This is a genomic window from Chitinophagaceae bacterium (assembly GCA_016710165.1).
Classification (GTDB): Bacteria; Bacteroidota; Bacteroidia; order Chitinophagales; family Chitinophagaceae; genus Ferruginibacter.
Map to the genome: position 1 here is coordinate 57672 of JADJLJ010000001.1, position 115343 is coordinate 173014.

Genomic DNA, 115343 nt, shown 5'->3' on the forward strand with positions numbered 1-115343 from the left:
TTATCTTTTTGGGAACCTGTGAAACAAGATCGGGTAATATTAACAAATACAAAGCAGCAAATAAAAATAAAACAGGCACTTTGTTCCTTGGCATACGCATGCTGTTAAACGGGGTTAGTATAAAACAATATTCACAAATTCAACGGGTCACTATCGGGACTTAATAGCTATTTTTGTCCATCTTTACTATGAACCAACTAAACAAAGGTAAGGCAAAATACATATCGGTATTGGTATCTGCACTGCTGTTATTAACGATAACGCTTTACTTTAGTGCCGCTGGTTACAATGCACAACACTTTCACAGTTTTTTAACTGCGGATACGGTTCCGGTAAGAGCGGGAAAGATAATTGACAGCATAAAGAACAAAGCGGCAACAAACCCAACTATTTCGGAAGAACCCCTGGCGCTAAAGAAGGTCCCCGATACCGGCATCGTGATAAAAAAGGACACGATCGGTTTTAAGTCTTCCAAAGATTCACTGGATGCGCCCGTTACCTACCATGCTGATGATTCGATGGTGATGGATATCCCTGCACGAAAGATCATCCTGTACGGTAAGGAGACAAGGGTCAAATACACGGATAACGAGATCATTGCCCCGCATATAAGTTTTGATCAGCGGGCAAACCTGATCACCGCATACCTGGTAAGGGACAGCAACGGCAACGTGATAAAATTTCCGACATTCATACAGGGCGATCTGAAAACAGTAAGTGATACACTTGGATTCAATCCCAAAACGGGCAAGGGCATTACAAAAAGCACTTATACCCAGCAGGGAGAAATTTACGGACATGCAGAAATCATAAAAAAAGTTGACCCGGATGTTTTTTACGCTTTTCGGGGAAAGTTCACCACCTGCAACCTGGATACACCGCATTTTGCCTTTGTGAGCAAAAAGGTAAAATTCATCAATAAGAAAATGGCCATCACCGGACCCGTGCATCCCGAGTTTGAAGACGTGCCTGTGCCGATCGTCTTACCCTTCGGGATCTATCCGTTGAAACAGGGACGGCATTCGGGCATACTGGCGCCTACCTTTAATGCCAACGAACAACTTGGCCTGGCGCTGGAAGGGTTGGGATATTACAAAGTACTCAGCGACCAGTGGGATGTGGTGATACGGGGTACCCTTTATTCGTATGGCGGGTGGACCGCCAACCTGAGCCCCCGGTATTACAAACGGTACCGGTACCAGGGAAACCTGTCGCTGGACATACAACACCTGCGGGACCTTGATAAATCGGGGGCAAGGAATTTCAACATTCGCTGGAGCCACAGTACCGACAGCAAGGCAAGGCCGGGTGTAAGTTTCAACGCAAGCCTGAATGCAGGCAGCAGCGGGTTCAATTCATCGGTGCCCAACAGTCCGCAGCGTAATTTCCAGAACATACTCAACTCGTCCATTACGTATTCAAAAATATGGAAGGACAAACCCTTTAACCTCAACATAAGCGGTAATCACAACCAGAATACAAACAGCAAGCAGTTCAATATCAACCTTCCCGACATCGGGTTCAATGTAAACACCTTGTATCCCTTCCGCCGCAAGGAAGTGATCGGGCAGTACAGGTGGTATGAGAATATCGGCCTGGCGCTTAATACCAACATCCGCAGTCTTTCTTCTTTTTACGATACTTCCGGCAGCTTCTTAAAAGAATTTACCGAAAAATACCAATGGGGCGCCACCCACAATGTACCGCTTACTTTATCGTTGCCACAGGTTGGTAATTTCCAGTTCTCACCCAGTATAAGCTACGTGGAAAGATGGTACCAGGAAAAATTCATACGCAGCTGGGATGCTGCAAACAGGAAGCTGGATACAACCATCAATAAAGGATTTTATACAGCAAGGGAAATGAATTTTGGCATGGGCGTTTCCACCCGGATATTCGGATTGTTTACTTTCCGCAAAAAAAGCCCGGTTCAGGCCATACGGCATGAGATACGCCCGGTATTATCTGCCAGTTACAAACCCGACATGAACCGGAAATTCTGGTATACCACCCAGGTGGATACGTTTGGGAATTTCAGGCGGTTCTCCGTGCATGAACGCGGGGTATTTGGTGCATTTGGCGAAGGCAAATTCGGCGGACTGAGTTTTGGTATTGACAACAACCTGCAGATGAAAGTGCGTAACCGGAAAGACAGCAGCGCCGATGCCGTTAAAAAGGTCACCCTCCTCGACGGTTTCAGCATCACCAGCAGTTACAACTTTCTGGAAGATTCATTCCAGCTGAAGCCCTTCAATATAAATATGCGGACCAACCTGTTTGATAAGATAAGCATTTCCGCAAGCGCCATAGTGGTCCCTTATTTAACCGACAGCAGGGGTGAGTTCATCGATAAACTGGTATGGAATAAGAAGATCCTTGCATTGGGTAAAATGACGAGCGGAAATATTGCCGTGCAAAGCCAGTTCAGGGGTGGAGATAAAAAAGAACAACTTCCCAATACCAACCCGGCGCTGAACCAGGTGAACCCCATTACCGGGATGCCGCTGGATGAATACCAGCAGGAAGCCGCTTATATAAGTAATAACCCGGGAGAGTTTGCCAATTTTAATATCCCGTGGAGCATCAGTTTTCAATATTCATTGAATTACAGCCGCATCCCAAATGGTTTTGGCACCGGGTATAAAGGTTCTGTTTCGCAGAATATAAGCGGGTCAGGTTCCCTTAACCTGACTTCCCGGTGGCAGATCGGGGCAAACGGGTCGTATAATATTACTACCAAAGAGCTGGGTTATGTAAGCATGTACCTTACGAGGGAGATGCACTGCTGGCAGATGGCGATCAACGTCTCACCCGTTGGCAAGTACCGTTCCTTTAATATCAGCATCAGTCCCAAATCCGGGTTATTAAGGGACCTGAAAATAAACCGTACAAGGTATTTCTACGATCTGTAGGTTGCGGGTCATTTTTTTCTTCGCGGGTATATTCCTTCAGCATGTTGTTGAATACTTTTTCTTTCAGTTCGGTCACTGTTGTGTTGGAAGAGGATACCGGGGGTAAGAACTGCATACTGAGCCGGGTAGGCAGCATAAAGAATTTTTTGTTGATGGGCATTGCCTTTTTTGTTCCTTTTATTACGCAGGGCATAACGTCTTTCCGGGCGGCAACGGCCAGCCTGAAAGCGCCATCGTAAAATGGTTTGATGGGTTCATTGCTGCGGTTACGGGTACCTTCGGGGTAAATGCACATGTGCATGCCGGCCGCCAGCACTTTTTTCATGGCGTCAAAACTTTTGCTCCTGCTTTTGTCATCTTTGCGGTCTACCAGCACGGAACCTTTGCTGTAAAACAAACCAAAGATGGGGATCTTTGCAAAAGAGGTCTTTGCAATTGTTTTATTCGGCCCGGGTACATAGGGGGCGGATAAGGGTACGTCTAAAAAAGCATTGTGATTAAATACCACCACATACGTGGTATCCTTTTTGAAATTTTCTTTTCCCCTTACTTTTACCGGGCATCCCACCAAAAAAAGCCACACATTCATCCAAACCCTTGCGATCCGTATAAAATAATACTGGCCCCTGGGTTCTTTAACAAGGTGGGTGAGCATGGAAGGAATGAAAATGATCAGAAACGTAACCAGGAACGTGATCAGTGCCCAAAGTGCCCAGATATGGCCAAAAATAGTTGTCCCGGTCCCCGTAGGGGCTTTGGCTTTTTGGTTAGTTGATATTTCTTCCATTTTTAAGTTCATCAATATGCTATGGGGTTAATAATTTCCAGTCGATAGGGGCGGCTCCCTGTTTTACCAGCAGTTCATTTGTTTTTGAAAAGTGTTTGCAGCCAAAAAAACCTTTGTCGGCCGAGAATGGGGAAGGGTGTGCTGCTTTTAAAACAAAATGCCTGGTCTCATCGATCAGCAGTTGCTTATCCTGTGCAAATCTTCCCCAGAGCAGGAACACGATCCCTTTTTTTTCATCGGATATCTTTTGAATGACGGCATCGGTAAATTCGGCCCAGCCGCATTTTGCATGGCTGAAGGGTTCATTGGCCCTCACCGTAAGTGCGGCATTCAGTAAAAGGATACCCTGTTCTGCCCAGCGGGTGAGGTTGCCATACGACGAAGGCATGGCCGTGCCGGTATCACTTTCAATTTCTTTAAAGATATTTACCAGGGATGGGGGAGGCTTAACGCCATTGGGGACCGAAAAACTCAGGCCATGTGCCTGCCCGGCTCCGTGGTAGGGGTCCTGGCCCAGGATCACCACTTTTAATTTTGAAAAAGGGGTTTGATTGAAGGCATTAAAAATGAGGGCGCCCGGCGGGTATATGATCTTTCCGGCTGCTTTCTCTGTTTTTAAAAAAGTGACGATCTGCTGAAAATAGGGTTTGGTGAATTCATTTTTCAGGACTTCCTTCCACGATGGTTCTATTTTTACATCCATTGCAACAGAGATTAGATGCAATGTAAAAATTTCTTAGCTTTGCGGCTGCAAAAAATTGGTCCGGTAGCTCAGTTGGATAGAGCATCAGCCTTCTAAGCTGAGGGTCATTGGTTCGAATCCAATCCGGATCACAGTTAATTTTACAACGTTACGAATATGAAGCCCTGATCTCACTTAAAGGACCCTGCCTCCGGGCATTGAAAAAGAACATGGTTCTTTCTTTAAGTCTTTCTCCTATATGCAACTTCCCTGCGGGGATATTTTTTCCTATTTTTAATTTTTATCAATAATGACTGAATCAGTAACTCAGCATACCAAAACATCTTTTTTCACATTGCTCAAACAGGCTTTACGGGGCGATGTAAAGGATTTTACCACCGGCAGCATTGACCGGGCCATTTTTTTACTTGCCGTACCGATGGTGATGGAGATGGTGCTTGAATCATCTTTTGCACTGGTGGATATTTATTTTGTGAACATGGTAAGCCCTGCTGCGGCTGCCACGGTAGGACTTACAGAGTCCTCGCTTACCATCCTGTATTCCCTTGCCTGGGGATTGGCGATGGGTGCAACAGCGTTAATAGCCCGCCGGGCCGGGGAAAAGGATTTTAAAACGGCTGGATCAGTTGCAGCACAGGTGATACTGATCGCTACAGCTTTTTCTGTACTGGTAAGCATTTTCGGGATCCTTTTCCCAAAAGAGATACTGCGTTTCATGGGGGCAGATGCATCGCTGGTGGAAGAACATTACGGGTTTACCCAACTGATGCTGGGCAGCAATATCGTGATCATGCTGCTGTTTGTAAATAACGGGATATTCCGGGGAGCCGGCGATGCTTCTATAGCCATGAAGGCCCTGATCTTTTCCAATATCATTAACATCATTCTTGATCCGTTGCTGATAATGGGTTACGGGCCTTTCCCCAAAATGGGATTGATGGGTGCGGCAGTGGCCACCACGATCGGAAGGGGTTGCGGGGTGATCTACCAGTTTTATCACCTGTTCGGGGGGAATGACCTGGTAAAACTTTCCATAAAGCAGTTCAAAGCGGATATGGCGATGATCAGGAGCCTGCTCAGCACTTCATCCGGTGCCATGTTCCAGTTCCTGATCGGCAGTTGCAGCTGGATATTCCTGGCAAAGCTTATTGCCGAATCGGGTGTGGAAGCCACATCCGGCTATTTCACGGCGATCCGGATCTGTATTTTCACCATTCTTCCAGCCTGGGGTATTGCGAATGCGGCTGCTACCCTTACAGGACAAAACCTGGGTGCAGGTCACCCGGAAAGAGCAGAAAGATCGGTCTGGAGGAGTGCTTTTCTTACCCTTTGTTTCTTTGCCCTGGTAGGCCTTTTGTTTTTCTTTTTCGGCGAAACATTCATGCGGTTTTTCACCAGCAATGAACTGGCGGTAAAGGAAGGCACCCGGTGCCTGCACGTACTGGCCATTGGTTACATCTTCTTTGCCTATGGCATGGTGCTTACCCAGGCATTCAACGGGGCAGGAGATACAAAGACCCCGACCTATATTAACCTGTTTATTTACTGGTTGTTCCAGATACCGCTGGCCTACCTGCTTGCAAAATATCTTAATATGGGTTCGATGGGTGTTTACATGGCCATAAATATTGCAGAAACCGCACTGGCAATTGTGAGCATTATCATCTTCCGAAAAGGGAAGTGGAAGTTGGTAAAGGTCTGATTTTGACTATTTTTAGGTAAATAATAAATTTGCATTCAAATTTTGCCTTTCCATTAATTTAACATTATATTTGCACATAACTCAGACAAAAATTTTAATAAAATTGAAGTTTATGAAACAAAAACTAACGCTAATTCTGGCATTAACTCTTTTAGCCACAAGTGGTTTTTCCCAGAAAAAAATGAGTAATGGCAGCAAGAAAGGAACCCTTCTCGGTCTGCATTACAACATGGCTGATTTTAATGCTCCCATTGGTATCAAAGACCCGAGCACCGGAAAGACGTACAGTAAGATGAGAGATATGGACAAAGGCTTTTCAGTTTCTTACTGGAGAGGACTTAAATCCAAGATCGATTTCTCTGTGAAACTTTCTGGAATGTTTGGTGATTACGCTGCCAGGAATTCCGGCCAGACCCAAAAGACAGAAATTGGTATCGAACTGGAACCAAGCCTGAATTTCCGTCCATTTGATGACGGCGCGTTAATGAACCCGTTCCTTACCGTTGGTATCGGCGGTGGATATTACACTGATAAATTTGCCGGTTATGTTCCCGCAGGTCTTGGTCTCCAGGTTAAACTGAATAATAATACTTATATTATGCTCCACGGTCAATACCGCTGGACACTGGATAAAAAAACTTTGGGTGATCACCTGTTCTACTCAGTTGGTTTAGCTCAGAACATCGGTAAAGAAAAAGTAAAAGTTGTTCCTCCTCCTCCGCCACCAGTTGTTGAGCCTCCTAAAGACAGGGATGGTGATGGTGTGCTGGATGTGGATGACAAATGTCCTGATGTTAAAGGTCTTGCTTCTTTGCAGGGTTGCCCAGACAGGGATGGCGACGGTATTGCTGACGGAGATGATAAATGTCCTGATGTTGCCGGTTTAGCCCGTTACCAGGGTTGCCCGATCCCTGATACTGATAAAGATGGTATCAACGACGAACAGGACAAATGTCCTACCGTTCCAGGTGTTGCCCGTTACCAGGGTTGCCCGATCCCGGATACAGATGGTGATGGTGTAAATGACGAAGAAGATAAGTGTATCAACGAAAAAGGACCCGCTTCAAATTATGGTTGCCCTGTAATAGACGAGAAAATAGTTGAACGTGTGAACAAAGCCGCTCAAAACGTATTCTTCGCTACAGGCAGCGCCAAATTACTGGCTAAGTCTTTCCCTAAACTGAATGATGTGGTTACCATTTTGAAAGAAAATCCTTCTTACAAAGTAAACATCGATGGCCACACCGATGATGTTGGTAAAGACGAGAACAACCAGACCTTGTCTGAGAACAGGGCTGCTTCCGTAAAAGCTTACCTGGCTGGCAAAGGCATTGAAGAAAGCCGTCTTACTTCAACCGGTTATGGCGAAACCAAACCAGTTGCTGACAACAAAACTGCTGCCGGCCGTGCTAAGAACAGGAGAGTGGAAATGACAGTAAGTAATTACTAATCTGAAAACGGATTACAAATGATAAAAGGTCCCCGGTTATGCCGGGGATCTTTGTTTATATGAAGAAGTAAGATTTATCGTAAGGGGGAATAGTTTGTGACCGGTCAGGCCATTCTTTCTTCCAGTTCCATCAGCTTTTCAAATGCGGATTCGTATTCAGTGGTAACTTTCGCCAATTCGGAGATACTGGCTTTATAAGCGGACTCTGTTTCCTGGAAACGGTTCTTGTCATTGTAAACTGCCGGGGAAGCCAGGTCAGCTTCCAGTTGTGTCTTCTGCCTGTTCAGCCGGGCAAGTTTTTCTTCCAGCTGGTTGAAGAGGTTCTTTTGTTTTTGCAATTCTTTCTTCAGGTCCTTGTCGATCTGATTCCGTTGCACCGCTTTTTCAGGCTCCTTTATTTTTTTTTCAGGCTGCATTACCGCCACCGGTTGTTTTGCAGTTTTGGCCTCTTTGTTCTTCTCTGCTTCCCTGCGGGCTTTCCAGTCTTCCCATTCCTGGTAAGTTCCTTTAAACTCCCGGATCTTATGGTCTTCAATTTCCCATATCTTATTGGCAATGCGGCTGATGAAATACCGGTCGTGACTTACCAGTACAATGCTTCCTTCGTATTTATTCAGGGCTTCTATCAGCAGTTCTACTGAATGCAGGTCAAGGTGATTGGTAGGCTCATCCAGCAACAGGAAGTTTGCCTTGCTCACCATTGTTTTTGCCAGGGCCACCCGTGCTTTTTCGCCGCCACTCAGCACTTTTACTTTCTTTTCAACATCATCGCCGCTGAATAAAAAACATCCCAGTAAACTCCGCAGTTCCAGGTCCGTTTTTCCGCTGCGGCTGCTTTGCATTTCCTCCAGTACCGTATTGTTGATGTTCAATGCTTCCAGTTGGTGCTGTGCATAAAAAGAATCATCTACATTATGTCCCCAGATGCGTTCGCCCTGGAATGGTTCTGTGCCTGCTATGATACGGAGCAGGGTTGATTTTCCTTTTCCGTTGGCACCGATCAGGGCCACTTTATCTCCCCGGTCGATCTCGGCACCGGTATCTTCAATGATCTTAAGATCACCAAAACTTTTTGATACATGCTTCAGCGTACACAATATTCTTCCCGGCTGTTTATCAACCGAAAAATTGATGCGGATGTTTGGCCTTTCTATTTCCACATCTTCGATCCGGTCCAGTTTATCCAACCGCTTTACAATGCTCTGGGCCTGGGCAGCCTTGCTTGCCTTTGCCTTAAAGCGTTCCACAAAACGTTCCTGCTGCCGGATATAATCCTGCTGGTTTTCGTATGCCTTTTTCTGGATGTCTACCCGCAGGGCTTTTTCCGATTCGTAAAATGAATAATTGCCTGAATAGAAATGTAATTGCTGCTGGTACAGCTCAACGATCTTGGTTACCATGCGGTCTAAAAAATACCTGTCGTGACTTACGATCACTACGGCGCCGGGATAATGCTGCAGGTATTTTTCAAGCCATTCAATACTGGGCAGGTCAAGGTGGTTGGTAGGTTCATCAAGCAGCAGTACATCCGGGTGCATCAGTATCATCTTCGCCAGCAGTACCCGCATGCGCCAGCCTCCGCTGAATTGTTTGTACGGTTTTTTCAGGTCGGCATTGGCAAATCCCAATCCCTGTAAGATCTCTTCGGTTTTGTGATGGATATTATATCCGTCCAGTACTTCCATTTCATGAAGCCGGTCGGCATAATCATGGGCCAGGCTTTCATCACCCGTTTGCTCCAGTTTCTTCCCGATCCCTTCAATTTCTTTTTCCAGTTCCTTCACCCGCTCAAAGGCCCCCATCGCCACTTCAAGGATGGAGTCTTCGGTATCAAAACTCAGCAGGTCCTGGTGCAAAAAGCCAATGGTTGTTTCCCTGCCTTTCTCCACGGTTCCTTTGGAAGGGCTGTATTGCCCGGTCAGCACTTTTAAGAGGGTGGATTTACCGGTTCCGTTATAGCCGATCAGCCCGATGCGTTCATTGGGCTGGATATGCCAGGTGGCATCTTCAACAATGGTTCTTGCCCCAAATTCAAAGGTCACATTTTGTAGTCCTAATAACATAATAAGCTATAACTGTTTTACAGGCCGCAAAAATAGCAATTATCGAACCTTAAACCGTAAATCGTGTTATAATATCAAAAAATCTTTCCATAACGCTATCAACGTATGTTAGGAGGGGTTAGATTTGTACAAAAATAAACGGATATGAAAAAGATATTTTTGGTGTTGCTGGTGATCATTCTTGCGGTAGCAGGTTTTTACTGGTATAAGTTCAGTAATTCAGGCAAAGGAGACAGTGGGCAGAAACAGCAACCACTGGCATTAAAGAAGCATTCGGATGGCTTTAACCGGTCTGTAGCCACGGCCATGCAGGCATATTTCAGCATGAAAGATGCTTTTGTGGATGCCGATACGGCAAAGGCAAAAGAAGGATGCCGGAAATTCATTCAAATGCTTGACAGCATCCCCCTGGCTGAATTAAAGACAGACACCCTCACTATCTATGACGCAGCAGTGAGTGACCACTCGAATATCAAAGCCAATGCACAGTCGCTTTTACAGCAGTCCGATATCACGGAAATGAGGAAAGATTTCAGCATGGTCTCTGAGAACCTGTATCCTTTCTTCCGCACCATCAATTATGAAGGAGAGAATATGTACTGGCAAAACTGCCCGATGGCATTTGGCGAAGACAAAGGGGCCAACTGGATAAGCAGCACGAAGGACATAGTGAATCCATATTTGGGAAAAAATCACCCGGAATATAAAGGCAGCATGCTCCATTGCGGTGAAGTGAAGGATACCATAAAAACACGGTAAGGCACTATCCCTTTCCCTGGTGCAGAATGCATTTCAGAATAAACAGCTATGAAAATTATTTCGTTCACCTTCCTTTTGCTACTGTGTTCTTTTGCTTCGTTCGCACAAACCAAATATACCATCAGCGGTTACATAAAGGATTCGCTGAATGGTGAAACACTCATTGGCGCCACCATTACCGTAAAGGGACAGTCAAAGGGCATCAGCAGCAACCAGTACGGTTTTTATTCCATCACATTGAATGAAGGCAATTACACACTTGTCTGCAGCTACATCGGTTACCGGGAGAAAGTGATAGACCTTACACTGGATAAAGATCAGCGGTTGAATTTCGTGGTATTACCCAAGGCATACCAGTTTGAAGAAGTGGTTGTGAGTTCGAAAAAAAGGGATGCCAATGTGAAGAATGCACAGATGGGAAAGTTCACCCTTCCCATGGAACAGATAAAATCCATCCCGGCATTTTTGGGAGAAGTGGACCTGTTAAAGACCGTACAGTTCCTGCCCGGGGTACGAAATGCCGGCGAGGGCAGTGCCGGTATTTATGTAAGGGGTGGGGGGCCAGACCAGAACCTGATCTTACTGGATGATGCCCCGGTTTACAATACCGGCCACCTGTTTGGTTTTTTCTCCATTTTTAATGCCGATGCCATAAAGAATGTTTCCCTCATCAAAGGTGGCATGCCTGCACAATACGGGGGCCGATTATCGAGTGTGCTGGATGTTTCCATGAAAGAAGGCAATAACCAGAAACTACAGGTGGATGCCGGGCTGGGGGTGATCGCTTCCCGGTTGTCTATACAGGGCCCGCTCAAAAAGAACAGGTCATCTTTCATCCTGTCTGGCAGGCGGACATATATTGATGCGTTGGTAAAACCCTTTGTAAAAAAGACAAGCCAGTTTCATGGTTCCGGCTATTACTTCTACGACCTGAATGCCAAAGTGAATTATATTTTTTCTGAAAAGGACCGCCTGTACCTGAGTGGTTATTTTGGCCGCGATGTTTTTGATTTCGAGAACAGCAAACAAAGCCTGAAGATAAATATACCCTGGGGAAATGCCACCGGCACCCTGCGCTGGAACCATGTTTATAACCAAAAGCTTTTTGGCAATGCGACCCTGGTCTATAACGACTATAACTTCACGTTCAATGCTGCCCAGAACAGTTTTGAGTTCAAGCTGGCATCGGGTATCCGGGATATCAGCCTGAAACAGGATTTTGATCTTTATACCTATACGGGACATAAATTGAAATTCGGGGGTATCTACACATACCATAAATTCACCCCTTCGGTAGTAAGTGGTAAACAGGATTCAACGGTCTTCAAACCGAATAATGCCCAGGTAAAATATGGCCACGAAGCGGCTGTTTACCTGCAGGATGACTGGGAAGTGAATGAGCGGATAAAAGTGAATGCCGGGATACGATACAGCTGGTTTCAGCAGACAGGGCCTTATAAAATCTATACAACAGATGATAACGGGAACCGAACCGACAGTACCGTTTTTGGAAGGGGAAAAGGAGTGAAGACCTATGGCGGACTAGAGCCCAGGCTGACCATTCGTTATGCACTGAATGACGAGACATCGGTCAAGGCTTCTGTAACACGGAATCTTCAGTACATTCACCTGGTAAGCAATGCAGGCACTACATTGCCAACGGATATATGGGTGCCCAGTACTTATAGAGTAAAACCACAGATAAGCTGGTTGTATGCTGCCGGCCTGTTTAAGAACTTTAAGGACAATATGTATGAAACATCGGTTGAACTGTATTACAAACAAATGCAGAACCAGATCGAGTACGAGGAAGGGTATACGCCCAATTCGATCGATGATACAGAGAATTCTTTCACATTCGGCAAGGGCTGGAGTTACGGGGCCGAGTTTTTTGTCAATAAAACAAAAGGACGCCTTACGGGGTGGGTTGGTTATACACTCAGCTGGACATGGCGCAAATTTCCCAACCTCAACTTTGGCAATAAATACCCCGCCAAGTACGACCGGCGCAATGATATGAGCATTGTAGCCATCTATGAGATCAGTAAAAAGTGGAGACTGTCGGCTTCCTTTGTTTTTGGCAGCGGCAATGCGGCCACCCTGCCCGAACGCTTTTATATAGTAGACGGGATACTTACCCAGGAATACAGCAAGATCAATGAATACCGGTTGCCTTCTTATCACCGTCTTGATATTGCCGCGATCATGACACCAAAGAAAAATGCAAGACGCAAATGGAAAACGGAATGGGTGTTTGGTGTTTACAATGCATACAGCCGCAAAAACCCATACTTCATCTATTTTGACCAGACGGGGAGTCCCTTTAACGGAACCCTGGACATACAGGCCAAACAGGTCTCCCTGTTCCCCCTCATTCCTTCCATTACCTGGAATGTGCGGTTCTGAAAATAAAAATGCCCGGCATAGCGGGCATTTTTAATATTTTGAAACAGATCGTTAGCGTACAAAGGTCTGGTATCTCTCCACTATTGTACCGGGATAGGCCGGGTCGGTTCCGGTACTCACTACGGTGAATAATACGTTGGTCAGTGTCAGCATTTTCCAGCGGTAGTTCTGAGGGATCGAGTTTGAAACAACCGAATCTGAACCAACAAACTGGTAGGTTCCCTGATCCGGGCTTGTTGTATTGAACTGGTATTTAAAACCGCCATTCGCTTCAAATTCTACATAATTTTTTGGCTTGGGTGTTTGTTTGATAATGGTATCTTTTAAGAAAACACCGCTTGCCGAGTAAATTCTCAACTGGATCCTGTTTATCCACCACGAACCTACCACCTGCTGTTCTTTGGGAAGATCGGCGCTGTGATCCGGCTTGGCACACGAATTTGTAAATAAAATGATTGAAATTAGGCCTGCGATTGCAAAAAAGGCGCTGAAATAGGTTTTCATCTCACTGGTAGATATTGGTTATGCTTTATAACGCAATATTTACCCCTTTATTGCCCTTTTTTAGGCTTGTGGATAAACCGGATAACACCGCTTTTTTTCAGGTCGGAAGATATGCGTACCTCATACCGGTTATCCCCGTCATTTACCACCATCAGGGCGGTATTTGGAGGAATGGTTCCCAGGTTCTCGGCATACATCACCAGTTCATTCAGATCCCTGCTCTCATCCACGTTTAACTTCAGGCTGAGGGCCTTGTCGCTTAACCGCTTGTGGGATATTATCAGTTTGTCATTAAAGAAAAGTGAGATACTGTCGCCGTCTATTTCCCCATTGTCGTAGAGGTTAACGGTAAAGGTCTTATTGTCAATCTCTATGGTCTTTAATACATCGCTGTTCCTTTTTTCAAACCTGCCCTCAAGCGGTTTTTTATCTTCGGTATCCGGGCGGTTGTTTTTCAGGCGCTCGGTATCAGGTTTGCCATTGTCGTTCTTGCTGATGTCTTTACTTTCTGTAACCGGGGGATTCTTGACGGGGGGATTATTTTTAACGACCGGCGGGGTTATTGCCGGCTTTGGTTTGGGCTTTACAGCCGGGGCCGTGCTGGTTTTAGGTTTATCTGTCCGGGCAGTCGTGTTATTGTTCTTCTTGTTATAAAAGGCCGAATTTTTCTGCAGCATCCGCCGGGTAAGAACAGTGCTGCCATACCCGCAATCACCGGCCTGGTTGGGGGCCGGAACCCAGGTTCCTTCCAGGGTCTGATCATCGCCCTGCTGAAAAAAAGTAAGCTTGTGTATCTGGAAACAGTTGCGGATATTGACAGGAACGTTTGTCTTGGTCCGTTCAAACTCCGTTACCTCGATGTACTTGCTGGCTTTATCCAGGGTGCCTTTCAGTTTGCAGATGGTATAGTAACGTTTGCCTCCATCAGAAAAATAGGTGTAGGAATAACCCGTCACATTTTTACCCTTGCACTCTATTTCCAGTACATAGTCGCAGCGGTCGCCGCCCCAGCCCGAAAAAGTGGTGCTCTTATCAACGAACTGGCCTTTCCACTGACCGGTAAAATCCTGGGCCGAAATATTTGTTGTGAGAAAAAAAATAAAGAAAAGTGGTATAATTATTTTCATGGTCACTTGCTGGATGGTTCCTGGTCCCTTTCCTTAACTGTTTTTGTTTTCAATACGTTACATCGGGTCACAAAGATATTTTAGATAAATTTTTAAGTCGCTAATACTTCGTTAAATTTGCAGCCTGGAAGCCTGTAAAAGACTGGCTTATAAAGATATGATAAAGATAACACTACCGGATGGTGCAGTAAGGGAATACGAAAAAGGTACATCTGCTTATAGCATTGCCAGATCGATCAGCGAGGGCTTGGCAAAGAAAGTACTGGCTGCCAGTATTAACGGGCAGGTTTGGGATGCCACAAGACCCATAAATGAAGATGCTTCACTTAAATTACTGACCTGGGATGATGCCGATGGAAAATCAACCTTCTGGCATTCGTCTGCTCACCTGATGGCAGAAGCAGTGGAGAGCCTTTTTCCAGGCGTGAAATTCTGGGTAGGCCCTGCCATTGAAAAAAGGTTTTTATTATGATATGGACCTGGGCGACCGCAAGATGACAGAAGAAGACCTGGCGGTACTGGAGAAAAAAATGAATGAACTGGCCAGGCAGAATAACAATTACCAGCGGAGCGAAAGATCCAAGGCCGAAGCAATAAAATATTTTGCCGATAAAGGGGATGAATATAAACTCGACCTCTTGCAAAACCTGGAAGACGGATCCATCACTTTTTATACACAGGGTAATTTTACCGATCTCTGCCGGGGCCCTCATATCCCTTCCACGGGTGCCATTAAGGCCATTAAGCTGACAAGCGTGGCCGGTGCATACTGGAAAGGAGATGAAAAGAACAAACAACTCACCCGGGTTTATGGTGTTACATTCCCCAATCAAAAAGAACTGGATGAATACCTTGCCATGCTGGAAGAAGCAAAAAAAAGGGATCATCGCAAGCTGGGGAAGGAACTGGGTATTTATACCATGGATGACCAGGTTGGCCCCGGGCTGATTTTATGGATGCCAAATGGCACCTTGATCATTGAAGAGCTGGAGAAACTGGCAAAAGAAACGGAGAATGCTGCCGGTTATAAAAGAGTGGTAACCCCGCATATTGCAAAAGAAAGCATGTATCTCACCAGCGGCCATTTGCCTTATTATGCAGACAGTATGTTCCCGCCCATGGAAATGGATGGAGAACGGTATTACCTGAAGGCGATGAACTGCCCGCACCACCACAAAATATTTGATGCCGAACAGAAGAGTTATAAGGACCTTCCTTACCGCATTGCGGAATACGGAACCTGTTACCGGTATGAACAAAGTGGTGAATTATTCGGCCTGATGCGGGTGCGCTGCCTGCACATGAACGATGCCCATATCTACTGCAGCAAAGACCAGTTTGCACAGGAGTTCAAGGCGGTGAATGACATGTACCTGAAGTACTTTAAAATATTCGGTATTGATAAATATGTGATGCGCCTTTCTTTACATGACCCTGAAAAGCTGGGGCAGAAATATGTAAATGAACCAGAACTTTGGCTGGAGACAGAAGAACTGGTAAGAAAAGTATTGATCGAGACCGGGGTTCCCTTCGTTGAAGTAAAGGGTGAGGGGGCTTTTTATGGTCCAAAGATCGACGTGCAGATATGGAGTGCGATCGGCCGTGAATTTACCCTGGCAACCAACCAGGTTGATTTTGCACAGTCCCGCAGTTTCAAACTGTCATTTACCAACCAGAATAACCAGCCGGAAGTTCCCCTGATCATTCACCGGGCCCCATTGGGCACCCACGAACGGTTCATTGGCTTTTTGCTGGAGCATTATGCCGGCAAATTCCCTACCTGGCTGGCCCCCCTGCAGGTGAAGATCCTGCCCATCAGCGACAAATTCATGGATTATGCAAATACTATTTTGCAAACGCTGAAAAAAGCAGATATTCGTGCAGAGATTGATGACCGGAATGAAAAGATCGGAAAGAAGATCCGGGACACAGAAATAGCCCGGGTGCCTTATATGCTGGTGATCGGCGAAAAGGAAATGAATGAAGGAAAAGCATCGATCCGCCGGCAGGGTAAGGGCGATCTTGGGGCAAAAGATGTGAAGGAATTTGTGGGAGAGATCGTTTCTGAAATAAAAGAAAGAAGAGAAGAATAAATAAAATTTTGCTAAGAGAATAAATGAGAAAAAGAGTTAAATAGAATTATTTCTCTTTTGCTTCTTTCCTTTTTCTATCTCTTAGCCACTAAACAAAATTGTAAACTAAAAATTTTAAATGGCATTTCCACCAAGACCCAGGGGGGCATTCAATCCCCGTTTTAGAAAAGAACAACAACAGGAACACCGTACCAACCACATGATAAAAGTCCCCGAGGTACGGTTGGTAGGGGAAAATGTAGAAGTAGGTGTCTACTCCACCCAGGACGCATTAAAGATCGCACAATCCCAGGAACTGGACCTGGTGGAAATCTCCCCGGGCGCCAATCCGCCGGTGTGCAAGATCATTGACTATAATAAGTTTTTGTACGAGGAGAAGAAGAAGAAGAAGGAGATGAAGGCGAAATCAAAGACCAGTGAGGTTAAAGAGATACGGTTCACGCCCAATACCGATGACCATGACTTTGAGTTCAAGGTAAAGCATGCCGAAAAATTCCTGACGGATGGGGATAAAGTAAAAGCACATGTGCAGTTCAAGGGCCGTGCCATCATGTTCAAGGAAAGAGGGGAATTGTTATTGTTAAAATTTGCCGACCGTCTTAAAGATGTTGGTGCTCTGGAAGGGTTGCCAAAAATGGAAGGAAAAAGAATGCTGGTGATGTTTGCACCCAAGGCGCAGCAAAAGAGAAGGACCTCAGAACTCGGCAAACTGGTTTCCTCCGAAAAGCTTGAGCCAAAAGAACCGAAATAATAAAAGATCACCATTTCATATAAAAGGCTTTAAAAAGCCTTTTTTTATTTTTGACAATACCGGATACCAGCAATGGACACCAGCCTCAATAAATATATCAGCGAATCAGGTTTCTGCTCCCGCCGGGAAGCGGATAAGTATATTGAACAGTTGCGGGTAACCATCAATGGCGTGGAAGCGCTGAAAGGAAACCGGGTAAAGGAAGGCGATATTGTGCTGGTGGATGGCGAACCCATCCGCAAAAAGAAGGAAACCGTTTACCTGGCGCTTAATAAGCCCAAAGGCGTTACCTGTACCACCGACCTGAAGGATAAGACCAACATCATTGACTATGTAAATTTCAAGACCCGGATTTTTCCCATTGGCCGGCTGGATAAGCGTAGTGAGGGATTGATATTTTTGACCAATGACGGGGATATTGTCAATAAGATACTCCGTGCAGGCAACCGGCATGAAAAGGAATACATTGTCACTGTGGATAGGCCCATCAGCCCGGATTTTATCCAGAAAATGCGGGGCGGGGTCCGGATACTTGGAACAGTGACCCAAAAATGCTTTGTTAAGCAGGAGGGGTCCAACCGGTTCAGGATCATCCTCACCCAGGGACTGAACCGGCAGATCCGCCGCATGTGTGAGGTGCTGGGCTATAATGTAGAAACCCTCAAACGTACCCGTATCATGAGCATGACCCTGGGTGGATTACCACCCGGTAAATGGCGTTATTTTACCGCGGCTGAGATCGGAACCATCAATGAAATGCTTAAGAACTCCAGTAAAACGGCAGAGGGGAGTGAGGGGATGGATGAGTAAAATGATGATGATTATCATCTGGTAATAAAAGTAATATCAGCATTGTTTTTTCTGCAGGGAATTATAATTGTATCGCTTTAATTACATGGCAATGCAATATGGATTCTTCAATTTAAGGAACTTACTTTTTTTATTCTTTTTTCAGGCAGCATCCTTTTTATCCCTGAACGGGCAAACGCTCACGCTGTATACGTTTCCCCCGCCCCGTCCGTATAAATGGAAAAACCCACACAGTTTGCTCGTAAGTACGGTCCGTAATTATTATTCAAAGACCCGGTTACATCAAAGGAGAATATTGGGTCATATGGTTATTGAGTTAAGAAAAGACAGTACCGTATTTTTGACCGGTATGGCATTGGATGACATGGGGGGCTTTAGAAAATCGATCTTCAATGACAAAATCGGACTGGGGGTGTTGTTTAAGCTGGCTCCCGGGCACCTGGAAGAAACGCACCAGGTAAAAAATGAACTCACCGCCCGTATTGAATCTTCGGATGCAGCCTTCATTACTTTTAAATTAACTGATTCGGCCTACAACTACCTCATTTCATATATCGATTCATTTAAATTAATGGGGTACGACAGACTCTATAACGGGTTAAATATGCCAAGGGCCGGTAAGGGCAGCGGGTGTACAGCGTTTGGTATCAGTTTCCTGGAGTTGATAAATGCCCTGTTACCGGAATTCCGGGATCACTGGGCGGTTAGCGTAAATATTCCTGAGAGGCTCATAGGCGACAGCGCATCTGCTAAAAAAGTAAGCTTTTGGCGTATATTATTTTCATTCAGGTGGGCCCGGGATGGCCGGCCACATCGTAAATTGATCCTGTATGAACCCTATTTGATCTACAAATGGATCAATGAGGTTTGGGAAAAGGGCCAGGATAAACCCAATTCCGGATACCGTTTTTACAAGTAGGCGGTATCCGGGGGGTAGAGGTTGATTGCAGGCATCAATTCGTCATTTCTCCTATGTTTGTAAAGTAAAGGGCTGTAACAAAAAACTTCCGTCAATAGCCCGGATTCTCCATATTTCCCCTTATCTTTGCGGCCCGAAAAAGAAAAGCTCTTTTTCCAGACATTTCCCACAAGGCTCAAAAAGTTCCCATCCGTTTGGGGCGCCAGCAGGGAGTAACTAAAAACAGTTATGTAATGCCAAAGGTTAAAACCAACAGCAGCGCCAAGAAGCGCTTTAAAGTTACCGGTACCGGTAAGATCACTTTCCAGAAAGCTTTTAAACGTCACATCCTCACCAAAAAATCAACCAAGCGCAAGCGTGCTATGCGTAAAGACGGTGTGGTCAGCGACGCCAACATGCATTTTGTAAGAAGGTTACTCGGACTTAAATAAACCGTGATTTCGGACTTATAACTTATAACTTTCAACTTTTAACTAATTAAGATATGCCACGTTCAGTAAATGCAGTAGCCAGCAGGGCCCGCCGCAAAAGAATATTAAAAGCTGCCAAAGGATTCTATGGCAAGCGTAAAAATGTATACACCGTTGCCAAAAACGTAATGGAAAAGGGCTTAACATACAGCTATGTTGGCCGTAAATTAAAAAAGCGTGAATACCGTACGTTGTGGATCGCACGTATCAACGCAGCCGTAAGGGAGCAGGGAATGACGTACAGCGAATTCATCAACAAATTGAACACTAAAAAGATCGATCTGAACCGCAAGGTACTGGCAGACCTGGCCATGAATGAGCCGGAAACATTTAAAAAACTGGTAGAGTCCGTAAAGTAAGACAGCTCGTAAATTTATACCAGCCGGGTGTGATGATCTCATGCCCGGTTTTTTTATGCCCAACCTCACCCCCTCCCGATAGCTATCGGGACTCTCCCGGGGAGAGGGGAGTACAGGCCCTGCTGTTTTTGAAAGTATTTTAAAGAAAGAAATTTACCCTGAAAAAAAGTGATTCTGTTACATTTGTAAAAATATTAGTCACCTTAATCAAGCAGTACAGTAAATGGATAATACCTATACCGACCTGGTGCACCAGACCTTTAATTTTCCGCAGGAAGACTTTAAAGTAAAAAACGATTACCTGCAGTATAACGACCTTGACATAAAAGCCCTGATCGACAAGTATGGCACTCCATTGAAACTCACCTACCTGCCGAAAATAGGTAACCAGATAAACAAGGCCAAGCGGATGTTTGCGGCCGCATTCAAGAAGTATAAATATGAAGGGGAATACAATTACTGTTACTGCACCAAAAGTTCGCACTTCTCTTTCATTGTGGAAGAGGCGCTGAAAAATGATATTCACCTGGAAACATCCTTTGCCTATGATATCGAGATCATCAAGAAGCTGTATGCAAAAAGAAAGATCAACAAGGATATCTATATCATCTGCAACGGGTACAAGCAAAAGTCATACACCAGCCGGATCGCCGGTTTGCTGAACAGCGGGTTCAAAAACGTGATCCCCATACTGGATAACGTGGATGAGTTAAGGGCCTATATCAAATCCGTGAAGGTTCCCTTCAACCTGGGTATCCGGGTGGCGGCGGAAGAAGAACCGAGTTTCCCTTTTTATACGTCCCGTTTGGGTATCCGTGCCAAAGACATCCTGGAGTTTTATGTTGATAAGATCGAAGGAAATGAACACCGTTTCCAGTTGAAGATGCTGCATATATTTTTGAACAAAGGCATCAAGGATGATATCTATTACTGGAGTGAACTCAATAAAGTGATCAACCTCTATTGCCAGTTGAAGAAGATCTGCCCTGAACTGGACTCCATAAATATCGGTGGCGGCTTCCCCATCAAGCACTCATTGGGTTTTGACTACAACTACCAGTTCATGATCAATGAGATCGTCCGGAACATAAAAGTGGCCTGCAAAAAAAGCAAAGTGCCCATGCCGAATATTTTTACGGAATTCGGAAGTTACACTGTGGGAGAGAGCATGGCACATATCTACAGTGTGATCGGCCAGAAAATGCAGAACGACCGGGAAACCTGGTACATGATCGATTCTTCCTTCATTACTACCTTGCCCGATACATGGGGTATTGGTGAGAAGTTCCTGATGCTGCCGATAAACAAATGGGACAATGAATATCACCGGGTGGTATTGGGGGGCATCACCTGCGACAGCCATGATTATTACGACAGTGAAGAACACATCAATGAGGTATTCCTGCCAAAGATCAGTAACGGGGAGCCGCTATACGTCGGCTTCTTCCATACAGGCGCGTACCAGGACCAGATAAGCGGGTATGGCGGCATCAAGCATTGCCTGATCCCTTCACCCAAGCATATCATTGTGGGGTATGATAAGAACGGGAAACTGACGGATTGGGTTTATGCAAAGGAACAGACTGCCCAGAGTATGATGAAAATACTGGGATATAAATAAGTAAATTATAAGCCATGAAATATTATGTTGTTTTTTTTCTATCCTTTTTCTTATCTCTTACTGTAACGGCCCAGACGGCAGAAGATTCTGTTAAGGCGGTGGTCAACGATCTTTTTACTGCCATGAAGAATGCAGATCCCGTTTTGCTGAAGTCTGTCTTTGCCGACAGCGCCATTCTTCAAACCATTACACGAAACAAAGAGGGTAAAACGGAGGTGAAGACCGATGAAGTTTCCGGGTTCATTGATTTTGTCGGTAAGCAGGCAAAAGATGCCGCAGATGAGCGCATCAGTTTTGATGTGATACGGATAGATGGACCGCTTGCCATTGTATGGACGCCCTATAAATTCTATTTCAACGGGAAATTCAGCCATTGCGGGGTGAATTCTTTCCAGTTGGTACGGTTCAATGGCAACTGGAAGATCCAGTACCTGATCGATACCAGGCGAAGGGCTGGTTGTGAGCAGTAAAATAAAAGCCTTCCCACGACTGGGAAGGCTTTCCCGGTATAACCGGGAACAAACCAACTGTATGCTCATTTATGAAAACTACTGCTTTTACTGGATCGTTATTTCTTTGCTGCCATTCTTTACTTCTTCTTTCTTGGGCAGTTCCAGGGTAAGAATACCGTTTTCGTACTTAGCCGAAATATTGGCGGTATCAATTCTTTCGTCAATGGTAAAGCTGCGTTTGAAAGCTTTCTGACCGAATTCCCTGCGGATCATCTTATCCGTTTCTGTGCTGTTCTCTGTTTTCTTCTCCGCGCTGATGGTCAGGATCCTCTCATCCAGTTTTACATTGAAATCTGTTTTGTCCATTCCCGGAACGGCCAGTTCAACCTGGTAGAGGTCTTTTTTTTCAACGATGTTTGCCGGGGGAAAATGAAGCACATCTTCCCTCAGTGCCTTACCAAAGGTCAATGGCAGGTCGTTGAATAATTCGTTCATTAATCCGTCGAAGGATTTGTTGATGGGGTTGTTAACTTTTACGAGTGTCATAGCTATTATTTTTTTGTTTTTGAATTGTTGTTCGGGAGTAATTCTTCAAATGCCGTTCCACGGGTTTTTTCAAGACAAAATTTCTAATTCCGTATTTTTTAAAAGTCATAATGGCTGCGGAAGCCGGTTGCCGGTGTCATAATTTCCGGTTCCGGCAATTTCGATATTGGGAAATCTGTGCCCGGGATCAGGAGTAATTGAGGAGAACTGCCTAATTTTGTATCATCATTAAAATAAAAGGAAAAATATGTACCCGGAAGAAATAGTAATACCGATGAAAGAAGAGCTGACGGAGAATGGCTTTTCTGAATTATTGACGGCCGACGCGGTAGAAAAGGCCCTTGCCGAAAAAGGAACAACCCTGGTTATGATCAATTCTGTATGCGGCTGCAGTGCCGGTACGGCCAGGCCCGGGGTTTTAATGGCTGTAAGCAATACCGCAAAAAAGCCAGACCAGATCACAACCACTTTTGCCGGCTTTGATATTGAGGCGGTAAAAAAATTAAGAGAGCACCTGTTGCCTTATCCCCCGTCATCACCTGCTATTGCCCTTTTCAAAGACGGGCAACTGGTACATTTCATCGAGCGGCATAATATAGAAGGCCGCAGTGCCCGGATGATCGCTGATAACCTGATCGGTGCTTTTGATCAATATTGCAATTAAGTATGTACATATAAGAGATCCCACCAGGCCTCCCGTTGACCGGGAGGTTTTTTTATGATTGTAAAAGTGGCCGGTGAGAACACCGGCCACGGCGGTCAACCGCAAACCGGTAAACGAAATTTTCATTTCTATGCAGCTTTTAAGAGATCTCACCACGGCCTCCTGTTTAACAGGAGGTTTTGTTTTTCCCCTGCGTTAAATAAATGAATATATTGCATTCCTATTTTTAAAACATATCAACTAAGCCGATGTATCCCAATTTATATTATGCATTTAAAGACTGGTTTGGAGTGGAGTGGAAAGCCCTGTATTTTTTAAATACATTCGGGCTGATGGTTGCCATGGGCTTTGTGGCTGCCGCGATCGTTTTGAGCAAGGAATTACAGCGAAGGGAAAAACTGGGCCTGTTGCATCCCCGGCAGGAGATGATCATGGTGGGTAAGCCGGCATCCGTAAGCGACCTGCTGATAAATGCGCTGGTGGGATTTGTTTTTGGTTACAAACTGATCGGCCTGTTCTTCAGCAAACCCGATGATGTAAATCCGCAGGACTATATTTTTTCAGGCGACGGAAGTGTTATCGGCGGCTTACTGGTTGCCATTATATTGACCGGGCTGAAGTGGTGGGACAAGAACAAGCAAAGGCTGAAAGAACCGGAGAACCGCAATGTACGCATCTGGCCGCACGACAGGGTGGGAGATATAATAATACTCGGGTTGGTATTTGGCATAATCGGTGCAAAGCTTTTTGACAACCTGGAGAACTGGGATGACTTTATCAAGGATCCTGTTGGGCGCATGCTTTCAGCCAGCGGGCTTACTTTTTATGGTGGCCTGATCCTGGCAGCGATCGCCATTTGCTGGTATGCGGTTAAAAAGGGGATAAAGGTTGTACACCTTGTAGACTCGGCAGCATTGGCCCTGTTGATTGCTTACGCAGTTGGCCGTATTGGCTGCCAGGTGGCAGGTGATGGTGATTGGGGTGTTTATAACAGCGCTTATGTTACAAATGAAGCCGGTACTGTGGTGGAAGCAGGACCAGGTGATTTTGAAAAAGGACTTCAGAAGCATTCGACCTATTTTCTGAATGGAGTGGCGGTGGAGAAGAATTCCCTTGGACAGGATAGTTCGGTGTTTGTGACCGACCGGAAATACGGGGATATCAGCCATGTTCCTCACCGGTCTTTTAAAGCTCCTTCCTTCTTACCCGTATGGATGGTTGCTTATACCTATCCCAACAATGTGAATAAGGACGGGGTAAAGATCGCCGGTTGTGAGGGTGAACATTGCCGGGCCTTGCCCATGCCTGTTTTTCCAACTCCGTTTTACGAGACCATACTATGTACACTCCTCTTTATTATTTTATGGAGCATTCGGAAAAAGATAAAAGTACCTGGTGTAATGTTTGGTATATATCTCATTTTGAATGGATTAGAAAGATTCTCTATCGAATTGATACGTGTTAATAACACATACAGCTTATTTGGCTTTCACCCTACCCAGGCCGAGATCATATCCATTTGCCTCGTATTGGCGGGTATCGTTTTGATCCTGTTTGCCAGGCAGCGGGCAGCAAAAGAGGCTTCCTGAGTTCAAATTTTCTTTCCCCGGCCTTGTAACCATTCTTTTATTTCTACGTATATAGGGATATTGCCAATTATCCCTGAAAATTACCGCCCAATACAAAACAATGTACTATGTTAAACCAAGTACCTACTTTTGTGAAGTAGTTATCAAAGTATATAACTACATTCATTAATAGCCAAAAACAAAAAGTAAAGCCATGAAACAATTTTTCAGCCTGCTGGCTGCTATGAGCATCGCCGTATGCAGTTATGCACAATCCGGTGGTAAAGTAACCGGAAGTATCAAAGACGGGGGTAATCAGAAAATAATTGATGCCGCCTCTGTATCTCTCTTAAATACAAAAGATTCCAGTTTGGTAAAAACTGCCGTTGCCGACAAGAACGGGAATTTCACTTTCGAAAACTTAAAAGATGGTAATTACCTGGTCATGGCCACATCACTGGGTCATTCCAGGAGTTACAGCAGATCTTTCAGCATTTCTTCCGGCCAGGAAACCGTGGCCCTGGAAGTTTTGCAATTGCTGCCGGTAAGTAAGAACCTGCAGGAGGTTTCAGTAAGCTCTAAAAAGCCGCTGATCGAAAGAAAACTTGACCGTACCATTGTTAACGTAGATGCATCCATTACCAATGCGGGCAATACGGCGCTTGAAGTGCTGGAAAAATCTCCGGGCATTACCGTTGATAAAGATGGCAATATCAGCCTGAAAGGTAAATCGGGCGTGGTAATTTATCTTGACGGACGTCCGAGCTACCTGAGTGGTCCCGACCTGGCCAATATGCTGCGTAACATGACTGCCAGCCAGCTGGAGCAGATCGAGATCATGACCAATCCTCCTGCAAAATATGATGCAGCAGGTAATGCAGGTGTCATCAATATCAAAACAAAAAAGAATAAGCAGTTTGGATATAACGGCAGCATCACCAGCGGTTACACACAGGGCAGGTATGCCAGGTTCAATGAGTCGGTAAGTTTCAATTACCGCAACCAGAAGGTGAACTTCTATTCAACCCTGAATTATAACCGTAACCATAGGTCAGAGGAACTTTACATAACAAGGAACTTCCGTGAAAGTGCTACCAAGGAGATCAAATCCATCTTTGACCAGAAAACAAGCATGGAGAACCAGCGGCATTATTACAATGCCAAGATCGGTGCGGATTTCTTTGTTTCTAAAAAAACAACGCTGGGCGTGGGTGTTAACGGGTTTTACAATCCAAGTACCTGGGAAAGTGTATCCAGCACGGATATCTTCGATCCGAATCATGTGCTTACCAGTAAAACCGGTGCAACTACCCGTAATGATGAGAAATGGAAGAACTTCAGCGGCAACGTAAACTTCCGCACCGTGCTGGATTCTGCCGGACAGGAGATCACCGCCGATGTGGATTATGTACAATACAGTGCAACAAGCAGTCAGCCCCTTACCAGTTATTATTATGATGCGATGGGCAACCTTACCCAGGCACCCGATCTTTTGCTGGGAACCCTTCCAACCGATATCAGGATCTACAGCGGCAAGATCGATTACAGCCTGCCCCTAAAGAAGGGAGCAAAGTTTGAAGCCGGGATCAAATCAAGCTATGTGAAGACAGATAATGATGCCCGCTACGACAGTGTGAAAACAAATTATATGGTACTGGACAGTGGCCGCAGCAATCATTTTGTGTATGATGAGAATATCAATGCTGCCTATGTGAACTACAGCAGGCCCCTTGGTAAAAAATGGAGTGCACAACTTGGTTTGCGCCTGGAGAACACCAATGCAAACGGTGTTTCAAAAGGGTATGCTTTCAATACCCCGGAAAACAGGTTTGTGTATACCGAAACAAAATTCAAAAGGTCGTACTCGCAGCTTTTCCCAACGGTTTACCTGCAGTACACTGCCAGTGAAAAGAACCAGTTTGTCATCAACTACGGAAGAAGGATCCAGCGACCTGATTATGAGGACATGAACCCGTTCGTTCACTTCATCGACCGGTATACCTTTGAGCAGGGAAACCCGAACCTGAGCCCCCAGTTTGCGCATAACATTGAGTTGAGCCATACCTACAAAGGGTTTCTGACCACTACGGTTAACTATACCAACACCACCAATATCATGCAGCAGGTGCTGGAGCAGAACGAGGTGAGCAATGAGACCTTTATTAAAAAGGCCAACATTGCCAACAGCAAGCAACTGGGCCTGGCTGTGTCAGCCAATAAATCAATAACCAAATGGTGGAGCGCCAATGTGTATACAAATGTTTACAACAACCATTTTAAAGGGGTGGTTAATAACGACCCCATTTCAATAGGCGTTACCACATTCCTGGCCCAGATGCAGCACCAGTTCAAATTCAAAAAGGGATGGGCAGCTGAGTTAAGCGGATTCTACCGTTCCAAAGGCCTGGAAGGTGTTATCTACATCAAGCCGATCGCACAGGTGAATGCAGGCTTCAGCAAACAGGTGCTCAAGAACAAGGGCAGCATCCGCCTGAATGTACGGGATATCTTTGCCGGGGGCGTATTCAAAGGCTACAGCAAATACAGCAACGTGGATGCCCAGTTCAGAAATGTGAACGACAGCCGTGCGGTATCTGTAAGCTTTACGTACAGGTTCAGTAAGGGTAAACTGAAAGCAGGGAGCAGTAAGAAAAATGGCGGCGCCAGTGATGAGCAGAACAGGGTAAAAAGCGGTAACTAAGAAGATATTCAAGAACTGGCCCTTTTTGTAAAAACCTGTCGTCTTTGTGCGACAGGTTTTTTACTTTTGAAAAAAAATACCACTATGCCATCATTTGACCTTGTAAGCAAAGTTGACCTGCAGACGCTTGACAACGCTATAAATGTTACGACCAAGGAAATAACCAACCGCTTTGATTTTAAAGGCTCGCATGTAGTGATCGACCTTGATAAAAAGGCGTTCAAAGTAAACCTGGAGGCCGACAGTGAAATGAAGATAAACCAGATCACCGATGTGATGATCAGCCGGAGTATGAAGCAGGGCCTGGCGGGAGAGATCTATGACCTGAGCAAGGAACCCCACCAGAGTGGAAAAGTGGTGAAAAAAGAGGTCCCGGTAAGAAACGGTATAAAACAGGAAGATGCCAAGAAGATCGTAAAACTGATAAAAGACAGCGGGTTAAAGGTACAGGCTGCTATTATGGACGATATCATACGGGTAACCGGCAAAAAGATCGATGACCTGCAGGACGTTATCCAGGCTTCCAAAGGCTGGGGGCTGGGTATCCCATTACAATATATTAATATGAAGAGCTAAAGAGGCAATTTTTTGATGTTTCAACGGTAAAAATCCAATATTTTGCCCTATCTTTGCCGCTTTAATAATCAGTACGGCAAAATCCGTACATAAACCATAACAAATTATGAAACAAGGCATTCACCCCGGAAATTACAGGCTGGTCGTTTTTAAGGACATGAGCAACGGGACCCAGTTTTTAAGCCGGTCTACAGCTCCTTCAAAAGAAACGGTTGTTTATGAAGACGGAAAAGAATACCCGGTGATCAAACTGGAGATCTCAAATACTTCTCATCCTTTCTATACCGGTAAGAACGTACTGGTGGATACAGCAGGACGTATTGATAAATTCAACAAGCGGTACGAAAAAAAAGCAAAATAATTTAATTCAGATCACTATCTTTATTTAAAGTTTGTTTTTCATGGCTATACTTTAAGTCCCTTCGGTTCTCCGGGGGGATTTTTATTTTTAGTAGTTTTACCACATGCAAAAGATCATTTTTACAGAAGAATACTGTAAACCGGAGAACCTCCATCCCTTTACCTATACCCGCCACATCCAGGATATCCGTATTGGTATCCTGACCATACGGGAAAAATGGGAGCGTTACCTGAAGATATTATCGGCAAACAAATGGGAAGATCATTACCTCGACAACGAACAATCCATCAAGATAGAAAAGGGCATTGGCAGGGATGATTACCTGCTGGTACATGCCAATGTTCTGCCAACGGCTGCGGTGATCAGCAAAATAAAAAAATTAAAGAATGGCGAATTCCTTTTTTCCGGAACAGAAGGAGGAGTGGCGTATAAATTCTCGAATAAAGAGGTGTTGGGACTGCATAAAATAAAAGTTAGTTATTCTGTAGAATACCGGGGCGACCTGAAAGCCATCCATTATCCCTGGCAGATCTTTCAACTGAACGACTGGGCACTCCGGGAAGATTTTTCCCTGATCACCGGTAAAAGAAGATCGAAAGCAATATCCGGAACAAACAAAACCGTTAAGCCTTCTCAGATCTTCCTGGAGCCAGGTGTGAAAATGGAGCATTGCTTTTTGAACGCAGAAGACGGGCCAATCTATATTGGCAAGAATGCCACCATCATGGAAGGTGCCAGCATCAGGGGGCCGGTGGCCATTTGCGAAGGCGCCGTGATTAAAATGGGAACTAAAATATACGGGGCAACCACCATCGGCCCGTTTTGTACGGTTGGCGGGGAAATAAAGAACTCTGTTTTATTTGCTTACAGCAATAAGGCCCATGATGGCTACCTGGGCGACAGCGTATTGGGAGAGTGGTGTAACCTGGGAGCCGGCACAACCAACAGCAATGTAAAAAATAATGCCGGGGAAGTTAAATACTGGCTTGATGCAGATAAAAAGGAAATGGCGGCAGGTAATAAGGGAGGCTTGCTGATGGGGGATTATTCAAAAGCAGCGATCAATACTTCTTTTAATACCGGCACCGTGGTGGGTGTTTGCTGCAATGTGGTCTCACCCGGCCTTACCCCCAAGCTGATCCCAAACTTCTCCTGGGGAGTGGATGGGATCACAAAATACAAACTGAACAAAGCACTGGTGGATATTGATAACTGGAAAAAAATGAAAGGGACCAGCATCACCGGCCGGGAAAAGCAGGTATTGACAGATATTTACAAACTATACTAAAACTCAACTGACCATGCGTAAACAAATTGCTGCGGCAAACTGGAAAATGAACCTGACCCTGCAACAGGCAGAAAAATTAATGGATGAACTGACCTCGATCCCGCATAACCTGAACGAAAACCAGGAGGCCGTTTTTGGGGTCCCGTTCCCGTACCTGGTCAGCATAAAAAACAAACTGGCAGGGAAAAAAAATGCCTTTGTTGCTGCACAGAACTGTTACGATAAAAAAAGCGGTGCCTATACCGGCGAAGTAAGTGCCGAAATGCTTAAAAGCATCAACGTGGATTACGTGATACTCGGCCACAGCGAACGCCGGGAATATTTCAATGAAAGCCACGCCATGCTGGCTGCCAAAGTGAATATCTGCCTGGAGAACGGGTTAAAACCCATTTTTTGTTGCGGAGAGCCTTTATCAGTGCGGGAAGCCGGTAATGAGAATTCATATGTTGAAACGCAATTGAAAGAAAGCCTTTTTCACCTGACTGCTGAGCAGCTGACCGGTTTTGTGATAGCGTATGAACCCATCTGGGCCATTGGTACCGGCAAAACAGCCAGCAATGAACAGGCACAGCAAATGCATGCACACATACGCAGTGTAATGGCAAAACAATATGGTGAAGCGGTTGCAGACAGCATCTCCATTCTTTATGGCGGAAGCGTGAAAGCGAACAATGCAAAAGAGATATTTGGTCAACCGGATGTGGACGGTGGATTGGTGGGAGGGGCCAGCCTTGTTGCTGCAGACTTTGCAACCATCATCAACAGCCTTAAGTGACCAGGTTAAACAAGGGCGTATAATTTTTACCGCTATATCCTTCCAGGTAAGTTGTATAAACAACTACATCTTCAATAATTATGCAGGCAGGCAGAACCTTATTTCAGAGTATCGTGTGGAGGGGCCTGTACTATGTGGCGGCATTCATAATAAATATCCTGATCGCCCGTCATTTCCAGGCATCCGTAAGCGGCGTCGTTTATTATATCAGCAGTATTTATGCCCTGGTCCTTCTTTTCTTAAGCCTGGGTCTTGAATCAGGCATCATATATTTCGCTGCCAGGAACGGGATACCTCTGGCCAGGCTCTTCAGCTTTTCAATTGCCTGGTCATTACTGGCAGGGTTATCAGTTTTCTTTGTTGTTTATTTTTTCTTCCCCGGTGAGCATGTCCGGATCCCGGGACCTTTGTTACTTTTTTCTTCGGTGTGCTTTATTTCAGGCAACCTGCTTACCAGCTATTGTTCCGGTTTTTATTATGCCCGCAATGATTTTATCCTTCCCAATGCGGTCAATATAACCTGCACCATCATCCTGGTAATCGTGCTGCCTTATGGGGGCAGGTCTGTGATACCCGGCATCAGCAACGAAAATTATTTTTATGTTTACTTCGGTTCATTTTTGGTGCAGGGCATTTGGGTGGCTGCAGCAACGAAGATAAAATACATAAAGAGCGGGTTTCAGCAATTATTGTCCCTTGCAGAATTCCGGCTTTTATTCCGCTATTGTGCAATGGCCTTTGCAGGAAATCTTATTTATTTTCTTTTATACCGGGTGGATTACTGGTTTGTTGAAAACTACTGCACACCCGAACAACTGGGTAATTATATCCAGGTTTCAAAACTGGGGCATCTTTTTTAATAGTACCTACGATCCTTGCCAGTGCTGTTTTCCCGATCACGGCCGGAGGTAAAAAAGAGAACCTGGCGCAATTACTGACCCTGCTGTCAAGAAGCATATTCTTTGTTTACCTTTTTGTATGTGTTGTATTGATCCTGACCGGGCAATGGCTTTTTCCCTTTGTATTCGGTGAAAGCTTCTCCGGGATGTACATGCCGTTCTTATTTCTTATACCGGGTATATTGTCCCTGTCGGGATTGTTTACCCTCACCGCTTATTTTGCCGGGAACAACCAGGTGAAAAAAAATATGCTTGGGGCCCTTTATGCGCTTGCCCTTGTTTTAGCAGGGAATATGCTCTTCATCCCGAAGTACGGGATCAACGCTGCAGCATTGATCAGCAGCCTGGGTTACATGGTCTATCACGTTTATATACTCGGGTCATTCAGCAGGGAACATAAGATCCCGTTCAGCGACTTTTATATTTTCCGGTACGGCGATTGGGTAAAGATCCGTAAGGGCCTTTTGAATATTTTTACAAAGAGCGATATTGCCGATCATGCATGATGACGAATAGCCAACATACCATACTTGCACTGCCTTCCTGGTATCCCTCTGAACTGGATGCTTTTAACGGCGACTTTATTCAACGGCATATACAGGCGATCGCCCTGCATTGCCGGCAGTATGTTATTTATGTTGTAAAGGATGAGAAGGGATCGGTCACAAAGGATATAAGTACGGTGGTAAATGAAAGAGAGAATTATACGGAAAAGATCATTTACTATCATTCCCCTGCCTCGGGAATAGGTTTCATTGACCGGTTCTTATCTCATCAAACGTATAAACGGATACTGAAAAGATCCATAGCCCAATACGTGTCTCAACAGGGCAAACCCACCCTGGTGCATGTTCATGTGGCCATGAAAGCCGGCATCGGGGCGCTTTGGGCAAAACACAAATACGGGGTCCCGTATATCATTACCGAAAACTGGACGGGTTATTACCGGCAAAGCGTACCCAATATTCACGGCCAGAATATCTTTTTAAAAAGGGCACTGGCCTCGGTAATAAAAGAAGCAAAACGGGTCGTGCCCGTCAGTAATGATCTTGCTGGAAGAATAAAAGAGAACTTTGGTGAAATAAAATACCAGGTAATACCCAACGTGGTGAACAGAGATATTTTTTTTTATGACCCAAAGGATGTCCCCCGGTTCCGGTTCATACATCCATCCTATCTTTCTTACCAAAAGAATCCCGATGGAATGCTGGAGGCATGTAAGATATTGAAGCAGCGGGGGTACAGTTTTGAACTGCTGTTTTTAGGCAGTACCGATCAGCGGTTGACGGAAAAAGCCAGGTTGATGGGATTGCTGGATGAGACCGTTTTCTTTAAACCACTGCTCCCTTATACGGAAGTGGCAAAGCAAATGCAGGATTCTTCTGCCTTACTGATGTTCAGCCGTTTTGAGAATTTACCCTGTGTCATTTTAGAAGCTTTGTGTTGCGGCCTGCCGGTCATAAGCAGCCGGGTAGGCGGTATTGCGGAAGTGATAGATGAACGCAACGGCATCCTGGTGGAAAGTGAAAATGTTGACCAGTTGGCGGATGCTATGCAACAACTGGTGGACAACCATTCTTTATATAACGGACAAACCATATCATCGGATGCAATTGCCCGGTTCAACTATGATACGGTAGGAGCTCAATATCGTTCACTATATAAGGAGATCAGCAGCTGATGTGGAGGAAATGATTACCTGGTATCCATGATTCGTTTTTTCCCGATCACCAGAAAATCACAGGAAACATATTTACTGTTCAGGTTCTCAAAATTTATCCAGAAGAAGACCGCTTTTATGACCCTTACCAGCCGTAGTACCTGTAGCCCGAAAAAATGCTGCATTTTGCCCTGGTCGCCATCCAGCCAGAAATGCAGGCCACCGCAATAGCCGGCAAACAATATGTCAAAACCATTTTTTTCCAATTGCTCTTTCCAGGCAGGCAGGTCCATGGCAGCCAGCACATGCTTTTTCGAACCCCGGCTGTTGAACAACCGGTAGAACAGGTTTGAAATGCCGTTCTTCAGGTTGGGAGCGCCAATAACGATAAAACCATCCGTGTTCACGTGCAGGCAATGTTTATCTATGATCTCTTTATAGTTTTCGAAATGCTCTATAAAACCAAAGGAAGCAACCACCCCATATTTCTTTTCTTCGGGCATTGCCAGGAAATCCTCCAGGAGTATCTCCCCAACCCGGTACCCGTACTTTTCCAGGTTATGTTTTGTTTCGGGGGTGCGGGTGGTCAGGTCGATGCCATGCAGGGTATACCCCAGGTCGCCAAAAATGGAAAGGTACCTTCCCGGGTAACAGCCGATCTCTATTACGCTGTTGCCGGCTGTAACGGGAATATGTTTATTGATGAGCAGTCTTGTATAATCTTTTGCAGATGGTCTTTCAAAATCAAAGGAAGCATTGGTATCATCCCAAAAGCTTTGAGGGGCCTTGTTCATGTTTATACGGGTCTTCAATTTTATGCCAATGTAGCATTTTTTATTTTTGGTAATTCTGAAAGCCAACCCTTACATTCGCAATAAATAAACGGTAAAACAAACTTACATGAGCGAACCAACACTTTCACACGGCGAGATACATACGAACAAGGGGGTAATGAAATTTGAATTGTACGACGATGATGCCCCCATTGCAGTGGCTAATTTCAAGAAACTGGCTGGCCAGGGATTTTACAACGGACTTGCTTTTCACCGGGTGATCCCGGACTTTATGATCCAGGGTGGTTGCCCCAACGGAAACGGCACCGGTGGTCCCGGTTACAGCATCAATTGTGAACTGACCGGTGTAAAACAGATCCACGACCGGGGAGTGATGTCGATGGCGCACCGGGGCCGCAACACGGGTGGGTCACAGTTTTTTATATGCCATAACCGCAGCAATACAAAACACCTCGACGGGGTTCATACCTGCTTTGGAAAAGTGACTGAGGGACTGGATGTGGTGGATGATATCCGGGGAGGAGATGTGATCGAAAAAATAATACTTACCTGACCAGTTATGATACCGGCCGGTCCGGGCAACAAAATTCCCCATGCAGGTATGTTGCCTGTATGAGGAATTAATTTTTCCTTCTACATGGTTTGTTTTACCAGGCGAGGTAAGCGATCAGTGCCATGATAGCATAATAGCCGGCAATAATTCCAATGGCAGTAAATACGTCGCTGATCTCAGGTGAATAGAACTTTTTCATAACCTACGATTAAAAATTAAAAAATTTAATTGAAGGTTTTCGTAAAATACAGGATTGCGTAGTAAAAAGTTAAATCCTGGGGGAACGGCTGGTCAGAGGGTGTCGGATCGGGTGCAAGATAATACCAAAAAAAATTCCATGCAAGCGTTTTTTAAATTATCTCCTGCCTTTCTGTATGGTTACCGGGAAACTGCATCCGGGGGCAAAAACCCTCCTGAAGGGGTATCATTTTGCTCATTTTTACTATATATTTTATTATTCTCCGGGTGGCATTGTTTGTCACATTTTTTTCACAATGAATCAATTACATAATCAGCAGATATGTTTTTTAGTAATTTTAAACAAATTTTACTAACCAGTCATGAATAATACCTTCAGGTGCGTTTCCCTAACTGCATCACTGATACTGTTTAACTTCCTCATTGCCCCTGCCCAGAATACCTATGTTGCCAAATATGAAAATTCCGGTGTTTTTGCCGGCATCGAAGTAGGGTCTAAGGGCGTTAAGATGAGCCTGCTTGAAATAGATAAGAATGCCAGGCAGACCGGTTCATTCAGCATCATCAAGGACACTACGATCAATACCGATTTCATTTCATTCACCCAGTCAACCTACCTGTCTACCGTGGGAGCATTGAATACCCTGTATGATGTGGCCGTAAAGGACTATAAGATCCCTACCGGTAATATTTTTACTGCGATAAGCAGCGGGGTGAACATCCAGGCCGAAAAGGAGAATAAGCTGAACTGGATCGACCAGTTGATCAATGCATTCCGGTTTAATTTTAATGAGCCCGAACGGAAGGTCACCGTTATCGATGTAAAAGAAGAAGCCCGGTTATCGCACCTGGGCATTGTACCCGATTCCAGGCGTTACAACACGTTCCTGATCGATATCGGAAGCGGAAATACCAAGGGCGGTTATTTTCCGAACGGCAATACAAAGGATTTTAAGCTTTTCCAGCTGAGCTGGGGCACCAAGAGTGTGTCCAATACCGCAGAGAAAAAAATGGAATCAGATAACAGCATGGATAATTACAACCGTCAACTGGCGCGGGTGTTGTCCGGTGCAGAGAATACGGAGATCATCTATGCCGTGAATGAAAGTGGTTCATTTCCCATGAGTGATAATGTTGCTTTCAGCGGGGGTATTGCCTGGTCGCTGGCCACGCTGATGTTCCCCGAACTGATCGAGAATTCGGTTGTGCCGGTAACCTATGAAGAGGTCCTTGGCTTCAGCGAAAAGCTGGCACATAATTATTCAACAATGTCAGACTATTACCTGATCAAGGCCATGGGGGATAAAAGTCTCGACATGAACGTTATTAACCGGGAAACAAAAAGGGTGAAACAGGTGTTCGACCAACGATCGCTGATGGCAGGCACCGGTCTTTTGCTCAAGATCATGCGTCAGTTTGAAAGCATCAATGAACGAAAGAATTTTTACCTGGTCAAAAATGGTTCTGTTGGCTGGATATCGGCCTATGTAAATCAAAATACGCTCAAATAAACCTCTTTAAAAATTCCCGCATACCCAGAGATGAAATTTATATTTTGAACCAATGAAAGATGCTAAATCACTATTGTTGCTGTTGGTATCCTTGTTATTGGTGTTGGTGTCGTTTGTGCTGATCTGGACCTGGGGATACCGGTATTACACGGGCAGGGATGAGTATAAAGTAAATGCCAAGATCGTACTGACCGATTCCAGTTCACTGGCAAGCCGCATCCGTGACTCCCTCCAGAAAGTATATGACGAAACCATCAATAAGCTGGATGCCCGGCTGGACTCCTCACTCCTGAATTCCGACTCCCTTAAAGCAGAACTGGAAATGAAACTGAGTGAATTTTTCAGGTTGAGTAATGAGATCAGGGTGCTGCTGAGTAACCGTAGCCCCAATAATAATTTTGCGGTGGCTAAGCAAAAGCTGGGAGAATTACAGACCAAGGTGGATGACCTGGAAGATAAGAATAAGGTGGTGGAGACCGAGAATAATACACTTGGGAACATCCTGGAGCAACTGAATAAACCGGATAAAACAGCCGAAAAGAACCCAAAGCCGGTAAGCCCCGGGAACAACATAGCTGCCGGGAACGGGAACCCCGTGTATGCGGTTTTTAATGCCACCGACCTCAGACTTGCCGCAATCAACATGAATAATGATAATGAGGCGGAAACATCACTGGCCGACCAGGCAAACAAGCTGGTGGGCACGTTTACCGTTACCAATAACATCAGCCAGTTGAGTAATGTGGAAATGATGGTGGTGGTGCTGCAACCCGATGGCCGGGTATTAAAGAACTCGGAATGGGATTCCGGTTCATTCAATACTCCCGACGGGAAGAAGATCTATTCCTACAAGCTCAGTTTCAATTATGCAAAGGGCGAACAAAAGCAGCTGCTCTTTTCGTTAAAGGCAGATAAATACCAGAAAGGAAATTATACCATGCAGGTGTACTACAACGGTATTATGATCGGCCGGGTCTCTAAAACACTCTCCTGAACAGCCCGGTAGCCCGTTCACCCGTAACATTTTTCATGTAGAATATGTGCTACATAAAAAAATAAAGCAGGTCTACATTCAGCTCCCTTTGTTTTAAGCAATTTTACATCCTGATCGTTTAGCCCCCCGTTTAAACATCTGAACCTATGAAACAGATCCTGTTCAAGCATGAGGATCACTATGAAAGACCTTCTTATTGAAGGTTTTTTTATTTACGGCATAACTTCCTTTTTCATATTTCACCGGCCCGGCAGGATTGCTGTTTCAAATCTGCCTATTTTAGCAAAATGAAAGCGGCTTCCATTCATGAATTAAAAGCGGAGCTCAGCAATGCCCCGCACGACCAGCTGGTGGACCTCTGTGTGCGCCTGGCCCGGTTCAAAAAAGAGAACAAGGAACTGGTCACCTACCTGCTGTTTGAATCGGTGGATGAAAATGCCTACATCGAAAACATCAAAAAGGAGATGCAGGAACAGTTTGATGAAATGAATACATCCAATGTATATTTTGTAAAAAAGACGCTGCGGAAGATACTCCGGGTTACCGGTAAATATATCCGCTATACCGGCTCGGCTGAGGCAGAAGTGCGTTTATTGCTGGCATTCTGCACCCTGCTTAAAGCATCCGGCATATCCACGGAGACGAACCCCGTGATCAGGAACCTGTACCAGAACCAGTTGAAAAAGATATCGAAGGGCATTGCAACCATGCACGAGGACCTGCAGTACGATTACCTGAAGGAGTTAAAACTTCTTGCGTAACTTTGATGCCGCTTGCAGGATTCATTTACGTTCAAAATAAAAAATATGCCACGGTCAAAGAAAAGAAAACACCATCATGATTTCCATCCGCACGCCGGCGTGGAGAAATCGAAGAAGAACAAAAGCGCTGTTTTGCTTGCCGTAATTGTATGCGGTATCATCGGGTTGGGCATCGCATTTTTTGTTTCCGATTCAGACCCGCTGTGGCTGGTCTCCGGTGCAGTACTGGGTGCCGGGCTCGGTTATTTTGCCGGCAAACAATTCGATAATACCTTCTCAAAGGGTTAACGGCATCTCACAGGTACATATACCCGCCCCCGGGTTACTAACAATTTCCTGCCCATTTGTGGAAAGGATTGCTGCGGTGATACTTGCATTTTGCTGAACTAAACTGTATTTTGGTGGACATAACCTTAAACGCTCACCAAAAACTAAACTTATGGACATTAAAAAATGGGTCATCGGCGGGATCACCGGGGGTATCCTTTACTTCCTGCTGGGTTGGTTGATTTATGGAATGCTGTTGATGGATTTTATGAACAACCATTCCGGCACGGCAGGTAATGTAAGCAGAACGGAGCCCGATATGCTTTACCTGGCCATTGGTAACCTGGCCATGGGATTCATGCTGGCCTATGTTTTTGTAAAAGGCAATATCAGTTCGCTTGCTGCCGGATTCGTTGCCGGGGGTATCGTTGGATTGCTGATCGCTGTTGGCTATGATTGCATGATCTATGCAACCACAACCGTTATAAGCAAGACAGCCATGGCTGCAGATGTGGCCGCTTCCACCGTAATGTCGGCCGTAGTAGGTGCGGTTATAGCCATGGTGATGGGCATGGGCAAGAGAGCTGCCTAGTTTATTTCTTCTTTCATCACAAGTACCCTTTTACCTGACATCAGAATAACTTGTGATGAGGGCATGCCTTTGCACGTATTCCCGCTTTATATCCAATTTACTTGTGCTATAGCCCTAAAAGATCATTTTTAAGTATTATTAGTTACTCTTAATAATAAAGCGTAGCTTTGACGCGTACATTAATGCTGTGAGCACACAGTCAAGATAGATTCAATTTTTACAACCTTCTCCGCGTAACAGTTCTCCGTCTTTAAAGTCTGCTTTCTTATTTACTGCACAGGTATTTTATTTATTTTATTATTAATTTATTTTATGAACATTTACGTTTCAAATCTGAGTTTCAATACCAGCGATGCTGAATTGAACGATCTTTTTTCAACTTTTGGCCAGGTAACTTCTGCCAAAGTAATCACCGACAGGGAAACCGGAAGGTCACGTGGTTTTGGTTTTGTGGAAATGCCTTCGGATGAAGAAGGAAAAGACGCCATGCTTGGACTCAACAACAAAGAAGTGGAAGGAAGGGCAATGTCTGTTTCTGTTGCAAAAGAGAAAACAGAAAGAAGCAACGGCGGCGGAAGCCGTGGTGGCTATTCCAACAACCGCAGCAGCGGTGGTGGAAGATGGTAATCACTCAATAACTCATTTTCGATAGAGGCTCAGCAATGAGCCTTTTTTTATGCACCTGGTTTATAAAATTTACCTTTACATTGCAAACGTAAAAAAAAGTTCAGGGAATGAAGAAAATTATGCTCACCACCGTCATCCTGTTCCTCGCCGCGGCTGTTTTTGCCCAGGGCAAGGATGCAAAATTTACTGATTCCATGAAACAGGAGATGTGCAGTAAGGTAAAAGAGGCTGCATCGCACGCCTGGAAAGGATATAAGGATCATGCCTGGGGGGCCGATGACCTGAAACCGCTGACGAAGCAACCGAAGAACTGGTATAAAACATCCATGCTGATGACCCCGGTGGATGCATTTGATACCTTTACCTTGATGGGATTAACTGCCGAAGCGAAAGAAGCAAAGGATCTTATCCTGGGCAAACTTGATTTTAATATCGACAACGATGTACAGGTCTTTGAAATAACCATCCGCCTGCTGGGCGGATTGATAACGGCTTATGAACTGGATGGCAATAAAAAATTCCTGGCCCTTGCTCACGACCTGGGCAACAGGCTGATGCCCGCCTTCCATACGCCAACGGGAATGCCTTACCGCTATGTGCATCTGCAAACAGGCAAAACAAGGGATGGCATCAACAACCCGGCGGAGATCGGTACGCTGATGATGGAATTTGGCAAATTGTCGAAACTCACCGGCGACAGTAAATATTACGATGCCGCCAAGAAAGCCATCCTGGCTGTTTATAAGAACAGGAGCCCGCTCGGCCTGGTGGGAGAGCAGATCGATGTGCAGACAGGAAAATGGGTGACCACCAAAAGCCATATCGGCGCTTACATTGATTCGTACTACGAATATTTATACAAAAACTGGCTGTTGTTTGGCGACCTTGATTTTAAGACCGCTTTTGATACGCATAATAAAGCCATCAAGGAACACCTCATCAGCAAAACAGGCAAGGGCTGGTTCATGCACCAGGTGGACATGAACAGCGGGAAGGTCATTGGCACTACCTATGGCGCACTGGAAGCTTTTTATGCCGGGCTTTGCGCCTTTGCAGGCGATGTGGAAACGGGCAGGCAGATTCAGGAGGCCAACTACTACATGTGGACCCGGTTCAACCTTGAACCCGAAGAGTTCAACTTCATAGCCGATACCATCACCAGCGCCTATTATATCCTCCGGCCAGAAAACCTGGAAAGCGCATTTTATATGTACCGGCTCACGGGCGAGCTGAAATACCTCTGGCAGGGCAAAGTGATGGTAGAAAGCATCCTTACCCATTGCAGGAACGACGTGGGATTCGCCTCCTTAAAAAATGTACAGACCATTGAAAAGACGAATTCGATGGAAAGTTTCTTTTTTGGGGAAACACTGAAGTATGCGTACCTCATCTTTGCACCCGTATCAGCACTGGATCTGAAAAAAGTGGTACTTACCACCGAGGCCCATCCTTTTAAAACAGAGAACAGGAAGACAGGAATCAGTAATTAAAGAAAGCATTTTACCAATGGCTTCAAAACGTAACGCAGCGGTCGGGTTCATTTTTATAACGCTGCTGATCGACATTATCGGGTTTGGCATCATCATCCCGGTAATACCATCCCTGATCGCTCATTTAAAGAATGTAGACATCAGTACCGCCTCCAAATACGGCAGCCTGCTGATGTTTTCGTATGCTGTTGTACAATTCATTTGTGCACCCATACTGGGTAACCTCAGTGATAAATACGGCCGGCGGCCGGTATTATTATTCTCCTTATTTGGTTTTGGCATCAATTATTTATTCATGGCACTGGCGCCCACCTATGGCTGGTTATTCCTGGGAAGGATCATTGCAGGCATAACCGGGGCAAGCATGACAACAGGAGCTGCCTATATTGCCGATATCAGCACAGCGGAGAACCGGGCAAAGAATTTTGGTATGATCGGCGCTGCTTTCGGACTGGGCTTTATCATCGGGCCGGTGATCGGCGGGTTGCTGGGTGGTTTCGGTACCCGTGTCCCGTTCTATGCAGCGGCCGTACTGGCTTTATTGAACTGGACCTACGGCTATTTTGTATTACCCGAATCGTTGCAAAAAGAACACCGCCGCTCCTTTGAGTGGAAGCGTGCCAACCCGGTTGGTTCCTTACTGCATTTAAAAAAATACCCGGCCATCAGCGGATTGGCATTGGCCATTTTATTCGTTTATATCGCAGCGCACGCCATCCAGAGCAACTGGAACTATTTTACCATGTACCGCTTTAACTGGAACGAACGGATGGTGGGCCTATCCCTGGGGGTGGTTGGCATCATGGTGGCTACCGTTCAGGGCGGACTGATTCGGGTGATCAATCCCTGGCTGGGTAATGAAAAGAGCATTTATACCGGGCTTGGAATTTATGCGATCGGCATGTTGCTGTTTGGACTGGCAACCCAAAGCTGGATGATGTTCGTTTTCCTGGTCCCATATTGCTTCGGGGGAATTTCCCAGCCGGCATTACAGGCAGTAATGAGCGAACACGTGCCGCCCAACGTACAGGGTGAACTGCAGGGCGCCATTACCAGCCTCATGAGCCTCGCTGCCATCATCGGGCCATTGGTGATGAATAATTTATTCTATTACTTTACACACAGCGAAGCACCCATGCATTTGCCGGGGGCGCCGTTCTTACTGGCTGCTGTTTTAATGGCTGCCAGTGCCGTCATTGCTTTCAGAACTTTACACCCGAATAAAAGGATCACCTGATATGATCAAAGGAATAAATGATTTTAAGAATGTCTTTTTCATAGGCGTGGCCGGTGTGGGCATGAGCGCCATTGCCCAGTACCTCCAGGGCATTGGTAAGAACGTAAGCGGCAGCGACCGCTATTTCAAGGAAGCTGAATTCAACGAAACAAAAGAGAAACTGGAGGCAGAAGGAATAAAATGTTTCCTGCAGAACGGCGATGGCATCAGCACCGGAACGGACCTGGTTGTGGTTTCCACTGCCATAGAAGATACTGTGTTTGAAGTACAGAAAGCAAAACAACTGAACATCCCCATCATCAAACGGTCGGAACTGCTGGCACTGATCGCCCGGAGCAAGAGGACCATTGCAGTGGGCGGAACATCCGGTAAAAGCACCACCAGCGCCATGCTGTTCGATATATTGGAAAAGGCCGGTTTAAAACCCAGCATCATCAGCGGCGCCGGGCTCGTGAGCATCATCCGGGAAGGAAAGATCGGCAATGCAAAAGTGGGGGCAGGAGCGTGGCTGGTAATTGAAGCAGATGAAAGTGATGGAAGCATTGTGCATTATCACCCGGAGATCGGCCTCTTACTGAATGTAGATAAAGACCACCAGGAACTGGATGAGCTGATGAATATCTTCACCACATTCAGGAACAACAGTAATAAATTCATCGTCAACCAATCCAACCCACTGGCGCAACAGCTTTCCCAGGATATACAGCAGGATTTTTCGGCGGATGAAGATTACGATGCCGGGTATATCGCCCGGGATTATCAACAGGATGGCTTCCACATTGAATTCAGGATCCAAAACCTGCCGGCCGGCATGAAAGCCACCATATTCAACATAAACAGTTTCGGCCGGCATAATATGGAAAATGCCCTTGCTGCCGTTGCTGTTGCCAACCAGGTTGGTGTTGACCTGGAAACCTGTGCAGCTGCATTGCAGCACTACGAAGGCATTTACCGCCGCAACCAGGTGCTGGGAAATAAGAACGGTGTTTGGGTGATCGATGATTATGCCCACAACCCGGTGAAATGTGCAGCCGCCATCCGGGCATGCCAGCCAGTGGCAGAAAAAGTGGTGGCCTGGTTCCAGCCGCATGGTTACGGGCCAACCCGTTTTTTACGGGATGATTTTGTAAAGGAAATTTCCGGAGCCCTCCGGCCGCAGGATGAGATATGGATGAGCGAGATATTCTATGCAGGCGGAACGGCCGTGAAGGATATCAGCGCCGGTGATCTCATCCGGGATATCAAAGCGTTGGGAAAAAATGCTTTTTTTGTAGATGACCGCAACGAATTTGTTGGAAAAGTACGTCCTCATTTATCCGGCAATTCTGTCTTACTTTTAATGGGGGCAAGGGATCCCGGCCTGGAAGCATTCAGCAGGTCAGTATATGAGTCATTGTAACTAAACGGTCATGAGAAGTATTTTCAGCATATTGGTTTTCTTTTTTTTCACTGCTGTTCAGGCACAGGACAACCGGGCACTGGTATTTAACAAAGAACTGAAACTGCTTGCGGGCAATTGGGCCGGGCCAATGGTATATACAGACCCTGCTAAGAATAATGCGCAGGCCACCCTGCAGTCAAAACTGGAGATCACAGACCTCGGTGATTCAATGGCATTGAAGTACAGTTACACAGATACGGATGGTAAAGAAATCATTGAAAAAAGCTACCTGCGTATCTTAGATAAGGAAGATAAGCTCAGCATCGACGGCGAACTCTATGATATCGTATTTACAGGCAGGAAGGGTCCCCGGTTGACGGTGATAGCTGAAAAACAGGGATTCGATAACAAGCTGGTCGCCGACCTGAAACAAACCCTCGTCTTCGGCCCGGCAAACCTGAGTATCGTAAAGGAAGCGAGGTATATGGAGAATGAATTTTATTTTATCCGCCGCAGGGCAACATTTACAAAAACTAAATAAGGTTTGGTCTGACGCCCCGACTGACCATTGAACAAAATGACAACCTTAGTAACCAACATAAAGCAATTAGTAAATACCCGGGAGCAGGATCCATTGCTTCGCGGCAAGGCATTGGCTGAACTGCCGGTAATTGAAGATGCATTCTTACTGATCGAAGACGGTATCATTGCCCAATACGGCGCCATGTACGAACTGGCATTGAAAGTACCGCAGTTACCTAAAGCGATCATTGATGCTGACGGGCAGTTTGTTTTACCCGCCTGGTGCGACAGCCATACCCACATCGTTTTTGCAAGAACACGGGAAGAAGAGTTCATCGACAAGATAAAAGGAATGAGTTATGCAGAAATAGCAGCCAAAGGCGGCGGTATCTTAAACTCAGCCAACAAATTAAATGCAGCCAGCGAAGATGAACTCTTCAACAGCGCATGGCAACGACTGGAAGAGATAAGCAGACTGGGTACCGGGGCCGTGGAAATAAAAAGCGGCTATGGGTTAACAGTAGAAGGGGAGCTGAAGATGCTGCGGGTGATCAAAAAATTAAAAGAGCGGTCATCGCTTTCTGTCCGGTCAACATTTTTGGGTGCACATACGTACCCGGTTGCGTACAAAGAGGACCACGCCGGTTATATCAACAGCATCATCAACGAAATGCTGCCGGTAATAGCACAGGAAAAACTGGCAGACTATATTGACGTGTTCTGTGAGACCGGTTTCTTTTCCCCGCAGGAAATGGAAACCATCTGCAAGGCAGGAATGAACTATGGCCTGAAGCCCAAACTCCACGTCAACCAGTTGACCAGCATCGGCGGTGTTGAAACGGCCATTAAGTTAAATGCCTTATCTGTTGATCACCTGGAAACGATGACAGATGCTGATGTAAGATCACTAAGCGCTTCCGGTACCATCGGCACTTTATTGCCTACTGCTGCGTTCTTCCTGCACATGCAGTACCAGCCTGCCCGGCAGTTGATAGATGCCGGCACGGCCATTGCCCTGGCCTCCGATTACAACCCCGGCTCATCGCCCAGCGGGAATATGAATTTTGTGATCGCTTTAAGCTGCATCCAGATGAAAATGCTGCCGCAGGAAGCCATCAACGCCGCTACCCTCAACGGGGCCTATGCTATGGAACTGGAAAAAGAACTGGGAAGCATAACGGTTGGCAAGAAAGCAAACCTCATTTTTACAAAACCCATTCCTTCACTGGCATACCTGCCTTATTCATTCGGAACGGATCTGATCGATAAAGTGATGATCAACGGGGAGTTTATATAGCCGGTAAGCCGGGAAGGCGTGTATGATTTTTTTGGTATTTACGTCTTATCGTCTTCCCGGCAAAAATCTTAAGATATTGGTTATGAGATTGACCATTTTCATTTTCTCCTTAATTATCCTTTCCGGTAACCTGTATTCTCAGGAAAACAACTGCGCCCAGTATCATAAGGGTAAATTCACCTACACCGATTCAGCCAACAATGTGATCATGGTAAAACGGAAAAAGAATTTCCAGGTGGAGACCAACCAGGCCACGGGTGTATGGGTCAACTTCCGCATCACCTGGAAAAGCGACTGCGAGTACCAATTGGAGCAGGTAGGCACCAACAGCAAGGCCATGAGAAAATACAATCATACGGTCAGCAGCACCATCATCTCAAAAGCGTATGATAAGATAGGGTATGAATATACCTGTGCCTGTAAGGAGCCAGGTATGCCCAGGACCACCGGTTTAATGAAGAAAGTATTTGAGTAATTTTTACCGCGAAGACGCCAAGGCGCTGAATTTTCTTTGCGCCTCCGCGTCTTTGCGGTTATTTAATCTTTAATAAAAACCTTAAACCGCTCAAAACAATACTTCATCAGCATCTCCCGGTCATCGGGGTGGGCAATATCGATAAGCAGTTTTGCCCGCTGCCGGAGGTTCTTTCCAAACAAAAACGCGACGCCGTATTCGGTGACCACGTAATGCACATGGCCCCGGGTAGTAACCACGCCGGCGCCTTCCTTTAAACAGGGAACGATACGTGGCACGCCTTTATTTGTGCGGCTGTTGAGTGCAATGATGGGTTTACCACCCACGCTCAATGCAGCGCCCCGCATGAAATCAAGCTGCCCGCCGATGCCGCTGTACTGCAGCTCGCCGATGCTGTCTGCACATACCTGGCCGGTAAGGTCCACTTCAATGGCGCTGTTGATGGCGATCACTTTCTGGTTCTGCCGTATCACATGCGGGTTGTTCACGTATTCAATATCCAGGAAGTTGAAAGAGGAATTATCGTTTACATAGTCATACAGTTTGCGGCTGCCGATGGCAAAGGAAGTGATGGTCTTATTGGGATGTTTGTATTTGCACTTGTTGTTGATCACGTCTTTTTCCACCAGGTCGATGATTCCGTCGCTGAGCATTTCGGTATGCACGCCCAGGTTTTTGTGGTTGTCTAAAAAACTCAGCACCGCATCGGGTATGGTGCCGATGCCCATCTGCAGGGTACTGCCGTCGTCGATCATATCGGCAATATGTTTACCGATCAGCATTTCGTTCTTGCCCACTTTGCTGCTGTAATTCTCTTCGGGCAAGGGCGAATCGTGAAATACCATTTTGGTGAACCGGTCGGTATGGATCATGCCGTCGCCATGCGTACGGGGCATGGAGGGATTTACCAGGGCGATGGTTTGTTTGGCATTGTCAACCGCAGCACGGGCAATATCCACGGAAACGCCCAGGGAGCAGTAGCCATGCCTGTCGGGCGGCGATACCTGCACGATGGCGGTATCCAGTTCCAGGGTCTTGCTCTTGAAGAGGTAGGGGATATCACTTAAAAAAACGGGAATAAAATCGGCCCGGCCTTCTGCAACTGCATTGCGGATGGGGGCCGACACAAAAAGGGAATTTATGTGAAAACTATCCGTGTATTCCGGCTTGTCGATCTCAATATCTCCTTTCAGGGTAATGGAGACCAGCTCCACGTTCCGCAGCCTGTCTTTTTCTTTGGCCAGTGCCTGCAGGAGGTAGATGGGGGTACAAACGCTGCCGTGGATGAACACACGGCTATTGCTTTCAATAATGGACAGGGCTTCCTGTGGGGTAACGTAATTGTAGGGATGAATCATTGGTTGTTATATTAGTACTGCAAAAATGCGGTTTATTAAAATATTTGCAGCAGATTTTTATCATGCCGGGATATGATTTGGATGGCAGTGGCTTTTAACCGCAAAGAACGCAGAGAAAGAACGCAAGGTCCGCAAAGAAAACTTAGTGTCCTTTGCGCCTATCTTTGCGTTCTTTGCGGATAAATTTCTTTAATTTTAAAATAAAAAAATGCAGCTAATAGAGTGTGTCCCCAATTTCTCCGAAGGAAATGACCTCAACATCATCAAACAGGTAACCAACGAAATTGAATCGGTTGAAGGTGTACGCTTACTGAATGTTGACCCCGGTAAAGCCACCAACCGCACCGTTGTTACCATGGTAGGCCAGCCCGCTGCTGTTATTGAAGCCGCTTACCGTGCCATCAAAAAAGCAGGGGAGCTCATCGATATGAGCAAGCACAAGGGCGAGCATCCCCGCATGGGGGCTACGGATGTTTGTCCGCTGATACCCATTGCCAACATCAGCATGGAAGAAACGGCGAAGTTTGCACAGCAGCTTGCCAAAAGGGTGGGAGAAGAGCTGAACATTCCTGTTTATTTATACGAAGCCGCACAGCCCAACAAGGAACGCAACAACTTATCGGTGATACGTGCCGGCGAATACGAAGGCTTTTTCAAAAAAATAAAACAGCCGGAGTGGAAACCCGATTTTGGTCCAGCGGAGTTTGATCCCGCCAGAGGCGGGACGGTCATCGGCGCCCGGGATTTTCTGGTAGCGTATAATATCAACCTCAATACAACTTCCACCCGCCGGGCAAATGCCATTGCCTTTGACGTACGGGAAGCCGGACGGAATATTGAAGTGGATGGAAAGAAAATAAACCAGCCAGGAACCTTGAAATCAGTAAAAGCGATCGGCTGGTATATTGAAGAATATGGCGTGGCGCAGATCTCCATGAACCTCACCAATATCAACATCACGCCCGTGCATCTGGCGTTTGATGAAGTATGCAGCAAGGCAACTACCAGGGGCATCCGGGTCACGGGCAGCGAACTGGTGGGACTCATCCCTTTAAAGGCCATGCTGGATGCCGGTAAATATTTTTTGCAGAAACAGAAACGCAGCACCGGTGTGAGTGAAAAGGAACTGATAAAGATCGCCATCAAAAGTATGGGACTGGATGAGCTGGGGCCTTTTAAGCCCGAAGAAAGAATCATTGAATATATGCTCAACGATAAAAAAAGTAACCGCCTGGTAAGCATGACGCTTACCGATTTTGCCAACGAAACAGCGAGTGAAAGCCCGGCTCCGGGTGGTGGATCCATCTCTGCTTACGTGGGTGCATTGGGTATTTCCCTGGGTACCATGGTAGCCAATTTAAGCAGCCACAAGAAGGGATGGGATGATCGCTGGAAGGAATTCAGTGACTGGGCCGAAAAAGGGGAGTACTATAAGAATGAACTGGTGAAACTGGTGGATGCCGATACCGCCGCCTTCAATAAGATCATGCAGGCCTTTGCTTTACCAAAAGCAACCCCCGAAGAAAAAGCCGCCCGCAAACAGGCCATACAGGAGGCCACGAAGTATGCCATTGAGATACCTTTTAGAGTGATGCAAACAGCTTACGAGAGCATGGAAGTCATTAAGGCAATGGTCATTGAGGGCAATCCCAATTCTGTTACAGATGCCGGTGTGGGCGCCCTTTGTGCCCGAAGCGCTGTAATAGGCGCTTATATGAACGTGCGTATTAATGCTACTGGGTATGATGATAAGGCTTTTGTAACTGATATCATTGCCAAAGGAAAGGAGATTGAGAGCAGGGCGATTGCGCTGGAGGCGGAGATCATTAAACTGGTGAATGAGAAGATCGGGATCTAGTGCTCTGTCATGCTGAGGTACGAAGCATCCCACACAACGGAGCAAAACCCGAAGCGAATTGATAGAACACAGATAACACCGATTCCTGCACAGATGAACACGGATCAGGAGAATGCTGAATATTGCTGTCATCCCGACACAGGAGGGATCTGCTGAAGATCTGCAGAATGATGAGTAGGGTGCCAGCGGTAGGTTTACATGGCGGCATCGTTGTGTCACTCACTTATACGGCATACCTATGGGCAACTTTTATTGAAGCCAAGATTGTGAAACAATGGTTCGTGGAGACAGGTAACTATATACCTGTTAGACCATGAATAACTTTACTACGATAGTAATAGTTACGATTGTCACTTCTTCCATCGTATCCGTCGCCACAATATTGCTATTGCCCCGGCAACGGCTAAAGAAAGAAGAATTTGAAGAAAAATTATCCTCCACCACCAAACCGATTGAAACCATTCATAATTCCAATATAAATCAGCTCCCGCTAACAATGCTGGAAAAACAGTCCCCAGAGTTAAAACGACAGTTAAAACAATCATCCACTTTTGGTTCACCCTTTGCTCGTTTTCTATCTTTTCCAACCTCGTATTTTCGGCGTAAGCCTTTCTGATTTTGGCTTCATATCCACCCTCTAAATGATGAATTACGCCATCGTATCGTATTTGGTAATTACCCTGATTCATATTTTCCTCAAAGTTATTCTTGCCAGGATCTAACCTTCTTATAAATCTGTCATCATGTAATTTACTTAAAGCCCTTTGTGTTTCTTCATCATCAACCATCCCAGACCTATTTTGTAAGTCGCCATACATTAAGGCTTGTGCTTGGTACAAAGCAGTTAGAATTTTATCAATATTCTTTATGGGAGTTGGTATTATTAGTTTATCCATCCTTCTAAAATAATACCCTTACTTAATAAAAGCAACAGCTAAATAAAGTCTTTTAGCGTAATTTTGCACTATGGCAAAAACAGTAAAAAAGAAGACAGCCAAAGACGCTTCCAGTATCTTCCACAACATTATGGGGGCTTCTGTTGCGGGGAATCCTAAGCCTAAGAAGAAAGCAGCAAAGAAAAAGTAATATGCCCAATCCAAATCCTTCCCCTACGATGGTTATTATTTTTCTTGTATTAATAATCATATGTGCCGCTGCTGTTATTTTATTGAATTGGTTAGTTTAAATTGAGTTGATCTCCGCCGCTGTTGGTGTTACGTAAACCATCCGCAAGCCAACTGGCGCAACCGCACACGCGGCCGTCTGTTCCGTGCCGCCGGCTGGTATTATCACCACCGGCGATGAGCCATAAAAAGAGAAAATTATTTATAAAAGTTTAAACTTCAGTCGTCGGTGATAGTTAATCCTCTCCAGTTAAATGGATTTGGTATCCTCTTTTCGAGATCGGCCTTTTTATACTAACTTTTATCCTTTAAAAGAGTTTAACTGTAATTTAAAGAATACCGGAAATCATCTATGAAAGCATTACAAATACTAACTAACGCTTTCTTTTTCAGTGTTATCTTGTTTTGGGGCTGTAGTAAAAATCCACAAGAAAATACTGTTGTTCAGTCCCTCGGAATTGATCGAACCAATATACCCCTCCCCCCAGGAGCCTCGGTTGATTCTGCGAATATTACTTCTAGTACCAGCTGGACATTGAGTGGTGCATCCTCATGGTTAACTGTAACACCATCATCCGGCACAGGCAACACAAAAGTATATTTTTCTGCCACTGCAAATACAACTACTAACTCACGTACTTCATCCCTGGTACTGAATACTTCACCGGCAGGTGCCAATCCTGTTATGGTAACCGTATTGCAGGAGCAACCCAATGTTGTAATTAATTTTTTTACATCGCATGCGCCGGGTGATTCCCTGATAACAATAAATGGTTCAGGATTTTCCGGATTAATTTCCGAAAATATAGTAAAGATCAATGGTGCGCTGGCTACGGTAGTTACTGCTTCAACTACCATGCTTACTGTCAGAGTTCCTGCTAAAGCAGGGTCTGGTTTTATTGAGGTAAAAGTGAATACAAAGTCTGCAACGTCTGCTATTGAGTTTATCTACGATTGGATAGGCGTTGTAACAGTTGTGGCCGGGGGAACAGCCGGTAATGCGGATGGAGTTGGCACTTCAGCCCAATTCTGGCATCCGGCCGGAATTGAGTTTGATGCTTCTGACAATCTGTTTATTGCAGACTATGCCAATAACAGAGTACGCAGGATGACTGCTTCGCTGGTGGTAACAACACTGCCTGGCAGAATTCCTGCAGTGCCCGGGGGCCCCAATACTGATTTTGGTTTACCGCAGGATGTTGTAGCTGATGCTTCAGGAAACGTTTATGTAGTGGAGTTTAATAGTAGTGTGATAAGCAAAATTACTCCTGCAGGGGTAGTATCAGTTTTTGCAGGTGATCCAACAACGCATGGATACCAGGATGGGACAGGAACAGGAGCCAGGTTTTATCAACCTGCAGGAATAGATATTGATGCTTCAGGAAACCTGATTGTTGCCGATACCAAGAATCACCGGATAAGAAAAATTACCCCGGGTGCAGTTGTTACAACCATTGCAGGCAGTGTTCAGTCTTATGCTGATGGTACCGGGCCTAACGCTTATTTCAATACACCTTCTGGTATCAATGTAGACCAGGCAGGAAATTACCTTGTTACCGATTATTATAATAACCGTATAAGAAAAGTTACACCTGCAGGAGTGGTCACTTCTTATGCGGGGAATGGTTCACACGGCAGTGCAGATGGAACCTTGTTAACAGCCAATATTTATCAGCCAATTGCCATTACATCTGATAACAATGGCAATATATACTTAAGTGATGGGAATGGTAAACTTCGCTGGATATCCCCTTCAGGCAGGGTAAGTACAATTATTCCAACTATTACATTCAGTTCAATTGAGTATTGTTTTTTGCCGACTATTTTAACAACAGGATATGTAAAATCACAATCAAGTGATCATTATGCCTTGGTTTGTTTCTCACTAATTTCTCCTCCGATGTTGGTGTTACAGAAACCATCCAAAAGCCAACTCTTGCCGCTGTTGGTGTTTCGCTTTGGTCTCCGCCGCCGTTTGGTCTTATGACCAACGGCGTAGAGCCATAAAAGAGCTTAAGATAAACTCACAGCAACCCAAACTTCTTCGCCACCGTGGGTGTTCCCCATTCGCACATGCCCCCCTCTGGTCTCCGACCAACGGGCAGCATGATCCCAATATATAAAATTTAAGGCATCTTCATCAAAAACGCCGTTGGTCAAAGACCAGACGGCGGCAGCGAGCCATAAAAGAGCTTAAGATAAACTCAGGCAACCCAAACTTCAGTCGTGGGAGATAACACCGGACGACGGCCCCCAACTGGCGCAGATAGGCGGCTTAGCAAGGCAACGTACTGTAGCTGAGCCCACTAATACGGGTACAATATAATACCTGCCATTTGCTTACCTTTACAGCCATCTGCCGAAAACAGCAGCGCTTTTTCTCCAGGTACAGCATCGTCATTTATCATCACATAACCAGGCAGTAGTACTATGGCAGAAACATGGAATAAAAAGGAAAGGGAAAAGAAAAAAAAGCAAAAGAAGAAAGAGAAAGCAGAGAAAAAGCAGGAACAAAGGGAAAATACAAACAAGGGGGATAACCCGGCAAGCATGATCGCTTACGTGGATGAGTACGGCAACCTGTCGGATACGCCTCCCGATCCCCGGAAAAGGATCAGCATCAAAGCAGAAGATATTGAGATCGGCGTACCCAGGTACGATCCGGCCAATGACGCAGCAACCAGCAGGACCGGTATCATTAGTTTTTTCAATCACGATAAAGGTTTTGGTTTTATAAAGGACCAGCAAACACAGGAAAGTGTATTTGTACATATCAATGCGTTAACGGAATCGGTCGTAGAAAATAATAAAGTGATTTTTGAAATTGAAATGGGGCCACGTGGATCCAATGCAATTAATGTGAAACTCGTGAAGTAAAAAAAATTGCCGGCACTGACAAGTTGCTCCATCTCTTCACTGTTGTGGGTGTTCCCACTCAGCATGCGCCCCCGTCTGGTCTCCGACCAACGGGCAGCATGATCCCGGCATATAAAATTAAAGGCATTTCATCAAAACGCCGTTGGTCAAAGACGGAATTCCTGGGCATAGGGATTTCGGATAGAGTGTATTTTGGAAAATAAAAATTTGCTTGCGAAAACCCCGCGGAGTAAAAGAACCAGGCTAAGGTAGAACTAAGGTCCCGTTTTTAGTAGTTGCGCCGTCAGAGAATGCCATAATGAACCCAATTTATTTCTTCCTCCTTTAATGATCAGAATCATAAATTGGTAATAAGAATATCCTTGTTTGAATCTGCTAAAAACCTTAACTTGATATTTAGGCAAGAATCCTGCGTATTAAAAAAAAGTGTGTGTGAATAGATTTCGGTAGCGTTCTTTTAAAAGTAATATTCCTGTAATGCACATCCTGATTATCAGCTCAGCATAGAGGAAGACGGGATTAAAATTGCTTATATGAAACAGGCATCCTTAGTATTGCTGATTTTAATTGCTGCATTTTGATTAACTGATCAGCAAGGCGCAGTTCTATCAACTAAAAAAGGTCAGCATTGTCTGTTTTATAAAAGGGGAAGGAAAAAAAGACTAATTCCGGCTTGTATTAGTTACGAAATAAATATGCAGATAAGAAGTTCAAGAAATTCCTTTTACTTATTTTATTGGTTACCACATAAAATAATGCACGATGAAACGATTTACTGCCTTCTCCTTCTTCCTATTATTTTCAATAGCGGCACACTCACAGGTAATCTATTTAAAAGCTGAACTGGATGGCAGCCAGGAAGTGCCATCAAATGCTTCTACCGCAAACGGCATAGCCATTGTCATTTACGACCCGTCAACCCGCTTGCTTAAATTAATTGGCGATTACCAGAACCTTTCGGCCATTGCAACAGCTTCGCACATTCACTCTCCGGCAGCTCCGGGTTCAAATGCCCCGGTACTCATTACACTGACGAACACCGGTGGTATCAGCGGCACGATATCCGGTTCAGGAACTTTGACTGTAGCACAGGAAACCGATCTGTTGGGTGGTAATATGTATGTGAATGTACTAAGCAGTATTTTCCCGGGTGGTGAAATAAGGGGGCAGCTTACCACTACTACCACTGGCCAAACAGATCATTTAACAGCCAGGATACAAGGTGCCCAGGAAGTGCCACCGACTGCATCCGTGGCCATAGGAAACGCAACCCTGCTGATAGACAAAACAACCGGCATGGTTTATTTAACCGGTAGTTTTAGCGGGCTAATTTCCAATATATCTTCTGCTCATATTTATGCAGCGGCTCCCAATGAAACCGGCCCAGTTATCATTCCGTTAGTTTTTACATCCGGCACAAGTGGAACGATTCATGTTGCATCTGCGATAACACCCGGAAATCAAGCGCAGATGCTGGCTGGTAACACATATGTAAATATTCACAGTTCTGCCTACCCGGGTGGTGAAATCAGGGGACAATTGATTGCTGAATCACAACTGGTTTACCTGAAAGCTATTTTACAGGGTAGTCAGGAGGTACCTCCCAATGCTTCTTTAGCAAAAGGCACGGTGATAGTGAAGTATAATAAAACTTTAAAATCGCTGGAGTTAAAAGGCGATTATCAAAACTTATCAAGCCCTATTACAGGTTCCCATATTCATTCGCCTGCTCCTCCAGGTACAAATGCAGGCGTGTTATTTACTTTGTCCAATACGGGCAGCACTTTAGGTACTCTGAGTACCAATGTAACTTTAACGACCGGGCAGGAAGCAGATCTTTTAGCGGGCTTGATGTATGTAAATGTACACAGCGCTACATTTCCTGCTGGTGAAATAAGGGGCCAGCTTACCAGTACATCGGCGAACCAGACTTATTATTTAGCCGGTAAGTTTTCAGGTTCACAGGAGAGTCCTCCAAACTCTTCTAGAGCAGCGGGTAGTGTAATCGCCCTGCTGGACAGGTCCTCGCGAGAGGTATTCCTTACAGGGAATTTTAGCGGCTTTGCAACATCGCCCACCGCATCACATATTCACCGAGGCTCAGCCGGAGAAAATGGACCGGTGGTACTTAGCCTGTCGATGGTGACCGGGGTCACAGCCGGCGTTATTTCAGGGAATGGGGTGGTGTCGGCTTCTGTTGCTGATTCAATGATACTTGGATTTACTTATACAAATATCCACAGTACAACTTTCCCGAGTGGTGAAATAAGGGCACAGTTTGGCAACCAGGTATTGCCTGTAAAACTGGCATACTTCAGTGGTTACAAACAGAACAATGAGGTGATCCTGATATGGGAAAGTGAACAGGAATTAAACCTTCGGCATTATGAAATTGAACAGCAAAGTATTGAAACCGGCGGGTGGATCAGTAAGGGAATCGTTGCAGCCAAAAAGATAAATACGACTGCCAAATATAGTTTTGCAGATATTCCCTTGGTGAGTAATACTGCTTTTGTTCTTTACCGGCTCAAAATGGTGGATATGGATGGTCAGCAATCTTACTCCAATACAATCCGGTTAAATTTTATAAAATCCTCCCCGGCCTTAGCAATTTCTACCAACCCGGTATTCAATGATATGCTTCAATTTGTAATAACCGGATTACCAACGAATAAAAAAGCGATTGTATCAATTATTGATTACAGTGGTAAGGTGGTTATGAAAACCACGGCATCTACCTTAATGATAAATGTTATCAGTATTGGTAATTTAGCCGCTGGAATGTACAGCCTCGTAGTGCATATTGATGGAATTGTTTTACAAAAGGGCTTTATTAAATAGTCTCCATCGCCGTGGGCGTTACGGCCGATGTTGATGTTACTTGCCGCCGCCTGGTTATCCGACCAACGGCACCGGGCCTTACCTTCATCACAAACAATAAAACAGTTCAATTAAAATCGTCGCTGGTCACAGGCCAAGCAAAGGCGGCTCAGTGCAATAAAGTAAACCCAGCTTAGTTTTTACTGCGGTAACTGCATTCATCATATTTCTTTAAGATCGCAAGAATGGCGGGTAATGTTTTAGAATAATTAAGTTCCTCTTTATTCATAATAGCCTGGATAAGATTTTTTCTGTTCGGTGATTGCTTTATTTGCTCAGCCAGTGATCGTAACTCCGGGCAGGTGCTGAACAACTCAGCCATTTTTGTTTTTGTTGCAAGGCCTCTGGGTGTTAGGTCGGCAGCCCATACTTTACGGGGAGTTTCACCGGGGAAATGAAAGTAAAAGGTATAGTCACCGGGTTTAATCATATCCCAGGCAATGTCGGCTAAAACATCACCAAAATCCAGTGTTTCTCCATGGGTACGTGGGTAAAAAGCAAGGTATAGCTGTATGCCTGAACTATCGGGAGTAACCCGGGGCAGGTAAAATACCAGTGAACTTTTCCATGGGCTGTCAGTACCATTAATATCTGCCACATGTATAACTGATTCATACGTTTTACCTCTTACTGTGTATGTGTTTATTTCTTCCGGAGTAAAACGTTTATACCAGGTTGAAACCGGGTAATAATCGCCTTCCCTTCCATTCTCTTTCCCGGTTCTGTTTATATTACTGTCGTTATTTTCATGGATCTGGTAAAACATCTTGTACACCAATGTGAAGCGTCCCCGGATGGTATCGCCACGAAACAGGATCAGGGTTGCCGGGTAATTAACAAACCCGTTCTCCGAACGAAAATCTTCTTTGCGGGAATTGGCAATATCTCCTTCCCGGAGTACCCTGCAACTGCTGAAGAATAATAACATCAATAATAGATAAACTAATGTGTTCATTCTCACTGCTAACTTATTAATAGGACATTAAAATTAAGGCAGGGTGGAACTGGAAACCATGACATCTGTCAGAATGTTCAATAATGGTGGTTGGCAAAAACATTGCGGTGATAAAACAGCATCTCTTGTGCCGTTAACGGATGCGCTGCTTTTATGATCAAAATCAATGTTTTGATTGACGGTCATCCTTCTTTTCGGGCAGGGGAATGTATTAAATTACATCGTGACAAAAATTAAAGAAAACCAATAAAAAGGAGGCGACTTATGGAAGCAAAAACATGAATACGAACAGGTGACTAAATGCCATCTGTTGTTGGAAATTTTATCACCTTAAAAACCAAATAAAATGAAAACGATAACATCAAATATGGGAGGATTTTACTTTTTAATCTATTATTATTTACCGGGTTGCTTATATCCGGCTGCAGCAAAAAAGATGATATTAAGTTAATTTCATCGGCAACAAATACAGGAAATGTGGTCCCGACAAAATTCACCAACACCCTGCCGCTCATTAACCACGAACTGAAGGTTTCTTATGCCATGGATGATGGTACTAATATAACTGCTTCCTTTAACGACTTAACTTTCTTTTTTTCTCTTGAAGGAACAAATACGGTTGACGGAACAGCAAATGTATGGAATGATCTCTTTAACATTCGTGGTAAATGGGAATTCAGGCCGATCCAAAATGCAAACACACAGTATATACTGTTTATTTTACCAACACAGGTACATAACCAACTGGCTTTTATGAACAGGGAATGGCAGATCAACTCAGTGGGATCAGAAATGATACTGATTTCAGTAAACGGTGCGCCGGCTGAATTACGCTATACAACAGTGGTTAAGTAGAAATATGCTTGCCAAAAAAGGATGCCGGTCAATACCGGCATTTTTTTATGGCAGCGGGATTTACCCGGTACAAGAGTTTCCACAACGCCGCGGTTCGTGGCTCACCGAACCGGAATAAACATAAAAAATTGTCCGTGAGGACACGAACCATGGCTCCGTGAGGACACGAACCATGGCTGCGTTGGTAATGGTCCGTGAAGACAAGAACCTGGATACGGGTTCCTGGGTCACTGAGGATGGGGAGCCAACTATCGGATTCGAACCGACGACCCTTTCATTACGAATGAAATGCTCTGCCAGCTGAGCTAAGTTGGCTTTTCCGGTATAAAAATATAAACAGCAGTTGAATTGGCAATGCATTATCTCCGGGAACGGATCTTTAGAATATCTGCCTGCAGCAGATATGTGAAACGGCCCGTTGTATAAAAAATGGCCCGTTCGGATACGGGCCATTTTTAATTCTTAATTTTTAATTCTTAATTCCCGCCATCCCTCACTTTTCATACAATATAACTTCCACCCGCCTGTTCTTCCACTGTACCGAAGGATCTCTCAGGTCGGCGGCCGGGGCCTTGTTCGAATAGGCGGCTACTATCAACCGGGTCCGTTCGATAAAGAAACTGGCCACATAATCGGCACATACCGATGCCCGGCTGAATGCCCGTATGCTGTTGGCTTCCACGCTGCCATGCGTATCGGTATGCCCGTTGAACTGTGCCATTAACCTGGGGTTCGCTTTCATCAGTTTTACTACCTCCGATAACGTATTAAAGCCATTCGTTTTCAGCTCTGATTTCGCCTGCTCAAAATAAATGGTAAAGCGCATGGTGTCTTTCGAAACAGGAACCTCGGGTTCTTTGAATTCGGGACAGCCGTAATTGGTAACCGGGCCCTCCACCAACGGACATTTATCTGCATCGTCATTCACGCCATCACCGTCGCTGTCCGGTACCGGGCAGCCGCCGTATTTGGCAGATCCTTTATGGCCGGGACATTTATCGTTCACATCTGTTATTCCGTCGCCGTCGGTATCGGCCAACGAATCTATTTTTACCGGCTCGGGCTTTACCGTTCTTTCTTTCTTTTCTTTTACTTCCTTCACTTTCTTTTCTTTCTTCTCTCTTTCCGGCTGCTTACCGGTAAACAGGGCATATCCCACACTCACACCAAATGTCTTCATGCTGTGCTGTAATTTTTTCCTTGCATCCAGGTAATAATAATCCAGGGGAATATTGTAATTCACCCGCAGGGAAATCCGTTTGTACTCAAATCCCGCCAGCAGGCTGATGCCGGGAAAGATCCTTTTGTAGTCACCGGCCGAAGTGCCGGTCTGCAATTTTGTTTTTGTTGTTTTGGTTGAAGGCAGACTATTGCCAAAATAACTCATCGTGGTCTCTTCTTTTCCGGAGATGAAAACACTCATCACCGGCCCGGCGCCGATAAATAAACCGGCATTCTCATCCAGTGAAAATTTCTTGAGCAGGAGCAGGTTAACGTCAACGTAATTCAGGTCCTGAATAAAACCTGAATCTTTAAGGGTATTGTTGGCGCCCACCGAATTTTGTAAACCATAGTCGTACCCCTTTTTATTGTAGATGGCCTCTGCAGAAATGCTGAATCCATTTTCCCCGATCGGAAAGCCGGCGGTAAAGCCACCCGAAAAAAAGGTCCGGGGTGAATACCGTTTTGAATCTTCTATCGAACCCGGGATCTTACTGATCGATGACCTGCCGCCTCCGGCTATTATGCCAAACCGCCCCTGGGCTTTACCATCAACGGTCTGGGAAAATATAAGGGATAGTAAAAAGATCTTTTTTACTATCGTTTTGTAATAAGATAGTTTGGACATATTGCATCATGGGTTAGTTTCCGGGTAAAATTACATCATTGTATGACATATAGTGAGTAAACCATATAAAAAAATGCGCACATGCGGTGGGTAACCACCGGGGTTTGCAGTCCTGCATACTGTACTGAAGACCCGGCAGGTTTGGCACCGCAATAATAAGTTTCATTACATTTGCGGCTATAACAAAACCGGTTATCTGCATTGGAGCTGCGTTGATGGACGAGCTGTTTCATGCAAGGGAACAAATGCCGATGCACTACCACGAATGATCATAAATGATAAATGCTGTTGTGGAAAACTATTTTAAAATTCAGGTCAGTATGCATACGAAACAGGGTTGGTTTTCTGTTTTGAGGCATAGTATTTGCCCATTTAAGAACCGGTATCCAATCCGCAACCTATGAAGAAACCAAACCTTACCCCCCTGGTATATTTATTCCTCCTGCTGATCGTTATCAATACGGCCGGCTGCAACGGGATAAGTAAAGCCAATATCATGAGTGTTGATGCGGCGGCCAATTCAGCCGATACAATAAATACTCCCGCAGGAGCAGGAGGAACTTCCTCAAAACTTCCGGCAAGATCCTTTGATACGGCCGCATACAATAAGAAAATGCTGGAGCTGAGCAATCATGATTCAACCGGTAAATGGCCGGTGAGTTCTGCCTATCCATTGCCCGGAGCCATTTTCCCGGATAACCGGGTCATTGCCTATTACGGCAACCTGTATTCAACGCGGATGGGAATATTAGGCGAGATACCGAAGGATTCTATGTTTAAAAAATTACAGCAGGAAGTGGCCGAATGGCAGGCAGCAGATCCTTCCACAAAAACACTGCCCGCCCTGCATTATATAGCCACCACGGCCCAGGGCTCGGCTGGCAGGGATGGCAAATACCGGCTGCGGATGCCTTTTCACCAGATCGATACCATTATGAATTGGGCCAGCCAGATCAATGCCCTGGTGTTTGTGGATATCCAGGTAGGGCACAGCACCGTAAAGGACGAAGTGCCCTTGCTTGAGAAATATTTACGGCAGCCCAATGTTCACCTGGGCATCGATCCCGAATTTTCGATGAAGAACGGCGAAAGGCCCGGGTCTAAAATAGGTACGTTCACTTCAGACGATATCAATGATGCCATTGATTTCCTGGCTGAAGTGGTCCGCAAGAATGATCTCAGCCCCAAAGTATTGGTGGTGCACCGTTTCACCCAGGGCATGGTAACGGGGTACGATAAAATAAAAAAGGTTCCCGAAGTACAGGTGGTGATCGACATGGATGGCTTTGGCGATAAGATCCTGAAAAGGTCTACCTACCTGCGGTATATATATAAAGAGCCGGTACAGTTCACCGGGTTTAAACTGTTTTATAAGAACGATACGAAAAATACATCGGGCATTTATACCCCCGGGGAGTTATTGAAATTTACACCAAAGCCGGTTTATATTCAGTACCAGTAAGATCCTGGTAGTGCATCAGTTTGAAAATTTTGAACCATAAATCCTTCAGGCTGTCCCGATAGCTATCGGGACAGCCTGACAACTATTTTTTCAAACTAATGCACTACCGGATCCTGTCAACATCTTTGCGGAATGTAAAAAACAATAACTTCAGCAGGTTGAATTAATTTACATGCATGAAACGATTCACGTACCCGCAAAGACCGGTCATTCAGCTTCCCTTTTTTTTGCTGGCATTTTTCTCTTTATTATTTTCGGTTAGCAACGTGAAAGCGTTCTTCATGCGGGACCTGTTTCAACCGGCACCGGGTGGATCGCTTGCTGCCATTGCCTTTCGGGATACCCTTCCCCGGAACCAGGATATAGATACTGCAGCATACAGTGAAAAAATGAAGCAGCTGGCCAATCACGACAGGTCCGGTAAATGGCCACCGGTAACCGCATTACCCGGTAAAGGAGCGATACTGCCGTACCAGCGCATTGTTGCTTTTTATGGGAATTTTTATTCTGCCGGGATGGGTATACTGGGCGAGTATTCTGCACCGGTGATGATACGGAAATTAAAGCAGCAGGTAAAAGAGTGGGAACTTGCCGACAGTAGCACAGCAGTGATGCCGGCCCTGCATTATATTGCCGTTACTGCACAAAGCAGCCCGGGCGACGGAACCTACCGGTTGCGTATGCCGGATGCGGAGATCCGGAAAGCGATCGCACTGGCCGATTCGGTGAAAGGGATCGTGTTCCTGGATCTGCAGGTAGGATTGAGCAGCCTGCAAAAGGAGTTGCCCCGGCTGGAGAAATTCCTGAAAATGCCGACTGTTCACCTGGGTATCGATCCTGAATTTTCTATGAAGAGCGGTAACAAACCCGGTACATCCATCGGTACATTTGATGCAGCCGATATCAATTATGCCATGTCGTGGCTGGCAAATATCGTAAAGCAATACCAGCTTCCGCCGAAGGTACTGGTGGTACACCGTTTTACCGACCCCATGCTCACCAACTATAAGAATATCATCACACGGAGCGAAGTGCAGGTGGTTATAAATATGGATGGATTCGGTTCCCCCACACTTAAAAAGAATACCTACCGCTATTCCATTTACCGGCAACCGGTGCAGTTCACGGGTTTCAAGGTATTTTATAAGAACGATGTGAATAAAGGAGGGAGGATCATGCAGCCCTCCGAGATACTGGCATTGAAACCCAGGCCGGTCTATATTCAATACCAGTAACCGGTAACCTTTAGTGATCCGGCCCCGGAAAATGGCCAGTGCCCGAACCATGCTGAATAAGTTCCAGGCAACTGTATATTATTCCAGCATAAACATCTTAACTTTAAATATCTCATTCACTTTTTAAAACGTTGCATATGCCAAAACGCTGGAGCCGCCGCGATGCCATCCGGGCATTGGGGTTATCGTTGGGAACTACGGCCATTCCTTTCTCTTCTTTTGCCACCGATGAAAATAAGCATCCCATTTTATTACCCGGTAAAAAACTGAACCTGGATAAGCCGGTCACCGCTATCACCTGCGGCGCCGGGGCCCGGGGCAACGTGTATGGTAACTATGCCGTAAAATATCCCGATCAGCTGGACATCGTGGGGGTGGCTGAGCCCATTGCCCTGCGTAATGAACGCTATACCCGGAAACACAACATCAAAGAAGAGAACCGTTTTAATACATGGGAAGATGTTTTTAAAAGACCAAAATTTGCGGATGCCATCATCATAACCACGCCCGATAACCTTCACTACGGTCCCTGCATGAAAGCGCTGGAAATGGGATACGACGTGTTGCTGGAAAAACCCATCTCACCCAGTGAAAAGGAATGCCGGGATATTTTAGCGCTTTCAAAAAAGACCGGCAGGATCGTGGCGGTTTGCCATGTGCTGCGGTATGCACCTTATTTCATTAAACTGAAAGAGATCATCCAGAGCGGTGTACTGGGTGAAGTGGTGAGCATACAGCACCTGGAACCCATTGAACATATCCACATGAGCCATTCGTATGTTCGTGGCAACTGGCATAACAGCAGGCAGACCACACCGATCATATTGGCCAAATCATGCCACGACCTGGATATCTTACGATGGATGGTAGAAAAACCCTGCACCCATATACAGGCATTCGGAAGCCTGCAATGGTTCACACAAAAAAATGCACCGGCGGGAAGTACGGCCCGTTGCACGGATGGCTGTGCGGTGGAAAAGAACTGTCCGTACTCGGCCCTGGATATTTATTACCGCAAAAGAGGCTGGAATTATGTGTTTGACCTGCCGGAAGAAAAAGAAAAGCAGGCGGACCATGTGCTGGAGCAATTAAAGACCACCAACTACGGACGCTGTGTGTACCGTATGGATAACGACCAGCCCGATCACTACACCAGCAATATTTTATTTGAAGGAGGACTTACGGCAGCGTTTTCCATGGAGGCTTTTACCTCGTACGACGGTAGAAGGACCCGGGTGATGGGGAGCCTGGGTGATGTGGTGGGGGATATGACATCGTTCACCATGACCGATTTCCTGACCGGTAAAAAAACAGAATGGAAGCAGGAGAGCGACGGTCATGGCGGCGGCGACTGGCGCCTGGTGGCGGACTGGATCAATGCGGTATCGCAGCACAACCCGGCCTTGCTTACTTCCACCATTGAGGCTTCCATTGAAAGCCATATCATGGGTTTTATGGCCGAGGAAAGCAGGAAGAAAAAGAAGGTAATGGAAGTGAAACTTTGATCACCGGTCCAGGTACTTCAAACCGGGTGCCGGCGTTGCAACAAGACCCAGATACGTTTTTAAATTTGAAATATGAATAAGCGAAGCTTTATTAAGAACATGTCTTTGTTTGCGGCCGTTCCGGCATTCAGTAATATCGACAAATGGGTAAAGAAATATGAACACGTGGTTCCCGGGCAACTGGCATCGGATGAAACATTCTGGGAAGGGATCCGCAGGGGATTCCGCCTGAAGCCAGATTATATTAACCTGGAGAACGGGTATTATTGTTTTCTTCCGCAGGAAACGCTGGAGCATTTCATCAGCCACATACGGGAAGTGAATTACCAGGGATCTTATTACATGCGTACCAAACGCTTTGATGATAAACGGGCCATGGCTGAAAAACTGGCTACCCTGGCGGGTTGTACAAAGAAAGAACTGGTAATAACCCGGAATACCACCGAAGCCCTGGATATTGTGATCGGCGGCACCCATTGGGAACCCGGCGACGAAGCCCTGATGGCCGAACAGGATTATGGAGCCATGCTGGATATGTTCAAACTGGCGGCCAAACGGCATGGGATCATTAATAAGGTCATATCAATACCCAATCATCCTTCCGGCGATGAGGAGATCGTGAATTTATATGCTGCTGCCATAACCGGTAAAACAAAACTGCTGATGGTATGCCACATCATCAATATAACCGGGCAGATATTGCCTGTAAAGAAGATCTGTGATATGGCACACAGCAAAGGCGTAAAAGTGCTGGTGGACGGGGCGCATGCTTTTGCGCATTTCAGGTATTCCATCCCCGACCTGGGTTGCGATTATTATGGCACCAGCCTGCATAAATGGCTGAGCGTGCCGTTGGGCGCCGGATTTTTATATGTGAAGAAGGAAAACATAAAAGATATATGGCCTTTGTTTGGCCCCGGTGCAGATAAGAAGGAGGACGATATCTACCGGCTGAATCATACGGGTACACACCCGGTTCATACCGACCTGGCCATTACCAATGCCATTGATTATTATTTTAAGATCGGGGCAGAAAGAAAAGAAGAACGGCTCCGCTACCTGCAGCATTACTGGTCGGATAAACTAAGGAACCTGCCGGGTGTGGTGCTGAACACCCCTGCGGAAATAGAAAGGAGTTGCGCCATTGCCAATGTGGGCATTAAAGGAATGAAGCCGGCAGACCTTGCAGAGACCTTGCTGAAAAAGTATAAGATTTATACAGTGGCCATTGATTATGCCAATGTACATGGCTGCCGCATCACGCCAAATGTTTACACTACACCAGGGGAACTGGATCAATTGGTAAAGGCGATCAGGGAATTGTCGGGTAATTCCTAATAACCTCCCATCCCGGTTTCAAACCTTGAAACCAGGGGAGTGGTTTTTTGAACATATTTATCCGGATCTGGTGCAGGTCAGTTGGTCACTTTGAATGCTATACTTTGTACAAGTAATTTATACCCGTTGTTCTCATACACCCGGATGATGTAATCACCGGCACCGTACCGAGGGCTTGCAAAGGTCATGGTACCTTCCTTCAGGCCGTTGGTGTATTTCCATTCGATATATTCATTGGCATGATATGCTTTGGCTCCGTATATTCCGATCCAATCGGCTTTAAAGCCCGGCAGGTTCTTGAAATTAACCGTGATGGGTTCCCCTGCTTTGTACGTGGCTTTTTCAGTAAAGACCTGCGGACCATTTGTATTAGCATCCGGAGGTTGAGTGGTTGCCGGCTTCTGGATAACTGCCTGTTGCTGCGTGGCCTTCCATTTATATACAATGGTGCGTTCAATGAAACGCTGTTCGTTTCCGCCACTGAGTGAAAAATGGAGGTTCAGGTATGGGATCAGTGTTCCATCCGGTTTTCTGCCCGGTTCTTTGGGAACATCAAAGGAACCAACCATGATGGCAGTACCGTTGGGCCCTGCGTTCTCATCCCCGCTCTTTCCGGATTCCGGTTTCATGAACCTCCAGTTGCCAAACATAACATAGCCGGTCACACCACCGGTTTCAGATGACAGGTTACTGATGATCCCCCTGATCGTTACTTTCTCCCCGGGAATGAGCATTCCGGGACCTTTTGCATTTTTCCATTCCCAGGCCACATGTCCACGGTATACATGGCTTTTACGGTCAACATCTGAATAATAGGAAAATTCAAAATTCATTCCCCGGTCATCTGATCTTCCGCTGAAACTGCATTTCGGCAGGCACCTGGCTTTTTGGTCCTGCAGGTTGGTCATTCTTTCTTTTACCTCAAATTTTTCCCAAACTCCGATCTGCTGGCCTGCAGCAAAAAAGGAGGCTGTCAGCAGCAGGAGGATGCTTTGCAACCTCAACAGTAACTGCTGCCCTGTATATTTTGCTTTCATGATTTGTGTTTTTGGCTTCAATTGATTTTTCAAGATACGTTCCGGAACAGGGTATTTTGAATGATGGCCATTACATTGCCGGGTGATCCAGGTCATTCAACCCTTCAGGGCTGCAGGTTGTTAAGAATAATTTTACAGAAGATCAGTTCGGTTCGTGTCCCCTCGGATCGTCTCATGATGTATGTATTGAACTGTCCGTATGAATAGATCCGTTAGTTTAAAAGTTGTTATAATTTATTTATCTTAACTTTCTTTTACCCGGTTCAGGAATGGGTAACTTTAAAATAAACAGCATGCATACGATCAAAAAACACGTTGGAATAATCATCATTGGGATCACCTGCATATTTTCCGCAGGCGCCCAATCACTGGAAAAACAAATTGACCCGTTAATAGCCGCCGAATATAAACCCGGTGGGCCCGGGGCCGCCGTGCTGATCGCCAAAGGCGGAAAAGTGATCTACCGGAAAGCTTTCGGGAATGCCAACCTGGAATTGAATGTTGCCATGAAGCCGGAGCATGTCTTTGAGCTGGGTTCCATTACCAAACAATTCACGGTCGTTTCTATTCTGATGCTGATGGAACAGGGCAAACTGAACCTGGAAGATGATATCAGCAAATACCTGACCGATTACCCCACCAAAGGAAAAAAGATCAGCATTCATCAGCTGTTGAACCATACATCGGGGATAAAAAGTTATACCGATATGGCAAACTTTATGAAACTGGCCCGTACCGATATGACCCCTGCGGAACTGATCGATGTGTTCAAAAACGAACCGATGGATTTTGATCCCGGCGAGAAATGGCATTATAACAATTCAGGTTACATCCTGCTGGGATATATCATTGAAAAGGTTTCGGGCAAGGCCTATGCGGAATTCATCGATCAGAATATTTTCAAAAAACTGGGCATGACGCATTCCTGGTACGGCGACCACAAAACCATCATCCCCAACAGGGCCAGTGGTTACCAGCCCCTGGATTCCGGGTATGCCAATGCCGATTTCTTAAGTATGACACTGCCGTATGCGGCCGGATCGTTGATGTCGAACGTGGATGATATGCTGCTATGGAACCAGGCCATTCACAACAACACACTTATTAAAAAGGAAAGCAAGGAAAAAGCATTTACGAATTATACAACCAACAGCGGGGAGCCTGTTTATTATGGCTACGGCTGGCAGCCCGATGAGATCAATGGCAGCCCGAGCATCGAACACGGCGGTGGGATCTTTGGCTATACAACCATGGGTGTTTATATCCCCGGGGAAAATGTGTATGTTATTGTATTGACAAATACCGATGGCAGATCACCAACCGACCTGGCCATCAAAATGGCAGCCATTGCCATTGGAAGACCTTATGTTACAAAACCCTACGTTACAGTAACGACGGAACAATTGCAAAAGTGGGTGGGCACCTATGAATTTGACGGGGCGGTGTTGCGGATGATCACATTGGAAAATGGAAACCTGTACAGCCAGCGGGAGGGAAGCAGCAAGATCAAACTGGTACCAACGGGTGCAGCGGCCTTTAACTTTGAAGGCAGCACCACGCAATATGAATTCAGGGAAGAGAACGGGAAAAGGGTTGCGTTGTGGAAAGACCGCATTAAAGTATCCAGGGGGATTGAAACGGATAAAAAACCTGCCCCTGAAAAAACTTCCATTGCCGTAGATGCAGCCACCCTGCAGCAATACGCAGGCAGTTATGAATTACAACCCGGCTTTGTCATTGAAGTGACCACACAGGGCAACCGGATCTTTGCACAGGCCACGGGGCAGGAAAAGTTTGAGATATATGCTGAAAAGCCCGGTACCTTCTTCCTGAAAGTAGTAAAGGCAAGTATTGATTTTAATAAAGATGCCGGTGGGGTTGTTACCAGTCTTACCCTTCACCAGGGAGGGCAGGATATTGAAGGGAAAAAGATAAAATGAGAAGCAATATTCTATAAATAAAAGGTCTGCTTTCCGGCAGACCTTTTATCTATTCTCTTATTTATGAAATCCCGGCATGCCGGAAAATACCAGTCCCACCTGGAATCGGCTCAGCCTGTCTTCGGGAGCATTGGCCAGTTCCTGGCGGTCGCTGCTCTTCCAGGCCCTGCTGTTGAAACTGCCGGTATAGCTTGCCTGGATGCCTACAGAACAACTCCGTTTTTCTGGTTTAAAACTAAACCCAAGTCCCAGGTTATAGGTTGCAAATGAGTTGGTGAATTTAACCGCACGGATCGCATTCTGCGTGCCGGGAGAATTCAATACATCATTAAAGTTCACGCCTGAATTATCCTTGTAAAACTTTGCCTGGAATCCTTCTGCACCAATACCAACCATCGGGTAAAGCATGATCTTTTCTGAAGGTATCACATCATACCCCAGGCTCAGTCCGGCAGCGAGTGAACGGAGGTTGCTGCTTTTCTTGTTGCGGTTGCCACTCATGCTGTTTGCACCGGTGATGGTGAAGTCGGAGATGAAGTTCTTATTTACTTTGCGTGAACCCAGGCTGATGGTGCCCATGTAATCGCGAAGGCCCTTGTATTGCGGGTAAGCTGCTATGCGGCTGTTGAGCCCGCTGAATTGCTGAAAACTGATACCAATGCCATGCACTGTAGCCATAGAACCCGAATGTCCTTGCTTTTTCTTGTCATTTTGTGCCATGCTGGTAAGGGAGAGGAGGGTGAGGATCGATAAAAAAATGAATTTCATGATTTGTAGTTTTTGTTAACCCTAAAACAGGCGTTGCAGGAAAAGGTTCGGCGGGGCAGGGACTGTTTCGTTGTTCAAACATTCAATTAACAATTCCTTGACATCTGCCGGTGCAGTTTCCCCGCAACCGTTTTCCGGTTCCCCAACCATCCTATTTTCAACTTCATTAGCTTTGTATCCATTCGGTCACTACAATCTTACCATCGTGCAGCAAGCATCCATTGATCTTCAACCCGTTCTTAAGAACAGCCTGGTAACGGCAACGCCGCTGCGGGAAACAGACTTTGAAGAACTGTTCCGGGCCGCATCCGACCCGCTCATCTGGGAACAACACCCGAATAAGAACAGGTGGCAGCGTCCTGCATTTGAAAATTATTTTGACGGCGCCATGAGATCGGGCGGCGCATTCCTGGTAAGGGATACCCAAACCAATGAAGTGATCGGCAGTTCCCGCTACAGCGATCATTACCCCGAAACAAATACGGTTTCCATCGGGTATACATTTTTCATACGAAGCCATTGGGGAAAGGGGTATAACTATGCCTTAAAGCAATTGATGCTGGATCATATCTTTTCGTATGTAGATACGGTTAAATTTTATATCGGGGCGGTCAACAAACGTTCGCAGGTCTCTATTGAACGCTTCGGTGCTGTAAAGATCGGGGAGGAGGAGACTGCTTATTATGGAGAGCCTGCCAAACTGGATTATGTATATGCCATTACCAGGGAACGATGGCAGCAATTGCATACTGCATAATTCAAGCCTTTGTTCCGGTTCCTTTCTTCACCGGTTGAAGTTGTCTGTAACTGATTTTTTTTAACCACAGATTTCACAGATTATTCTCACAGATGGCCACAGATAATCTGTGCAAATCTGTGAATCGATCCGTGTAAATCTGTGGTTAATTCCCAGGCCCGGAACGGGACCAAAAACAAAAAAACATCTCCCGGTTTTAAGCGCTACCTTTCCTTTTCAACCTTTATCATGAATGAACAATTTGACCTGCTGATAGACAGCTACCTTGCCAATAAGGTTGGCATTGCTCCCGGTTTTTTATCAGCAGCTTTGTCGGCAGGGCTTCAGCAGAATATCCGGCATTTACAGGAAAAGGAACTGATGACCGCAGCAGGCATCGGGAATGAACGGGTGAAAGATGCGGACCAGAAAATGCGGGGTGATAAAATATACTGGCTGGATAAAGCGCATGACAACCCCTTTGAAAATGAATTCCTGCAGCAGGCAGAAGATTTCATATCCCACCTTAACCGAACCTGTTATGCAGGTATCAATGCATACGAATTCCATTATGCAGTATACGAGGAGGGCCGTTTTTATAAACGACATAAAGACCAGTTCCGGAACGACAGCAACCGCAAATATTCCCTCATTACTTACCTGAATGAGAACTGGCTGGAAGAAGACGGCGGGCAATTGGAACTGTATGAGAACGATGCGGTACAACATATTTTACCACGATCGAAAACCGCTGTGCTTTTTAAAAGCGATGAGACCGAACACGGGGTCTTAAAGACCCGCCGCAGCAGGATGAGCATCACCGGCTGGTTAAAGCGGGTATGATATACTGAAGTGAATAAAGTTGCCGGACAAGAGATCCGTGCTGTCTTAAATCCCGTAATTTTATAGCCTTATTCCAGACCCCTTAATTAAATAAAATGCGGAGGAAGCAATCCCCCTGGTCGGTGTCTTCACCGACCGGAACGCTCAAACAAGACCATACTATGTTTAATCCCGTATTTTATAACCCTATTCCAGGCCCCTTAATCAAATAAAATGCGGAGGAAGCAATTCCCCTGGTCGGTGTCTTCACCGACCGGAACGCTCAAGCAAGACCGTACTATGTTAAATCCCGTAATTTTATAGCCTTATTCCAGGCCCCTTAATCAAATAAAATGCGGAGGAAGCTTTTCTTTTTGTTATTCGTATTCCCGCTTCCTTTTTTATTACATGCCCAGGCTGACCGGTTCACCGGGATCATCTACGACGCTGTTTCCAAAGCACCTCTTGCATTTGTAAGTGTTACCCTTAAAGGAACCAAAAGCGGAACGGTGACCGATATCGACGGGCAGTTCTCTTTTGAACGCCTGCCGGCAAATGCCATACTCGTAATAAGTTATATCGGTTATAAGACGAAAGAACACCGGGTTGCAAGATCCGTTGGCCCTGTTTCCCTGTTCATCGAACGGGCACAGGACCAGCTGGAGGCGGTGATCATTTCTTCTAATGAGAACCCGGCACACCGTATCATCAAACTTTTGCAACGCAATAAAAAAAGAAACGACCCGGAGCAGCAGCCTTCTTTCCGGTACAATGCATATACCATTGCAGCGCTGGCAGCCGGTAACCGTTTCTGGAACATGAACCGCAGCGACAGCAGCAAACGCAAAGAACAAAAACAACCAACCGACCCGTTGAACCGGCTGGCTGAAAAAGCAAAAGATACCGCCGGGGATCAGCGGGGAGCCGAACTTGCCAAACGGTTCAAAGAGAATTACCTGCTGGTAACGGAATCCTATACCGAACGCATCTTTAAATTCCCGGGGCAGACGAGGGAAACCGTACTGGCCACAAAATTCTCCGGATTGAAGAACCCGACCTTTGGGGTGACCACTTCCGATTTTCAGCCCTTTGGTTTTTACAGGGATTATTTAGTGATGAATAATAAAAGTTATGTAAGCCCGGTGGCCGAAGGCAGCATCTCCATGTATAAGTTCCGTCTCAAAGAAACGATCCTGCATGAAAGGGACACAACCTATATCATCAGTTTTGAGCCCAGGGCCGGAAAGAAATTCAACGGTTTGAAGGGTTTGATCTCTGTTAGTTCCGACGGGTATGCCATTGAGAATATCATGGCATCACCCGCCGATGAAAAAGGAATGATCTTCACCTTCCGTTTGCAACAGAAATACGAACGGGTAAACGGTCATTGGTTCCCTTCGCAGCTGAACACCACCCTTTCCCAAAAAGACCTGCGGACCGATTCCGTGTTGTTGTACTGGGATTCCCGTTGCTACATCAGCAATGTGGAAATCGGCAATGCATTTTCAATATCCGATTTTACGGATGTGCAACTGGAATATCATCCGCAGGCCGGCAAGCGCCCCGACTCAGCATGGAAAAGAATGCGTACCGATACCCTGGGTGAAAAAAGCAGGATCACATATGAGACCTTTGAAATGCTGCCGCCCCGGTATAAAAATTCGATCGAAAAAATAAACAAGGCTTTTCAAATACTTGCCATCGAAGGCATTCCCTGGGGCGGGGTGGACATCCCTTTCAAGTACATCATTTCCGGTATCAGCAAATACGAGACCTTCCGCGTGGGGGCCGGCCTGCAGACAAACACCCTGTTCAGTAAATGGTTCTCTGTTGGAGGTTACCTGGGTTACGGACTGCGTGATAAAGCATGGAAGTACGGAGGGAACCTGCAGTTTAATTTCCAGCAGCGAACGAATACAAGTCTGCGTTTTGATTACAGCAGGGACATAGTTGAGCCGGGCAACGTAGATTATTTTGTACGCAACGGATCTGTTTTTTCCAACCAGTCGCTGCGTAATTTCTTACGTTCACGTATGGACAGTGTTGAACAGTTTAAAATAAATTTCAGCACCCGGCTTTGGCCTTCCATTCAATCAGATGCCTGGTTATTGAATGAGAACCGAAATCCTGCCGCGTATGCATATGAATACAACAACGCAAATACCGGGAAGAACTTCCGCAGTTTCCACAATACAGAACTGGGTATCGGGATCCGGTTCGCCCGGGGAGAAAGTTATACCCGGGTGGGCAGGTCGAAACTGCGGACCAAAGCGGCTACAACAGAATTGCTGGTCCAGGTATCGAGGGGACTGAAAGGATTTATGAACGGCGACCTGGATTATACAAAAGCAGTCATCCGGTTCAATCATCGTTTCCAGTTAAAAAAATTAGGTACTACATCTTTACAATTCGAAGCGGGAGGGGTCTGGGGAGAAGTGCCCTATTCCTGTTTGTTCAATACCCGGGCAACGAACTCGGGAAAAAAACTGACGTTGTATGTTCCCAACAGTTTCCAGACCGTTGGCCTGTATGAATTTGTTTCGGGCAGATCAGCCAGTCTTTTCCTGGAACATAATTTCGGCAACCTGCTTTTCAGGCCAAAGAATATTTCCATAAGGCCCGAGATCATTGTTGTATAGAACATCAGTTACGGAAGCCTGGATAATGCCGGTGCCCATAAGTTCATTTCTTATAAAGTGCCGGAAAAAGGTTTGTTTGAATCAGGACTGCTGGTAAAGAATTTATATCGCCGCAGCCTTTTGTCTTTTGCATATATCGGCATTGGTGGGGGTGTATTTTACCGGTATGGCCATTATGCGTTGCCAAAAGCATCCGGCAACTGGGCATTCAAATGGGGCATCAGTATATCGTTTTAGCCCCTTTCTTCCGGAATAAATCTGGTTAATATTAATAAGTGACGGGTATCATATTGCCTGTTGCCTGTCATCACAATTATGGCTTTTGTTGCAACGTAACTTTATACTGTGTTAAAGTTCTTTCGTTATGAGCATACCGATCCTTCTCCCGTAAAAAGCCGATGAAATCCTATTCCGGCGTGTAAAAACCTTTGGGTAATCAAAAAATTGCGAACCTTTAAATCGTTTTTTATGAAAAAGATTCTACTCTTTTTAGCAATGGCTTTTCTGACCGTTGTTGATCAAAATACTTCAGCCCAGTGTATCATTTCTGATCTTAAAGTCCGGCTTGTGGAGGTGAATACCAGTACCTGTGAAGTGACCCTGGATCTTTCCTGGACACAGGAGGTTAATGGTGGGAATAAGTTTGCCTATATACATATGTGGGCCGAACCGGTTTACCATACACCTGCTGCCAACTGGATAAATATGTACAGCAATGCTGCTGCATATCCTAAAAAAGCGGACCTGGTGAACACGTTGTCTTCCTTTGTTATTATGGATAACCATGCCGACTCCCCTTATATGGGCACAACCTATTATCCCGACCCGTTTTATGAATTGCCGCAGCAACCCGGTATATCTGTTGTTAAGGTTCACCTGGACAATGAATTAATATTTGAACGGATGACCCTTCAGAATGTAAAGTTGATATTGCCTTCCTGCACCGGGGCACAAACGATCCGGTTTGATGTGTGGGCAAGCCAGGCAGCTAATGGAAAGAATGTTCACTGCGCTTCACAGGGTGCCGGTCTTGTCATCAATGAAGTTAAACCCATTGGCATTATCTCCTGCAGTATCCCCCAGGCAATTCCAGGTGCTGATCCAGAATACAGGACCGGCCCTTGATAATATTAAATACGATGTTCACCTGGATTACCCGCCTTTCGGGATCATCAATCCAACCGATACCGTTGTTTTTGAATGTGGCATCATCACATTGCCTGCAAACGGGTTCTATACATCCCCGCTCACCGGTTATTTACCGTACAGCAACCAGGATCCTTCTTCCGGTATGCCGCTGATCGTGGAAGTAACTGTTCCGCTCAGGCCCAATACAACCACTGCACGGATCGAGAACGGATGCGGTGTACTCCCGGTGAAGTTTGAATCCTTTACTGCACAGCAGGTAAAAGACAAAATAGTACTCAACTGGCAAACAGCATCTGAACAGAACAACAAAGGATTTGAAGTGCAGCGGAAACAGGCCGGTTATGATTACAAGGCCATCGCCTTTGTTCCTTCAAAAGCCGTATATGGTAACAGCAACCTGTTACTGGACTATGGTTACGAGGACAGGGATTACCTGGCAGGGGCAGGTGAATTGTATTACAGGATCAAGCAGGTTAACCTGGATGGCAACAGTATTTTCAGTGAGATAAGGCTGGTTAAGAATAATGCCGGAAAGCTGGAGATACTCGTCTATCCGAATCCGTGCACCGGGGTAGCTAAAGTGATCCTGCCGAATGGCATCGGGCCTTCCGATATCATCCTCAATGATATGTCCGGTAAGGAGATCAGGAGGTGGAATGGGGTAGTGGACCGTCTCCGGCTCGATAACCTGGATCCCGGGATCTATATGCTCAGGGTCTTTGTTAAAGAAACCAGGGAGACACAGGTGAAGAGAATTATTGTCGTCCGCTAAAGAGTATGATCTGAATTCTGCAAAGAGGAACCGGCTGTGATCCAGTATTACAGCCGGTTTTATTTTTCGTAGCCAAACCTATAAGGCCTGCTGCCTGGCTTTGCTGCCGGCAGACCTTATAGGTTTCTCCGCCCATAGATCCTTTCTTCTTCATAAGGCAAATGCTCATGCCCGTTAACAAGGCCATCATCACGGGATGGATTAGGTGTTTTATTTCAAACAGCAGCAATTGTGTAAAACCCCCATTTTATCAACAATTAAAATTTGTTTAAAATAAAATTTGCTTTTTTGATTTATTAGGTTAATATTTGTCTTCAGTAAAAATCTGCCATATTCAAATACCGGCAGATCCCCGATAGGAAATATTCCAATAACCATTGATCATTACCTCCTCTGTAGTTTTAGCTAATTACGTTTCCCTGACTTGTTTTTTTAACCGACGATTATTGCCGGATAGGATAATTGTACCTTAAACAGCTGACTATATGATGTGCAAATGTCATGACCAGGTTTATTCTACCCTGGCCGGATATAAACAGGATGGGCCTGCTCCTCCAGGCTAATAAGATAATCATAAGATAATATATACCATCCTCTCATTTTAAACTTAACTGCTTCTCTTTATACTTTACAACCTGATAAAACACTTTTATGAAAAAAACAGTTTTGCTATTAGCTGCTTTATTTTGTGTCCTTGCTTCCTGGGCGCAACAGAAAGGCCAGTTCGTTTCAAAAGCGGGCATTGCCAAAGATTTTATTAAACCCCAGGCCATAGCAGCCGGCGCCTCTGCAGCCGATATGGACCAGATGAAGGTCTCTTCAGAAACTTTCAGTAAGCAAAGCGGGGTAACCAATGTGTACTTTCAGCAAACCGTGAACGGCATCCCGGTTTACAATGCCATCCTGAATGTACACATCACCCGGGATAATCAATTGTACTGGCCAACCGGGAACCGTTTAGTAAAAGTGGATCGATGCGGCAATGTCAAAAATGTCCAATCCTTTATCTAAGTCCTCAACAGGCTTTGATGTAACAGCCAGGAAATTGACCGCATCAAAATGCCTGTTGTTATGAATAAAAAGCAAGAGAATGGCCCGAAAGTTTTTATCTGTGTTTGATAAGGGGAAACTGGCACTGGAAGATATCAAAGTGAGCTTGTTTATCAGCCCGTATGAAGCAAAATCAGAAAATTAAAAAAGAAAAAAGTCTGAACAAACGGCAGGCTTACGCCTGGCATGGCAGGTATATATACTACCAATCTACAAGTCCGGACTATTGGCTTGTTTGTATGATGCGATTAATAATAAGACATTACGTGGACAATTTAACCCTTTATGACAATTGGGGGCATCCGTCTGACACTAAACCTGCAACTTACCCGGCACCACGCGTGAATGAAGTCCCGGGTGACAGACAATGATCCCTTCGGAACTAAAAATATTTTTACGAACTCAGGGACATCGCTTAATAACTTATTAGCGGTAAACAATTCATCTTACCGGGTAATACCATACCCGGCTGAAAACCGAACATTGCCGGGCCGGCTGTAAGAACAAATCCATGGCTGGCAGCCCCGGGAAATGCCACCACGTTAGGCTGGCACACCGGCCTTGCAGCAATAGAATATGATTATACCCGTGGTAATAACGTTTGGGCATACCAGGACAGGGTTGCTCCTTCTAATACAGGTACCATTGCTAAATCAGCCAGTTCAACTACAACCCTGCCTGATCTGACATTTGATTTTGTACCTAATTTTACTGTTGATCCATTACAGGAAGCTCCGGTACCAAACAAACAATTTAATGTAACCAACTTATTTTACTGGAATAATATTATACATGATGTCATGTACCAGTACGGCTTTGACGAACCGGCACATAATTTCCAGGATGATAACCTGGGCCGGGGTGGAGTGGGAAATGACCATGTGAATGCGGAAGCCCAGGATGGCAGCGGCACCAATAATGCAAATTTTAGTACCCCAAATGACGGAGCATCCGGCAGGATGCAGATGTATTTATTTAATTTAAACGGCGTAAACCCAAACAGGGATGGTGATGTGGATAACGGTATTATTGTGCATGAATATGGCCATGGCATCAGTATACGGTTAACCGGCGGCGGGGCTACTGTATGTTTATCCGGAGCTGAACAAATGGGTGAGGGATGGAGCGATTATTACGCTTTAATGTTTACCACCAACTGGGCTACTGCTTCAGTAAACGACGGATTTAACATACCCAGGCATATGGGAGCTTATGCACTGAATAATGTAAGCATCTTTGCATGCCCCTATGCGGCTCCGGTACCACCTTGTACGGCTGCACCAAACCTGGGTATCCGCCATTTCCCTTACAGCACCAATATGGCAGTAAATCCCTGGGTATATGCAACTGTCATTCCTTCAAGGGTGCATGACCGTGGTGAAATCTGGGCTGCCATCCTTTGGGATATGACCTGGAATCTGATACAGGCAAGAGGGATCAGTGCGAACCTGTACGATGCCAACGCTACCGGAGGTAATGTTGTTTCTATGCGATTGGTAACAACGGGTTTAAAACTGCAACCCTGCAGTGTTGGCTTCGTGGATGGGCGCAATGCCATACTTGCAGCAGACCAGGCATTATACGGTGGGGCAAACCAATGCCTGATCTGGGAAGCATTTGCCAGGCGGGGTATTGGGTACAGTGCATCTCAAGGCAGCAGTTTAAGTGTTACTGACCAAACGCCGGCTTTTGATCTGCACCCTTCCTGCTTAACTACACCGTATATTGTTACTGCCGGATCGGCCATCACTGCTGAAAGTTGTTCACCGCCGAACTTGGGTATTGATCCGGATGAAACAGTAACGGTTGATCTCACCCTGTCTAATTTGGCACCTGTTGGTACTACCAACCTGGTTGCCACGTTACAAGCCACCGGCGGTGTTACAAATCCCAGTGGTCCTCAGAATTATGGCGTACTGGTTTCAAGCAATCCCGATGTAACCCGTTCATTTAGTTTTACGGCATCAAACGTAGCTTGTGGTGACACCATTACACTTACGCTGCAGTTGCAGGATGGAGCAAATAACCTGGGAAATGTTACCTATAAATTTGCAACTGGTGCGCTTGTTTCGATCTCTAGTGAGAACTTTGATGCGGTTACCGCTCCGTCATTACCTGCCGGTTGGGTTGCAAATAATGAAACGGGTACTTCCGGTCCGTGGCAAACATCGAACGTAGCATCCGTGTCGGCGCCTAATTCCATTTTTGTAGATAACCCGGGCGTTGTTTCGCTCAGAAACATTGAAACGCCATCAATTTTTATAGCATCAGCCGGAAATTCATTGAGTTTCCAGAATAATTATAATACCGAATCCGGCTTTGACGGCGGAGTGCTGGAAATTTCAATTGGTGGAGCTCCTTACCAGGATATCGTGACTGCAGGCGGTACATTCACTGCAGGTGGTTATAACAGAACATTAAGCACTTGTTGTGATAATCCTCTACCAGGCAGGCAGGCATGGTCAGGCAACAGCAATGGTTTTATAACTACTGCTGTTACGTTACCTGCGACCGTAGTTGGTCAAAATGTGACATTCAGGTTCCGCATGGGAACTGATAATTCGATTTCAGCCGTCGGATGGCGAATAGATAATTTCAATATTTTCTCCCGTCAATGTTGCTCATGTACACCACCTGTAATTACATCCCCAACAGTCACGCAGCCAACCTGCCTGGTACCAACGGGAACGATCGTTGTAAATGCAACGGGTAACAGTCCGCTGGAATACAGCGTGGACAACGGCGCTACCTGGCAGCCATCTGCAACGTTCAGCGGCCTGGCACCAAGCAATTACTATATCATTTCGGTCCGGCATATCAGTAACCCAACCTGTGCTTCTACCTACGCAGGTAACCCGGTTGTAATTCATGCAACGGTACCGCCCGTAGTTGCTATAAGTTCCGACGGTCCGATTGAGTTCTGCGCCGGTGGATCGGTCAACCTCAGCGCGGTGGTATTGTACCCGAATTACCTGCGGGTGAATACTCCTTATGCCATTGATATGAGCATAGGTACTGCTAATTTCGGGCCGCCTGTTACAACCACACCGTTAAACGGAGACTTTGTTTATATCCCTGACGGAGCAGCGAGTTATTTGGGATGCTCACCGTATGCAGCCGGATCATTGACCGGTAAAGTGGCTGTGATAGACAGAGGTACCTGCCCATTTGTTATAAAAGCTAAAAATGCCCAGGATGCAGGAGCTATAGGTGTTATTATTGTTAACAACCAAACCGACAGGCCCTTTTAATATGGGCAGCTCAGATCCCAGTATAATTATAACTATTCCGCTGATAAGTATGAGCCAGGCCGATGGTGCGGTCCTAAAGAATATGATAGCGCAGGGAACAACGAACGGCAATACCTTACCGCATACCTATAGTTATCTCTGGTCAACCGGGGCTACTACAGAAACCATCAATGTTACGCAAAGCGGTACATTCAGTGTTCAGGCAACCGATGAGAACGGTTGTACCGGTAGTTCCGATCCGGTGACCGTAACAGTTTACCCGCCTCCGGTAATAACTGCCCCTGCCGTTACCCAGCCAACTTGTTTGGTACCAACCGGTACCATTGTAGTGAATGCGACCGGAACGGGAACACTGGAATACAGTATTGATAATGGCGCTACCTGGCAGCCATCTGCTACTTTCAGCGGCCTGGCACCAAGCAATTATTATATCATTTCGGTCCGGCATATCAGTAACCCAACCTGTGCATCCACGTACGGAGGCAACCCGGTTGTTATTCATGCAACGGTATCACCGGTAGTTGGTATAGGAGCCGACGGTCCCATTGAGTTCTGTGCCGGTGGATCGGTTAACCTCAGCGCTGTGGTAGCATACCCGAATTACCTGCGGGTGCTGACACCATATACCATTGATATGGGCATAGGCACGGCAGTTTTCGGACCACCGATAACAACCACAGCCCTTAACGGAGACTTTGTTTATATCCCTGACGGTACGGCCAGTTATTTGGGATGCTCTCCGTATACAGCCGGATCATTGACTGGTAAAGTGGCGGTGATAGACAGGGGAACCTGCTTATTTACTATAAAAGTTAAAAACGCCCAGGATGCAGGAGCTATCGGGGTGATTATTGTAAACAATAATGCCACAGGCCTTGTAAATATGGGCGGTGCAGATCCAACGATAACCATTCCTTCGGTCTTTGTAAGCCAGGCCGATGGAGCGATCCTCAAGAATATGATAGCCCAGGGAACAACGAACGGTAATACATTACCGCATACCTACAGTTATCTCTGGTCAACCGGTGCTACAACAGAAACCATCAATGTTACGCAAAGCGGCAACTTCTCTGTTACAGCAACGGATGAGAACGGTTGTGCCGGTAGTTCCGATCCGGTGACCGTAACGGTTAATCCAATACCGGATGCGGTGGCCACCCCATCATCACAATCCATTTGTTCGGGTTCATCCATCACTACTATTGTAAACAGTGGCAGTGTTGCCGGTACGGTATTCAACTGGACCGGGATAATACGGTTGATGTAACGGGTATAGCAGCCAGTGGCACAGGAGATATCAGTGGTACATTGACCAATACCACGGCAGCCCCGGTAACCGTGACCTTTACCATCACGCCATCTTATACCAATGGTGATGTAACCTGCACGGGAACACCGATCACGGCAACGGTAACGGTAAACCCGGCGCTGCATTTTGCCTGCCCGGCTAATATGGTTGAGACGATCACTGACGTGATCTGTTTCAAAGCGGTGAATACACCCAACCCCAGTTTCTGCGGTACGCTTACCAAGCTCACCTGGAAACTGACGGGAGCTACGGTGCTGAGTTCACCAACCAGCGGTATCAACTACCTGGGATTACGGAATATGAATGTGGGTACTACCACGGTTACTTATACAGCCACTTTTACCGGTGGTATTGTAAGGACCTGTTCCTTCACGGTGCTGGTAAAAGAGACCATCGCACCTACGATCCTTTGCCCTGCAGACAAACACGTGAACACAGACCTGGGTAAATGTTATAAGACCGGCCCGGTAAGCCTGGGCACGCCAACGGTTACTGATAACTGCGGTATCGCATCGGTTACCAATGATGCCCCGGCTGTTTACCAGAAGGGCGTGAATTATGTGACCTGGACGGTAACCGATAAGAGCGGCAATACCCGTACCTGTGTACAACGGGTAACGGTGAACGATGTGGAGAAGCCTACCATTACCTGTCCTGCCAGTGTGATCGTAAATACAGGGGCAGTATGTACGGCTACCCCGGTAACCTTACCGCCGCCGGTATTTAATGACAACTGCGGCGTAACCAAATTAATATGGGCCATGACAGGAGTTACATCAGGAGGATCTCCCAATACGGGCATCAACTATGTACCAACGATGAACTATGCTACCGGTGTAAGCACCATTGTTTATACTGCCTTTGATGAAACGGGCAATGCAAGGACCTGTACGTTCACCGTAACGGTGAAGGATGTAACGCCGCCAACGCTTGTATGTCCGCCGGCACAAACCTTCTGTAAGGTTGCCAATAACACGTACAGCGTTCCACCGCTGGTACAGAGTGATAATTGTGTGATAGCCCTTACCAATTTCCGGATCACGGGAGCCACGAGCCGCACGGGATCGGGTATCAATGCAAGCGGAATATTTAACCTGGGATTATCCACGATCACCTGGACGGTGAAGGATGTGAATGGTAATATAGCAACCTGTGCCACTACGGTAACGGTAGTGCCGACAACTGATCCATTCTGCAACCCGCTGCCACGAACAGATCCGGGCGCCATACCTAAATATACCGAGCCGGAGGTTCCGGGCTTATCGGTAACGGCATGGCCTAACCCAACCAGCAGTTATTTTAACCTGAAAGTGAAGAGCCGGTCACAAGAAGCGGTTGAGATCCGTATGATCGATATGACGGGTAAGCTGGTTCAGGTGCGGAAGGGTATAGCAGGAGAGACCTACCTGTTTGGCAGCAATGCCGTATCGGGTATGTATATCCTGGAAGCAAGCCAGGGAGGTAAAACAGTACGGACCAAAGTGGTCAAACAATAAATAAGTTAACCCCCATCTTTTCAGGCCATCCGTTCAACCGGGTGGCCTTTTTTATTTTCCCCCGGTGAAAGCCTCCGGGTTAAATAAAAGGGAACATAATTTTATGTTCCCTTTCTTCTTCACAAGGCATACACTCATGCCATTTCCGGATGACGTTTCAACTGGGCCATCACTTTATCTGTATCCACCTGCAATCCTTTTGCTATTTCTTCTCCCAATTGCTCATCCGCCCTGAACCAGTGGCACAACTGCCGGTTAATGATCGCTTCTCTTTCCGGTCCGCTGATACCTTTCATGGCTTCAACAATATTATGAATGGTATCCCTCTTTTCCCGCTCGTTCATCACTTTGCGGAACAATATGCCCGGCTGGGTGTAGTGATCATTATCCCCTTCCGCATTGCGGTCGTACCAATCAGCCACCTGGCTTTCCATCACCATGGCGGGTTGCTGGTATTTCATATCCACATAGATCTCATCAAAACTGTTGGGATAATAATTGGCAGCGCTTCCGCCGTTCTGGTCTACCCGCATCATGCCGTCTCGGTGATAATTGTTCACGGCAAACGGGCATTGGTTTACGGGTATCTGCTCAAAATTGACTCCCAGGCGATAACGTTGTGCATCGGGATAAGAAAGCAATCTTCCCTGCAGCATTTTATCGGGTGAGTAGCTGATGCCATCCACCACGTTGGCGGGCGCAAAAGCTGCCTGTTCCACATCCCGGAAGTAGTTTTCGGGTATCTTATTTAATTCCATTTCGCCCACTTCGATCAGCGGGTAATCCTTGTGCGGCCAAACCTTGGTGAGGTCGAACGGATTCCATTGGTAGTTCTTGGCATCTTTTTCGGGCATGATCTGCACCTTCAGTATCCATTTTGGGAAATTGCCTTTTTCAATGGCTTCCACCATATCCCGTTGTGCATGATCCGGATCTTTTCCTTTCATTTCAATGGCTTCTTCGTTGTTGAAATTCTTGATGCCTTGTTTGGTGATGAAATGGAATTTCACCCAGAATTTCTGGTTATGTGCATTGATGAAGGAATAGGTATGACTGCCAAAGCCGTGCATATTGCGGAAGCTGAACGGGGTACCCCGGTTGCTCATCAGGATCAGCACCTGGTGCAGGCTTTCGGGATTCAATGACCAGAAATCCCACATCATCGTCGGGCTTTTGCAATTTGTTTTGGGGTCCCTTTTCTGCGTGTGAATGAAGTCACTGAATTTTTTCGGGTCTTTAATGAAGAACACCGGCGTGTTGTTACCGGTAAGGTCCCAGTTGCCGTCTTCGGTATAGAACTTAACAGCAAAACCACGGGGATCCCTTTCACTGTCGGCCGAACCCTTTTCGCCACCAACGGTGGAGAAGCGTACAAAGACCTTTGTTTCTTTTCCTATGGTATCAAACAGTTTCGCCTTCGTGTATTTGCTGATGTCGTGGGTAACGGTGAATTTTCCGAATACGCCTGTGCCTTTTGCATGAACAACCCTTTCCGGGATCCTTTCCCTGTTGAAATGGGCCATCTTTTCATGAAGGATATAATCCTGCAGCAGCACCGGGCCCCGTGAGCCGATGGTCATCGAATTTTCGTGTTCTGCATAGGGAATACCGGATGCAGAGGTCAGTTTGATTATCTTCTTATTCATAAAATTTCCTTTGAAGTGAAGAATGTTGTTTCGATCGAAGGCCGGGATGCAGCAAAGAGAAGGGCTGCATTCCGCAGCATCGTAAGTTACGTTTTGCCAACGCCGGTTTCAATGACGGGCATCATCAAAAATCATGAAGGTCATCACCGGGATGGCGTGCCCGGGAGATCTACCCGGCCATTGCACAGGGGCAGACATTATTCTTTCCGGAAATAATCCCCGGTATTGATGAAATATTCCTCTTTCATCAGCTGCATCATTTCCGCTTTCGTCCAGTTGCAGTTAAAATAGAACAGGTCTGATCTCGAACTTTTGGGATAGAACATGGAGGGCAGTGTTTTTGCCTTTACCGAACATTCCCATACCCTGAATGTTGCTGCGGACGTTTTTTCCAGGATAAAGATCTGCCACCAGGGACTATGTTCACCCAGTACCCGGCTGCGGATATTGAGTACATGAAAACGATCGTCGAGCTTCCGTAAAAAAGCATTCTCCCCCAGGTCGATGCAAATGGTATCCCGTTTGGCAACAATGATCGTGTCTTTATCAAGTACATACGGATATCCTTTATCCAGGTATCCCTTGTCGTCTGTTTCATAGATCATGTTCCCATAGAGCAGGTAATTTTCCAGTGTATCCACGGGCCTTTTTAAACTGTCGTATTCGACGGACCGTAGCCAGTTGTATGTATTATCCCCCGAATAAATGAACTCCGAACTTTTATTCAGCTTCGGCCAGGCGCCGGTCACGATCTTATCGGTGGAAAAGAAGAGCAACTGGATATTTTTTTTATTTATGATGATGAATGAACTGTCTTCTTTGGCAAAGGGAGCAATGCCGTTGGCGCCGGTAGTACCCTGCAGGTCTGGATACGGGCCACCCTGACCATCCTGTTGCCCGGAAATTTTCACTGTATCAGTGAATTCAAAAGAATACGTACCGGTATCCTGTGAATACCACTTGCCCAGGTATCCTTCCGGGAACTCAACGATATTTTCCCGGCCTGCGGGCTGGGGGGCAGAAAAATAAAATTCCGTGCAGGAAAATAAAAGCAGTTGCATGAAGAACAGTGCTGCCAGGCCACCGGATCTGAAATAATGGTGAAGGCGCACTCTCATACTCCGGAATTTTGTGGAAAGCTACAACAGGCGGACTTTAATAATAATGATATCCATCATCAAATCACTTGATCTGGGATTATTTCCGGAAATTCATAAAAGGATCCCCGTTCCTGTGCATGGAAATGGGCAACTGTATAACTGTATTCTGCTATTCTCCGCATAAATATTGACTTACTCAGAATTCCAGTATATCTTTAACTCGCTTTTTTGAAGCGGATGATATGGGTGCGGGAATTCCCGGTTTGATCTAAACAGAAACAGGTATGCCTATCTACATGGATGTTCACATTGTTCCGGGTGTTAAGGCCCGGGGTGTAGCGGAAGCCCATCACAAGGACCTGATGCACCAGGATGAATTTGCATGCAAATGCATGACCTACTGGATCGATGAGGAAAGGGAAAATGTTTTTTGCCTCATCGAAGCGCCATCAAAAGAAGCAGTGGAGGAGTTGCACGGAAAGGCGCATGGCCTGATACCAAACAGGATCATTGAAGTGAGCCCCGACGTGGTGTCTTCCTTTTTGGGAAGGATATATGATCCTTCAGAAGCAGAAACTACGGATGATGGGTTAAAGGTCTTTGCGGACCCTTCCTTCCGGACCCTGGTAGTGATCCGGACTGCAGACCCCGTTTTATTGCAAAATAAACTTGGCACTGAAAGATCCTATGAGCTGCTGAACAGGCAAAATGATACCATCAGGAGGAACCTGTTGCGTCATGGGGGAAGGGAAGTGGAACACAGCGGAACCGGGTTCATCCTTTCATTCACATCGGCATCCAAAGCTGTTTCCTGTGCACTGGCCATTAAACAGGAAATGCAGGAATACAATGATGGGGCAAGCGCTGTACAGGTAGCCATCAATGCAGGCGAACCGGTTGAAAAAAGCAACCATTTGTTTGGTGATACCCTTCAACTGGCCGGGTATATGTGTGCCATTGCAGGCAATATGCAGATCGTGGTTGCATCGGCCGTTAAGGAACTGGTGGCAAAAGATCATTTTCAGATCAAGGGGGGCGGTCTTTTGGCGTTGTCGCCACTGGATGAGACCTTGCTGGGATCCCTGTTTGGTAACCTGGAAAAGAACTGGCAGGATGCTGAATTTGATATTGAGGACTACTGCAGGGCCATGGCCATGAGCAAATCGCAGTTGTACCGGAAGACCATTCAGCTTACCGGGTTATCACCCAATATACTGCTGAAGGAATTCAGGCTGGCGAAAGCCAAAGACCTGATGCGGAAGAACCCATACAGCATTTCACAGATAACTTTTGAATCGGGATTCAGCAGCCCATCCTACTTTACCAAGTGTTTTAAAAAGAAGTACGGCCTCCTGCCCATGGCCTATCTCGAACTGCTGCACCAGGCCATCCATTTCCGGCGACCAGATTTTACCATTCATTGAACGATTTGTTTCAGTTCATTTACCATTCATTGACTGATTTGTTACAGCCCGGCGGTGCATACCGGTATTAGTTTTATGTCATCTTCTAACAATTCAAAAACTACTGTTATGAAATGCATCGCCAACCGCTTAACACTGCTCATTACCATCATTCTTTTCACCGGTTATGCTTCTATGGCACAAACCGCAAAACAAACAGACAATTCTAAAACACAAAACGCAACAGAAATGAAAACCTATCTTATTGAAAGGGAAATTCCCGACGCCGGGAAATTCACGGCAGAACAATTAAAAGGCATCTCGCAGAAATCATGCTCGGTACTTACCGAAATGGGACCCGATATCCAGTGGCTGCAGAGCTATGTGACCGGAAACAAGATCTATTGTATTTACAAAGCCAAAAATGCAGAGCTTATTAAAGAGCATGCAAAAAAAGGTGGCTTCCCTGCCAACACAATTGTGGAGGTTGGAACCATTATTAGTCCGGCTACGGCAAAATAACGTTGAATGCAATGAGCAATAATAAAGCCCGTTTCCAAACGGGCTTTATTATTTTATGTATGTATTGTTAATGAATGTTCAGCTCGTATGATATTTTGTTTCAACGATTACTCCCCGGGCCAGTGTCTGGTAAACCACGCAGTACCGTTCGGTGAGTTTGGCCAGGCTTTCCAGTTGTTCGGTTGTTGCATTTGATTCCAGTATGAAATCCAGCCGGATGCTTTTAAAACCAACAGGCACTTCTTTTGAAACACCCAGCGTACCCCGGAAGTCAAGATCACCTGCTGCTTTTACCGTTCCGTTCTTTATCTCCACCCCGATAGCGGTTGCCACTGCCTGTAGGGTAACCCCGGCGCAGGCAACCAGGGCTTCTAAAAGCATATCTCCCGAACAGGCCAACATGCCCGTTCCACCCGTGGCGGGGTGAAGCCCGGCTTCGGTCATTGCCTTACCGGTATCTACCTTGCAGGATATTCCTTCCCCGATCTTTCCTTCTGCCCTTAATGTGATCATGGCAGATCCCGGGTCTTCCCGGTATTTTTCTTTGAGAGGCGTCTGTAATTCTTTAAGTGCTGCAGCATCCATGACCAGTAGTTTTGTTACAGGAAAGATACGGGCTAAATCCAGAAGATCTGCCGGTACGTTAAACAATGGTAGTGCATCCGTTTGAAAAAATAGTTGTCAGCCTGAGCTTGTCGAAGGCGGTTTAGCAGTACGATTTGCTTTGATATCCCGATAACTATCGGGACAGCATGACAGGATTTGTAGTTAAAAATTTTCAAACGGATGCACTACTTGCCGGTACGTTAAACCATGCTTCATGCCGGAAGATGCCAGGAAACATGTGTATTGCAGAACAGCCTATTTTACGGAAACAGCTTCTTTTTCAAACGGACCTTTAAAGCTGGAGGGGTCGATACTGAAATGACGGGTATAGATATTATTGGTTTGAAAAAGGTTCCTGAGCCAGATGGCCGTGCGTTCAAACGCTTCCCCATCCCGGGTATCATAATCGTTCAGGATCAATCCCCTGGCTTCCTTCATCATCATCTGCGGATCGTCTAAATAGTAATACAGCACGGCCAGGTTAAAGTAGCTGGCGTACCGCATTTTGCGGTCGTGCTTGCTGGAACTTGAATAGGTTGTTTTAATGCGTTCAAAATAATCAATAACGGGTTTCAGCTTTTCTTTTGCTTTTTCAATGGAGCTGTCGGCATTCATGCTGAACAAAACATCGGTCAACTGACGGAAAGCCTGCCGGTGGTCATCGTATTCGGGGTGTTTCCGGCTGTCGATGATCCACATCCTGTCCCTTGAACTTACTTTGCTGAATCCAAAATTTTCGGTGATGTTCCCGCTGAGTGTATGCATGGCATTGTTAACGCACCTGCGATACAGGTCTTCTGTGATCTTTAACGTATTCAGCATGAAATAGCCCTGTGCCAATGGCCTGAGTGCGAACTCCGGGCTGTTGTACGTGTACTTGTATCTCCGGCTTGCCAGGTCAATGTCCATGATATGAGCGCCTTTGTAATCGGTGATGGTTGCCTTTGCTGCAAAACTGTATCTCACTTCTTCATGGTAATAGGTGCGGTTACCGGTTACCTGGCCGGACCTGTTCTTAACCTGTTCTGATCTTTCCCTCACCGAGATCGATTCGGGCAACAGGTCTTCGAGGTTTACTTTTATGGTAAGATGGCCTCCCTCGGGTAATTTCCTCCAGCCGTCCAGCAACACGGTCTTTTCCGGCGACATATCATCCAGGAATGACTGCATCAGCCGGGTCCCTTCAATCACCACGTTATACGTGCGGTAGGTACTGTCTATCTTCATTACAGGAAGCGACCGGTACTGAACCGTAAAACTATAGGGATCAAGGTCCACTTTTTTTTGAGCTGATACGAATAAGGGGATCGGGCACAGGATCAGGAGGTAAAGCTTTTTCACAAATGGGATTTTATTCAGTTAAAACGAAAAGATGGAGAAAATATTACTTCAGCAGTTACAGGTTTTGGGCGGAACCAAATGTGCGATTGGTCACCGGCCCCGGGACCTTGACTTATTGAAAATCAAAGCAATTTGAGTTTTAACGGGTAAAAAAAAACAGGAGTTAAACGGGGATCGAACCGGATAGTATCCAATCATGTAAAGCTGTTGTATATTCGGGTATGAAGCATAAATTTTATTTAACCGCCCTGCTTTCCATTCTGGGTTTTGTAACCGCTGCGCAGGAGCAGTACTATCTTATCACGGGCACATATACGGGGGGGTTGAGTGAAGGCATCTATGTATACCAGTTCAACAGTGGAGATGGTTCATTTAAAGAGATCAGCCACGTGAAAATTTCCAATCCTTCATTTGTAACAGTTTCACCGGATGAGAAATTTGTATATGCCGTCCAGGAAGATGCTGCCAGTAACGGGAAGGGTGGAGAAATAACTGCATTCGCTTTTAATAAACAAACAGGCAAGCTTGCCTATATCAACGAACAGCCATCGGGGGGTGATCATCCCTGTTATGTGACCGTAGATAAAACGGGCAGGTGGGTGGTGGCCGGTAATTACAGCAGCGGAAGTTTATCGGTGCTCCCGGTACAGCCCGATGGGAGCCTGGGTGTTGCCGCCAGTATTATCCAGCATAAAGGATCGGGTGTGAATAAACAAAGACAGGCTAAGCCACATGTTCATTGTACCATCTTTTCTGCAGATAACCGTTTTCTTTTTGTGCCCGACCTGGGAATAGATAAAGTGATGATCTATGCATTTGATGAAGCCACCGGGAAACTTGAGCCTGCCCCGCAGCCCTTTGCCCGATCAACCGACGGGGCAGGGCCAAGGCATTTGTGTTTTCATCCCTCCGGAAAATATGCTTATTTAATAGAGGAATTGAGCGGTACCGTGCTGGTCTTTGATCAGCAGAACGGAACGCTGAAAAGCAAACAACGCATCAGCAGCATGCCGGCAGGAGATACCGGTTTTGCCGGCAGTGCAGACATACATGTTTCTCCCGACGGTAAATTCTTATACGCTTCCAACCGTGCAGACGCAAACACGATAGCCATTTTCAGCATCCATAAAAGAACCGGGCAACTCTCCCTGGTCGGTCACCAGTCAACACTCGGAAAGACACCCCGGAACTTTAATTTTGATCCTTCCGGGAAATTCCTGTTGGTAGGCAATCAAAATTCCGATGAGATCGTGATCTTTAAAAGAGATGCCCGAACGGGTTTGCTTACTGATACGGGAAAGCGTATCAAAACAGGAAAGCCGGTTTGTTTAAAATGGATCCGCGTTCAATAGCCAGGCCATGGCCATAAAAACAATATTCCTTACTGAACAATGTTGCCGGTAAGCCGGGTACCTGATATCCGCCATAACATACCCTGATCGTCATCAGTTTATACTGCTACTGTAACAATTGTTACAGGTCCCCGCGCAGTATACGTGCGAACTTTACACCGTAAACATTAATCTTCATCTCTTTAAATAGCCCGTTATGAAAAAGATAGTAGTAGTAGGAGGAAATTTCGCAGGATCCACTGCAGCCCTCGAATTAAAAAGAAAAATGAAAGAAAAAGTGGAAGTGACCGTGATAGACCGCAACGAAGACTTTTTATACATACCCTCCCTCATCTGGGTTCCCATTAAGCGCAGGGAAGTAAGTGAAATATCAACACCCCGCCGGATCGTTTTTGAAAGCAGGGGCGTAAAATTTGTGTGCACCACTGCGTTAAATGTTGACCCGGATACACAGGTGGTATATACCGAAAAAGGGAATTATCCCTATGATGAACTGATCATTGCCACCGGGCCAAAAGTGAATTTCGACATTGCCCCCGGTGTGCGGGAATATGCTTCATACATTGGCACACCCACCGGCGCCATGAAAACAAGGGAGAAACTGGAAGAATTCAAGAAAGATCCAGGGCCCATTGTGATCGGCGCCACTCAAAATGCCGGATGTATGGGAGCTGCCTATGAATTCTTATTCAACATAGAAAAATGGCTGCGTGACCAGAACATCCGGAAGAAAGTGGACCTGTATTGGATAACCCCGGAAGATTACCTGGGCCACTTTGGTATTGACGGGATGCCCGGCGGCGAAGGAATGCTGAAAATGTTCATGAAAATGTTCAACATCCATTACCGCACACAGGTAGGGGTTAAGGAAGTTACTGCCAACAGCATTATTCTCAGCAACGGGGAAACCATTGCCACCCGTTTTATCATGCTGATGCCTCCCTTCCTGGGGGTTGACTTTATCCGCAACTCTCCCAAACTGGATTCAAAGGCCAATGGATTCCTGGATGTGGAAGGAACTTACCAGCACAAGAAATATAAAAATGTGTGGGGCGCCGGTCTGACCGTGGATGTACCTGCACCATTCACTTCTAAAAAGGTCCCGTATGCGGTTCCTAAAACAGGTTACCCCAGCGATGAGACCGGGAAGATCGTAGCAGAGAATATCATCCGCCTCAGCAGGGGAGAAACAAAACTGAGATCAAAAAAATGGGGACAGATCAGCGGGCTTTGTGTAATGGATGCCGGTAAAAAAGAAGTGCTTATTGTAAGCAACCATCTTTTTAAACCAAGGTCATTTGCCATCATGCTGCCGAATATTTTTTACGACTTCAACAAAGTGATCCTGGAAAAATACTTTATGTGGAAACTGAGGCATGGTTATTCTTTCCTGCCCTAGTTAATGTTTACAAAGTAAAAGTCCTCCCGCCTCAGGGGGAGGACTTTTACTTTATTCCATGATCAGTTTCTTCAGGTAAAATACATTGGGATCTACCTGTATGGGAGTTTTACTTGTTATGATGGAGCCTTTCTTATCAATGGTCATCCGCTTTGACCCTGCATCGGTAATGATCTCAACGGGAAGGGGCATATCCATGTTCAGCAGTTTAACCAGGTATTTGTCATCGCCTGTCTGCCTTACATGTATTTCCAGTTTATCGGTGGTATATAAAAAGAGCTGGAATAAAGACTTCAGGCTCTTGCCATGAGCGCCGCTGAAAAGCTGTTCCACATCAGTTGTGGTCACGGTATTGTCGTACGTATACTGCGGTGCCGTAGCCAGTTTTTTCAATGTTGGAAAAAATACTTCATCGCCCATTACATAGCGCAGGGTGTGCATGAAGAATGCGCCTTTGCCATAAATGTCGCTGTAGTAAGCGCTGTCCGAATCTACTTCTTCACCCCGCACAACGGGCAGGCGGTTTTGTGTGGCCCGGGCTGTCTGCTGCATTCTTTTTAAATAGGCATCTTCACCGGCCAGTTCCCGGGTGGCCATGGCGTCACCAAAAACACAGATGCCTTCCTGGATCCACATATGCGCCCAATCGCGGTTGGTTACTTTATTGGCCCACCACTCGTGCCCGAACTCGTGGTGCAGCAACCAGTCAAAATCTTTTCCACCCACCTGGGTATATTTGTATTTGTTGCCATAGGCTATATTGGTCTGGTGTTCCATGCCCAGGTGGGGTGTTTCAGAGGCAGCGATGCGCTCCTTTACCCAGGGATATTCACCAAAATATTTTTCCTGTATGCGGCAGGTCTGTTCGTAAAGGTCCAGCAGTTTTTCTGCCTTATCAAGATTTTCCTCCAGCACATAATATTCCATCGGAACCTTGTTGCCGTTAACCGTTGTGTACATACGTTTAACCACTTTGTATCTGGCAACATTGAATACAATGCAGTAATTGCTGATGGTGTAATTGGTCTTATAGTGATAGGTTGACTTTTCTTTTTTGGTGCTCACCTTTTGCAGCAGCCCGGGTGCCGCCACTACCAGTCCTTTGGGAACGGTGATGATCATATCGGCTCCCTCATTGGGTTCATCACTGGGATGGTCTTTGCAGGGGAAATAAATTTTACCACCCTCGCCCTGGCAGGTAACTGCTATCCAGGGATTGCCCTTGCTGTCTTTCTCCCACTGGAAGCCACCCACCCAGGGAGCCCTTTCAGCAATACCCGGTTTGCCCCCGTACGCAATTTTCACATTTACTTTTCCAACAGGCAGTTGCTGCTGCAAACTGATCTTTACCAGGTCGTCGTTGCCGTGAGTAAAACTGTTTGTCTTGCCATTTACCCAAACCCGGCTAACGGTAAGACCATGCCAGAAATCAAACAGGAGCATATTCGTGGCCTGTGAAAGATTGAGATCGATCTCGGTATAGCCATTAATGGTCTTTTGTTCCGGGTCCACGTCCAGTGCAACGGTATAATGCCGGATGTCCATGATGGCCTGCTCAGGTTTGAGTTTGCCGCCTGATCTCAAATTTTGTGCAGCGGCGCCGAATGCCGTGATCAATAGAACGAAAGATAAAACTGTACGCATGACGGTAGTTTTGGTGAAATTGATTTGATAGTTGTAAGGTAAAGTTAATTGCTCATTCTGTACAACAGTATTTACATGAACGGCCGGTCATCTGGCCGGATAATCCATATTTTTAGTTCCTAAAACTTCAGCCATGAAACAGATCATCTCCACAGTATTATTATGTCTTGTCATAACGTTTGCATCCGCCCAGGAGGCGCGGGCGAAAGTAGAAGCCGCCTGCCTGGATTATATTGAAGGCTTTTATGAAGGCGATACCAGCAAACTCATCCGCAGCATAAAACCCAGCCTTTACAAATCTGGTTACTGGAAGAATAAGAATACCGGCAAGTATGAACCCGACGGGCAGATGACCTTTCAGCAGGCCATTGATTATGCCAAAAGGGTAATGGCAAAAAAGAATTTTGCCAAAGCAGGTGCCCCAAAAAAAGTGGAGGTGCTGGATATCATGCATTCGGTTGCCGCCGCCAAAGTGACCGCCTGGTGGGGGGTGGATTATATTTTACTTTCCCGGCAGGGCGACAAATGGATGATCGAAGAAGTGCTTTGGGAAGGGCCGCTGGAAATGTAGCTTACCGGCATGGCGGATTTGTACATGGCCGGGAATATGCCCTGTATGCATTGAGGAAAGATCGGGTGAAAAAATTAACCAGCCTGTTTTAACCGTTTATACATTTTCAACGCATCCGTCTTGTTGAATATCATAACTTTCTGAAAACATCAGCCATGAAAAAAATAGTCCTTCTCCTTTTATGGGGCAGCATTGCCGTACCTGTGTATGCCCAGGAAGGGCATCCCGTTACGCCTGCTGTTTCAAAAACCGCTGTCGGGAAACTTACCAGCACTGACTGGCAGTATGATCTGCGTTTTTTACAACAGACGGTTCAAAAAGACTATCCATTTCTTTTTAAAAAGATCACTGCGGAAGCATTCGATGCGGAAGTGGAGAAACTGTACAAGCAGATCCCTTCCCTGCAGCACCACGAGGTGCTGGCTGGAATTGCCCGCATCGTGTCTTCCTTCAAATACGGGCATACGGATATCAGCTGGAGGGAATCCCCGGTGAAGTACCAGGTGGCTCCCATCAACTTTTACCATTTTTCTGATGGCATTTACGTTGAAGGCGCTGCCCGGGAGTATGCACAGGTGGTGGGAGCAAAACTGCTGAAAGTGGAAGGAGTTCCCGTTAATCAGGTACTGGAAGCTGTGCGGCCCCTGGTGCCGGCGGAGAACGAACAATATTTTAAATCAAATGGACCGGATTACCTGGTCATTCCCGAAGCATTGCATGCACAGAAAGTAATTAAACAATTGAAGCAATCGGTCACCTATACCTTCGAAAAGGACGGCAAGACCTTTGAGCAGGTAATTGCAGCAAGAGATGCGTTCCGCCTGCCAAGGAGGTATGGCTTCGTTACCCCAGGCACAGATTGGGTAAGTTCACGCAGCCAGTCTGAGATACCTAATTACCTCAAAGACCTGGACAAGATCTATTATTTTGAATACCTGCCTGCCACCAAAACAGTTTATGTACGTCACAGCCAGATACTGGATGATCCGCAGGAACCCATCCCTGCATTTTACAAAAAGTATTTGATTTCATTGATAAGAACGATGTGAGCGCCTGGTGCTGGATGTGCGGTTGAATGGCGGCGGTAATAATTATAAAAATAAACCAATCGTAACCGGGATCATAGAGAACAGGAAGATCAACCTGCCGGGGAAATTATTTGTCATCATAGGCCGCCGTACTTTTTCTGCCTGCCAGAACCTGGTCAATGAACTCAGCAATTATACCAATGCCCTGTTTGTGGGTGAACCAACGTCGGAGAACATTAATTTTTACGGGGATAACCGGCGTGTTGTACTGCCACGGTCCGGCACACCGGTATTCCTTTCCTTTGCCTGGTGGCAGGATAAACCGCAATGGGAGAATGCCGACTGGCTCGGTCCGCAACTGGCAGTGGATATGAGCTTTGAAGAATACCGGACAAATAAGGACCCGGCACTGGAAGCCTGTCTGAATTTCTCCGGGAAGGATGTGATACTCGATCCCATGGCCCGGCTGCGGGACCTGTTCTTAGCGGGCAAGCCGGATGAAGTAGAGAAGGAAGCAAAAAAAATGATCGGCGATCCGAAGTACCGGTATATAAATTTTGAATCCAGGATAAATGATGCCGGCTACAGTATGCTTAACGGAAAACAGGCGGAGGCTTCCCTTTTTGTTTTTCAACTTAATACCAGGTTATTTCCAAAATCAGCCAATGCCTGGGATAGCATGGCTGAAGCATGCTGGAAACTGAAACAAAAAGACAAGGCTATCGAATATTATAATAAGGCCATTGAACTCGACCCGCATGGCGCCACAGGAGAAAATGCCCGGAGGATGCTGAAGCAGGTGCAGGCTGAGAAGTAAAAAAAGGCAGTTTGCCCTTCATTTAAAAACCGTGACTCACACATATTAAATGAAGTGAATTTCAGTTTCTGCAAACTTTTAACATAGTTTGGTTAAATTATTGGTAGGGTATGCAAAACAACCCACCGTTGGCCAGATCATTCCTTTTATTGTCCGTCGTTACAGTAATGTTCAGGCATTATTGGCTGTCATAAAAGAAGTCATCCTTCAACAGGCAATAGACAAGCAGAAACAGCCACGGTAAAAAGGCCCACCGTAAAAACGGCTGTCCCCAAAGTGATCATCGTAAACGACAGCGTTGCCAAAAGGAGCGTGGACGGCAGGTTTTATTACGACCTGGAGGGCCGGCGTTACTGGCGCAACAACCGCGACGGCAAGTATTACCTGTTCAACAAATCGATGTACGATAACCCGGATTTCAAGGCCCCGCCAAAGCAATGATCATAGTTTAAAACAATTCAGGATATGGCTTCCCGTATCTCATCGGGCAGCGAAGAAGGGTTGCCGAAGTGCTCCACTATTCTGGTGCGGATCTTTTTTCCTGCTATATATTCCCGGATGGCCTTTCTTGTCTCATGATCCACCCCGCCGCCAATGATCAGTACATCGTATCTCCCGGTGGTAAGTTCGTGCATTGCATTCTCATTTGTGAAAACCGCTTTTGTGCGGGTAAATCCATGCTGCTTCAGAAAGGACATCACATTCTGCATGATGCCTGTATGCCGGCCGAATATGAGTATGTCAGCGGTTTTCATTTTTTAACTGCTTTACTTTTTTCCGGTTCATATTGGAGCGCCTGTTTCAACCTTTTTTCCAGCGGCCCGGGATCGTAACCCGGCCTGCACCCGGAATACTTCTGCGGGGAACATGTCGGGAATGGGAACAGATCCTTCCGGCATCTTTGATTTAACAGGCGGCATCGTAATTGGTTTACAGATACCGGTGATTTTATTACCGGGCGGGGTATGATCCTTCAAGTTACAGTAAATGTAGAGAACCGGGATAATAACCCTGTTAAATGAACGGGTATTTACAGGTTACTGCCACGTAGTGATCTCTTACCAGGCCTCGTGTTTTTTGTATGGCCCTTCGTAAAACAACTACAACCATTTCCTGATTGGGACTATAGGCCTTTCTTTAACAGGAATGCATCTTTACATTGTTAAAAGATCCAGTTATCCAAACCTCCAAACCTCTGAGACCGATCCGGTCCTGTGAAAACCGGTGAACCATTCCGGAATGGCCATCGTAAAAAATTACTAACTCCTGTGAAAACCTTCATTGCTGAAGGTTTTTTCATTTAACAACCGTACAATGCTTATTGATTTTGAAATACTTCATAAATACCGGTCAGCAGTTTTTTGCATTTCTGCAATTGACCGATGTACGCATCATCGCTGTTTGTTTTTGCTTTCAGCAACCGGACCAGTTTTATTTTTTCTGCCGCAGGCCAGGCCTCAATGCCCGGTACAAGGCCCGTCAGCAGGCTGAGTTCACTGAAATGCGGTTCATATGCCGAAGTGTCTTTTACCCGTAATTGGTTCCTCAGTATGGATGAACATCTTTCCAGTGCAAGCATCCGGTCGCCGTTGAATTTTTTAAGGATCATGTGTGTGATCATCCTGCTGATGAGTTCCGGATCCATATCTTCCGGCAACAACGGGTTTAATGACAGTTCCAGGTTGCTTCCGGTGAACCGCTTCAGTAACCCGGTCCCGGATCTGCGGCCGCTTTTATATTCCGCTTCCGCAAGGGATGCAAGGTTCCTGTCCTGTGGCCTGAAACCCAGTTTGTAATAGAACCAGAAAGCAGCGCTTTGTAAGCCTTCCTTGTTTCCCTTGCCGAACTGGTAAGGTTTTACCACAAACCGTTGCACATGGTAAAGCCGCTGGTACAACCGGAGTACTTCTGCAAACAGGAGGGCCGATTCTCCTTTGCGGAAAGGCGGGTAAATATTCAACCCGATCTTGCACCGGTCTGCAAATATCCAACCGCCTCCGTAAGCAACCGGCACATTGTTCTTGAAGACCATATAGCCGATATAGGATTCTAAAGAAAGGCGCCGCGGTGGTTTTATGCCAAACAAGGCAATGGCAAGTCCGCGGCCAAAAGAAAAAAGTTTTACCTCGCCTGGCGATGCAAGTGTTATTGGTTCTGTTTCCCTGGAATAAAAAGCCAGCGATGCTTTTGCAACATCCAGCAGCCGGGTGCTTTGTTTCGGTGTTAACAATATTTTTTGTGGAAGCGGCTTTGCAAGAAGTGCCGGCAGGTTGACCTGCTTCATTATTTTTTTGTGATAAAACACCGGCAGGAGCATGCCTTTGATAAAACTGCGGTTAAAAACAGGGTCATCCAGTTTCCAGGATGTGAATACCTGCAGGTCATCAAACAGGATTTCACGCAGGCTTTCATCTGCGATCCGTTGCCGGAAAGTATGTACCAGTTTGTGTAAGGATCTGTCTTTTCCCGTAACCGATCCGATCCGTTTTAGGAGCGTCATTTTTCCCTGGGTAGTATAATAATATTCTACCCGGGGAAAAAGCCGGTGCAGTATCGCCCCGCCTGCATCCGCATCCCCTGCAGCAGAATGCAGGTTCACGCTTCCGGGAAATCTTTCCACCAGCCAATGGGTGATGGCAAAACTGAACTGGCAGGTAAGCATGGAGCCGGCGATGCCGCTGCCGCTCAATGAAAGCTGATCGTGCCGGCGGGAACTGTTCATAACAGAAACAACATGGTCCCTTGCCTGGATCAATCCTTTTTCTGCCAGTCCTTGTATTTTGTTATTGCAGGCATGTACGTACATGAAGAGCAGGGCATCGTGGTATGACCTGCATACAGCCACGCTGGCGGGTTTGCATTCGGTCAACCGCCTTAGCAAATGTTCTGAACGTTTTGAATGACCCGGTTCGTTGAGCAGTGAAAGTTTCAGTAACTGTTCAACATCCTGCCGGCTGATGCGGTCCTGCTGCATAGTTTGTTTTGCCCGTAAAATAGCAAAGCGGTTTAACCGGGAGTATGATTGGCATCATGTGTACAGCCGTTATTGGTAAGTGGCAATGATCATCCCGGTTTATCCCGCCCGGGGATAAACTAAACTTTTGCTAAAAAATGACGGAGCCTGGCATCAACTGACAAAGATCATGACCCGTTATTTTTTTTGTGGGTACTTTGCAGCATGCTGTATTCAAAAAAGATAGCTGCATTTTTCCTGCTCTTCAGTTTTATGCTTTCGGGCACCATTGCCAGGGAGCTGAAAAAAATGCCTGAGTTGGTAGACCATTATTACGACCACCGGCAGGAGGACAGGAAGACCGACCTGCTCTCTTTTCTTTTTATGCATTATTGCAGCGAGGATGGAACAGACAAAGATGCCGCCGAAGACAGCCGGCTGCCATTCAAGTCGGCAGAAAGCCCGGCTGCTTTCTCTTTTGCTTACCTGCCGTTGCGTCCCGTATGCAGCCTGGAAAAACCCGTTGCCATCTGCAACACGACATTTTTTGATCCCAACGATGCATTTATTTCCTCCCTGTACCTGGATTCCATCTGGCAGCCTCCCCGTTCCGCCTGGGATCAATTGAATTCTTAACGATGCTCCGGTTTGTTTTGTCATGCCGGGAATGTAGCATCCGGGTGATTTTTAACATTAAAATATTTAAGCAATGAATACAACACATCTTCATTTGCTGCTGAACCACTTTCCCATTATTGGAACACTCATCGGCAGCATCCTTTTACTATGGGCCATAGTAAAGAACCAGGACAATCTGAAATCCATCGCATCGGCCCTGCTGGTGCTGATGGCGCTGATGGCCATACCCGTTTACCTGACCGGCGAACCGGCAGAAGAATCTGTTGAGAAATTACCGGGGGTATCCGAAGCGCTCATCGAACTGCACGAAGAAGCCGCCAGCATCGCCATTTGGCTGATGGAGATCACCGGGGCCATCGCTTTACTGGCCTTGTTCTTACAGTGGAAGAAGAACAAAATGGCTAAGGCAGGTTTTTTGACTGCCTTCATCCTTTCGGCTCTTTGTTTTGCAGCTATGGCCCGTACCGGTTATTACGGCGGGCAGATCCGCCATACCGAAATAAGGAGCGGCGCTGCCGTAGGTGAACAGAATGGAAATGAAAAAGAAGGAGGGGAGAACGATAAGCAGGAAAAAGACAAAGAAGAAAAAGACGATGATTAAGTAAAGCAGCATTTTTAAACCTGTAAGGTCTGCTGTATCGCATGCGGCATGACTTTACAGGTTTCTTTACCTTAGAGGCAATATCGCTTTATGATCACAAGACTTGCCCCCACGCCAAGCGGCTTTCTTCACCCGGGAAATATCTTCAATTTCCTGCTCAACTGGCATTGGGCAAGAACGAATGGCGGCAAGGTATTGCTGCGGATAGATGATGCGGATGCGGAACGTAAACGGCCCGAATACCTGGATGACATTTTTCGTGTACTCGACTGGCTGGGACTAGACTGGGACATTGGCCCCACCGGCCCCGATGATCTTGAAAAAAACTGGTCGCAGGCCCGCCGAAGGGAATTGTATGATGAACTGCTGAATGAACTCACCGGTAAACAACTTCTCTTTGCCTGCGCATGCAGCCGTAAAGAATTGGCTTCCGGGATCTGTAACTGCAGGGAAAAGCAACTTGCACTTTCATCGCCGGCTGTTGCATGGCGCATACAGGCGCCTGCAATGGCCAGTTTCCATGACAAAGCGCTGGGCAATGTAACACAGGAACTTTCTGCGGGTTCCTTTATTGTGAGAAGAAAGGACGGTATTGCTGCTTACCAATTGGCGTCACTGGCCGACGACAGGCATTTTGGCGTTACCCATATCGGCAGGGGGGAAGACCTGCTTGCTTCCACCGCCATGCAGCTTTATCTCGACAGCCGGTTGAATATCCCTTATTTAAGCAGTTGCAGTTTCTGGCATCATCCATTGATCGTTGCGGATGACGGGAGCAAATTATCCAAAAACGCCGGGCATTTAAGCCGGAGCATCATGGAATCTGTAAAAAAAGAAGAACTGCTGGATGCATTCGGGAAATGGATCGGGCTGGATAAAAAAAATAGGGAAGATATCTTTTGATGAACCTATAAAGTCTGTCTCGCAGGTTGGCAGCAATGCAATCCTCACCGGTTCCCAGGTTTCAAAAGAGAGGACTGTAGTAAAAAAATATCTCATGAATATTTTTTACTACAGTATCCGGTATTCAAAAGGAAGGCTCACCGTTCATCAATAAACCTATAAGGTCTGCAGTAGAGCCGGCAGGCCAGGCAAACCTTATGGGTTTTAAAAGATCATTTTAACGCCAGCGTATCTGTATTCCAGATCCCGTGCGTGGATATCCATTTTCCATCTGCACCACGCTTAAGCAGTTCAATATACTTGCCTCTTTCAGTGGTCACTTTGCCCGTTGAATCCTTAAAACTCATTTGAAAGCGCCCGACCTCGTAGCCCAGGTCGCCGTTGCTGCCGGTAGAGATGGTTGCCACGTCCACGTCAAAAGTACCTGCGGCAATGGCCCCTTCCCAATACTTTTGAATATTGGCCCTGCCGGTAACGGGCGCTTCGTTGGGAGGAAGTACCGTAGCATCCTCCGTATAGCAGTTGGCAGCCGCCACCGCATCTTTATTATTCAGGGCTTTTGCAAAATCCCGGTTCATCTGCGAAAGTTCATCTGCCGTGACCGGCTTTTTTGTTTCGGCCTGGTTATTACAGGCTGCCAGGGTGTAGCATAATAAGATCACACACAGGGCCAGCCCGGGAAAATGAATTTTTGATTTCATGTTATTTTGTTTGGTTGGTTTAAAGATAAAAGATTATAATTTTGCAATGACCATATGCTGTTGATTTAATATGAAGTTTTACTTTTCACATTAATAATTCAACCCGGCTATGAATATAGAGAATTTCCTTGACAGGATATTTGCCACCCCTTATTCCACGGCACAGACGATTGCACTGATCGTTTTTGTTCTGCTGGTCCTGGTAGAGTTGATTATCAGCATACGAAAAAACCTCCGGCTGTATGAATCCAGGGAAACGGCCGTTAATCTTTCGTTGGGCTTACTTACTTCCTTTTCAAAAATACTGGTCAAGGGCTTCACCCTGGCTTATTTCACCTGGCTGCAGGAGATATGGCATCTTACCCTGATCCCCAATACCTGGTGGAACATTCTCCTGCTTTTATTGCTGAGCGACCTCATTGCCTACTGGTACCACCGGGTATCGCATGAAAGCCGCTTTTTCTGGGCCATGCACGTGGCGCATCATTCTTCCGAAATGCTCAATTCAACTACATCTGTACGGGGCAACTTCCTGCATTTCTCATACCGCTTCCTGTTCTGGTCGCCACTGGCCTTACTCGGTTTCGACCCGATCATGATCCTGCTGATCGACGAGATCGGTTTTTATTACCAGATTTACATACATACCGAGATCATCCATAAACTACCCCGCTGGTTTGAATATTTTTTCAATACTCCATCCCATCACCGGGTACACCATGCGCAGAACCGCAATTACCTGGATAAGAACTACGGCGCTGTATTCATCATCTGGGACAGGATCTTCGGCACGTTTGAACCCGAAGTGGAAAAGCCTGTTTACGGACTTACCAAAAACCGGCCAAGGAAAAACGATATACCCAGTATCATCACCCACGAGTTGGGTGCCATTGCCCGTGATGTGAAAAAAACGAAGGGGTTAAGGAACCTGACCAAAGTGGTTTTTGGCAGACCCGGAAGCGGGGAAGTTTAACATTCTTTGCGGTTTGGTTTTTCCCAAAAGGACAAATAGCTATTTCAAATAGTACACAAAGCTTCCTGGTATTAATTTGCAACAGGAACCGGGGCTGGCTTGCCGGTAAGGATACGAATAACGAGCGAGGAACAAGGAATGCAGAACGTAGAAGTCCGGAATTCTGTTCATCATTCCACCCTCTTGCGCAAGTGTTCCCCACACAAATAATTAAATTACAAACGTAAAGTTCATGGGATCACTTGATGCAGTTCTAAATCTGCCGGACTGTGTCCGGATTTATTAAAACCCTCTGGCGCAAGTGTTCCCCACACAAATAATTAAATTAAAAACGTAAAGTTCATGGGATCACTTGACGCCGTTTTAAATCTGCCGGACTGTGTCCGGATTTTTTAAAACAGATGTTGAAATATATTTTTTTTTCCCTGCTTCTCCCGGATACAATCCGGGTGAATTACAAGACACAAGTGATCCCTTGGGTATTCTGGTAAATAATGGGCATTGTTTGCGGGAACACTTGCGCCAGTGGGTACAATCCGGGTGAATTACAAGGCACAAGTGATCCCATGAACATTTTGGTAAATAATGGGCATTGTTTATGGGAACACTTGCCAGTAGAGCATAAACAAAAATCTATGCAAGGGTTCTTATAAAACTTGCATTCTTTCTTCGCAAAATCCTCCTTTCTTCCCCCAGAATTTCTTAAATTGCTGTAAACTAAAACCATGTCAAAGAACCTGGGCGAACTATCCGGCAGGAAGGGGTTAAAAACCAACCTCTTTGAAGGGCTTGGCATCGCTGCACAGGAAACAGGTACGCCCTCCCGGGCAAGGATGGAAGAACTGGCAAACGAGTTCCTGGTGGGCAAGGCCAATGTGTTCGGCACCACCAGTTTCTACGATTTTTTAAAAGAAGAGAATAAGGGTAAGAAAGTATTTGTATGCAATGGCAGCGCCTGCATGACCGCCGGTACACAGGATGCACTGAGGGAAAAACTAAGCAGACAGTTCAATGCGGAGGAGATCGGTGAAATGTGCTGCCTGGGCCGATGTCATGAGAACAGCGCATTTAATTATGATGGTAAGAACTATTCGGGAAAGGCTGCAGACCAGGTTGAGGAAGTCAAAAGTCAAAAACCAAAACTGGCTGACAGTTACCAGGTGGGTTCTTACGGTACACCTGTTTTAACCGAAGCATTCCCAGGAATACAGGAATATTACAAAACGCTTTCTGCTGCATTGGCAAATACACCGGAAGCATTACTGGCCGAACTGAAAGAATCGGGCTTGAGGGGCAGGGGTGGGGCAGGCTTTCCGATCGCATTCAAATTAGACTCCTGCCGCAACACCGCAGGCGATCAGAAATTCATTGTGTGCAATGCCGATGAGGGCGACCCCGGCGCCTACAGCGATCGCTACCTGATGGAACAACAGCCGCATTCTGTTCTGCTTGGAATGATGATCGCCGGGTATATCGTGGGTGCCGATACCGGTGTGTTATATATCCGTGCCGAATATCCGGAATCGCAGGAGGTCATGCAGCAGGCCATCGATGACCTGGTCAAAGAAAATCTACTGGGAGAGAATATCCTCGGCACCGGGTTCCGTTACAATTTCAAACTCATCCGGGCCATGGGCGCCTATATATGCGGAGAAGAAACAGCCCTGTTATCGAGTATTGAAGGACAGCGGCCCGAAGTGCGGGTGCGGCCGCCGTATCCCACACAGGAAGGACTGTTCAACAAACCCACCGTGGTTAACAATGTGGAAACGCTTGCCTGCATACCTTATGTGATAAAGAACGGGGGAAAGAAATTTGCTTCCATCGGTAAGGGAAGATCTACCGGAACAAAACTGGTTTCACTGGATGGCTTTTTCCAAAAACCCGGCATTTATGAAGTGGATATGGGTACGCCGCTTGAACTTGTTATTAATGATCTTGGCGGCGGTTTCAAAGAAAAGATAAAAGCCATGCACATTGGTGGTCCGCTTGGCGGATTGGTACCGGTTGAGAAGATAAAGGACCTGTCGGTTGACTTTGAATCATTCTCCCAGAACGGATTTTTATTGGGACATGCTTCCATCGTGTGCCTGCCGGAAAAATTCCCCATCATCAGATACCTGGAACATTTATTTGAATTCACGGCCCATGAAAGCTGCGGAAAATGTTTCCCATGTCGTTTAGGTTCTACAAGAGGCTACGAACTGATCAACAAGGCAAGAACCTCCGATTATAAAATTGACCGGCAGTTGATGAATGACCTGGTGGAGACACTGGAAACGGGTTCGCTTTGTGCATTGGGTGGGGGATTGCCATTGCCGGTAAAAAATGCATTGCAGTATTTTAATGACGAATTGAAAGTGTATTTTAAGTAGAAGGAATGTTTACCGCTAAGGCGCTAAGCCGCAAAGTTTTTTCCTTAGTGTCTCCGTGTCTTTGCGGTTATAATTAAATAAAAGATTCTTGCTATGGGCATCGTTTACAGAAGAGAAGATAAACAAGGGCAGGCGGCAAAGGGCGCTACGGTCACCTATGGTTCAGCCAATGGTAAACCCAGGGCCGGTTTTGCCTACATTGATAACAAGCCCTACGAGATAAAGGAAGGCGAAACCATCCTAGCTTTCATCCGCAGGAATTACGGGCAGGACTATGTGCCCACACTTTGCGATGCACCAAACCTTGATCCCTTCGGTAGCTGCAGGGTCTGCAGTGTGGATGTGGCGCTTGCAGAGAACGGCACTGCTAAATCACAGGCTTCTTGCCATACACCGGTGATGGCGGACTCATACATCTACCCCAATTCAGAACGCATTCAGAAGTTAAGAAAGAATATCATCGAACTGGTGCTTACCGATCACCCGCTCGACTGCCTTACCTGCGAAGTGAACAACAACTGCGAACTGCAGACGGTTGCCGCCCGGGTGGGCGTACGTGATGTACGTTATCCTCCCGGGAAGAATCACCTGCACAGGGAAAAAGACCTGAGCCATCCGTACATGACCTCCGATTTTTCCAAATGCATCAACTGCTACCGCTGTGTGCGTGCCTGCGATGAAGTACAGGGTGAATTTGTATTGAGCATGTCGGGCCGGGGTTTCGACACCCATATCATCAAGAGCATGGAAGTCAATTTCGAGCAATCGGATTGCGTGAGCTGCGGCGCCTGTGCACAGGCTTGTCCTACTTCGGCCATCTCGGATGTGTTTGAGTCCAAATCCGTGGCCGTCGACAAAAAAGTGCGCACCGTTTGTACCTACTGCGGCGTGGGCTGCAACCTGGACGTGGCGGTAAAACAAAACAAAGTTCATTCCATACAGGCACCCTATGATGCAGAAGCCAACCAGGGCCATACCTGCCTGAAAGGGCGTTTTGCTTTTTCATTCTACAATCATGCAGACCGTATCCGTACGCCGTTGATAAAACGGAATGGTGAATTTGTTCCGGTGAGCTGGGAGGAGGCCTATGATTTCATTGCGAACAAATTGACCGAGATAAAAAATAATTATGGCCCCGATCATATTGCCGGTATCTCTTCTGCCCGTTGCACCAACGAAGAGAATTACCTGATGCAGAAATTCATCCGTGCGGTGATCGGCACCAATAATATTGACAGCTGTGCCCGGGTCTGTCATTCACCAACTGCGATCGGTATGCAACGCACTTTTGGAACCGGTGCTGCCACCAATTCGGTGATTGACATGCAGTACACCGATTGCATGATGGTGATCGGCGCCAATCCCACCGATGCACACCCGGTTACCGGTGCAAAAATGAAACAGCAGGCCATCAAAGGAAAGACGCTGATCGTGATCGATCCGAGGCGTACTGAACTCGCCCGTTATGCAAATTATCACCTGCAGTTACGTCCCGGTACAAATGTGGCATTACTGAACATGATGCTGTACTACATCATCAGTGAGAAACTGGAGGACAAGGATTTCATTGGTAAACGAACAGAAGGTTACGAAGATTTTCAACAGCATATTCTCAAACTCAATATTGATGAACTGGAAAAGATCACCGGTGTTGACCGGAATCTTGTACGTGATGCCGCCATTGCCTATGCTTCAGCGCCGAATGCCATGTCGTTTCATGGATTGGGCGTAACGGAACATTCGCAGGGAACATTTACCGTGATGCTGATTGCCGATCTTGCCATGATAACCGGCAATATCGGCCGCCGGGGCGTGGGGGTTAACCCGCTGCGTGGACAGAACAATGTACAGGGCGCTGCCGATATGGGTTGCCAGCCTTACCAGGGTGCTGGTTACCTGGATGTGACCAACCCGGAGATCCATAAAATGTACGAAGAGTTCTATCATGCAAAACTGCCGCTGCATCCCGGTTTAAAAATTCCGCAGATGTATGATGCGGCATTGAATGATAAATTAAAAGCCATCTGGGTGATTGGTGAAGACATGGCCCAGACAGATCCCAATACCCATCATGTAGTAAAGGCCCTGGATAAACTGGAATTATTTGTGGTGCAGGAATTATTCATGACAGAAACAGCCAAACTGGCTACGGTAATCCTTCCCGGCGCTTCCTTCCTCGAAAAAAGCGGAACCTTTACCAACGGAGAAAGAAGGATACAACGGGTAAATAAAGTGGTGGAACCCATTGAAGGAACCAAATGCGATGGGCAGATCATTGTTGACATAATGAACCGCATGGGTTATGAACAGGCAGATTATGACCCGGGTACCCTGCTGGATGAGATCGCACAGATCGTTCCGTTCTTTGCCGGTGTTAAATGGGAGGAACTGGGTGATAACGGCAAGCAGTGGCCGGTGCGGAAAGACGGATCCGATACGGAGATATTGCATACGGAAACATTTACCAGGGGAAAGGGAAAATTCATGTTCAATGCATTCAGGGAGTCCGAAGAAATTGTACAGCATACCAAAGAGTATCCCTATATCATCACCACCAACCGTGAACTGGAACATTATAACTGCGGCGCCATGACGAGGCGCACGAAGAATGTGGATATACTTACAGAAGATGTATTACTCATCTGCGAAGAAGATGCCCGTAAACACCTGATCAATGACGGGGATATGGTTTGTGTGGAATCGCCCCGTGGCAAGGTTGATATCAAAGCAAAGATCACCGATGAAGTAAAACCAGGCATACTCAGCAGTACTTTTCATTTTCCGGATATCATGCTGAATAATATAACATCCAGCATCAGCGACAGCGAAGCCATGTGCCCTGAATATAAAGTGGTGGCTTGTACGATCCGGAAGAGTAAGGGGAAATATAAAAATGGTTCATCCGGATAGTTCAGATTGTTTTAACTTCCATTTTAAAATCGCAGATTGATATACCAATAAATAATGCAGGTATGCCGGAAAAGAACAGCTTGTATAAAGTAAGTGTAAACGGGTTTGAATTTCAATTTACAAAAGAACAGGTTGAAGCTATTGACCTGCTGGTCCAATCACCTGAAAGCGTTCACCTGATCCTGGATCACCGTTCAGTGAATGCAAAACTGATCGAAGCAGACCGGTTGGCAAAGAAACAAACGATCGAAATAGACGGGGAAAATTATTTCATTGAGATCAAAGATGAACTGGACCAGGTGTTGGATCAAATGGGATTTGGTACAGTCAGCAGCAGGCATACCAGGGAAATAAAGGCCCCTATGCCAGGGCTGGTACTGGAAATTTCCGTTTCTGAAGGACAGCAGGTTTTTGCGGGAGAAAAGATACTGATCCTGGTTGCTATGAAGATGGAAAACAGTATTATGATCCATGCCGATGCAAAGATCAAACGGGTAGCAGTCGTTGCCGGACAAGCTGTGGAAAAAGGCCAGGTTCTGGCAGAACTTGAATAATTGGTTTTTCATTCAATCTTTTTATTAAGGACAACTACTTGTGATGAAAAAAATTTTAGTGGCCAACCGCGGGGAAATTGCATTACGTATCATGCGTACCATCCGGAAAATGGGTATGCAGTCGGTGGCCGTTTTTTCTGAAGCCGACAGGAATGCGCCACATGTGTTGTTTGCCGATGAAGCCGTTTGCCTGGGTGCACCCCCTTCTTCTGACTCTTACCTGAACGGGGATAAGATCATTGCCTTTTGCAAAGAACTGGGCGTGGATGGAATTCACCCCGGGTATGGTTTCCTGAGTGAGAATGCCGGGTTTGCTCAAAAAGTGGAAGATGCAGGTATCCGTTTTATTGGTCCCGGCCCCGAGGCCATGCGGATCATGGGTTCTAAACTGGCGGCCAAGGAATGTGTAAAGAAGTACAATATACCCATGGTGCCTGGTATTGATAAAGCCATAGATGATATTGCGATCGCAAAGGAAACAGCAAAAAAAATCGGTTATCCGGTACTTATTAAAGCATCTGCCGGCGGTGGCGGTAAAGGTATGCGTATAGTTGAAAAGGAACCAGACTTTGAAGAGCAGATGCTGAGGGCCATCAGCGAGGCAAAAGCATCTTTTGGCGATGGCTCCGTATTTGTTGAAAAATATGTAACCTCCCCCCGGCATGTTGAGATACAGGTACTGGCAGACATGCATGGGAATGTGGTTCATTTGTTTGAACGGGAATGCAGTATACAGCGTCGTCATCAGAAAGTGGTGGAAGAAGCTCCTTCGGCCATATTAACTCCTGAACTGCGTAAGAAGATGGGGGAAGCAGCCGTACTGGTAGCCAGATCCTGTAACTATGTAAGCACCGGCACCGTGGAATTTTTAATGGACGACAAAATGAATTTTTATTTCCTGGAAATGAATACCCGGTTGCAGGTAGAGCACCCGGTAACAGAAATGATCACCGGCCTTGACCTCGTGGAGGAACAGATAAAAATCGCAAGGGGAGAAAAGTTAAGTTTTACCCAGGATCAGGTTACCATCAACGGCCATGCGGTGGAGTTAAGGGTATATGCCGAAGACCCGTTGAATAATTTTTTACCTTCTTCCGGAACACTGACTACTTACCGTAAACCTGCCGGCGAAGGGGTACGGGTGGATGATGGGTTTGAAGAAGGCATGCCTGTTCCTGTATACTATGACCCCATGATCGCCAAACTGGTGACACATGGTAAGGACAGAACGGAAGCCATTCAAAAAATGAAAAGAGCCATCAAAGATTTTAAAATAGAAGGGGTAGCCACCACCTTGCCTTTTGGAACCTTTGTGTTTGAACACGAAGCTTTCCTCGATGGAAAATTTGATACGCATTTTGTAAAAAATCATTACACGCCAGAACGGATCAAAGAAAAACAGAAAGCGAATGCAGAAGCAGCTGCATTGATAGCCCTTGCATACTGGCTTGATCAGCAAAACATCCTGAAACCGGTTGAACATAAAACCACCAGTTGGAAAAGAAGGCTGGCTTAAAGCAATCACCCGGACCACAACATTAAAAACAGGCACAATGAAATCAAAGGTTGACATCCTGCGGGAAAAGATTGAAGCAGGTAAATTGGGTGGTGGTGCAAACAGGAACGCCACGCAGCATAAAAAAGGAAAACTTACGGCCCGGGAAAGAATTGCACTATTGATGGATCCGGGATCTTTTGAAGAGATAGGCGCTTTGGTTCTTCATAGAACCAGGGATTTCGGGATGGACGAACAACAGTTTTATGGCGATGGTGTAATTACCGGTTATGGAACGGTGAATGGCAGACTGGTTTATGTTTTTGCACAGGACTTCACCGTTTTTGGCGGGGCCTTGTCCGAAACACATGCAGAAAAGATATGTAAGATCATGGACATGGCCATGAAGGGTGGAGCACCCCTGATCGGATTAAATGATTCAGGTGGGGCCCGTATCCAGGAAGGGGTGCGTTCATTGGGAGGGTATGCTGATATTTTTTACCGCAATGTGCAGGCATCAGGTGTTATACCACAAATATCCGCCATCATGGGGCCCTGTGCCGGGGGCGCTGTGTATTCACCCGCTATCACTGATTTTACGATCATGGTGGAAAACACAAGTTACATGTTTGTAACAGGACCCAGCGTGGTGAAAACAGTGACCAATGAAGAAGTAAGTTTTGAAGAATTGGGCGGTGCGTCCACGCATTCCATCAAATCGGGCGTCACACATCTTACGGCTTTGCACGATATGGATTGCATTGAACAGGTAAAAAAACTGCTGAGCTATATGCCGCAGAATTGCGAAGACGTGGTGTTGAAAATCCCCTATACCCCCGTCGACGAAACAAGGGAGGTGCTGGAAAACATTATTCCTGAAAGTACGAACCAGCCTTATGATATTAAGGATGTGATCACCGGGATATGTGACGGTGATTCGTTTTTTGAAGTGCATAAAGATTATGCCGGTAATATTGTTGTAGGTTTTGCAAGACTGGCGGGAAGGAGTATCGGTATTGTTGCCAACCAGCCGAATTGCCTGGCAGGCGTACTCGATATCGAGAGTTCGAGAAAAGGTGCCCGGTTTACCCGGTTTTGCGATTGTTTTAATATCCCTTTATTGGTATTGGTGGATGTGCCGGGTTTTTTACCGGGAACCGACCAGGAATGGAATGGCATTATAACCAGTGGCGCTAAATTATTATATGCATTGAGTGAATCCACGGTACCCCGTGTTACGGTAATAACCAGAAAAGCCTATGGAGGCGCATATGATGTAATGAACTCCAAGCATATTGGAGCCGATATGAACTTTGCCTGGCCTACAGCAGAGATCGCTGTAATGGGCGCCAGGGGCGCTTCCGAGATCATATTCAAAAAAGAAATACAGGAAGCTGCGGACCCGGCACAAAAGCTGCTGGAAAAGGAAGCAGCGTATGCAGAAAAATTTGCCACACCTTACCAGGCTGCAGAAAGAGGTTTTATTGATGAAGTGATCGAGCCTAAAGAAACCCGTAAAAAACTGATCAAGGCATTTGCCATGCTGGAAAACAAAGTGGTGAAACGCCCCCGGAAAAAGCATGGGAATATACCCTTATGATCATAAGAGAGGTGCGACGATTATTAAATATCAGCAGATTTTATTCGGGTTCTCGTAATTGTCACTCTGGTCTTCGGTGGTATGGTCAAGGCATACAAAATCCTTTTCCAGTAAAAGATAAAGCGATCTGTTGCCTGCAACGGGCATACTGGCCTCGAATCCCACTACCTTGTTGGCAGGCCAGCCGTTGGTTAATGCAGCCGGCACGAACATGGTCATTTTATTTCCGTCAAAGGCTGCGGATAGTTCATTGCCTTCCTCCACTTTTTGAAGGGCGTATGCAAACTTATTATTCCCAAATACCGTTTCTTCTTCCAGGTATCCGGTAGTGGCGATGGTATTTACTTCCGTTTTCGTAAGCCGTATCCTGACTGAATTTCCTTTTATTCTTAGTTTCATGTGTTGACCTCACCCTCGTTCCCTCTCCAAAGGAGAGGGAGGCCGGGCATTTGATTATTATTTAACTTTAATTATTTCCATTTTATCATTGAAGCAATATTCATCAATTTTCCATTGATATCACTGTCTTATTGAATTTGAATTCAAATTCCGCAGCAGTTACAATACATAAATATTAGATCTTTTTTCAGTGAGATCCATGCCCCTCTCCTTAGGAGAGGGGTTGGGGTGAGGTAATCCTTTGTTCACCCGAATAGACATTGAACCGGTTGCTTTTTAAGAAACCGGTCAGCGTAATATTATTATCCTTTGCCATCTCCACGGCCAGGCTGGAAGGGGCGCCCACAGCAGCAATCAGCCTGATACCCGCCATGGCTGATTTCTGCAGCAATTCAAAACTTGCCCGTCCGCTTAAAAATAAAATGCAGTTGTTCAACGGTAACTGGTCATTCAGCAATGCGGCGCCGATGATCTTGTCCAGTGCATTGTGCCTGCCCACGTCTTCCCGCAGCATCATGAACTTTCCATCCGCATCAAACAGTGCGCTGGCATGGATGCCACCGGTCTCTTCAAAGACCTGCTGTTGTGCTTTAACCGCATCCTGTAAATCGTAAAGCAAGGATGCCTTGATGGAGATGGTATCCTTTGCATTGATATAGGGCGAAACAATGCGGATGGCTTCGATACTTGCCTTGCCGCATACGCCGCAACTGGACGTGCTGTAAAAATTCCTTGCCGTATTCGCAAGAACGGGCTGTACATTTTCTTTCAGCGTTACCAATACCCGGTTATCATCTGCGTGGTTTTTTTTTATTTCCAGTATCGCTTCCTTATCCTTTACAACGCCTTCGGTGAATAAAAAACCGGCAGCCAGTTCTTCGTCGTTGCCCGGGGTACGCATGGTTACGGCAATATTCTTCAGCATGCGGCCGGTGGGGGTACTGTATGCCAGCTGGATCTCCAGCGGCTCTTCCACGGCAACCTTATCGGCCGTTTCAGTTATCTCAGTGCCGCTGATCTTTACTATGCTGATATTTTCAACCTGCGGATCCTTCATGCCCTAAAATTACTAAAAGAAAGTCAGGCGCTCATGAAATAACCGGGTGGACACGTTAATAAAATCTTCGTAGGTGTCAATGCTTGTCATGCTTTTCGTATTGCCCGGGCGGAATTTTACTGCCCCGCTGCTCTTTAAGAAATGCTGTAAGGAATATTCCCCGGCTTCCTGCTTTTTTTTGATCGCATCAAATACCTCGTGCGGATACCATGCCAGCAACGGTTCATAAACAGCCGCCTGCTCATTATAAAAACTCACAGCCCTTTCTCCATTGCAATAAGCCGAGAACCGGCGCAGGTGAACGGCCATTAAGAATGGATAGTCGCACCCGATGAGCAGCATATTTTTTTGCGGAAACCGTGTAAAGGCAGTGAGTAATGCCGCCATGGGGCCCATATTGGCATAAGATGGATCATCAGGTAAAAAAGCATAACCGGCTTCCATGTTCTTTGCCTGTTCTGTATTGCAGGAGATAAAGACCTTTTCGCAAAAGGGCTGCAGCATATCATACAGGTGATAGCGCTGCGGTTTGTCGTAGTACAGCAGCATGCTTTTATCCGTACCCATGCGGCTGCTCCTGCCACCGCATAACACCAACCCGTAGGTATCGGGCAGTAAATTGTTTTTAACAGGTAATAATGATGTCATTGCCGGATGAATACAACAAGTTAACAAAATACAGGTGCATTTCATATCCCGGTTTCCTCAATTCATCGCAAACCGCTTTTGCCTGCCGGGGATCCTGCCGATATTTGATCCTTATAAAACTTATTCTTATGCATATATTTTCACTCAGGGCTTTATTGTTCCGGTTGATACCGGCGGTACTATAATAAGACCAGAAGATATTTACCAAAGAGGCAAACTGGTATCACGGAGAACAGAAAGCGGGATTTAATTTCAGGAGTTTTCTGTCAATTCAGGCCATATTCCTTCCGTGGTAAAACCTGCAATACCGTTCACCTGAATACTGGTGCAGGGGAAAGGAATTTTGCCGAAATTTGACCGTTTAAATCTATTACTATGGATTGGTTCTCCCCCAGGCCCTTATTGTTCCGGTTGATCCCGGCAGTACTTTCTTTGTTATTGGCGACCGGCGTTCAGGCGCAGAAGAATGTATTGTACTACAGCAACCCGCCACATGGATTTGCCACCTCAAAGATCTCAAAGCAATTGCTGAAGGAAGACATGCAGTACTGGCAGCAGGTAATGGAAGAAAGCCATGTGAATCCCTATCATACCATCAGCAAAAAGAGATGGCAGGGCTGCAGGCAGCTATCCTGGCCCAACTGCCCGACAGCGTTACCCATTTCCAGGCATGCTTTGCCATCAGTCGCCTGGTAGGCGCCCTGGATGAAGGGCATCTTGGTTTTGCCACCAATAAGGTCAGCGACAGTTTATATACCTATGATTGTGTACGTTTCCCCTACCTGGGCTACGATATTGATAACGGGGCATTTGTGGTGCAGCGTGACCTGGGTGCTGCAAACAAATTACCGGCCTTCAGCCGCATCACGGAAATAAACGGGATACCCTTCGGGCAGCTCTATGAAAAGTATGCAGCCTTATACGGAGGCCTGGAACCCTGGAAGAAACTGCAGGTGAAGAACAGTATCCGCAAACTGCTTTATATGGACGGGATCCTGAGCCCTTTCCGCATCAAAGCGGTCGTTAATAAAGATACGGTTGAGTTTACAACCGATGGGTTCACTTATAAGCAGGCCGACAGCATCACCAAACTGATCATTGCCGAACTGTCGGTACCTACAAAACCCTTCAGTTTAAACTTTACAGAGAATAATATTGCGCTGATCGAATTCACCAGCATGAACGGGCGGTTACGGGATTCCTTTCAGCGCTTCCTCCAGCAATCCTTCCAGCAGATCAAAGATAAGAATGCAGCCGGCGTCATCATCGACATCCGTAAGAACGGAGGGGGCGACAGCGGGCTGGGGGATATGCTCATCAGTTACATCAGTGATAAGGGATACCTCAATGCAAGCGGCATGAAGATGCGCATCAGCCGCCATTCCAAAGCCTTTGCTGCAATGCTGAAGGTGGATGACCCTTTTAAGGACTGGGAAGATGGGAAGATGTACACGTATAAGGCAGAAAAGCTTAAGAAGCCGGAAGATAACCCGCTTCGTTACAAAGGCAGGGTTGCTGTACTGATCGGGACAGCAACCTTCAGCAGCGCCAATATGCTCACCAATGCCATCAAGGATTTTCAACTGGCCACGCTGGTAGGGGAACAGACGGCAGAGCCTGCAAATGATTTCGGGGAGATATTTTCTTTCATGCTCCCGAATACACATATTGTTGCCACCACGGCCATCAAGATGTTCCTGCGGGCCAATGGCGATGAAAAGGATTTTACCGGCATCAGGCCCGATATCGAAGTGGCCAATACCCTGGATGATATCCGGCAAAAGAAAGACCGGGTGATGGAACGGGCGGTGCAATGGGTGTTGTCGGGGAAATGATTTTTTGAACCACATAGGAACATAGAAAGCCACACCGCAATACACGAGGTGTACTATGTGCCTATCCACGCCTTTGGCGGGACAAGTTGTGGTTCAAATTGGTCATACCGTTCATCTCATTCCCACGCTGCATATAAAATACTTTCCCTACATTTAATTCCCCGGTGCATAAACCAATACCGGTGAGTCTCATCATGAAGAAAATTTTCATTATCCAGGCACTGATCGCCTTTCTTGCTGTTGCAGCAAATGCACAATCAGATAAAAGAACATTGAGCACGGCCGATTACGACCAGGCTACCAAAGCCTTAGGTTTTAATACCAGCAAACTCGTTTACCGGTATAATGTAAGCCCAAACTGGTTGCCGGACGGTAAGTTCT

The 115343-nt window shown here is 46.1% G+C and carries 101 protein-coding genes, 2 tRNA genes and 2 pseudogenes (2 of these 105 cut by a window edge); 79 read left to right on the plus strand and 26 right to left on the minus strand.

Translation table 11 applies throughout. From position 1 onward, the window contains the following. Positions 1-94, minus strand: partial view of an N-acetylmuramoyl-L-alanine amidase gene (locus tag IPJ02_00225; GenBank protein MBK7374034.1) — the 5' portion only. It extends 1250 nt beyond the left edge of the window; 94 of the gene's 1344 nt are visible here — the first part of the coding sequence; it begins with the start codon at positions 92-94; its stop codon lies beyond the left edge, outside the window. 94 nt (positions 95-188) lie between these two features. Between IPJ02_00225 and IPJ02_00230 the strand changes: the two genes are divergently transcribed. Next, entirely contained in the window at positions 189-2912 is a 2724-nt protein-coding gene (locus IPJ02_00230; GenBank protein ID MBK7374035.1) for an LPS-assembly protein LptD, read from the plus strand. Here IPJ02_00230 and IPJ02_00235 read toward each other — a convergent pair. After that, positions 2845-3699 carry a 1-acyl-sn-glycerol-3-phosphate acyltransferase gene (locus IPJ02_00235; GenBank protein ID MBK7374036.1) on the minus strand — a complete coding sequence of 285 codons (855 nt, stop codon included), beginning with the start codon at positions 3697-3699 and terminating at the stop codon, positions 2845-2847. The genes IPJ02_00230 and IPJ02_00235 overlap by 68 nt on opposite strands. Before the next feature lie 19 nt (positions 3700-3718). Next, entirely contained in the window at positions 3719-4402 is a 684-nt protein-coding gene (gene ung, locus IPJ02_00240) for a uracil-DNA glycosylase (GenBank protein MBK7374037.1), read from the minus strand. A gap of 57 nt (positions 4403-4459) precedes the next feature. Between ung and IPJ02_00245 the strand changes: the two genes are divergently transcribed. The 3 genes from IPJ02_00245 (at position 4460) to IPJ02_00255 (ending at position 7554) form a co-directional block, all read left to right on the plus strand. Continuing rightward, positions 4460-4533 (plus strand) — tRNA-Arg (locus tag IPJ02_00245). Between the two features lie 158 nt (positions 4534-4691). Beyond that, positions 4692-6104 (plus strand): MATE family efflux transporter, encoded by a 1413-nt coding sequence (locus tag IPJ02_00250; GenBank protein MBK7374038.1) that lies wholly within the window; start codon positions 4692-4694, stop codon positions 6102-6104. 112 nt (positions 6105-6216) lie between these two features. Beyond that, a complete protein-coding gene (locus IPJ02_00255; GenBank protein MBK7374039.1) occupies positions 6217-7554 on the plus strand; it encodes an OmpA family protein in 1338 nt (445 codons plus the stop codon). A gap of 104 nt (positions 7555-7658) precedes the next feature. Here the strand turns inward: IPJ02_00255 and IPJ02_00260 are convergent, their stop codons facing one another. Next, a complete protein-coding gene (locus IPJ02_00260; GenBank protein MBK7374040.1) occupies positions 7659-9617 on the minus strand; it encodes an ATP-binding cassette domain-containing protein in 1959 nt (652 codons plus the stop codon). 144 nt (positions 9618-9761) lie between these two features. On the opposite strand from IPJ02_00260, the gene IPJ02_00265 reads away from it, so the two are divergent. Further along, positions 9762-10376 (plus strand): DUF3347 domain-containing protein, encoded by a 615-nt coding sequence (locus IPJ02_00265; GenBank protein MBK7374041.1) that lies wholly within the window; start codon positions 9762-9764, stop codon positions 10374-10376. A gap of 48 nt (positions 10377-10424) precedes the next feature. Next, a complete protein-coding gene (locus IPJ02_00270; GenBank protein ID MBK7374042.1) occupies positions 10425-12782 on the plus strand; it encodes a TonB-dependent receptor in 2358 nt (785 codons plus the stop codon). Between the two features lie 51 nt (positions 12783-12833). Here IPJ02_00270 and IPJ02_00275 read toward each other — a convergent pair whose 3' ends face one another. Together IPJ02_00275 and IPJ02_00280 are read right to left on the minus strand one after the other, a co-directional pair. Then, positions 12834-13286 (minus strand): hypothetical protein, encoded by a 453-nt coding sequence (locus IPJ02_00275; GenBank protein MBK7374043.1) that lies wholly within the window; start codon positions 13284-13286, stop codon positions 12834-12836. Positions 13287-13333: 47 nt separating this feature from the next. Then, positions 13334-14413, minus strand: a complete 1080-nt coding sequence (locus IPJ02_00280; protein MBK7374044.1) for a hypothetical protein — start codon at positions 14411-14413, stop codon at positions 13334-13336. A 157-nt stretch (positions 14414-14570) separates the two neighbouring features. Between IPJ02_00280 and thrS the strand changes: the two are divergent. The 8 genes and pseudogenes from thrS (at position 14571) to IPJ02_00320 (ending at position 21906) form a co-directional block, all read left to right on the plus strand. Continuing rightward, positions 14571-16506, plus strand: a pseudogene (gene thrS / locus IPJ02_00285) (threonine--tRNA ligase). Between the two features lie 118 nt (positions 16507-16624). Next, on the plus strand, positions 16625-17257 hold the full coding sequence (locus IPJ02_00290; GenBank protein ID MBK7374045.1) for a translation initiation factor IF-3: 633 nt from the start codon (positions 16625-16627) through the stop codon (positions 17255-17257). Between the two features lie 72 nt (positions 17258-17329). Continuing rightward, positions 17330-18067 (plus strand): 23S rRNA pseudouridine(2604) synthase RluF, encoded by a 738-nt coding sequence (gene rluF, locus IPJ02_00295; protein MBK7374046.1) that lies wholly within the window; start codon positions 17330-17332, stop codon positions 18065-18067. A gap of 304 nt (positions 18068-18371) precedes the next feature. Next, entirely contained in the window at positions 18372-18986 is a 615-nt protein-coding gene (locus tag IPJ02_00300; GenBank protein ID MBK7374047.1) for a hypothetical protein, read from the plus strand. Between the two features lie 233 nt (positions 18987-19219). Then, positions 19220-19417 (plus strand): 50S ribosomal protein L35, encoded by a 198-nt coding sequence (gene rpmI / locus IPJ02_00305; GenBank protein ID MBK7374048.1) that lies wholly within the window; start codon positions 19220-19222, stop codon positions 19415-19417. Between the two features lie 53 nt (positions 19418-19470). After that, the gene (rplT, locus tag IPJ02_00310; GenBank protein MBK7374049.1) at positions 19471-19815 is read left to right on the plus strand and encodes a 50S ribosomal protein L20; all 345 of its coding nucleotides are present in this window, start codon (positions 19471-19473) and stop codon (positions 19813-19815) included. A 223-nt stretch (positions 19816-20038) separates the two neighbouring features. Continuing rightward, positions 20039-21436, plus strand: a complete 1398-nt coding sequence (locus tag IPJ02_00315; GenBank protein MBK7374050.1) for an arginine decarboxylase — start codon at positions 20039-20041, stop codon at positions 21434-21436. Between the two features lie 14 nt (positions 21437-21450). Continuing rightward, on the plus strand, positions 21451-21906 hold the full coding sequence (locus IPJ02_00320; protein ID MBK7374051.1) for a nuclear transport factor 2 family protein: 456 nt from the start codon (positions 21451-21453) through the stop codon (positions 21904-21906). 87 nt (positions 21907-21993) lie between these two features. Here the strand turns inward: IPJ02_00320 and IPJ02_00325 are convergent, their stop codons facing one another. Next, positions 21994-22434, minus strand: a complete 441-nt coding sequence (locus tag IPJ02_00325; protein MBK7374052.1) for an Hsp20/alpha crystallin family protein — start codon at positions 22432-22434, stop codon at positions 21994-21996. A 247-nt stretch (positions 22435-22681) separates the two neighbouring features. On the opposite strand from IPJ02_00325, the gene IPJ02_00330 reads away from it, so the two are divergent. The 10 genes from IPJ02_00330 to IPJ02_00375 all read left to right on the plus strand — a co-directional run bounded on the left by IPJ02_00330 (position 22682) and on the right by IPJ02_00375 (position 32947). Next, complete coding sequence (locus tag IPJ02_00330) at positions 22682-23098, plus strand: BrxA/BrxB family bacilliredoxin (protein ID MBK7374053.1); 417 nt, start codon at positions 22682-22684, stop codon at positions 23096-23098. Between the two features lie 248 nt (positions 23099-23346). Beyond that, a complete protein-coding gene (locus IPJ02_00335) occupies positions 23347-24687 on the plus strand; it encodes a prolipoprotein diacylglyceryl transferase (GenBank protein ID MBK7374054.1) in 1341 nt (446 codons plus the stop codon). Positions 24688-24880: 193 nt separating this feature from the next. Beyond that, positions 24881-27367, plus strand: coding sequence for a TonB-dependent receptor (locus tag IPJ02_00340; GenBank protein MBK7374055.1), 2487 nt, complete (start codon positions 24881-24883; stop codon positions 27365-27367). 84 nt (positions 27368-27451) lie between these two features. Continuing rightward, the gene (locus tag IPJ02_00345) at positions 27452-27943 is read left to right on the plus strand and encodes a YajQ family cyclic di-GMP-binding protein (protein ID MBK7374056.1); all 492 of its coding nucleotides are present in this window, start codon (positions 27452-27454) and stop codon (positions 27941-27943) included. 106 nt (positions 27944-28049) lie between these two features. Then, the gene (locus tag IPJ02_00350) at positions 28050-28304 is read left to right on the plus strand and encodes a type B 50S ribosomal protein L31 (protein MBK7374057.1); all 255 of its coding nucleotides are present in this window, start codon (positions 28050-28052) and stop codon (positions 28302-28304) included. 103 nt (positions 28305-28407) lie between these two features. Continuing rightward, positions 28408-29592 carry a glucose-1-phosphate thymidylyltransferase gene (locus IPJ02_00355; GenBank protein ID MBK7374058.1) on the plus strand — a complete coding sequence of 395 codons (1185 nt, stop codon included), beginning with the start codon at positions 28408-28410 and terminating at the stop codon, positions 29590-29592. Between the two features lie 13 nt (positions 29593-29605). Continuing rightward, positions 29606-30367, plus strand: coding sequence for a triose-phosphate isomerase (locus IPJ02_00360; GenBank protein ID MBK7374059.1), 762 nt, complete (start codon positions 29606-29608; stop codon positions 30365-30367). Between the two features lie 80 nt (positions 30368-30447). Continuing rightward, positions 30448-31227, plus strand: coding sequence for a hypothetical protein (locus IPJ02_00365; GenBank protein MBK7374060.1), 780 nt, complete (start codon positions 30448-30450; stop codon positions 31225-31227). A gap of 185 nt (positions 31228-31412) precedes the next feature. Continuing rightward, positions 31413-31772: a polysaccharide biosynthesis C-terminal domain-containing protein gene (locus tag IPJ02_00370; protein MBK7374061.1), complete on the plus strand. Its 360-nt coding sequence runs from the start codon at positions 31413-31415 to the stop codon at positions 31770-31772. Beyond that, positions 31769-32947, plus strand: a complete 1179-nt coding sequence (locus tag IPJ02_00375; GenBank protein MBK7374062.1) for a glycosyltransferase family 4 protein — start codon at positions 31769-31771, stop codon at positions 32945-32947. Before IPJ02_00370 ends, IPJ02_00375 begins: the two co-directional genes overlap by 4 nt. A 14-nt stretch (positions 32948-32961) precedes the next feature. Here the strand turns inward: IPJ02_00375 and IPJ02_00380 are convergent, their stop codons facing one another. Continuing rightward, positions 32962-33720: a methyltransferase domain-containing protein gene (locus tag IPJ02_00380; GenBank protein MBK7374063.1), complete on the minus strand. Its 759-nt coding sequence runs from the start codon at positions 33718-33720 to the stop codon at positions 32962-32964. Between the two features lie 106 nt (positions 33721-33826). Between IPJ02_00380 and IPJ02_00385 the strand changes: the two genes are divergently transcribed. From IPJ02_00385 to IPJ02_00445, 13 genes are all read left to right on the plus strand, one after another. Beyond that, a complete protein-coding gene (locus IPJ02_00385) occupies positions 33827-34273 on the plus strand; it encodes a peptidylprolyl isomerase (GenBank protein ID MBK7374064.1) in 447 nt (148 codons plus the stop codon). Between the two features lie 560 nt (positions 34274-34833). Further along, the gene (locus IPJ02_00390) at positions 34834-35982 is read left to right on the plus strand and encodes a hypothetical protein (protein ID MBK7374065.1); all 1149 of its coding nucleotides are present in this window, start codon (positions 34834-34836) and stop codon (positions 35980-35982) included. Positions 35983-36034: 52 nt separating this feature from the next. Then, positions 36035-36976, plus strand: a complete 942-nt coding sequence (locus IPJ02_00395) for a hypothetical protein (protein ID MBK7374066.1) — start codon at positions 36035-36037, stop codon at positions 36974-36976. A 287-nt stretch (positions 36977-37263) separates the two neighbouring features. Next, positions 37264-37737, plus strand: coding sequence for a hypothetical protein (locus tag IPJ02_00400; GenBank protein MBK7374067.1), 474 nt, complete (start codon positions 37264-37266; stop codon positions 37735-37737). Positions 37738-37782: 45 nt separating this feature from the next. After that, the gene (locus tag IPJ02_00405) at positions 37783-38025 is read left to right on the plus strand and encodes a hypothetical protein (protein ID MBK7374068.1); all 243 of its coding nucleotides are present in this window, start codon (positions 37783-37785) and stop codon (positions 38023-38025) included. 151 nt (positions 38026-38176) lie between these two features. Then, positions 38177-38596 carry a hypothetical protein gene (locus IPJ02_00410; protein ID MBK7374069.1) on the plus strand — a complete coding sequence of 140 codons (420 nt, stop codon included), beginning with the start codon at positions 38177-38179 and terminating at the stop codon, positions 38594-38596. Between the two features lie 312 nt (positions 38597-38908). Beyond that, positions 38909-39223, plus strand: coding sequence for an RNA-binding protein (locus IPJ02_00415; protein ID MBK7374070.1), 315 nt, complete (start codon positions 38909-38911; stop codon positions 39221-39223). A 119-nt stretch (positions 39224-39342) separates the two neighbouring features. Next, on the plus strand, positions 39343-40713 hold the full coding sequence (locus IPJ02_00420; protein MBK7374071.1) for a glycoside hydrolase family 47 protein: 1371 nt from the start codon (positions 39343-39345) through the stop codon (positions 40711-40713). A gap of 16 nt (positions 40714-40729) precedes the next feature. After that, positions 40730-41950 carry a TCR/Tet family MFS transporter gene (locus IPJ02_00425; protein MBK7374072.1) on the plus strand — a complete coding sequence of 407 codons (1221 nt, stop codon included), beginning with the start codon at positions 40730-40732 and terminating at the stop codon, positions 41948-41950. Position 41951: 1 nt separating this feature from the next. Next, a complete protein-coding gene (locus IPJ02_00430) occupies positions 41952-43349 on the plus strand; it encodes a UDP-N-acetylmuramate--alanine ligase (protein ID MBK7374073.1) in 1398 nt (465 codons plus the stop codon). A 10-nt stretch (positions 43350-43359) separates the two neighbouring features. Then, the gene (locus IPJ02_00435; GenBank protein ID MBK7374074.1) at positions 43360-43872 is read left to right on the plus strand and encodes a hypothetical protein; all 513 of its coding nucleotides are present in this window, start codon (positions 43360-43362) and stop codon (positions 43870-43872) included. A 36-nt stretch (positions 43873-43908) separates the two neighbouring features. After that, positions 43909-45150: an imidazolonepropionase gene (locus IPJ02_00440; GenBank protein ID MBK7374075.1), complete on the plus strand. Its 1242-nt coding sequence runs from the start codon at positions 43909-43911 to the stop codon at positions 45148-45150. 82 nt (positions 45151-45232) lie between these two features. Continuing rightward, on the plus strand, positions 45233-45625 hold the full coding sequence (locus IPJ02_00445; protein ID MBK7374076.1) for a hypothetical protein: 393 nt from the start codon (positions 45233-45235) through the stop codon (positions 45623-45625). A gap of 62 nt (positions 45626-45687) precedes the next feature. Here the strand turns inward: IPJ02_00445 and IPJ02_00450 are convergent, their stop codons facing one another. After that, on the minus strand, positions 45688-46983 hold the full coding sequence (locus IPJ02_00450) for an acetyl-CoA hydrolase/transferase family protein (protein ID MBK7374077.1): 1296 nt from the start codon (positions 46981-46983) through the stop codon (positions 45688-45690). Between the two features lie 208 nt (positions 46984-47191). Between IPJ02_00450 and ftcD the strand changes: the two genes are divergently transcribed. Continuing rightward, the gene (gene ftcD, locus IPJ02_00455; protein MBK7374078.1) at positions 47192-48841 is read left to right on the plus strand and encodes a glutamate formimidoyltransferase; all 1650 of its coding nucleotides are present in this window, start codon (positions 47192-47194) and stop codon (positions 48839-48841) included. Between the two features lie 350 nt (positions 48842-49191). On the opposite strand, the gene IPJ02_00460 is transcribed toward ftcD, so the two are convergent. Next, positions 49192-49737 (minus strand): hypothetical protein, encoded by a 546-nt coding sequence (locus tag IPJ02_00460; protein ID MBK7374079.1) that lies wholly within the window; start codon positions 49735-49737, stop codon positions 49192-49194. A 580-nt stretch (positions 49738-50317) separates the two neighbouring features. On the opposite strand from IPJ02_00460, the gene IPJ02_00465 reads away from it, so the two are divergent. The 3 genes from IPJ02_00465 to IPJ02_00475 all read left to right on the plus strand — a co-directional run bounded on the left by IPJ02_00465 (position 50318) and on the right by IPJ02_00475 (position 55683). Continuing rightward, positions 50318-51952 carry an IPT/TIG domain-containing protein gene (locus IPJ02_00465; GenBank protein MBK7374080.1) on the plus strand — a complete coding sequence of 545 codons (1635 nt, stop codon included), beginning with the start codon at positions 50318-50320 and terminating at the stop codon, positions 51950-51952. Positions 51953-52395: 443 nt separating this feature from the next. Continuing rightward, positions 52396-52842, plus strand: a complete 447-nt coding sequence (locus tag IPJ02_00470) for a cold shock domain-containing protein (protein MBK7374081.1) — start codon at positions 52396-52398, stop codon at positions 52840-52842. Between the two features lie 762 nt (positions 52843-53604). Then, entirely contained in the window at positions 53605-55683 is a 2079-nt protein-coding gene (locus IPJ02_00475; protein ID MBK7374082.1) for a CHRD domain-containing protein, read from the plus strand. A 172-nt stretch (positions 55684-55855) separates the two neighbouring features. On the opposite strand, the gene IPJ02_00480 is transcribed toward IPJ02_00475, so the two are convergent. After that, entirely contained in the window at positions 55856-56677 is an 822-nt protein-coding gene (locus IPJ02_00480) for a hypothetical protein (GenBank protein MBK7374083.1), read from the minus strand. A 477-nt stretch (positions 56678-57154) separates the two neighbouring features. Between IPJ02_00480 and IPJ02_00485 the strand changes: the two genes are divergently transcribed. Then, a complete protein-coding gene (locus IPJ02_00485) occupies positions 57155-57532 on the plus strand; it encodes a hypothetical protein (GenBank protein ID MBK7374084.1) in 378 nt (125 codons plus the stop codon). A 242-nt stretch (positions 57533-57774) separates the two neighbouring features. Here the strand turns inward: IPJ02_00485 and IPJ02_00490 are convergent. Continuing rightward, positions 57775-57847 (minus strand) — tRNA-Thr (locus tag IPJ02_00490). A gap of 178 nt (positions 57848-58025) precedes the next feature. Continuing rightward, positions 58026-59381 (minus strand): OmpA family protein, encoded by a 1356-nt coding sequence (locus tag IPJ02_00495; GenBank protein ID MBK7374085.1) that lies wholly within the window; start codon positions 59379-59381, stop codon positions 58026-58028. Positions 59382-59964: 583 nt separating this feature from the next. On the opposite strand from IPJ02_00495, the pseudogene IPJ02_00500 reads away from it, so the two are divergent. The 4 genes and pseudogenes from IPJ02_00500 (at position 59965) to IPJ02_00515 (ending at position 64921) form a co-directional block, all read left to right on the plus strand. Beyond that, positions 59965-60843: pseudogene (locus tag IPJ02_00500) on the plus strand (hypothetical protein). Positions 60844-61019: 176 nt separating this feature from the next. Beyond that, complete coding sequence (locus IPJ02_00505; protein MBK7374086.1) at positions 61020-62078, plus strand: hypothetical protein; 1059 nt, start codon at positions 61020-61022, stop codon at positions 62076-62078. Positions 62079-62215: 137 nt separating this feature from the next. Beyond that, on the plus strand, positions 62216-63583 hold the full coding sequence (locus IPJ02_00510; GenBank protein ID MBK7374087.1) for a Gfo/Idh/MocA family oxidoreductase: 1368 nt from the start codon (positions 62216-62218) through the stop codon (positions 63581-63583). Between the two features lie 72 nt (positions 63584-63655). Then, positions 63656-64921, plus strand: a complete 1266-nt coding sequence (locus tag IPJ02_00515) for an aminotransferase class V-fold PLP-dependent enzyme (protein ID MBK7374088.1) — start codon at positions 63656-63658, stop codon at positions 64919-64921. Between the two features lie 77 nt (positions 64922-64998). On the opposite strand, the gene IPJ02_00520 is transcribed toward IPJ02_00515, so the two are convergent. Then, a complete protein-coding gene (locus IPJ02_00520; GenBank protein ID MBK7374089.1) occupies positions 64999-65958 on the minus strand; it encodes a hypothetical protein in 960 nt (319 codons plus the stop codon). Positions 65959-66251: 293 nt separating this feature from the next. Here IPJ02_00520 and IPJ02_00525 point away from each other — a divergent pair, with 293 nt between their 5' ends. After that, positions 66252-67898 carry a serine hydrolase gene (locus IPJ02_00525; GenBank protein MBK7374090.1) on the plus strand — a complete coding sequence of 549 codons (1647 nt, stop codon included), beginning with the start codon at positions 66252-66254 and terminating at the stop codon, positions 67896-67898. Between the two features lie 57 nt (positions 67899-67955). Here the strand turns inward: IPJ02_00525 and IPJ02_00530 are convergent, their stop codons facing one another. Further along, positions 67956-68666 (minus strand): hypothetical protein, encoded by a 711-nt coding sequence (locus tag IPJ02_00530; protein ID MBK7374091.1) that lies wholly within the window; start codon positions 68664-68666, stop codon positions 67956-67958. Positions 68667-68871: 205 nt separating this feature from the next. Between IPJ02_00530 and IPJ02_00535 the strand changes: the two genes are divergently transcribed. From IPJ02_00535 to IPJ02_00580, 10 genes are all read left to right on the plus strand, one after another. Continuing rightward, positions 68872-69423 (plus strand): GNAT family N-acetyltransferase, encoded by a 552-nt coding sequence (locus IPJ02_00535; protein MBK7374092.1) that lies wholly within the window; start codon positions 68872-68874, stop codon positions 69421-69423. Between the two features lie 228 nt (positions 69424-69651). Further along, positions 69652-70245 carry a 2OG-Fe(II) oxygenase gene (locus tag IPJ02_00540; GenBank protein ID MBK7374093.1) on the plus strand — a complete coding sequence of 198 codons (594 nt, stop codon included), beginning with the start codon at positions 69652-69654 and terminating at the stop codon, positions 70243-70245. Positions 70246-70577: 332 nt separating this feature from the next. Beyond that, positions 70578-72863, plus strand: coding sequence for a carboxypeptidase-like regulatory domain-containing protein (locus tag IPJ02_00545; GenBank protein MBK7374094.1), 2286 nt, complete (start codon positions 70578-70580; stop codon positions 72861-72863). A gap of 72 nt (positions 72864-72935) precedes the next feature. Beyond that, the gene (locus IPJ02_00550; GenBank protein ID MBK7374095.1) at positions 72936-73100 is read left to right on the plus strand and encodes a hypothetical protein; all 165 of its coding nucleotides are present in this window, start codon (positions 72936-72938) and stop codon (positions 73098-73100) included. A gap of 231 nt (positions 73101-73331) precedes the next feature. Further along, positions 73332-73988, plus strand: coding sequence for a hypothetical protein (locus tag IPJ02_00555; protein ID MBK7374096.1), 657 nt, complete (start codon positions 73332-73334; stop codon positions 73986-73988). Next, positions 73918-74784, plus strand: a complete 867-nt coding sequence (locus tag IPJ02_00560) for a T9SS type A sorting domain-containing protein (protein MBK7374097.1) — start codon at positions 73918-73920, stop codon at positions 74782-74784. The genes IPJ02_00555 and IPJ02_00560 overlap by 71 nt, the downstream gene beginning before the upstream one ends. 651 nt (positions 74785-75435) lie before the next feature. Then, positions 75436-75795, plus strand: a complete 360-nt coding sequence (locus IPJ02_00565; GenBank protein ID MBK7374098.1) for a hypothetical protein — start codon at positions 75436-75438, stop codon at positions 75793-75795. Between the two features lie 839 nt (positions 75796-76634). Next, positions 76635-79085 carry a M36 family metallopeptidase gene (locus IPJ02_00570; protein ID MBK7374099.1) on the plus strand — a complete coding sequence of 817 codons (2451 nt, stop codon included), beginning with the start codon at positions 76635-76637 and terminating at the stop codon, positions 79083-79085. Positions 79086-79134: 49 nt separating this feature from the next. Continuing rightward, positions 79135-80352 carry a hypothetical protein gene (locus IPJ02_00575; protein MBK7374100.1) on the plus strand — a complete coding sequence of 406 codons (1218 nt, stop codon included), beginning with the start codon at positions 79135-79137 and terminating at the stop codon, positions 80350-80352. Beyond that, positions 80262-81890 (plus strand): HYR domain-containing protein, encoded by a 1629-nt coding sequence (locus IPJ02_00580; protein MBK7374101.1) that lies wholly within the window; start codon positions 80262-80264, stop codon positions 81888-81890. The genes IPJ02_00575 and IPJ02_00580 overlap by 91 nt, the downstream gene beginning before the upstream one ends. 134 nt (positions 81891-82024) lie before the next feature. Here IPJ02_00580 and IPJ02_00585 read toward each other — a convergent pair whose 3' ends face one another. Beyond that, positions 82025-83536 (minus strand): catalase, encoded by a 1512-nt coding sequence (locus IPJ02_00585; GenBank protein ID MBK7374102.1) that lies wholly within the window; start codon positions 83534-83536, stop codon positions 82025-82027. 15 nt (positions 83537-83551) lie between these two features. Here IPJ02_00585 and IPJ02_00590 point away from each other — a divergent pair, with 15 nt between their 5' ends. Beyond that, positions 83552-83752 (plus strand): hypothetical protein, encoded by a 201-nt coding sequence (locus IPJ02_00590; GenBank protein MBK7374103.1) that lies wholly within the window; start codon positions 83552-83554, stop codon positions 83750-83752. Here the strand turns inward: IPJ02_00590 and IPJ02_00595 are convergent. Then, the gene (locus IPJ02_00595; GenBank protein ID MBK7374104.1) at positions 83734-84654 is read right to left on the minus strand and encodes a hypothetical protein; all 921 of its coding nucleotides are present in this window, start codon (positions 84652-84654) and stop codon (positions 83734-83736) included. The two genes, IPJ02_00590 and IPJ02_00595, sit on opposite strands and share 19 nt — an antisense overlap. 266 nt (positions 84655-84920) lie before the next feature. On the opposite strand from IPJ02_00595, the gene IPJ02_00600 reads away from it, so the two are divergent. Both IPJ02_00600 and IPJ02_00605 read left to right on the plus strand, forming a co-directional pair. Beyond that, positions 84921-86060 (plus strand): DUF4242 domain-containing protein, encoded by a 1140-nt coding sequence (locus tag IPJ02_00600; protein MBK7374105.1) that lies wholly within the window; start codon positions 84921-84923, stop codon positions 86058-86060. Positions 86061-86288: 228 nt separating this feature from the next. Continuing rightward, positions 86289-86561, plus strand: coding sequence for a DUF4242 domain-containing protein (locus IPJ02_00605; GenBank protein ID MBK7374106.1), 273 nt, complete (start codon positions 86289-86291; stop codon positions 86559-86561). Positions 86562-86639: 78 nt separating this feature from the next. Here the strand turns inward: IPJ02_00605 and IPJ02_00610 are convergent, their stop codons facing one another. Together IPJ02_00610 and IPJ02_00615 are read right to left on the minus strand one after the other, a co-directional pair. Next, the gene (locus tag IPJ02_00610; protein MBK7374107.1) at positions 86640-87146 is read right to left on the minus strand and encodes an OsmC family protein; all 507 of its coding nucleotides are present in this window, start codon (positions 87144-87146) and stop codon (positions 86640-86642) included. A 276-nt stretch (positions 87147-87422) separates the two neighbouring features. Beyond that, a complete protein-coding gene (locus IPJ02_00615) occupies positions 87423-88508 on the minus strand; it encodes a hypothetical protein (GenBank protein ID MBK7374108.1) in 1086 nt (361 codons plus the stop codon). A gap of 221 nt (positions 88509-88729) precedes the next feature. On the opposite strand from IPJ02_00615, the gene IPJ02_00620 reads away from it, so the two are divergent. Then, positions 88730-89860 (plus strand): lactonase family protein, encoded by a 1131-nt coding sequence (locus IPJ02_00620; protein MBK7374109.1) that lies wholly within the window; start codon positions 88730-88732, stop codon positions 89858-89860. Positions 89861-90056: 196 nt separating this feature from the next. Beyond that, positions 90057-91259 (plus strand): FAD-dependent oxidoreductase, encoded by a 1203-nt coding sequence (locus IPJ02_00625; protein ID MBK7374110.1) that lies wholly within the window; start codon positions 90057-90059, stop codon positions 91257-91259. Between the two features lie 51 nt (positions 91260-91310). Here the strand turns inward: IPJ02_00625 and IPJ02_00630 are convergent, their stop codons facing one another. Next, positions 91311-92903 (minus strand): M1 family metallopeptidase, encoded by a 1593-nt coding sequence (locus IPJ02_00630; GenBank protein ID MBK7374111.1) that lies wholly within the window; start codon positions 92901-92903, stop codon positions 91311-91313. A gap of 133 nt (positions 92904-93036) precedes the next feature. Here IPJ02_00630 and IPJ02_00635 point away from each other — a divergent pair, with 133 nt between their 5' ends. The 5 genes from IPJ02_00635 (at position 93037) to IPJ02_00655 (ending at position 95760) form a co-directional block, all read left to right on the plus strand. Continuing rightward, on the plus strand, positions 93037-93474 hold the full coding sequence (locus tag IPJ02_00635) for a nuclear transport factor 2 family protein (protein ID MBK7374112.1): 438 nt from the start codon (positions 93037-93039) through the stop codon (positions 93472-93474). A 155-nt stretch (positions 93475-93629) separates the two neighbouring features. Beyond that, positions 93630-94523: a hypothetical protein gene (locus IPJ02_00640; GenBank protein ID MBK7374113.1), complete on the plus strand. Its 894-nt coding sequence runs from the start codon at positions 93630-93632 to the stop codon at positions 94521-94523. Positions 94524-94530: 7 nt separating this feature from the next. Then, positions 94531-95319, plus strand: a complete 789-nt coding sequence (locus IPJ02_00645) for a tetratricopeptide repeat protein (GenBank protein MBK7374114.1) — start codon at positions 94531-94533, stop codon at positions 95317-95319. Positions 95320-95407: 88 nt separating this feature from the next. Then, on the plus strand, positions 95408-95563 hold the full coding sequence (locus IPJ02_00650; protein MBK7374115.1) for a hypothetical protein: 156 nt from the start codon (positions 95408-95410) through the stop codon (positions 95561-95563). A gap of 32 nt (positions 95564-95595) precedes the next feature. Next, positions 95596-95760, plus strand: coding sequence for a hypothetical protein (locus IPJ02_00655; GenBank protein ID MBK7374116.1), 165 nt, complete (start codon positions 95596-95598; stop codon positions 95758-95760). A 17-nt stretch (positions 95761-95777) separates the two neighbouring features. Here IPJ02_00655 and IPJ02_00660 read toward each other — a convergent pair whose 3' ends face one another. Further along, a complete protein-coding gene (locus tag IPJ02_00660) occupies positions 95778-96074 on the minus strand; it encodes a hypothetical protein (GenBank protein MBK7374117.1) in 297 nt (98 codons plus the stop codon). Positions 96075-96637: 563 nt separating this feature from the next. Continuing rightward, positions 96638-98293 (minus strand): hypothetical protein, encoded by a 1656-nt coding sequence (locus IPJ02_00665; GenBank protein ID MBK7374118.1) that lies wholly within the window; start codon positions 98291-98293, stop codon positions 96638-96640. A 204-nt stretch (positions 98294-98497) separates the two neighbouring features. Here IPJ02_00665 and IPJ02_00670 point away from each other — a divergent pair, with 204 nt between their 5' ends. From IPJ02_00670 to IPJ02_00680, 3 genes are all read left to right on the plus strand, one after another. Continuing rightward, the gene (locus tag IPJ02_00670; GenBank protein MBK7374119.1) at positions 98498-98908 is read left to right on the plus strand and encodes a hypothetical protein; all 411 of its coding nucleotides are present in this window, start codon (positions 98498-98500) and stop codon (positions 98906-98908) included. 73 nt (positions 98909-98981) lie between these two features. Continuing rightward, positions 98982-99512 (plus strand): hypothetical protein, encoded by a 531-nt coding sequence (locus tag IPJ02_00675; GenBank protein MBK7374120.1) that lies wholly within the window; start codon positions 98982-98984, stop codon positions 99510-99512. 90 nt (positions 99513-99602) lie between these two features. Then, positions 99603-100415 (plus strand): glutamate--tRNA ligase, encoded by an 813-nt coding sequence (locus tag IPJ02_00680; protein ID MBK7374121.1) that lies wholly within the window; start codon positions 99603-99605, stop codon positions 100413-100415. Between the two features lie 212 nt (positions 100416-100627). Here IPJ02_00680 and IPJ02_00685 read toward each other — a convergent pair whose 3' ends face one another. Then, positions 100628-101116 carry a DUF4440 domain-containing protein gene (locus IPJ02_00685; GenBank protein ID MBK7374122.1) on the minus strand — a complete coding sequence of 163 codons (489 nt, stop codon included), beginning with the start codon at positions 101114-101116 and terminating at the stop codon, positions 100628-100630. Between the two features lie 109 nt (positions 101117-101225). On the opposite strand from IPJ02_00685, the gene IPJ02_00690 reads away from it, so the two are divergent. The 6 genes from IPJ02_00690 to IPJ02_00715 all read left to right on the plus strand — a co-directional run bounded on the left by IPJ02_00690 (position 101226) and on the right by IPJ02_00715 (position 111023). Continuing rightward, a complete protein-coding gene (locus IPJ02_00690) occupies positions 101226-102089 on the plus strand; it encodes a sterol desaturase family protein (GenBank protein ID MBK7374123.1) in 864 nt (287 codons plus the stop codon). Positions 102090-102814: 725 nt separating this feature from the next. Then, positions 102815-104464 carry an NAD(P)H-dependent oxidoreductase subunit E gene (locus IPJ02_00695; GenBank protein ID MBK7374124.1) on the plus strand — a complete coding sequence of 550 codons (1650 nt, stop codon included), beginning with the start codon at positions 102815-102817 and terminating at the stop codon, positions 104462-104464. Positions 104465-104557: 93 nt separating this feature from the next. Beyond that, positions 104558-107374: a formate dehydrogenase subunit alpha gene (gene fdhF, locus IPJ02_00700; protein ID MBK7374125.1), complete on the plus strand. Its 2817-nt coding sequence runs from the start codon at positions 104558-104560 to the stop codon at positions 107372-107374. Positions 107375-107436: 62 nt separating this feature from the next. Beyond that, a complete protein-coding gene (locus tag IPJ02_00705; GenBank protein MBK7374126.1) occupies positions 107437-107928 on the plus strand; it encodes a biotin/lipoyl-binding protein in 492 nt (163 codons plus the stop codon). Positions 107929-107971: 43 nt separating this feature from the next. Continuing rightward, a complete protein-coding gene (accC, locus tag IPJ02_00710; GenBank protein MBK7374127.1) occupies positions 107972-109444 on the plus strand; it encodes an acetyl-CoA carboxylase biotin carboxylase subunit in 1473 nt (490 codons plus the stop codon). 37 nt (positions 109445-109481) lie between these two features. Then, positions 109482-111023 (plus strand): acyl-CoA carboxylase subunit beta, encoded by a 1542-nt coding sequence (locus tag IPJ02_00715; protein ID MBK7374128.1) that lies wholly within the window; start codon positions 109482-109484, stop codon positions 111021-111023. Positions 111024-111053: 30 nt separating this feature from the next. Here IPJ02_00715 and IPJ02_00720 read toward each other — a convergent pair whose 3' ends face one another. From IPJ02_00720 to IPJ02_00730, 3 genes are all read right to left on the minus strand, one after another. Next, a complete protein-coding gene (locus IPJ02_00720) occupies positions 111054-111422 on the minus strand; it encodes a hypothetical protein (GenBank protein ID MBK7374129.1) in 369 nt (122 codons plus the stop codon). A 211-nt stretch (positions 111423-111633) separates the two neighbouring features. Then, entirely contained in the window at positions 111634-112479 is an 846-nt protein-coding gene (gene fdhD / locus IPJ02_00725) for a formate dehydrogenase accessory sulfurtransferase FdhD (GenBank protein MBK7374130.1), read from the minus strand. A gap of 12 nt (positions 112480-112491) precedes the next feature. Continuing rightward, the gene (locus IPJ02_00730) at positions 112492-113127 is read right to left on the minus strand and encodes a molybdenum cofactor guanylyltransferase (GenBank protein MBK7374131.1); all 636 of its coding nucleotides are present in this window, start codon (positions 113125-113127) and stop codon (positions 112492-112494) included. A gap of 375 nt (positions 113128-113502) precedes the next feature. Here IPJ02_00730 and IPJ02_00735 point away from each other — a divergent pair, with 375 nt between their 5' ends. From IPJ02_00735 to IPJ02_00745, 3 genes are all read left to right on the plus strand, one after another. Then, on the plus strand, positions 113503-113823 hold the full coding sequence (locus IPJ02_00735) for a hypothetical protein (protein ID MBK7374132.1): 321 nt from the start codon (positions 113503-113505) through the stop codon (positions 113821-113823). After that, a complete protein-coding gene (locus IPJ02_00740) occupies positions 113736-114962 on the plus strand; it encodes a hypothetical protein (protein MBK7374133.1) in 1227 nt (408 codons plus the stop codon). Before IPJ02_00735 ends, IPJ02_00740 begins: the two co-directional genes overlap by 88 nt. A gap of 194 nt (positions 114963-115156) precedes the next feature. Next, positions 115157-115343, plus strand: the 5' portion of a protein-coding gene (locus IPJ02_00745) for a DPP IV N-terminal domain-containing protein (GenBank protein ID MBK7374134.1). Its footprint extends 2384 nt past the window's final position; the window shows 187 of its 2571 coding nt (coding positions 1-187); the start codon lies at positions 115157-115159; the stop codon falls past the right edge of the window.

What these genes read in the sequence shown, in the direction of transcription:
- IPJ02_00585 (MBK7374102.1), bottom strand. Translation starts at nt 83,536, where the DNA reads ATGAATAAGAAGATAATCAAACTGACCTCTGCATCCGGTATTCCCTAT.
- IPJ02_00595 (MBK7374104.1), bottom strand. Translation starts at nt 84,654, where the DNA reads ATGAGAGTGCGCCTTCACCATTATTTCAGATCCGGTGGCCTGGCAGCA.
- IPJ02_00315 (MBK7374050.1), top strand. Translation starts at nt 20,039, where the DNA reads ATGGATAATACCTATACCGACCTGGTGCACCAGACCTTTAATTTTCCG.
- IPJ02_00720 (MBK7374129.1), bottom strand. Translation starts at nt 111,422, where the DNA reads ATGAAACTAAGAATAAAAGGAAATTCAGTCAGGATACGGCTTACGAAA.
- IPJ02_00385 (MBK7374064.1), top strand. Translation starts at nt 33,827, where the DNA reads ATGAGCGAACCAACACTTTCACACGGCGAGATACATACGAACAAGGGG.
- IPJ02_00270 (MBK7374042.1), top strand. Translation starts at nt 10,425, where the DNA reads ATGAAAATTATTTCGTTCACCTTCCTTTTGCTACTGTGTTCTTTTGCT.
- IPJ02_00415 (MBK7374070.1), top strand. Translation starts at nt 38,909, where the DNA reads ATGAACATTTACGTTTCAAATCTGAGTTTCAATACCAGCGATGCTGAA.
- rpmI (MBK7374048.1), top strand. Translation starts at nt 19,220, where the DNA reads ATGCCAAAGGTTAAAACCAACAGCAGCGCCAAGAAGCGCTTTAAAGTT.
- fdhD (MBK7374130.1), bottom strand. Translation starts at nt 112,479, where the DNA reads ATGAAGGATCCGCAGGTTGAAAATATCAGCATAGTAAAGATCAGCGGC.
- IPJ02_00680 (MBK7374121.1), top strand. Translation starts at nt 99,603, where the DNA reads ATGATCACAAGACTTGCCCCCACGCCAAGCGGCTTTCTTCACCCGGGA.
- IPJ02_00300 (MBK7374047.1), top strand. Translation starts at nt 18,372, where the DNA reads ATGGTTATTGAGTTAAGAAAAGACAGTACCGTATTTTTGACCGGTATG.
- IPJ02_00375 (MBK7374062.1), top strand. Translation starts at nt 31,769, where the DNA reads ATGATGACGAATAGCCAACATACCATACTTGCACTGCCTTCCTGGTAT.
- IPJ02_00545 (MBK7374094.1), top strand. Translation starts at nt 70,578, where the DNA reads ATGCGGAGGAAGCTTTTCTTTTTGTTATTCGTATTCCCGCTTCCTTTT.
- IPJ02_00475 (MBK7374082.1), top strand. Translation starts at nt 53,605, where the DNA reads ATGAAACGATTTACTGCCTTCTCCTTCTTCCTATTATTTTCAATAGCG.
- IPJ02_00435 (MBK7374074.1), top strand. Translation starts at nt 43,360, where the DNA reads ATGAGAAGTATTTTCAGCATATTGGTTTTCTTTTTTTTCACTGCTGTT.
- IPJ02_00670 (MBK7374119.1), top strand. Translation starts at nt 98,498, where the DNA reads ATGCTGTATTCAAAAAAGATAGCTGCATTTTTCCTGCTCTTCAGTTTT.
- accC (MBK7374127.1), top strand. Translation starts at nt 107,972, where the DNA reads ATGAAAAAAATTTTAGTGGCCAACCGCGGGGAAATTGCATTACGTATC.
- IPJ02_00685 (MBK7374122.1), bottom strand. Translation starts at nt 101,116, where the DNA reads ATGAAATCAAAAATTCATTTTCCCGGGCTGGCCCTGTGTGTGATCTTA.
- IPJ02_00335 (MBK7374054.1), top strand. Translation starts at nt 23,347, where the DNA reads ATGTATCCCAATTTATATTATGCATTTAAAGACTGGTTTGGAGTGGAG.
- IPJ02_00495 (MBK7374085.1), bottom strand. Translation starts at nt 59,381, where the DNA reads ATGTCCAAACTATCTTATTACAAAACGATAGTAAAAAAGATCTTTTTA.
- rluF (MBK7374046.1), top strand. Translation starts at nt 17,330, where the DNA reads ATGGACACCAGCCTCAATAAATATATCAGCGAATCAGGTTTCTGCTCC.
- IPJ02_00620 (MBK7374109.1), top strand. Translation starts at nt 88,730, where the DNA reads ATGAAGCATAAATTTTATTTAACCGCCCTGCTTTCCATTCTGGGTTTT.
- IPJ02_00330 (MBK7374053.1), top strand. Translation starts at nt 22,682, where the DNA reads ATGTACCCGGAAGAAATAGTAATACCGATGAAAGAAGAGCTGACGGAG.
- IPJ02_00230 (MBK7374035.1), top strand. Translation starts at nt 189, where the DNA reads ATGAACCAACTAAACAAAGGTAAGGCAAAATACATATCGGTATTGGTA.
- IPJ02_00320 (MBK7374051.1), top strand. Translation starts at nt 21,451, where the DNA reads ATGAAATATTATGTTGTTTTTTTTCTATCCTTTTTCTTATCTCTTACT.
- IPJ02_00345 (MBK7374056.1), top strand. Translation starts at nt 27,452, where the DNA reads ATGCCATCATTTGACCTTGTAAGCAAAGTTGACCTGCAGACGCTTGAC.
- IPJ02_00420 (MBK7374071.1), top strand. Translation starts at nt 39,343, where the DNA reads ATGCTCACCACCGTCATCCTGTTCCTCGCCGCGGCTGTTTTTGCCCAG.
- IPJ02_00460 (MBK7374079.1), bottom strand. Translation starts at nt 49,737, where the DNA reads ATGGATAAACTAATAATACCAACTCCCATAAAGAATATTGATAAAATT.
- IPJ02_00280 (MBK7374044.1), bottom strand. Translation starts at nt 14,413, where the DNA reads ATGAAAATAATTATACCACTTTTCTTTATTTTTTTTCTCACAACAAAT.
- IPJ02_00395 (MBK7374066.1), top strand. Translation starts at nt 36,035, where the DNA reads ATGAAAGATGCTAAATCACTATTGTTGCTGTTGGTATCCTTGTTATTG.
- IPJ02_00660 (MBK7374117.1), bottom strand. Translation starts at nt 96,074, where the DNA reads ATGAAAACCGCTGACATACTCATATTCGGCCGGCATACAGGCATCATG.
- IPJ02_00730 (MBK7374131.1), bottom strand. Translation starts at nt 113,127, where the DNA reads ATGACATCATTATTACCTGTTAAAAACAATTTACTGCCCGATACCTAC.
- IPJ02_00610 (MBK7374107.1), bottom strand. Translation starts at nt 87,146, where the DNA reads ATGGATGCTGCAGCACTTAAAGAATTACAGACGCCTCTCAAAGAAAAA.
- IPJ02_00605 (MBK7374106.1), top strand. Translation starts at nt 86,289, where the DNA reads ATGAAAACCTATCTTATTGAAAGGGAAATTCCCGACGCCGGGAAATTC.
- IPJ02_00380 (MBK7374063.1), bottom strand. Translation starts at nt 33,720, where the DNA reads ATGAACAAGGCCCCTCAAAGCTTTTGGGATGATACCAATGCTTCCTTT.
- IPJ02_00570 (MBK7374099.1), top strand. Translation starts at nt 76,635, where the DNA reads ATGTACCAGTACGGCTTTGACGAACCGGCACATAATTTCCAGGATGAT.
- IPJ02_00410 (MBK7374069.1), top strand. Translation starts at nt 38,177, where the DNA reads ATGGACATTAAAAAATGGGTCATCGGCGGGATCACCGGGGGTATCCTT.
- IPJ02_00515 (MBK7374088.1), top strand. Translation starts at nt 63,656, where the DNA reads ATGAATAAGCGAAGCTTTATTAAGAACATGTCTTTGTTTGCGGCCGTT.
- IPJ02_00540 (MBK7374093.1), top strand. Translation starts at nt 69,652, where the DNA reads ATGAATGAACAATTTGACCTGCTGATAGACAGCTACCTTGCCAATAAG.
- IPJ02_00250 (MBK7374038.1), top strand. Translation starts at nt 4,692, where the DNA reads ATGACTGAATCAGTAACTCAGCATACCAAAACATCTTTTTTCACATTG.
- IPJ02_00325 (MBK7374052.1), bottom strand. Translation starts at nt 22,434, where the DNA reads ATGACACTCGTAAAAGTTAACAACCCCATCAACAAATCCTTCGACGGA.
- IPJ02_00625 (MBK7374110.1), top strand. Translation starts at nt 90,057, where the DNA reads ATGAAAAAGATAGTAGTAGTAGGAGGAAATTTCGCAGGATCCACTGCA.
- IPJ02_00480 (MBK7374083.1), bottom strand. Translation starts at nt 56,677, where the DNA reads ATGAACACATTAGTTTATCTATTATTGATGTTATTATTCTTCAGCAGT.
- IPJ02_00425 (MBK7374072.1), top strand. Translation starts at nt 40,730, where the DNA reads ATGGCTTCAAAACGTAACGCAGCGGTCGGGTTCATTTTTATAACGCTG.
- IPJ02_00450 (MBK7374077.1), bottom strand. Translation starts at nt 46,983, where the DNA reads ATGATTCATCCCTACAATTACGTTACCCCACAGGAAGCCCTGTCCATT.
- IPJ02_00470 (MBK7374081.1), top strand. Translation starts at nt 52,396, where the DNA reads ATGGCAGAAACATGGAATAAAAAGGAAAGGGAAAAGAAAAAAAAGCAA.
- IPJ02_00640 (MBK7374113.1), top strand. Translation starts at nt 93,630, where the DNA reads ATGAAAAAAATAGTCCTTCTCCTTTTATGGGGCAGCATTGCCGTACCT.
- IPJ02_00505 (MBK7374086.1), top strand. Translation starts at nt 61,020, where the DNA reads ATGAAACGATTCACGTACCCGCAAAGACCGGTCATTCAGCTTCCCTTT.
- IPJ02_00675 (MBK7374120.1), top strand. Translation starts at nt 98,982, where the DNA reads ATGAATACAACACATCTTCATTTGCTGCTGAACCACTTTCCCATTATT.
- IPJ02_00260 (MBK7374040.1), bottom strand. Translation starts at nt 9,617, where the DNA reads ATGTTATTAGGACTACAAAATGTGACCTTTGAATTTGGGGCAAGAACC.
- IPJ02_00360 (MBK7374059.1), top strand. Translation starts at nt 29,606, where the DNA reads ATGCGTAAACAAATTGCTGCGGCAAACTGGAAAATGAACCTGACCCTG.
- IPJ02_00665 (MBK7374118.1), bottom strand. Translation starts at nt 98,293, where the DNA reads ATGCAGCAGGACCGCATCAGCCGGCAGGATGTTGAACAGTTACTGAAA.
- IPJ02_00735 (MBK7374132.1), top strand. Translation starts at nt 113,503, where the DNA reads ATGGATTGGTTCTCCCCCAGGCCCTTATTGTTCCGGTTGATCCCGGCA.
- IPJ02_00465 (MBK7374080.1), top strand. Translation starts at nt 50,318, where the DNA reads ATGAAAGCATTACAAATACTAACTAACGCTTTCTTTTTCAGTGTTATC.
- IPJ02_00510 (MBK7374087.1), top strand. Translation starts at nt 62,216, where the DNA reads ATGCCAAAACGCTGGAGCCGCCGCGATGCCATCCGGGCATTGGGGTTA.
- ung (MBK7374037.1), bottom strand. Translation starts at nt 4,402, where the DNA reads ATGGATGTAAAAATAGAACCATCGTGGAAGGAAGTCCTGAAAAATGAA.
- IPJ02_00635 (MBK7374112.1), top strand. Translation starts at nt 93,037, where the DNA reads ATGAAACAGATCATCTCCACAGTATTATTATGTCTTGTCATAACGTTT.
- IPJ02_00235 (MBK7374036.1), bottom strand. Translation starts at nt 3,699, where the DNA reads ATGGAAGAAATATCAACTAACCAAAAAGCCAAAGCCCCTACGGGGACC.
- IPJ02_00340 (MBK7374055.1), top strand. Translation starts at nt 24,881, where the DNA reads ATGAAACAATTTTTCAGCCTGCTGGCTGCTATGAGCATCGCCGTATGC.
- IPJ02_00275 (MBK7374043.1), bottom strand. Translation starts at nt 13,286, where the DNA reads ATGAAAACCTATTTCAGCGCCTTTTTTGCAATCGCAGGCCTAATTTCA.
- IPJ02_00740 (MBK7374133.1), top strand. Translation starts at nt 113,736, where the DNA reads ATGGCAGGGCTGCAGGCAGCTATCCTGGCCCAACTGCCCGACAGCGTT.
- IPJ02_00405 (MBK7374068.1), top strand. Translation starts at nt 37,783, where the DNA reads ATGCCACGGTCAAAGAAAAGAAAACACCATCATGATTTCCATCCGCAC.
- IPJ02_00440 (MBK7374075.1), top strand. Translation starts at nt 43,909, where the DNA reads ATGACAACCTTAGTAACCAACATAAAGCAATTAGTAAATACCCGGGAG.
- IPJ02_00695 (MBK7374124.1), top strand. Translation starts at nt 102,815, where the DNA reads ATGTCAAAGAACCTGGGCGAACTATCCGGCAGGAAGGGGTTAAAAACC.
- IPJ02_00255 (MBK7374039.1), top strand. Translation starts at nt 6,217, where the DNA reads ATGAAACAAAAACTAACGCTAATTCTGGCATTAACTCTTTTAGCCACA.
- IPJ02_00565 (MBK7374098.1), top strand. Translation starts at nt 75,436, where the DNA reads ATGAAAAAAACAGTTTTGCTATTAGCTGCTTTATTTTGTGTCCTTGCT.
- IPJ02_00370 (MBK7374061.1), top strand. Translation starts at nt 31,413, where the DNA reads ATGTACATGCCGTTCTTATTTCTTATACCGGGTATATTGTCCCTGTCG.
- IPJ02_00575 (MBK7374100.1), top strand. Translation starts at nt 79,135, where the DNA reads ATGAGCCAGGCCGATGGTGCGGTCCTAAAGAATATGATAGCGCAGGGA.
- IPJ02_00400 (MBK7374067.1), top strand. Translation starts at nt 37,264, where the DNA reads ATGAAAGCGGCTTCCATTCATGAATTAAAAGCGGAGCTCAGCAATGCC.
- IPJ02_00520 (MBK7374089.1), bottom strand. Translation starts at nt 65,958, where the DNA reads ATGAAAGCAAAATATACAGGGCAGCAGTTACTGTTGAGGTTGCAAAGC.
- IPJ02_00705 (MBK7374126.1), top strand. Translation starts at nt 107,437, where the DNA reads ATGCCGGAAAAGAACAGCTTGTATAAAGTAAGTGTAAACGGGTTTGAA.
- IPJ02_00715 (MBK7374128.1), top strand. Translation starts at nt 109,482, where the DNA reads ATGAAATCAAAGGTTGACATCCTGCGGGAAAAGATTGAAGCAGGTAAA.
- IPJ02_00290 (MBK7374045.1), top strand. Translation starts at nt 16,625, where the DNA reads ATGGCATTTCCACCAAGACCCAGGGGGGCATTCAATCCCCGTTTTAGA.
- rplT (MBK7374049.1), top strand. Translation starts at nt 19,471, where the DNA reads ATGCCACGTTCAGTAAATGCAGTAGCCAGCAGGGCCCGCCGCAAAAGA.
- ftcD (MBK7374078.1), top strand. Translation starts at nt 47,192, where the DNA reads ATGCAGCTAATAGAGTGTGTCCCCAATTTCTCCGAAGGAAATGACCTC.
- IPJ02_00690 (MBK7374123.1), top strand. Translation starts at nt 101,226, where the DNA reads ATGAATATAGAGAATTTCCTTGACAGGATATTTGCCACCCCTTATTCC.
- fdhF (MBK7374125.1), top strand. Translation starts at nt 104,558, where the DNA reads ATGGGCATCGTTTACAGAAGAGAAGATAAACAAGGGCAGGCGGCAAAG.
- IPJ02_00390 (MBK7374065.1), top strand. Translation starts at nt 34,834, where the DNA reads ATGAATAATACCTTCAGGTGCGTTTCCCTAACTGCATCACTGATACTG.
- IPJ02_00525 (MBK7374090.1), top strand. Translation starts at nt 66,252, where the DNA reads ATGCATACGATCAAAAAACACGTTGGAATAATCATCATTGGGATCACC.
- IPJ02_00365 (MBK7374060.1), top strand. Translation starts at nt 30,448, where the DNA reads ATGCAGGCAGGCAGAACCTTATTTCAGAGTATCGTGTGGAGGGGCCTG.
- IPJ02_00600 (MBK7374105.1), top strand. Translation starts at nt 84,921, where the DNA reads ATGCCTATCTACATGGATGTTCACATTGTTCCGGGTGTTAAGGCCCGG.
- IPJ02_00530 (MBK7374091.1), bottom strand. Translation starts at nt 68,666, where the DNA reads ATGAAATTCATTTTTTTATCGATCCTCACCCTCCTCTCCCTTACCAGC.
- IPJ02_00630 (MBK7374111.1), bottom strand. Translation starts at nt 92,903, where the DNA reads ATGCGTACAGTTTTATCTTTCGTTCTATTGATCACGGCATTCGGCGCC.
- IPJ02_00445 (MBK7374076.1), top strand. Translation starts at nt 45,233, where the DNA reads ATGAGATTGACCATTTTCATTTTCTCCTTAATTATCCTTTCCGGTAAC.
- IPJ02_00265 (MBK7374041.1), top strand. Translation starts at nt 9,762, where the DNA reads ATGAAAAAGATATTTTTGGTGTTGCTGGTGATCATTCTTGCGGTAGCA.
- IPJ02_00355 (MBK7374058.1), top strand. Translation starts at nt 28,408, where the DNA reads ATGCAAAAGATCATTTTTACAGAAGAATACTGTAAACCGGAGAACCTC.
- IPJ02_00350 (MBK7374057.1), top strand. Translation starts at nt 28,050, where the DNA reads ATGAAACAAGGCATTCACCCCGGAAATTACAGGCTGGTCGTTTTTAAG.
- IPJ02_00555 (MBK7374096.1), top strand. Translation starts at nt 73,332, where the DNA reads ATGAAAAAGATTCTACTCTTTTTAGCAATGGCTTTTCTGACCGTTGTT.
- IPJ02_00430 (MBK7374073.1), top strand. Translation starts at nt 41,952, where the DNA reads ATGATCAAAGGAATAAATGATTTTAAGAATGTCTTTTTCATAGGCGTG.